The 108,976-nt window shown below is 67.4% G+C and carries 125 protein-coding genes, 2 tRNA genes, 4 pseudogenes and 3 riboswitches (2 of these 134 only partly in view); of the genes and pseudogenes, 58 read left to right on the top strand and 73 right to left on the bottom strand.

Annotated elements, in window-relative coordinates:
- Both ABZ725_RS42420 and ABZ725_RS42415 read left to right on the top strand, forming a co-directional pair.
- On the top strand, positions 1-562 hold the 3' portion of the coding sequence (locus ABZ725_RS42420) for a fumarylacetoacetate hydrolase family protein (RefSeq protein ID WP_358807706.1). 347 nt of this gene lie to the left of the window's left edge; only the last 562 of its 909 coding nucleotides appear in the window; its start codon lies off the left edge, out of view; the stop codon is at positions 560-562.
- A 66-nt stretch (positions 563-628) separates the two neighbouring features.
- Positions 629-796 carry a hypothetical protein gene (locus tag ABZ725_RS42415; protein ID WP_358807705.1) on the top strand — a complete coding sequence of 56 codons (168 nt, stop codon included), beginning with the start codon at positions 629-631 and terminating at the stop codon, positions 794-796.
- Between the two features lie 12 nt (positions 797-808).
- Here the strand turns inward: ABZ725_RS42415 and ABZ725_RS42410 are convergent, their stop codons facing one another.
- From ABZ725_RS42410 to ABZ725_RS42375, 8 genes are all read right to left on the bottom strand, one after another.
- On the bottom strand, positions 809-1,468 hold the full coding sequence (locus tag ABZ725_RS42410; RefSeq protein ID WP_358807704.1) for a TetR family transcriptional regulator: 660 nt from the start codon (positions 1,466-1,468) through the stop codon (positions 809-811).
- A gap of 72 nt (positions 1,469-1,540) precedes the next feature.
- The gene (locus ABZ725_RS42405; protein ID WP_358807703.1) at positions 1,541-2,224 is read right to left on the bottom strand and encodes a GntR family transcriptional regulator; all 684 of its coding nucleotides are present in this window, start codon (positions 2,222-2,224) and stop codon (positions 1,541-1,543) included.
- A 259-nt stretch (positions 2,225-2,483) separates the two neighbouring features.
- Complete coding sequence (locus ABZ725_RS42400; protein ID WP_358807702.1) at positions 2,484-2,879, bottom strand: nuclear transport factor 2 family protein; 396 nt, start codon at positions 2,877-2,879, stop codon at positions 2,484-2,486.
- A 10-nt stretch (positions 2,880-2,889) separates the two neighbouring features.
- Positions 2,890-3,363, bottom strand: a complete 474-nt coding sequence (locus ABZ725_RS42395) for an SRPBCC family protein (protein WP_358807701.1) — start codon at positions 3,361-3,363, stop codon at positions 2,890-2,892.
- A gap of 169 nt (positions 3,364-3,532) precedes the next feature.
- Entirely contained in the window at positions 3,533-3,877 is a 345-nt protein-coding gene (locus ABZ725_RS42390; protein ID WP_358807700.1) for a tetratricopeptide repeat protein, read from the bottom strand.
- Between the two features lie 232 nt (positions 3,878-4,109).
- Positions 4,110-4,577, bottom strand: a complete 468-nt coding sequence (locus ABZ725_RS42385; RefSeq protein WP_358807699.1) for a cupin domain-containing protein — start codon at positions 4,575-4,577, stop codon at positions 4,110-4,112.
- Between the two features lie 62 nt (positions 4,578-4,639).
- Positions 4,640-5,566 carry an alpha/beta hydrolase gene (locus ABZ725_RS42380; RefSeq protein ID WP_358807698.1) on the bottom strand — a complete coding sequence of 309 codons (927 nt, stop codon included), beginning with the start codon at positions 5,564-5,566 and terminating at the stop codon, positions 4,640-4,642.
- Positions 5,567-5,744: 178 nt separating this feature from the next.
- Positions 5,745-6,365 (bottom strand): TetR/AcrR family transcriptional regulator, encoded by a 621-nt coding sequence (locus ABZ725_RS42375; RefSeq protein WP_358807697.1) that lies wholly within the window; start codon positions 6,363-6,365, stop codon positions 5,745-5,747.
- Between the two features lie 125 nt (positions 6,366-6,490).
- Between ABZ725_RS42375 and ABZ725_RS42370 the strand changes: the two genes are divergently transcribed.
- The 4 genes from ABZ725_RS42370 to ABZ725_RS42355 all read left to right on the top strand — a co-directional run bounded on the left by ABZ725_RS42370 (position 6,491) and on the right by ABZ725_RS42355 (position 9,370).
- A complete protein-coding gene (locus ABZ725_RS42370) occupies positions 6,491-7,120 on the top strand; it encodes an alcohol dehydrogenase catalytic domain-containing protein (protein ID WP_358807696.1) in 630 nt (209 codons plus the stop codon).
- Positions 7,121-7,212: 92 nt separating this feature from the next.
- On the top strand, positions 7,213-7,713 hold the full coding sequence (locus ABZ725_RS42365; protein ID WP_358807695.1) for a nuclear transport factor 2 family protein: 501 nt from the start codon (positions 7,213-7,215) through the stop codon (positions 7,711-7,713).
- A 26-nt stretch (positions 7,714-7,739) separates the two neighbouring features.
- Entirely contained in the window at positions 7,740-8,558 is an 819-nt protein-coding gene (locus ABZ725_RS42360) for an NAD(P)-dependent oxidoreductase (RefSeq protein ID WP_358807694.1), read from the top strand.
- On the top strand, positions 8,555-9,370 hold the full coding sequence (locus tag ABZ725_RS42355; RefSeq protein ID WP_358807693.1) for an SDR family NAD(P)-dependent oxidoreductase: 816 nt from the start codon (positions 8,555-8,557) through the stop codon (positions 9,368-9,370). The genes ABZ725_RS42360 and ABZ725_RS42355 overlap by 4 nt, the downstream gene beginning before the upstream one ends.
- Positions 9,371-9,501: 131 nt before the next feature.
- Here the strand turns inward: ABZ725_RS42355 and ABZ725_RS42350 are convergent, their stop codons facing one another.
- Positions 9,502-10,569, bottom strand: a complete 1,068-nt coding sequence (locus tag ABZ725_RS42350) for an ABC transporter permease (protein ID WP_358807692.1) — start codon at positions 10,567-10,569, stop codon at positions 9,502-9,504.
- 80 nt (positions 10,570-10,649) lie between these two features.
- Between ABZ725_RS42350 and ABZ725_RS42345 the strand changes: the two genes are divergently transcribed.
- Positions 10,650-11,099: a MarR family winged helix-turn-helix transcriptional regulator gene (locus ABZ725_RS42345; protein WP_358807691.1), complete on the top strand. Its 450-nt coding sequence runs from the start codon at positions 10,650-10,652 to the stop codon at positions 11,097-11,099.
- Positions 11,100-11,174: 75 nt separating this feature from the next.
- Here ABZ725_RS42345 and ABZ725_RS42340 read toward each other — a convergent pair whose 3' ends face one another.
- Entirely contained in the window at positions 11,175-12,245 is a 1,071-nt protein-coding gene (locus ABZ725_RS42340) for an alkene reductase (protein ID WP_358807690.1), read from the bottom strand.
- A 388-nt stretch (positions 12,246-12,633) separates the two neighbouring features.
- Positions 12,634-13,155, bottom strand: a complete 522-nt coding sequence (locus ABZ725_RS42335; protein ID WP_358807689.1) for a MarR family transcriptional regulator — start codon at positions 13,153-13,155, stop codon at positions 12,634-12,636.
- 324 nt (positions 13,156-13,479) lie between these two features.
- On the opposite strand from ABZ725_RS42335, the gene ABZ725_RS42330 reads away from it, so the two are divergent.
- The 5 genes and pseudogenes from ABZ725_RS42330 to ABZ725_RS42310 all read left to right on the top strand — a co-directional run.
- The gene (locus tag ABZ725_RS42330; RefSeq protein ID WP_358807688.1) at positions 13,480-14,433 is read left to right on the top strand and encodes an aldehyde dehydrogenase family protein; all 954 of its coding nucleotides are present in this window, start codon (positions 13,480-13,482) and stop codon (positions 14,431-14,433) included.
- Between the two features lie 189 nt (positions 14,434-14,622).
- Entirely contained in the window at positions 14,623-15,222 is a 600-nt protein-coding gene (locus tag ABZ725_RS42325; protein WP_358807687.1) for an isochorismatase family protein, read from the top strand.
- 101 nt (positions 15,223-15,323) lie between these two features.
- Positions 15,324-16,421 (top strand): LLM class flavin-dependent oxidoreductase, encoded by a 1,098-nt coding sequence (locus ABZ725_RS42320; RefSeq protein WP_358807686.1) that lies wholly within the window; start codon positions 15,324-15,326, stop codon positions 16,419-16,421.
- Complete coding sequence (locus tag ABZ725_RS42315; protein ID WP_358807685.1) at positions 16,418-16,888, top strand: NAD(P)H-dependent oxidoreductase; 471 nt, start codon at positions 16,418-16,420, stop codon at positions 16,886-16,888. Before ABZ725_RS42320 ends, ABZ725_RS42315 begins: the two co-directional genes overlap by 4 nt.
- Positions 16,885-17,137: pseudogene (locus ABZ725_RS42310) on the top strand (TetR family transcriptional regulator); the annotation flags it as partial. The gene ABZ725_RS42315 and the pseudogene ABZ725_RS42310, both read left to right, overlap by 4 nt.
- Positions 17,138-17,210: 73 nt before the next feature.
- Here ABZ725_RS42310 and ABZ725_RS42305 read toward each other — a convergent pair.
- Positions 17,211-18,872, bottom strand: coding sequence for an acyltransferase (locus ABZ725_RS42305; protein WP_358807684.1), 1,662 nt, complete (start codon positions 18,870-18,872; stop codon positions 17,211-17,213).
- A 195-nt stretch (positions 18,873-19,067) separates the two neighbouring features.
- Here ABZ725_RS42305 and ABZ725_RS42300 point away from each other — a divergent pair, with 195 nt between their 5' ends.
- Positions 19,068-19,472 carry a hypothetical protein gene (locus tag ABZ725_RS42300; RefSeq protein WP_358807683.1) on the top strand — a complete coding sequence of 135 codons (405 nt, stop codon included), beginning with the start codon at positions 19,068-19,070 and terminating at the stop codon, positions 19,470-19,472.
- A 207-nt stretch (positions 19,473-19,679) separates the two neighbouring features.
- Here the strand turns inward: ABZ725_RS42300 and ABZ725_RS42295 are convergent, their stop codons facing one another.
- The 5 genes from ABZ725_RS42295 to ABZ725_RS42275 all read right to left on the bottom strand — a co-directional run bounded on the left by ABZ725_RS42295 (position 19,680) and on the right by ABZ725_RS42275 (position 26,749).
- A complete protein-coding gene (locus ABZ725_RS42295; RefSeq protein ID WP_358807682.1) occupies positions 19,680-20,567 on the bottom strand; it encodes a TIR domain-containing protein in 888 nt (295 codons plus the stop codon).
- A 7-nt stretch (positions 20,568-20,574) separates the two neighbouring features.
- A complete protein-coding gene (locus ABZ725_RS42290) occupies positions 20,575-22,125 on the bottom strand; it encodes a DUF4157 domain-containing protein (protein WP_358807681.1) in 1,551 nt (516 codons plus the stop codon).
- 342 nt (positions 22,126-22,467) lie between these two features.
- Positions 22,468-24,366 (bottom strand): SMI1/KNR4 family protein, encoded by a 1,899-nt coding sequence (locus tag ABZ725_RS42285; RefSeq protein ID WP_358807680.1) that lies wholly within the window; start codon positions 24,364-24,366, stop codon positions 22,468-22,470.
- A gap of 561 nt (positions 24,367-24,927) precedes the next feature.
- Positions 24,928-25,635: a hypothetical protein gene (locus ABZ725_RS42280; protein WP_358807679.1), complete on the bottom strand. Its 708-nt coding sequence runs from the start codon at positions 25,633-25,635 to the stop codon at positions 24,928-24,930.
- A gap of 37 nt (positions 25,636-25,672) precedes the next feature.
- Positions 25,673-26,749 carry a hypothetical protein gene (locus ABZ725_RS42275; protein WP_358807678.1) on the bottom strand — a complete coding sequence of 359 codons (1,077 nt, stop codon included), beginning with the start codon at positions 26,747-26,749 and terminating at the stop codon, positions 25,673-25,675.
- Positions 26,750-27,173: 424 nt separating this feature from the next.
- On the opposite strand from ABZ725_RS42275, the gene ABZ725_RS42270 reads away from it, so the two are divergent.
- The gene (locus tag ABZ725_RS42270; protein ID WP_358807677.1) at positions 27,174-27,980 is read left to right on the top strand and encodes a hypothetical protein; all 807 of its coding nucleotides are present in this window, start codon (positions 27,174-27,176) and stop codon (positions 27,978-27,980) included.
- A gap of 31 nt (positions 27,981-28,011) precedes the next feature.
- On the opposite strand, the gene ABZ725_RS42265 is transcribed toward ABZ725_RS42270, so the two are convergent.
- Both ABZ725_RS42265 and ABZ725_RS42260 read right to left on the bottom strand, forming a co-directional pair.
- Positions 28,012-29,541 carry a serine/threonine-protein kinase gene (locus tag ABZ725_RS42265; RefSeq protein WP_358807676.1) on the bottom strand — a complete coding sequence of 510 codons (1,530 nt, stop codon included), beginning with the start codon at positions 29,539-29,541 and terminating at the stop codon, positions 28,012-28,014.
- Positions 29,542-29,742: 201 nt separating this feature from the next.
- The gene (locus ABZ725_RS42260; protein WP_358807675.1) at positions 29,743-30,309 is read right to left on the bottom strand and encodes a hypothetical protein; all 567 of its coding nucleotides are present in this window, start codon (positions 30,307-30,309) and stop codon (positions 29,743-29,745) included.
- A 159-nt stretch (positions 30,310-30,468) separates the two neighbouring features.
- Between ABZ725_RS42260 and ABZ725_RS42255 the strand changes: the two genes are divergently transcribed.
- Complete coding sequence (locus tag ABZ725_RS42255; protein ID WP_358807674.1) at positions 30,469-31,182, top strand: hypothetical protein; 714 nt, start codon at positions 30,469-30,471, stop codon at positions 31,180-31,182.
- A gap of 181 nt (positions 31,183-31,363) precedes the next feature.
- Here the strand turns inward: ABZ725_RS42255 and ABZ725_RS42250 are convergent, their stop codons facing one another.
- Genes ABZ725_RS42250 through ABZ725_RS42230 form a run of 5 tightly spaced genes read right to left on the bottom strand, consistent with a single transcriptional unit; the run spans position 31,364 to position 38,577 of the window.
- Complete coding sequence (locus ABZ725_RS42250) at positions 31,364-32,206, bottom strand: ECF transporter S component (RefSeq protein WP_358807748.1); 843 nt, start codon at positions 32,204-32,206, stop codon at positions 31,364-31,366.
- Positions 32,207-32,256: 50 nt separating this feature from the next.
- A complete protein-coding gene (locus ABZ725_RS42245; RefSeq protein WP_358807673.1) occupies positions 32,257-33,888 on the bottom strand; it encodes an ATP-binding cassette domain-containing protein in 1,632 nt (543 codons plus the stop codon).
- The gene (locus tag ABZ725_RS42240; protein ID WP_358807672.1) at positions 33,885-35,024 is read right to left on the bottom strand and encodes an energy-coupling factor transporter transmembrane component T; all 1,140 of its coding nucleotides are present in this window, start codon (positions 35,022-35,024) and stop codon (positions 33,885-33,887) included. Before ABZ725_RS42240 ends, ABZ725_RS42245 begins: the two co-directional genes overlap by 4 nt.
- A gap of 5 nt (positions 35,025-35,029) precedes the next feature.
- Entirely contained in the window at positions 35,030-35,932 is a 903-nt protein-coding gene (locus ABZ725_RS42235) for a hypothetical protein (protein WP_358807671.1), read from the bottom strand.
- The gene (locus ABZ725_RS42230; RefSeq protein WP_358807670.1) at positions 35,929-38,577 is read right to left on the bottom strand and encodes a prenyltransferase/squalene oxidase repeat-containing protein; all 2,649 of its coding nucleotides are present in this window, start codon (positions 38,575-38,577) and stop codon (positions 35,929-35,931) included. The genes ABZ725_RS42235 and ABZ725_RS42230 overlap by 4 nt, the downstream gene beginning before the upstream one ends.
- A gap of 242 nt (positions 38,578-38,819) precedes the next feature.
- Positions 38,820-38,889: riboswitch (cobalamin riboswitch) on the bottom strand.
- A 140-nt stretch (positions 38,890-39,029) separates the two neighbouring features.
- A riboswitch (cobalamin riboswitch) is annotated at positions 39,030-39,104 on the top strand.
- 50 nt (positions 39,105-39,154) lie between these two features.
- On the opposite strand from ABZ725_RS42230, the gene ABZ725_RS42225 reads away from it, so the two are divergent.
- Positions 39,155-40,564, top strand: a complete 1,410-nt coding sequence (locus ABZ725_RS42225; protein ID WP_358807669.1) for a hypothetical protein — start codon at positions 39,155-39,157, stop codon at positions 40,562-40,564.
- 29 nt (positions 40,565-40,593) lie between these two features.
- Entirely contained in the window at positions 40,594-41,577 is a 984-nt protein-coding gene (locus tag ABZ725_RS42220) for a cobalamin-binding protein (protein WP_358807668.1), read from the top strand.
- On the opposite strand, the gene ABZ725_RS42215 is transcribed toward ABZ725_RS42220, so the two are convergent.
- Together ABZ725_RS42215 and ABZ725_RS42210 are read right to left on the bottom strand one after the other, a co-directional pair.
- Complete coding sequence (locus tag ABZ725_RS42215; protein WP_358807667.1) at positions 41,558-42,046, bottom strand: DUF4430 domain-containing protein; 489 nt, start codon at positions 42,044-42,046, stop codon at positions 41,558-41,560. The two genes, ABZ725_RS42220 and ABZ725_RS42215, sit on opposite strands and share 20 nt — an antisense overlap.
- 139 nt (positions 42,047-42,185) lie before the next feature.
- A riboswitch (cobalamin riboswitch) is annotated at positions 42,186-42,258 on the bottom strand.
- A gap of 230 nt (positions 42,259-42,488) precedes the next feature.
- Positions 42,489-43,334 (bottom strand): NAD(P)H-binding protein, encoded by an 846-nt coding sequence (locus ABZ725_RS42210; RefSeq protein WP_358807666.1) that lies wholly within the window; start codon positions 43,332-43,334, stop codon positions 42,489-42,491.
- Between the two features lie 81 nt (positions 43,335-43,415).
- Here ABZ725_RS42210 and ABZ725_RS42205 point away from each other — a divergent pair, with 81 nt between their 5' ends.
- A complete protein-coding gene (locus ABZ725_RS42205; RefSeq protein ID WP_358807665.1) occupies positions 43,416-44,006 on the top strand; it encodes a TetR/AcrR family transcriptional regulator in 591 nt (196 codons plus the stop codon).
- Between the two features lie 14 nt (positions 44,007-44,020).
- Here ABZ725_RS42205 and ABZ725_RS42200 read toward each other — a convergent pair whose 3' ends face one another.
- A complete protein-coding gene (locus ABZ725_RS42200) occupies positions 44,021-44,638 on the bottom strand; it encodes a glyoxalase (RefSeq protein ID WP_358807664.1) in 618 nt (205 codons plus the stop codon).
- Here ABZ725_RS42200 and ABZ725_RS42195 point away from each other — a divergent pair.
- Positions 44,628-44,816 (top strand): hypothetical protein, encoded by a 189-nt coding sequence (locus ABZ725_RS42195; protein WP_358807663.1) that lies wholly within the window; start codon positions 44,628-44,630, stop codon positions 44,814-44,816. The genes ABZ725_RS42200 and ABZ725_RS42195 overlap by 11 nt on opposite strands.
- Before the next feature lie 64 nt (positions 44,817-44,880).
- Here the strand turns inward: ABZ725_RS42195 and ABZ725_RS42190 are convergent, their stop codons facing one another.
- The 6 genes from ABZ725_RS42190 to ABZ725_RS42165 all read right to left on the bottom strand — a co-directional run bounded on the left by ABZ725_RS42190 (position 44,881) and on the right by ABZ725_RS42165 (position 49,750).
- Positions 44,881-45,189: a toxin Doc gene (locus tag ABZ725_RS42190; RefSeq protein ID WP_358807662.1), complete on the bottom strand. Its 309-nt coding sequence runs from the start codon at positions 45,187-45,189 to the stop codon at positions 44,881-44,883.
- Positions 45,190-45,270: 81 nt separating this feature from the next.
- On the bottom strand, positions 45,271-45,519 hold the full coding sequence (locus ABZ725_RS42185; protein WP_358807661.1) for an antitoxin MazE7: 249 nt from the start codon (positions 45,517-45,519) through the stop codon (positions 45,271-45,273).
- A gap of 143 nt (positions 45,520-45,662) precedes the next feature.
- Complete coding sequence (locus tag ABZ725_RS42180) at positions 45,663-46,526, bottom strand: methyltransferase domain-containing protein (protein WP_358807660.1); 864 nt, start codon at positions 46,524-46,526, stop codon at positions 45,663-45,665.
- A 9-nt stretch (positions 46,527-46,535) separates the two neighbouring features.
- A complete protein-coding gene (locus ABZ725_RS42175) occupies positions 46,536-47,366 on the bottom strand; it encodes an oxidoreductase (RefSeq protein WP_358807659.1) in 831 nt (276 codons plus the stop codon).
- A 20-nt stretch (positions 47,367-47,386) separates the two neighbouring features.
- Positions 47,387-48,265, bottom strand: a complete 879-nt coding sequence (locus tag ABZ725_RS42170; protein WP_358807658.1) for an NmrA family NAD(P)-binding protein — start codon at positions 48,263-48,265, stop codon at positions 47,387-47,389.
- Positions 48,266-48,328: 63 nt separating this feature from the next.
- Entirely contained in the window at positions 48,329-49,750 is a 1,422-nt protein-coding gene (locus ABZ725_RS42165; RefSeq protein WP_358807657.1) for an MFS transporter, read from the bottom strand.
- 110 nt (positions 49,751-49,860) lie between these two features.
- Between ABZ725_RS42165 and ABZ725_RS42160 the strand changes: the two genes are divergently transcribed.
- On the top strand, positions 49,861-50,487 hold the full coding sequence (locus tag ABZ725_RS42160) for a TetR/AcrR family transcriptional regulator (protein WP_358807656.1): 627 nt from the start codon (positions 49,861-49,863) through the stop codon (positions 50,485-50,487).
- Positions 50,488-50,516: 29 nt separating this feature from the next.
- On the opposite strand, the gene ABZ725_RS42155 is transcribed toward ABZ725_RS42160, so the two are convergent.
- Entirely contained in the window at positions 50,517-51,170 is a 654-nt protein-coding gene (locus ABZ725_RS42155) for a TetR/AcrR family transcriptional regulator (protein WP_358807655.1), read from the bottom strand.
- Between the two features lie 128 nt (positions 51,171-51,298).
- Between ABZ725_RS42155 and ABZ725_RS42150 the strand changes: the two genes are divergently transcribed.
- Positions 51,299-52,924 carry a succinic semialdehyde dehydrogenase gene (locus tag ABZ725_RS42150; RefSeq protein ID WP_358807654.1) on the top strand — a complete coding sequence of 542 codons (1,626 nt, stop codon included), beginning with the start codon at positions 51,299-51,301 and terminating at the stop codon, positions 52,922-52,924.
- Positions 52,924-53,520, top strand: a complete 597-nt coding sequence (locus ABZ725_RS42145; RefSeq protein ID WP_358807653.1) for a hypothetical protein — start codon at positions 52,924-52,926, stop codon at positions 53,518-53,520. The genes ABZ725_RS42150 and ABZ725_RS42145 overlap by 1 nt, the downstream gene beginning before the upstream one ends.
- 316 nt (positions 53,521-53,836) lie before the next feature.
- Here ABZ725_RS42145 and ABZ725_RS42140 read toward each other — a convergent pair whose 3' ends face one another.
- Positions 53,837-54,379 carry a carbonic anhydrase gene (locus tag ABZ725_RS42140; protein ID WP_358807652.1) on the bottom strand — a complete coding sequence of 181 codons (543 nt, stop codon included), beginning with the start codon at positions 54,377-54,379 and terminating at the stop codon, positions 53,837-53,839.
- Between the two features lie 168 nt (positions 54,380-54,547).
- Positions 54,548-55,216, bottom strand: coding sequence for an HD domain-containing protein (locus ABZ725_RS42135; protein WP_358807651.1), 669 nt, complete (start codon positions 55,214-55,216; stop codon positions 54,548-54,550).
- Positions 55,217-55,289: 73 nt separating this feature from the next.
- Between ABZ725_RS42135 and ABZ725_RS42130 the strand changes: the two genes are divergently transcribed.
- The 6 genes from ABZ725_RS42130 to ABZ725_RS42105 all read left to right on the top strand — a co-directional run bounded on the left by ABZ725_RS42130 (position 55,290) and on the right by ABZ725_RS42105 (position 60,789).
- Entirely contained in the window at positions 55,290-56,279 is a 990-nt protein-coding gene (locus ABZ725_RS42130; protein WP_358807650.1) for a helix-turn-helix domain-containing protein, read from the top strand.
- A 195-nt stretch (positions 56,280-56,474) separates the two neighbouring features.
- Positions 56,475-57,812 carry an MFS transporter gene (locus tag ABZ725_RS42125; protein WP_358807649.1) on the top strand — a complete coding sequence of 446 codons (1,338 nt, stop codon included), beginning with the start codon at positions 56,475-56,477 and terminating at the stop codon, positions 57,810-57,812.
- Positions 57,809-59,374: an MFS transporter gene (locus ABZ725_RS42120; protein WP_358807648.1), complete on the top strand. Its 1,566-nt coding sequence runs from the start codon at positions 57,809-57,811 to the stop codon at positions 59,372-59,374. The genes ABZ725_RS42125 and ABZ725_RS42120 overlap by 4 nt, the downstream gene beginning before the upstream one ends.
- A 157-nt stretch (positions 59,375-59,531) precedes the next feature.
- Positions 59,532-60,017, top strand: a complete 486-nt coding sequence (locus ABZ725_RS42115; RefSeq protein ID WP_358807647.1) for a DUF2269 family protein — start codon at positions 59,532-59,534, stop codon at positions 60,015-60,017.
- Positions 60,018-60,047: 30 nt separating this feature from the next.
- Positions 60,048-60,314, top strand: coding sequence for a hypothetical protein (locus tag ABZ725_RS42110; RefSeq protein ID WP_358807747.1), 267 nt, complete (start codon positions 60,048-60,050; stop codon positions 60,312-60,314).
- 145 nt (positions 60,315-60,459) lie between these two features.
- Positions 60,460-60,789, top strand: a complete 330-nt coding sequence (locus tag ABZ725_RS42105) for a deoxyxylulose-5-phosphate synthase (protein WP_358807646.1) — start codon at positions 60,460-60,462, stop codon at positions 60,787-60,789.
- A 511-nt stretch (positions 60,790-61,300) separates the two neighbouring features.
- On the opposite strand, the pseudogene ABZ725_RS42100 reads toward ABZ725_RS42105, so the two are convergent.
- Positions 61,301-62,299, bottom strand: a pseudogene (locus tag ABZ725_RS42100) (ATP-binding cassette domain-containing protein); the annotation flags it as partial.
- Positions 62,300-62,384: 85 nt separating this feature from the next.
- Between ABZ725_RS42100 and ABZ725_RS42095 the strand changes: the two are divergent.
- The gene (locus ABZ725_RS42095; protein WP_358807645.1) at positions 62,385-63,425 is read left to right on the top strand and encodes a site-specific integrase; all 1,041 of its coding nucleotides are present in this window, start codon (positions 62,385-62,387) and stop codon (positions 63,423-63,425) included.
- Complete coding sequence (locus ABZ725_RS42090) at positions 63,418-63,666, top strand: hypothetical protein (protein ID WP_358807644.1); 249 nt, start codon at positions 63,418-63,420, stop codon at positions 63,664-63,666. The genes ABZ725_RS42095 and ABZ725_RS42090 overlap by 8 nt, the downstream gene beginning before the upstream one ends.
- A gap of 152 nt (positions 63,667-63,818) precedes the next feature.
- Here the strand turns inward: ABZ725_RS42090 and ABZ725_RS42085 are convergent, their stop codons facing one another.
- The 6 genes from ABZ725_RS42085 to ABZ725_RS42060 all read right to left on the bottom strand — a co-directional run bounded on the left by ABZ725_RS42085 (position 63,819) and on the right by ABZ725_RS42060 (position 66,581).
- Complete coding sequence (locus tag ABZ725_RS42085; protein WP_358807643.1) at positions 63,819-64,475, bottom strand: hypothetical protein; 657 nt, start codon at positions 64,473-64,475, stop codon at positions 63,819-63,821.
- On the bottom strand, positions 64,450-64,941 hold the full coding sequence (locus tag ABZ725_RS42080; RefSeq protein ID WP_358807642.1) for a DNA (cytosine-5-)-methyltransferase: 492 nt from the start codon (positions 64,939-64,941) through the stop codon (positions 64,450-64,452). The genes ABZ725_RS42085 and ABZ725_RS42080 overlap by 26 nt, the downstream gene beginning before the upstream one ends.
- Positions 64,942-65,011: 70 nt before the next feature.
- The gene (locus tag ABZ725_RS42075) at positions 65,012-65,473 is read right to left on the bottom strand and encodes a DNA cytosine methyltransferase (RefSeq protein WP_358807641.1); all 462 of its coding nucleotides are present in this window, start codon (positions 65,471-65,473) and stop codon (positions 65,012-65,014) included.
- Between the two features lie 62 nt (positions 65,474-65,535).
- Entirely contained in the window at positions 65,536-66,030 is a 495-nt protein-coding gene (locus tag ABZ725_RS42070) for a hypothetical protein (RefSeq protein WP_358807640.1), read from the bottom strand.
- A 63-nt stretch (positions 66,031-66,093) separates the two neighbouring features.
- Entirely contained in the window at positions 66,094-66,294 is a 201-nt protein-coding gene (locus ABZ725_RS42065) for a hypothetical protein (protein ID WP_358807639.1), read from the bottom strand.
- 17 nt (positions 66,295-66,311) lie between these two features.
- Positions 66,312-66,581 (bottom strand): hypothetical protein, encoded by a 270-nt coding sequence (locus ABZ725_RS42060; protein ID WP_358807638.1) that lies wholly within the window; start codon positions 66,579-66,581, stop codon positions 66,312-66,314.
- Positions 66,582-66,915: 334 nt separating this feature from the next.
- Here ABZ725_RS42060 and ABZ725_RS42055 point away from each other — a divergent pair, with 334 nt between their 5' ends.
- Both ABZ725_RS42055 and ABZ725_RS42050 read left to right on the top strand, forming a co-directional pair.
- A complete protein-coding gene (locus ABZ725_RS42055) occupies positions 66,916-67,239 on the top strand; it encodes an HNH endonuclease signature motif containing protein (RefSeq protein ID WP_358807637.1) in 324 nt (107 codons plus the stop codon).
- Between the two features lie 388 nt (positions 67,240-67,627).
- Positions 67,628-68,086 (top strand): phage terminase small subunit P27 family, encoded by a 459-nt coding sequence (locus tag ABZ725_RS42050; protein WP_358807636.1) that lies wholly within the window; start codon positions 67,628-67,630, stop codon positions 68,084-68,086.
- On the opposite strand, the gene ABZ725_RS42045 is transcribed toward ABZ725_RS42050, so the two are convergent.
- The gene (locus tag ABZ725_RS42045) at positions 68,062-68,691 is read right to left on the bottom strand and encodes a hypothetical protein (protein WP_358807635.1); all 630 of its coding nucleotides are present in this window, start codon (positions 68,689-68,691) and stop codon (positions 68,062-68,064) included. The two genes, ABZ725_RS42050 and ABZ725_RS42045, sit on opposite strands and share 25 nt — an antisense overlap.
- Positions 68,692-68,837: 146 nt before the next feature.
- On the bottom strand, positions 68,838-69,164 hold the full coding sequence (locus ABZ725_RS42040; RefSeq protein WP_358807634.1) for a hypothetical protein: 327 nt from the start codon (positions 69,162-69,164) through the stop codon (positions 68,838-68,840).
- A gap of 49 nt (positions 69,165-69,213) precedes the next feature.
- On the opposite strand from ABZ725_RS42040, the gene ABZ725_RS42035 reads away from it, so the two are divergent.
- The 21 genes from ABZ725_RS42035 to ABZ725_RS41935 all read left to right on the top strand — a co-directional run bounded on the left by ABZ725_RS42035 (position 69,214) and on the right by ABZ725_RS41935 (position 87,018).
- Positions 69,214-69,286 (top strand) — tRNA-Phe (locus ABZ725_RS42035).
- A 56-nt stretch (positions 69,287-69,342) separates the two neighbouring features.
- Positions 69,343-69,414: transfer RNA gene (locus ABZ725_RS42030), tRNA-Glu, on the top strand.
- A gap of 35 nt (positions 69,415-69,449) precedes the next feature.
- Positions 69,450-69,686, top strand: a complete 237-nt coding sequence (locus tag ABZ725_RS42025; RefSeq protein WP_358807633.1) for a hypothetical protein — start codon at positions 69,450-69,452, stop codon at positions 69,684-69,686.
- Positions 69,687-69,992: an HNH endonuclease gene (locus ABZ725_RS42020; protein WP_358807632.1), complete on the top strand. Its 306-nt coding sequence runs from the start codon at positions 69,687-69,689 to the stop codon at positions 69,990-69,992.
- Positions 69,993-70,054: 62 nt separating this feature from the next.
- Complete coding sequence (locus tag ABZ725_RS42015; RefSeq protein WP_358807631.1) at positions 70,055-71,794, top strand: terminase TerL endonuclease subunit; 1,740 nt, start codon at positions 70,055-70,057, stop codon at positions 71,792-71,794.
- 7 nt (positions 71,795-71,801) lie between these two features.
- Positions 71,802-71,990: a hypothetical protein gene (locus tag ABZ725_RS42010; RefSeq protein ID WP_358807630.1), complete on the top strand. Its 189-nt coding sequence runs from the start codon at positions 71,802-71,804 to the stop codon at positions 71,988-71,990.
- A complete protein-coding gene (locus ABZ725_RS42005; protein WP_358807629.1) occupies positions 71,987-73,336 on the top strand; it encodes a phage portal protein in 1,350 nt (449 codons plus the stop codon). Before ABZ725_RS42010 ends, ABZ725_RS42005 begins: the two co-directional genes overlap by 4 nt.
- Complete coding sequence (locus tag ABZ725_RS42000) at positions 73,305-73,988, top strand: HK97 family phage prohead protease (RefSeq protein WP_358807628.1); 684 nt, start codon at positions 73,305-73,307, stop codon at positions 73,986-73,988. Before ABZ725_RS42005 ends, ABZ725_RS42000 begins: the two co-directional genes overlap by 32 nt.
- An 88-nt stretch (positions 73,989-74,076) precedes the next feature.
- Positions 74,077-75,261: a phage major capsid protein gene (locus tag ABZ725_RS41995; RefSeq protein WP_358807627.1), complete on the top strand. Its 1,185-nt coding sequence runs from the start codon at positions 74,077-74,079 to the stop codon at positions 75,259-75,261.
- A 67-nt stretch (positions 75,262-75,328) separates the two neighbouring features.
- A complete protein-coding gene (locus tag ABZ725_RS41990; protein WP_358807626.1) occupies positions 75,329-75,547 on the top strand; it encodes a hypothetical protein in 219 nt (72 codons plus the stop codon).
- 8 nt (positions 75,548-75,555) lie between these two features.
- The gene (locus ABZ725_RS41985) at positions 75,556-76,389 is read left to right on the top strand and encodes a hypothetical protein (protein WP_358807625.1); all 834 of its coding nucleotides are present in this window, start codon (positions 75,556-75,558) and stop codon (positions 76,387-76,389) included.
- Positions 76,386-76,808, top strand: coding sequence for a hypothetical protein (locus tag ABZ725_RS41980; protein WP_358807624.1), 423 nt, complete (start codon positions 76,386-76,388; stop codon positions 76,806-76,808). The genes ABZ725_RS41985 and ABZ725_RS41980 overlap by 4 nt, the downstream gene beginning before the upstream one ends.
- Before the next feature lie 163 nt (positions 76,809-76,971).
- Complete coding sequence (locus ABZ725_RS41975) at positions 76,972-77,940, top strand: phage tail tube protein (protein ID WP_358807623.1); 969 nt, start codon at positions 76,972-76,974, stop codon at positions 77,938-77,940.
- A gap of 59 nt (positions 77,941-77,999) precedes the next feature.
- Complete coding sequence (locus ABZ725_RS41970; RefSeq protein ID WP_358807622.1) at positions 78,000-78,464, top strand: hypothetical protein; 465 nt, start codon at positions 78,000-78,002, stop codon at positions 78,462-78,464.
- Positions 78,461-78,799 carry a hypothetical protein gene (locus ABZ725_RS41965; RefSeq protein WP_358807621.1) on the top strand — a complete coding sequence of 113 codons (339 nt, stop codon included), beginning with the start codon at positions 78,461-78,463 and terminating at the stop codon, positions 78,797-78,799. Before ABZ725_RS41970 ends, ABZ725_RS41965 begins: the two co-directional genes overlap by 4 nt.
- A gap of 127 nt (positions 78,800-78,926) precedes the next feature.
- Positions 78,927-82,058, top strand: coding sequence for a phage tail tape measure protein (locus ABZ725_RS41960; RefSeq protein ID WP_358807620.1), 3,132 nt, complete (start codon positions 78,927-78,929; stop codon positions 82,056-82,058).
- Positions 82,059-84,974 carry a hypothetical protein gene (locus ABZ725_RS41955; protein WP_358807619.1) on the top strand — a complete coding sequence of 972 codons (2,916 nt, stop codon included), beginning with the start codon at positions 82,059-82,061 and terminating at the stop codon, positions 84,972-84,974.
- A gap of 60 nt (positions 84,975-85,034) precedes the next feature.
- Complete coding sequence (locus ABZ725_RS41950; RefSeq protein WP_358807618.1) at positions 85,035-85,607, top strand: hypothetical protein; 573 nt, start codon at positions 85,035-85,037, stop codon at positions 85,605-85,607.
- 16 nt (positions 85,608-85,623) lie between these two features.
- Positions 85,624-85,935, top strand: a complete 312-nt coding sequence (locus ABZ725_RS41945; protein WP_358807617.1) for a hypothetical protein — start codon at positions 85,624-85,626, stop codon at positions 85,933-85,935.
- A gap of 75 nt (positions 85,936-86,010) precedes the next feature.
- Entirely contained in the window at positions 86,011-86,808 is a 798-nt protein-coding gene (locus tag ABZ725_RS41940) for a CHAP domain-containing protein (RefSeq protein ID WP_358807616.1), read from the top strand.
- Between the two features lie 12 nt (positions 86,809-86,820).
- Positions 86,821-87,018: a hypothetical protein gene (locus tag ABZ725_RS41935; RefSeq protein ID WP_358807615.1), complete on the top strand. Its 198-nt coding sequence runs from the start codon at positions 86,821-86,823 to the stop codon at positions 87,016-87,018.
- Between the two features lie 103 nt (positions 87,019-87,121).
- Here the strand turns inward: ABZ725_RS41935 and ABZ725_RS41930 are convergent, their stop codons facing one another.
- Positions 87,122-87,787, bottom strand: a complete 666-nt coding sequence (locus tag ABZ725_RS41930) for a hypothetical protein (RefSeq protein ID WP_358807614.1) — start codon at positions 87,785-87,787, stop codon at positions 87,122-87,124.
- A 122-nt stretch (positions 87,788-87,909) separates the two neighbouring features.
- Between ABZ725_RS41930 and ABZ725_RS41925 the strand changes: the two genes are divergently transcribed.
- The 4 genes from ABZ725_RS41925 to ABZ725_RS41910 all read left to right on the top strand — a co-directional run bounded on the left by ABZ725_RS41925 (position 87,910) and on the right by ABZ725_RS41910 (position 91,327).
- Positions 87,910-89,121: a helix-turn-helix domain-containing protein gene (locus tag ABZ725_RS41925; protein WP_358807613.1), complete on the top strand. Its 1,212-nt coding sequence runs from the start codon at positions 87,910-87,912 to the stop codon at positions 89,119-89,121.
- A gap of 301 nt (positions 89,122-89,422) precedes the next feature.
- Positions 89,423-89,623: a hypothetical protein gene (locus ABZ725_RS41920; protein WP_358807612.1), complete on the top strand. Its 201-nt coding sequence runs from the start codon at positions 89,423-89,425 to the stop codon at positions 89,621-89,623.
- Positions 89,624-90,068: 445 nt separating this feature from the next.
- Positions 90,069-90,317: a hypothetical protein gene (locus tag ABZ725_RS41915; RefSeq protein WP_358807611.1), complete on the top strand. Its 249-nt coding sequence runs from the start codon at positions 90,069-90,071 to the stop codon at positions 90,315-90,317.
- A gap of 2 nt (positions 90,318-90,319) precedes the next feature.
- Positions 90,320-91,327 (top strand): hypothetical protein, encoded by a 1,008-nt coding sequence (locus tag ABZ725_RS41910; protein WP_358807610.1) that lies wholly within the window; start codon positions 90,320-90,322, stop codon positions 91,325-91,327.
- Between the two features lie 101 nt (positions 91,328-91,428).
- Here ABZ725_RS41910 and ABZ725_RS41905 read toward each other — a convergent pair whose 3' ends face one another.
- The 27 genes and pseudogenes from ABZ725_RS41905 to ABZ725_RS41775 all read right to left on the bottom strand — a co-directional run bounded on the left by ABZ725_RS41905 (position 91,429) and on the right by ABZ725_RS41775 (position 106,981).
- The gene (locus ABZ725_RS41905; RefSeq protein WP_358807609.1) at positions 91,429-91,857 is read right to left on the bottom strand and encodes a hypothetical protein; all 429 of its coding nucleotides are present in this window, start codon (positions 91,855-91,857) and stop codon (positions 91,429-91,431) included.
- Positions 91,858-91,972: 115 nt separating this feature from the next.
- Positions 91,973-92,227: a hypothetical protein gene (locus tag ABZ725_RS41900; protein ID WP_358807608.1), complete on the bottom strand. Its 255-nt coding sequence runs from the start codon at positions 92,225-92,227 to the stop codon at positions 91,973-91,975.
- A 1,204-nt stretch (positions 92,228-93,431) separates the two neighbouring features.
- Positions 93,432-93,611, bottom strand: a complete 180-nt coding sequence (locus tag ABZ725_RS41895) for a hypothetical protein (RefSeq protein WP_358807607.1) — start codon at positions 93,609-93,611, stop codon at positions 93,432-93,434.
- A 343-nt stretch (positions 93,612-93,954) separates the two neighbouring features.
- The gene (locus ABZ725_RS41890) at positions 93,955-94,287 is read right to left on the bottom strand and encodes an Lsr2 family protein (RefSeq protein WP_358807606.1); all 333 of its coding nucleotides are present in this window, start codon (positions 94,285-94,287) and stop codon (positions 93,955-93,957) included.
- 134 nt (positions 94,288-94,421) lie between these two features.
- Positions 94,422-95,045 (bottom strand): histone-like nucleoid-structuring protein Lsr2, encoded by a 624-nt coding sequence (locus ABZ725_RS41885; RefSeq protein ID WP_358807605.1) that lies wholly within the window; start codon positions 95,043-95,045, stop codon positions 94,422-94,424.
- 132 nt (positions 95,046-95,177) lie between these two features.
- Positions 95,178-95,375 carry a hypothetical protein gene (locus ABZ725_RS41880; protein ID WP_358807604.1) on the bottom strand — a complete coding sequence of 66 codons (198 nt, stop codon included), beginning with the start codon at positions 95,373-95,375 and terminating at the stop codon, positions 95,178-95,180.
- A gap of 151 nt (positions 95,376-95,526) precedes the next feature.
- Positions 95,527-96,192, bottom strand: a complete 666-nt coding sequence (locus tag ABZ725_RS41875) for a hypothetical protein (protein WP_358807603.1) — start codon at positions 96,190-96,192, stop codon at positions 95,527-95,529.
- A 472-nt stretch (positions 96,193-96,664) separates the two neighbouring features.
- Positions 96,665-96,877, bottom strand: a complete 213-nt coding sequence (locus tag ABZ725_RS41870) for a hypothetical protein (protein ID WP_358807602.1) — start codon at positions 96,875-96,877, stop codon at positions 96,665-96,667.
- A 5-nt stretch (positions 96,878-96,882) separates the two neighbouring features.
- Complete coding sequence (locus ABZ725_RS41865) at positions 96,883-97,038, bottom strand: hypothetical protein (RefSeq protein ID WP_358807601.1); 156 nt, start codon at positions 97,036-97,038, stop codon at positions 96,883-96,885.
- The gene (locus tag ABZ725_RS41860) at positions 97,035-97,400 is read right to left on the bottom strand and encodes a DUF2493 domain-containing protein (protein ID WP_358807600.1); all 366 of its coding nucleotides are present in this window, start codon (positions 97,398-97,400) and stop codon (positions 97,035-97,037) included. Before ABZ725_RS41860 ends, ABZ725_RS41865 begins: the two co-directional genes overlap by 4 nt.
- Entirely contained in the window at positions 97,397-97,660 is a 264-nt protein-coding gene (locus ABZ725_RS41855; protein WP_358807599.1) for a hypothetical protein, read from the bottom strand. The genes ABZ725_RS41860 and ABZ725_RS41855 overlap by 4 nt, the downstream gene beginning before the upstream one ends.
- 17 nt (positions 97,661-97,677) lie before the next feature.
- Positions 97,678-98,274 carry a hypothetical protein gene (locus tag ABZ725_RS41850; RefSeq protein ID WP_358807598.1) on the bottom strand — a complete coding sequence of 199 codons (597 nt, stop codon included), beginning with the start codon at positions 98,272-98,274 and terminating at the stop codon, positions 97,678-97,680.
- A gap of 12 nt (positions 98,275-98,286) precedes the next feature.
- Entirely contained in the window at positions 98,287-99,090 is an 804-nt protein-coding gene (locus ABZ725_RS41845; protein ID WP_358807597.1) for a hypothetical protein, read from the bottom strand.
- 9 nt (positions 99,091-99,099) lie between these two features.
- Entirely contained in the window at positions 99,100-99,342 is a 243-nt protein-coding gene (locus ABZ725_RS41840; RefSeq protein ID WP_358807596.1) for a hypothetical protein, read from the bottom strand.
- Complete coding sequence (locus ABZ725_RS41835; RefSeq protein WP_358807595.1) at positions 99,339-99,986, bottom strand: toprim domain-containing protein; 648 nt, start codon at positions 99,984-99,986, stop codon at positions 99,339-99,341. The genes ABZ725_RS41840 and ABZ725_RS41835 overlap by 4 nt, the downstream gene beginning before the upstream one ends.
- 40 nt (positions 99,987-100,026) lie before the next feature.
- A pseudogene (locus ABZ725_RS41830) lies at positions 100,027-100,116 on the bottom strand (CHC2 zinc finger domain-containing protein); the annotation flags it as partial.
- Positions 100,117-100,238: 122 nt separating this feature from the next.
- Complete coding sequence (locus ABZ725_RS41825; protein ID WP_358807594.1) at positions 100,239-100,664, bottom strand: RusA family crossover junction endodeoxyribonuclease; 426 nt, start codon at positions 100,662-100,664, stop codon at positions 100,239-100,241.
- Positions 100,664-100,867 (bottom strand): hypothetical protein, encoded by a 204-nt coding sequence (locus tag ABZ725_RS41820; protein WP_358807593.1) that lies wholly within the window; start codon positions 100,865-100,867, stop codon positions 100,664-100,666. The genes ABZ725_RS41825 and ABZ725_RS41820 overlap by 1 nt, the downstream gene beginning before the upstream one ends.
- Positions 100,860-101,654, bottom strand: coding sequence for a DnaB-like helicase C-terminal domain-containing protein (locus ABZ725_RS41815; protein ID WP_358807592.1), 795 nt, complete (start codon positions 101,652-101,654; stop codon positions 100,860-100,862). Before ABZ725_RS41815 ends, ABZ725_RS41820 begins: the two co-directional genes overlap by 8 nt.
- 13 nt (positions 101,655-101,667) lie before the next feature.
- A complete protein-coding gene (locus ABZ725_RS41810; RefSeq protein ID WP_358807591.1) occupies positions 101,668-101,946 on the bottom strand; it encodes a hypothetical protein in 279 nt (92 codons plus the stop codon).
- Positions 101,947-102,039: 93 nt separating this feature from the next.
- Positions 102,040-102,480 (bottom strand): hypothetical protein, encoded by a 441-nt coding sequence (locus ABZ725_RS41805; RefSeq protein ID WP_358807590.1) that lies wholly within the window; start codon positions 102,478-102,480, stop codon positions 102,040-102,042.
- Entirely contained in the window at positions 102,473-103,300 is an 828-nt protein-coding gene (locus ABZ725_RS41800) for a PD-(D/E)XK nuclease family protein (protein ID WP_358807589.1), read from the bottom strand. The genes ABZ725_RS41805 and ABZ725_RS41800 overlap by 8 nt, the downstream gene beginning before the upstream one ends.
- Positions 103,301-103,573: a hypothetical protein gene (locus ABZ725_RS41795; protein ID WP_358807588.1), complete on the bottom strand. Its 273-nt coding sequence runs from the start codon at positions 103,571-103,573 to the stop codon at positions 103,301-103,303. It lies immediately after the preceding gene.
- Between the two features lie 559 nt (positions 103,574-104,132).
- Positions 104,133-104,480, bottom strand: coding sequence for a WhiB family transcriptional regulator (locus ABZ725_RS41790; protein ID WP_358807587.1), 348 nt, complete (start codon positions 104,478-104,480; stop codon positions 104,133-104,135).
- A gap of 189 nt (positions 104,481-104,669) precedes the next feature.
- Positions 104,670-105,071, bottom strand: coding sequence for a hypothetical protein (locus ABZ725_RS41785; RefSeq protein ID WP_358807586.1), 402 nt, complete (start codon positions 105,069-105,071; stop codon positions 104,670-104,672).
- Between the two features lie 367 nt (positions 105,072-105,438).
- Positions 105,439-106,383, bottom strand: a pseudogene (locus tag ABZ725_RS41780) (ABC transporter transmembrane domain-containing protein); the annotation flags it as partial.
- 298 nt (positions 106,384-106,681) lie between these two features.
- The gene (locus ABZ725_RS41775; RefSeq protein WP_358807585.1) at positions 106,682-106,981 is read right to left on the bottom strand and encodes a hypothetical protein; all 300 of its coding nucleotides are present in this window, start codon (positions 106,979-106,981) and stop codon (positions 106,682-106,684) included.
- Positions 106,982-107,173: 192 nt separating this feature from the next.
- Between ABZ725_RS41775 and ABZ725_RS41770 the strand changes: the two genes are divergently transcribed.
- Positions 107,174-108,976, top strand: the 5' portion of a protein-coding gene (locus ABZ725_RS41770) for a sel1 repeat family protein (protein WP_358807584.1). Its footprint extends 600 nt past the window's final position; only the first 1,803 of its 2,403 coding nucleotides appear in the window; it begins with the start codon at positions 107,174-107,176; the stop codon falls past the right edge of the window.

Raw genomic sequence — 108,976 nt, 5'->3', positions numbered from 1 at the left:
GGTGACAGGACCGGGCGATCCTGTGCCGCTGCCCGCCTACTCCGGCGCGCGTGTGGACTGGGAGGCCGAACTCGCCGTCGTCATCGGCAGGCCGGGCCGCAATCTCTCCGCCGACCAGGCGCCCGACCACGTGGCCGGCTATCTCGTGGCCAACGACATCTCCGCCCGGGACCGGCTCAAGTCCGCGCTGCCCGTCGCCGAGCCCTTCACCTTCGACTGGCTGGGGCACAAGGGGCAGGACGGTTTCTGCCCGCTCGGCCCGGGTCTCGTGCCCAGCTGGCAGGTGCCCGACCCGCAGAACCTGCGGATCCGGCTCAGTGTGAACGACGTGGTGAAGCAGGACTCCTCCACCGCGCAGATGATGGTGCCCGTACGGGAGGTGGTCGCCGCCGCGAGCCGCCTCACCCGGCTCGAAGCCGGAGACGTCATCCTCACCGGCACACCGGCGGGATGCGGGATCCCGCGCGGTGAGTTCCTCGCCGCCGGGGACGAGGTCGTCGTGGAGATCGAACGGATCGGCCGCCTGCACAACACGGTGGTGGCCACGGCGGTGCCGTCATGAACAGCGCACGGATGCGTACGGCGGCGAGGTCATGAACAGCAGCCCGGCCCGTGCGGTGGTGACGTCATGAACGACACGCTCGCCCCCACGGCGGTGGCCTGGCCCGAGCCACAGCCACTGCCGGTGCCGGTGCCCGAGTCCATGCGGGCCATGGTCTTCCGCCGCTTCGGCCCGCCGGACGTGCTGGAACAGGCCGTGTTCGACACCCCCCGGAAATCGCCGAGAGACGGCTGAGAGCCAGGCGCTTCAGTCGCCGGTCTTCTCCGAGTCCTCGGGGTCGATGAGGCCGCGGAGCACCGGCACCACCAGGCGCAGGATGTCCTCGGTGTCCGCCGCGGCCAGGTCCGGCATGCGCAGCAGATAGCGCTGGCTGGCGACGCCCATCATCATCGCGCCGCACAACGCCGCCCGCAGCCGGGCGTCGGGGCTGTCGACCATGGCGGCCACCGGCTCGACGGCCTGGGCGGTGATGTGGCCGCGCAGGAGTTCGGCGGCTTCCTCGCTGGTCATGCTGGCGCGCACCAGTACGGCCATGGGACTGTCCGGATCCGCGGCCCAGGCGCCGAGCATGCCGCGTACGAGGTTCTCGACGGTCTCGGCAGGGTCGTCGGTGGTCAGCTCGGCGACCGGGATGTCCCAGCGGACGGCCTCGCGGAACAGGCTGTCCTTGCTGCCGAAGTACTGGATGACAGAGGACTTGTCGACCTCGGCCTCGGCCGCGATGGCCCGGATCGTGGCGCGCTCGTAGCCGACTTCGGCGAACTTGCGCCGGGCCGCCTCCAGAATGCGCTGCCGGGTGCGCTCGCCCTTGCGCGGACAGTCGGCCTCGGTCCCGTGCTTGCGGGGCCTGCCTCGGCCGGAAGCCGTCGGCTGCGGCACTTGTTCTGTGACATCGGCGGCGGACACTCTCCAGCCCCTTTCCTCACTCGCTCGTTCCGATGCTACGGCGAGGAGGTACCGCTGCTACGAGGCGGAGTGTCAGGCCTGTCCGCCGCCGGCGATCTTGAGGGCCGAGCGCGTGGTGACGGGCTCGTATTCCGGGGCGACATCGGCCAGCACGCTCAGCGCGGTGCGCGCCAGGTGACCGGCGATCACCCTGGCGGCCGCGCCCTCGTCGCCCGCCCTCAGTGCCGCCAGCAGCGCCTCGTGCTCCTTGTGCGCCCGCGCGCGGGACCCCGGTACGCCCAGCTGGGCGAAACGGATGTAGCGCTCGCTGTGCTCGGCGTGCGAGGAGAGCGTGCGCCGCAGCTGCGCCCCGACCGCCTGGGTGGCCACACCGTGGAACTCGCGGTGCGCGGCGTACCACTCGTCCGGCTTCTCCTCGTCGGCGAGGTCCTTCATACGCTCCAGCAGTTCGCTCATGCGATCGAGGTCCTCGCCGGTGAGCGTCTTCGCCGTCGTGGTCACGGCCAGGGTCTCCAGCATGATGCGGGCCCCGTACACCCCGTCCAGGTCCTCGGGGTCCACCGCGCGTACGCGAGCCCGCTGGTCGGGCCGGGCGTCGATGAGGCCTTCCTCCTGGAGAAGCCGGAAGGCCTCGCGCATCGGAGTGCGGCTGACGCCCAGTTTGCGGGCCATCTCCGCCTGGAGCAGTGCCGAGCCCGGCGGCAGTTCACCGCTGAGGATCATCGCCCGAAGCCGGCCGTGCACGTCGAGAGCCATTCGACGTCCGCCGGTGGCCGCCGCGGGACTCGCGCCAGGCGTGGGAGCGCCGTCGACCACGCTCACGGAGCCGCCCGGTTCCCGCTCTTCCGACGATTCGCTCGATTCGCTCGTATTCCTGCTCACGCCGGGAGTGTACCCAAGAGGTGTATCCAATAAGGGCGTGAAAAGGCCCGGACCGGGCCATGACCCGCCGACAGGCCATCGCCCGGGCCCGGGCGGTTCTGAGACTGTATCCACCTTCCGTTACGCCGAGAAGTCAGGCGAAGAGCGGAGCGAGGTCGAAGTAGACACGGAAGTCGTCGATGAGGCCGGTCTCGTCGACGTGCCAGATGGTGACGGCCGGGATGGTGACGGTGTCTCCGGCCAAGCGGTAGTAGTCGACGATCTCCTCGATGATGCTGTCGGCACCGCTGTGCCACTCACGGACGACCGTGTGGCGCAGCCCCTTGATGGTGCCGAAGAAGCCACCGACTCCGGCCTCTATTTCCTCGGGGCCGGTCATCGGCTCGTTGTTCCCGAAGCGCATGCGTCCCTGCGCGGCGAACAGTCGGCTGAAGCCGGCCGCGTCGGTCGCGTCGGTCGCGTCGGTCGCGTCGGTCGCGTCGGTCGCGTCGACCAGCGTGAACACCTTGGCGGCGAACTCTGTCTGCACGGCAGGCTCCTCAGGCCGAGATTCCGGTGGTGGCGCCGGCGACCCGGTCCCGTACGGCCGCGAGCGTCGTCCGCACCGCGTCGAGGTAGTCGGCCTCCATATGCCTGGCGAACTCCTTCTCCGCGGCACTGCCCGGCTCCACTCCGTCGAGGACGATGCGGAAGGAGAAGGCGAGGGTCAGCTCGCCGGTGTCGCCGAGGCCGATCTCGTTGTCGATCGTGCCCCTGGCCGTGCCGTGTGTCCGCACGAAGTGCACACGCTGCTTGGGGTAGAACGTGACGACCTCGCGCACCGGCTGCCCGGCATGTACGACCTCGCGCACCAGGCCGCCGTCGAACCGCTCGGTCACGGTGCACTTGCTCATGCCGGCGACGTACGCCAGCGGGTTCGCGGCCTTGTCCAACAGGCCTGCCCAGACGTCGTCCACCTGGAGCACCGGCTCCGTGCCGTCGTTCACAGAAAGAGTGCGGCTCACTTCGATCATGGTGTCCCTCCACGGAATTGAACTCCGCCGGCCGATTCGGTGAAGCGCCACCGAGGGCCCGCACCTCAAAGTGTGCACACTCTTGGTTCCGCAGTGAAGAAGGAGGACGATTTCTTCCGTGGTCAGCTCCGATGGTGAGCGTGAAAATGTATGCAGTTATACGACGCACTCACATGCCGAGGATCTTCGCCAGCTTCAGATGGGGCGTGGCCTCTTCCGGGCGCCCCAGGCGCTCCAGCGTGCGGCCGAGAAGCAGGTGCCCATACGCGTCACCCGCGTCGTGTTCGAGCAGCACTCGGAGTTCGGACTCGGCCCGGCGCAGGGCCGCCGAGTGGTAGTAGGCGCGGGCGAGCAGCAGCCGGGGGCCGTTCTGCTCGGGGTGCTCCTCGACCAGGCCGCCCAGAATGCGGGCGGCCGCGATGTAGTCACGGGCGTCGAAGAGCAGCTTCGCCCGCTCCCAGTCCTCGGCGGCCGACGATGCGGCGCCGTCCGCCCCGTCCAGGTTCCGCTCCATGTCCTGTTCTCCTTCTCGACCGACGGGAACCGGGGCCCCGGGCCCCGGCAGATGCTCTGGTTACTTGGTCGAGCGCGAGGTCTCCCCCGGCCCGCTGGTCGCCGTCACCTACCGGCTCACCGAGCGTGGCATGGGACTCGGCCCGGCCATGGACGCCCTACGAGTCCGGGCCGGCGCCCCCGTCGACGACCTGGGACGTCGGCGCGTGTGGTTGCTGTGGCGTGGTGGCGGGTCACCGCGGCGGGCCGAGGAGGATCTGTCCGTACTTCTCCGCCGCTTCGGCCAGTCTCTCGGGCGTGATGGCGAAGTCCTTGGGCCGGGGGGTGGCGACGTCACGGCCGGCCTGCTGGAACATGCCCTCTATGCCGCCGGGGGTGGTGATCATGAGGAGGTCGGCGGTGTCGGAGGTGATGCGGTAGCCGTGCGGGATGTTCCTGGGCAGGTAGACGATGCCGCCCTCGGACAGCTCCATCTGCTCGTCGCCGAGCCAGAGCAGCGCCTCGCCCTTGATGAGCATGAAGATCTCGTCCTCGCGGGTGTGCATGTGGAACGGCGGCGCCTCGCCCTTGGCCACGTCGAACCTTCCCACGGTGAGTTGGCCTTCCGTCGCCTTGCTGTCGAGGAGGACGGAGAACGTGCCGCCGTCCAGCCATTCGAGGGTCTGCTGCTGTTCGGGCTGGGCCAGGAAAGCCATGGACATGATCCGAATCCTTACTGTCTCGTACGGGGTGAAGTGGGTGATGGACCGACCGACACGTTCGGCTATGCCAAGAACGGGGCGAGCAGGGCGAGAAGGGCTTCGGGGTGCTCGTCGGGGATGTAGTGACCGCTGCCGGCGATCACCGCTTCCTCCACACCGGGCACGACGGGCTTCAGGGTCCGCGCCAGATAGCTCCCGACGCTGTGCTCGGCGCCGACGGCCAGGACGGGCATCGTCAGGACGCCGCCCGCCTCGCCCCAGGCCCGGTTGTCCCGCCCGTCCCGGAGCATGGTCCGGTAGTGCTCGAAGCCGCCGCGCAGGGCGTCCGGCCCGCTCAGGGACGCGGCGATGGTGTCGATCTCCTCGGGCGGGAAGGCTGCGGAGTTGGCGGCCATCTTCGCGAACCACCAGGTCAGGAAGGCCTTCTCATTGCCCCGGAACAGCAGTTCCGGCGCCTCGGGGGCCATGAAGAGACCGAAGTGGAAGAGGCCGCCCGACACCGGGTCCATGATCTCCTCCAGGCCGTAACCGGGGACGGCCAGATCCACCAGGGCCAGCTTGTGGACCTGTTCGGGGTACAGGCGGGCGTAGGAGAAGGCGACCATGCCGCCGATGTCGTGCCCGACCATGCGGACCGGGCCGGTCAGTCCCAGGACCTGGAGCAGCTCGTGCACGTCGCGTGCCTGGTTCTCCTTGTCGTAGCCGGCCTCCGTGACCGCCGAGCCACCCGTACCCCGCAGGTCGGGAGCCACGACGGTGTATCCCAGGTCGGCGAGGGGGCGCAGCATGTACCGCCACTCGCGCCAGGTCTGCGGCCAGCCGTGCAGCAGCACGAGGGGCTCGCCCGAACCGCCCACGACGCCGTGTATCAGCGTGCCGTTGACTTCTCGGACGACCTGGGTGAAGCCCTCGGGAAGATCGTCCGCGAAGGCCGGCCCGTTCGGGGCCGCGGCCCGGGCCGGGATCTGCGGAGTGGTGGTGTTCGTCATCTCTTCTCGTCCTCACCAGGATAAGCGATTATTTGGCCGACCAAGCTTTACGTCGTCAGCGTACGGGATCCTGCATCTATTCCCCACAGGCAGCTAACTTTGCCGGCCAACACAATGGCGACCAGGCTCGTCCGGGGTCGAGAACATCACCCGGGACCGCCGGCCGGCATCGCTCCGGTCACGCGCCCGAATCGCCCGAATCGACGGCCTCGCCGCTGTCCAGGGGGCGCAGCATCCGGAGAACCATGTCGACGGTGCGCTCCAGGGGGCGTTGTCGCGTCGTGACGGCGAAGAGGAGGGTGCGGGTCAGGACGGCGCCGAGGAGCATGTCGAAGACGTCGTCCGGGTCCACGGCGGGGTCGACGCTCCCGGGCGATGCGGCGCGCAGGATCTCCCGGAACTGCGGCCGTGCCGACACGCGCACGTACATCTCCGGCGGTCGGGGGCGCATCGACGCCTGGTGGTGCGCGAGTAGGCCGGCCGCGGCCGCCCGTGCCGCAGGCGCGTTGAAGGCCGCCAGGTAAGCACGGACGAATCGGCGGACATCGCGACGGAGATCTCCCGTCGGCTGGACGCTCAGTGGGCTGAGCCCGGGGAACGTAGCCTCCTCGATCAGCTCGATCCGTGACGGCCAGCGACGGTAGATGGCGGAGGCGTGCACGCCGGAGTGCTCCGCGACGGCCTGGATCGTCGTCGCGTCGAAGCCGCGCCTGACGAGCAGTTCACGCGTCGCCGCGAGAGCCCGTTCGTCGATGCTCGTGTCACGTGGACGTCCCTGGCGACGGCGAGACTCGGTCATGCCGGTCATCGTAGTGACCAGGGCCCCGATCCCTTATTTATAGGAGACGGTCTTCTATAAATCGTGAGGCGTCGCTACAGTCCCGTGACAGAGACGAGTCATGGGTTCACGAAGAGGAGAACCTGATGCGGGCTGCCGTACTGCGAGGCGGGACGGTCGAGGCGCGGACCCTCGACGATCCGGTACCCGGCCCGGGCCAACTCCTCGTCCGATCGCCGGCCTGCGGGATCTGTGCGTCGGACCTCCACTTCATGGATCATCCGGAGGCGGGGGCCGACGACGACAGCGGGATGTCGACGTACGACCAGGACGTCGACATCGTCATGGGACACGAGTACTGCGCCGAGGTGGTCGACCACGGCCCCCGCACCGAGCGGCGGATTCCCGTCGGCGCCCGGGTGAGTTCGTTGCCGGTGCCGTCCACCGCCGCCGGCCGCAGGATCATCGGGCAGAACCCGGAGTCCCCCGGCGGATTCGGCGAGTACCTCCTGTTGACCGAGGCCATCACCCGGGTCGTGGTCTCCGACTCCCCAGCGAGGTCGTCTGCGTCGCCGACGCGATCTCGGTGGGCTGGTCGACCGCGTCACGGGCCCAGGTCACGACCAAGGAGGTGGCGCTGGTCATGGGCTGCGGTGCGAGGCGGCCTCGACGTCGGGCCGATGCTCGGCAGAACCGTCGGGCTCGATGAGGTACCCGACGCGCTCGACTCCGCACGGGACGCGGGCGAGCCGGCCCGCATCATCGTCGTGCCCTGAACGGACCTGCCCTGACCGGACCTGCAACGGGCAGACCTGCCATGGGCAGACCGCGGAGCAGGCTTCCCGAGCAGACTGCAGAGAGGGCTCATATGACTGAGATCGACGAGCTGCGCGCCACCGTCGAGAAGCTGGCGGCACAGGTTCACACCCTTCAGGACCAGGTCGACATCATGCAGCTCGTCGCCCAGTACGGGCCCGCCGTCGACAGCGGCTCAGGCGAGGCCGCGGCGGCGCTCTGGACCGAGGACGGCGTCTTCGACGCCATCCCCCACCTGCGGATGGAGGGCCGGGACGACATCGTCGGCATGGTCCACGGCGCAGGCCACCAGAGCGTGATCGACAACGGTTGCGGCCACGTCCTGACCGTGCCGCACATCGTCGTCGACGGCGACCGGGCGACCGGCCGCAGCCACGCGCTGCACCTGCGCTGGGACGCCGGCGTCGGCCGCTTCTGGGTCTTCCAGGTCTCCGCGAACACCTGGCGCTGGGTGCGCACCGCGCGCGGCTGGCGCATCGCCGAGCGGGTCAACGCCAACCTCGACGGCACCCCCGCACCCCGCGCGATACTGACGCCGCCGGCGGGCGGTTGACGTCCATTGCGCCGACTGGAGGAGAAGTGAGGATCGGATTCATCGGGGCGGGCCGCATGGGTCGGCCGATAATCGACCGTCTCATGGCCGCGGGTCACGACGTCACTGTCCTCGTACGCCGTCCGCAGGACCACGCGGCCGCCGAGGCCGACGGGCTGACCTGGGCCGGGACAGTGGCCGAGACCGTCCGGACCGCCGACGCCGTGTTCGTCGTCGTCCTGACGGACGAGCAGGTGCGATCGGTGTGCCTGGGGCCGGACGGTGTCGTCGCGGCGATGAAGCCGGGGGCGACGCTCGTCCAGCACACCACCTCCGATCCGGCGACCGCCCGACTGCTCGTCGAGGCGGGAGCGGACCGCGGGATCAGGGTGCTCGACGCCGCGCTCTCCGGCGGCCCGCAGGACATCGCCGAGGGCAGGCTCACGCTGTGGGTCGGCGCGGACGAGACCGTTCTGGACGACGTACGTCCGCTGCTGGCGACGTACGCCTCGCCGGTCATCCGGGTCGGCCCGCCCGGCAACGGGCAGCGGGTCAAGCTGGTGAACAACGCGCTGTTCGTCGCACAGGTGGGCCTCGCCGTCGACGCGGTGCGCCTGGCCGGCGAGCTGGGGATCGAGGAGAAGACGATCCTCGATGCCGTGCAGCACGGCAGCGGCGCCAGCCGCGCCCTCGGCATCGTCGCCCGTGGTGGTTCGGTCGGGGCGGTGGCGGAGCGGCTGGCGGACCTGATGCTGAAGGACGTCACCGTGGTGCGCGAGGCAGCGCGGAGCGCGGGAGCGGACCTCGGGATCATCGGGGCGGTCCTGTCGTCGGACGCGGTCGAGACGAAGGTGCTCGAAAGGTGACGGCAACGGTGATGAGCGCATACGGCCCCTGGGGCATCGTCGCGGGCGGGTCCGACGGAGTCGGTGTCGCGTTCGCGCACGGGACGGCCTCCCGGGGCATCAACGTCGTGCTGGTGGCCCGTCGGGTCCCCGTACTGGAGGCGGCCGCGGACGACATACGGGCCCGATACGGCGTCGAGGTCCGAACGGTCGCGCTCGACCTCAGCGCCGCGGGCGCCCTGGCGGAACTCGAACGCGTCACCTCGGACCTGGAGGTGGGGCTCCTCGTGTACAACGCCGGTGCCGACAACCACAGCGTGGCGTTCCTCGACAAGGACCTCGACGCCCACCTGGAACTGGTCCACCGCAACTGCACCGCGGTGCTGGAGGCGGCCTACCGTTTCGGCGCCCCGATGGTGGCGCGGGGGCGAGGCGCCGTGGTGCTGGTGACCTCGGGCGCGGCCTGGGCCGGCGGTGCCACGCTCGCCGCCTACGGCGCCACCAAGGCGTTCGATCTCATCCTCGCGGAGAGCCTGTGGGCGGAGTGGCGGGGCAGCGGCGTCGACGTCCTCGGGCTCGTGCTCGGCAGGACCGACACCCCTTCCCACCGCCGGATGCGGGACGCGGGCGGCGAGTCGTACGGCGGCGAACTCGCCGACCCCTACGACGTCGCGGAACAGGCGCTCACCCACCTCGGCGACGGCCCCACCTGGATCCACGGCAGCGCGAACCCGACCGGCGGTTCGCCGTTCGGCGCGCTGAGCCGCCGCGACGCCGTGCTCGCGATGAGCCGGGGCGCGTCCGCGGGCAAGAAGGCGGGCGTCGAGCGCTGACGGATCTGAAGAAGCGGTCCCACCGGCCTCCGCGGCGGCGTCACGTCCGAGCCTTCGCCGCTCCGCCCCGCCGCCCATGTGCCACGAGACGTTGCCGGGCCGGCCTCTGGGCGCGCGCCCGCCGTGCCGGGTCAGCCTGCCGCAGGCTGCGGCTCGTGCTGGTCCCGCGCGACGGTCGGAGCCTCGCGCCGGAACACGTCCTTCAGGTAGAGCACCAGGGCGGCGCCGAGCACCCACAGCGGAAGGATCACCAGGGCGCGGGTCAGACCGTCGTCCTGGAACCGGGACAGGCCCTGCATCGCCCGGACGCCCACCCCGACGGGCAGGATCTCGGACAGCGGGCGCAGCCAGGCCGGAAGGTAGGCCGCCGGCATGATCCCGCCACTGCTGCTGTTTCCGAGGATCAGCAGGAGGATCGAGACGAGACTGACGCCGGCCGGGCCGAACAGCCGTAGCAGCACCATGGTCGTGGCGCCGACCGCGGCGCCCATCAGCGAGATCACGACGACGAGGGGCAGGAAGGGGCCCGGCAGGGCGCCGAAGCCGGTGCTGCCGGCGATGAGGGCGACCAGGAGGCCGCCGACGGCTCCGAACAGGGCCAGGCTGGCCATCCGCCAGCGGTACTGGAGCCGGGGCGCCAGTTGGTAGGTCGTCATGCCGAAGAGGTATCCGGCCAGGACCAGGCCGAAGGCCGCGTAGAAGACGGAGAGCCCTCGGGTGTCCCCCGCCGCTGCCGGTGCCACGTCCTCGACCGCGAGTTCATGGTGCTCCGCGTGCGCCACGGAGCCGAAGGCGGTGGTCACGGTCGCGGTGACGGCGGCTCCGTTGGCGCTGCCGTAGAGCAGCTTGCCGTCGCCGAGGTAGGCCGCGTACACGGTCCTGTCCTGGACGGCGTCCCGGGCGGCGGACGCGTCGGGGTAGGTCTCCACGGCGAAGCCGCCCGGGGCGATGCGTTCGAGGTCCTGACTCAGATGGGCCTGCGCCGTGCCGATCTCCGTCGTGCCGACGCGGAGCTGGTGCGGGTGTGGCGCGTGGAAGGCGGCGAGATAGACGCTGACGAACACGGTGCCGATCAGCAGCACGACAGCTACGGGGAGCAGGACGGCACGCAGGTTTCCGGGGCCGGGCGGCGGATGGGCCACGTCCAGGGCGTGCTTGTGGGGACGGCGAGTGGCTCGGGTGACGACTTGCTGGGACATCGGAAAAGGTTCCTCGATTAGAAGGCAACTGATAATATTTGTACATCACAATCAGCTGCCTTACAAAAGAGGTCCACTCCGTGAACCACCCCGAACGGCGCACCGGCTATGTGGCCTGGCAGATCGGCCAGATCATGGCGGCTCGGATCGAGCGCACCCTGCGCCCGTTCCAGCTGACGCTCGCCCAGAACAGCGCCCTGACGCAGGCCATCCGCGAACCGGGGGTCTCCAGCGCGACCGCGGCGCGCCGGGCGGCGATCACCCCGCAGTCCATGGGAACCGCGGTGAACGGGCTGGTGGAGCGGGGCCTCCTGGAACGGCGGACCACCCCCGGCGACAGGCGCACCCAGCGACTGCACGCCACCGAGACCGGGCTGCGGCTCGCCGCCGAGGCCGCGAAAGCACTGGACGCCACCCACGCCGAAGCGCTGCAGGTGCTGACGCCGACGGAACAGGGGCAGGCTCACTCACTGCTGCTGAAACTGTTGGCGTCGCTCAATCCCGCGGCCGTGGAGGGCGGCAGTCCATGAGCAGTCCACGAGCAGCCCGTGAAGGGTCCGCGTCGCGGACGACTCCGTCATGAAATGGGTGGGCCCCTGGTGGGATCAGCCGAGCGCCGGGTAGTCGGTGTAGCCGCGCTCGTCTCCGCCGTAGAACGTCGCGGGGTCGGGCGTGTTGAACGGGCCGCCCTGCTGGAGCCGGACCGGCAGGTCGGGGTTGGCGAGGAAAAGGGCGCCGAACGCCACCGCGTCAGCGATGCCGTCCTCGACCAGGCTCAGCGCTTCCGGGCCGGTGAAGTGCGGGCGGGCGGTGAACGGGTTCAGGATGAACGCGCCCTGCCACTGCTTGCGCAGTTGGAGGGTCAGCTCGCGGTCCGGGCCCTCCATGAGGTGGACGTAGGCCAGGCCGAGCGGGGAGAGCGCCGTCAGCAGTTCGCCGTAGAGGACCGGCAGGTCGCTCTCGACGATGTCGTTGAAGGGGTTTCCGGGCGAGATGCGGAAGCCGACGCGGTGGGATCCGATCGCGTCGGTCACCGCTTTGGCCACCTCCACGCCGAACCGGATACGGCCCTGGACGGTGCCGCCCCACCCGTCGTCACGGAGGTTGGCGTTGTCGGAGAGGAACTGCTGGATCAGGTAGCCGTTGGCGCCATGGATCTCCACCCCGTCGAAGCCCGCGGCGATCGCGTTGCGGGCGGCGGAGGCGAAGTCGGCGATCGTCTGCTCGATCTCGGCCGGCGCGAGTTCCTTCGGGGTACCGCTGGGCCGCAGGCCCTCGGCGGTGAAGACCTTGGTGTCCGCGGCCACCACCGAGGGAGCCACGGAGGTCACGCCGTCGGGCAGCAGACTCGGGTGTCCGATACGGCCGGTGTGCATGAGCTGGGCGAAGATCACACCGCCCTGCTCGTGCACGGCGTCGGTCACCCGACTCCAGGCCTCCACCTGCGCGGCGCTGTGCAGACCGGGGGTGTTGGGGTAGCCCTGTCCCACCACGCTGGGCTGGATGCCCTCGGAGATGATCAGGCCCGCCGACGCCCGCTGGGCGTAGTAGACGGCCGTCGCCTCGGTCGGCGCCTGACCAGGGCCGTAGGCACGGCTGCGCGTCATCGGCGACATCACGATGCGGTTGCTCAGAGTCGCGCCGACAAGGTTGAGCGGCTCGAATGAGGTGGTCACGGAAGCTCCCAAATATGGTCGACCAATCAATCCCGTTCGACTATACATTGGTCGCCCAAGTAAATATTTCGGGTGCAGTTTCGGGTGCGGTGAGGTGCGGTGCCGTGCCCTGCCGTGGACCGGGTCCGACGTCGACGCGACTCAGGCGCAGGCCAGGCGGTCGGTGGAAGACGACGAGAGGCGCCGCAGCCGCCGAGGCGCGGCACCATGCAGGCCGGTGCAGCCGGTGCAGTCGGGCGCCCGGCGACGGGCGGAAGCCTGGCGTGAACCGATCGGCACCGCGGCGCTCCCCCACGCCGCCTCGGATGGCGGGCATTCCGCCTGGCGGCGGGGCGATTGGCGAGAGGCACGGGCCGGACGGGCCGGCCTCAAGCGCACCGGCTCGACGTCAGGAGGCGGCCGTGCGGTTCGCGGTGTCGACGGCGTCGGGGGCGGGCGGCGGGGTCGTGAGGTTCGCCTCGATCCGGGTCAGTACCCGCATGGCCTGCTCGAACTCCGCCTTGGTGAAGCCGGCCGCGGTGGCCGCCTCCAGTTCGCGCCATGCCTGCCTGACCCGGTCCCGCAGCGCGCGGCCCGCACGGGTGGCACTCACGACGACGGCCCGGCGGTCGTCGGGGGACGGCTTGCGGGTGACGAAGCCCGACTGTTCGAGGCGCTGCAGCATCTTGGTGACGGTCGACGGGTCCAGGCCGAGCGTCTTGATCAGGTCCGACTGGCGCTGCTCGCCGCGCTCCCACAACTGCATCATCAGCAGCTCCTGGCCCGTGTAGAGGCCGGTGTCACGCAGCAGAGTGCCGGCCACGAGCCGGTGCGCACGGGCCGCACGGAAGAGGGCCTCGCTCATCGGAGCATCGGCGACGGCCGGTACGTTGCTCTCCGGCTCCTCGGCCGATCGGGATTCGCGCGACATTGACTGTTGTTCCTCCTGGCGGATAGGCCACGTCCCCGGCACTGGCGCCCGGCCGGGGACCTGTCTCACCCACCATTGTATTGGTCAGCCAAGAGAACCGCGGTTCAGCGGCAACCCGCGGTCCAGCCGCCGTCCACGCTCGCGGCCGTTCCCATGCTGCCGCCTTCCTCGGAACAAGCACTGAAAGTCACAGACGGGGGGGCGGAGTCACGCTGTCGCGGCGGTACGCCGCAGATGCGCCCACAACCGGTCCAGCAGCGGCGGAGCAGCCGTACGCCACGCCGCGATCTCCTCGGGGCTCAGCGTCTTCACCGGACCGGCGCCGTGCGCGGCGAGGTGTACCCGGCACGCGGCGTCAAGCCCGCCGAGGACACCCCGGCCTCCGCGACGATCCTCGCGCGGCTGGCCCTGGAGGCCGGGATGCCGCCGGGCGTCCTCAACGTCGTCCACGGATACGGCCCCGGCTCCGCGGGCCAGGCGCTGACCGAGAACCCGGCCGTGGACCGCATCACCTTCACCGGCGAGTCCGGCACCGGCCGGATCATCGCGGCCGCCGGGGCCCGCAACCTCACCCCCGTGAGCCTGGAGCTGGGCGGCAAGGGCGCGAACGTGGTGTTCGCAGACGCCGATCTGGACACCGCCGTGGAGTGGTCGATCAAGGCGATCTTCACCAACACCGGACAGGTCTGCCTCGCCGGTTCCCGGATCTACGTACAGCGTCCCGTCCACGACGCGTTCCTGCGGCGGTTCACGGCGGCGGCCGAAGCGCTGCTGATCGGCGACCCGAAGCAGACGTCGACCGAGATCGGCCCGCTGGCCTCCCAGGAGCACCACCAGAAGGTGCGCGGATACGTCGACAGCGTGGAAGCCGAGGGCGGCGCCCTCGTCACCGGCGGACCGGGCGAGGGCTGGACGGTCAGGCCGACCGTCGTCACCGGCCTCGGCCAGGAGTCCCGGCACGCCCGGGAGGAGATCTTCGGGCCGCTGGTGGTGGTGATCCCGTTCGACACTGAGGAGGAGGCAGTCGCTCTGGCCAACGACAGCCGGTACGGGCTCAACGCGATGCTCTTCACCGAGAACCTGCACCGCGCCCACCGGGTCTCCGCCGCGCTGCGCGCCGGAACGGTCTGGGTGAACTGCTTCTTCATCCGCGACCTGCGGGCGCCCTTCGGCGGAGTCGGCGACTCCGGCATCGGACGGGAGGGCGGGAACTTCAGCCGCGAGTTCCTCACCGAGCCGAAGGCCGTCGTGATGCAGATCCGGCCCGAGGAGGTCTGACGAGACGAGGTCCAGCGAGAGGAGATCCAGCGACGGAGATCCAGCGATCGAGGGGCGGCAAAAGAATCGTCCGGAGGTGCGGAATAAAAGCCTTGTGGCGTACGCTGACACCTAACGATTGGCCGACCAAGTAAATGGGTCGGACATCGCCACCGGCACTTACATCCGCTCCCTGGAAGAGGTCCTCCCATGACCGAGCAGCAGGCCGCCGCCCAGTTCACCCCCGACAACACCGCGATCCTCCTCATCGACCACCAGGTCGGCACCATGAGCTGGGTCGGCTCCATCGCCTTCGAGGAGATGAAGGCCAACGCCCTCGCCCTGGCCAAGGCCGCCAAGGCCCTCGACATCCCCCTCGTGCTGACCTCCTCCATGGAGGAGTACGCCCAGGGCCCCCTGCTGGCCGAGCTCGCCGACATAGCCCCCGCCGAGTTCGCCGCCCGCGTCCAGCGCCAGGGCGTCGTCAACGCCTTCGACGACGAGAACTTCGCCGCCGCCGTCAAGGCCACCGGCCGCACCAACCTCATCATCGCCGGTGTCACCAACGACGTCTGCACCGTGTTCCCCACCCTCACCGCCCTCGCGGCGGGCCACCCCGTCCAGGTCGTCGCCGACGCCGGCGGCTCCCCCGCCAAGATCGCCGACGACATCGCCATCCGCCGCATGGACAAGGCCGGCGCCACCATCACCTCCACCAACCAGCTCCTCGCCGAACTCGCCCACAACTGGACCACCGACAACGGCGGCAAGATCATCAGCATCGTCATGGAACTCCTCCCCCAGAGCTGAACCAGCGATCAGCGATCACGGAACGGGGTGTGGGGCAAGTACCGCCCGCCCCACACCCCACCTCGCCCCACCAGCACACTTCTCTCGCCCGGGAGGGCTCCATGCAGTTCGGCATCTTCAGCATCGGTGACGTCACCGCCGACCCCGCCACGGGCCGGACCCGCACCGAGCACGATCGGCTCAAGGCGATGGTCGCCACCGCGGTCAAGGCCGAAGAGGTCGGCTTCGACGTCTTCGCGACCGGTGAGCACCACAACCCGCCGTTCGTCGCCTCCTCACCGACCACCCTGCTCAGCCATATCGCCGCCCGGACCGACCGGATCGTCCTGTCGACGTCGACCACGCTGATCACCACCAACGACCCGGTGAAGATCGCCGAGGACTACGCGGTGCTCCAGCACCTCGCCGACGGACGCGTGGACCTGATGATGGGCCGCGGCAACACCGGCCCGGTCTACCCCTGGTTCGGCAAGGACATCCGCCAGGGCATCCCCCTCGCCGTCGAGAACTACGCGCTGCTGCACCGGCTGTGGCGTGAGGACGTCGTCGACTGGGAGGGCAGGTTCCGCACGGCGCTCCAGGGTTTCACCTCGACGCCGCGTCCGCTGGACGGCGTCCCGCCCTTCGTCTGGCACGGCTCCGTGCGCAGCCCCGAGATCGCCGAGCAGGCCGCGTACTACGGCGACGGCTTCTTCGTGAACAACCTCTTCGGCCCCATGAACCACTTCACGAAGCTGATCAACCTCTACCGCGAGCGTTATGCCCACTACGGCCACGGCACCCGGGAACAGGCCGTAGTCGGAGCCGGCGGCCATGTCTTCCTGCGCCGGAACTCCCAGGACGCCGTACGCGAGTACCGCCCCTACTTCGACAACTCCCCCGTCTACGGCGGCGGTCCGTCGATGGAGCAGTACATGGCGCAGACCTCGCTCACCGTCGGCAGCCCGCAGGAGGTCATCGACAAGACACTGTCCTTCCGCGACCACTTCGGCCACTACCAGCGCCAGATGTTCAACATCGACATGGCCGGGCTGCCGCTGAAGACCGTCCTGGAACAGCTCGACCTGCTCGGCGAGGAGGTCCTCCCCACACTGCGCAAGGAGTTCGACTCCGGACGCCCCGGCGACGTTCCGGACGCCCCCACCCACGCGACCCTGCTCGCCCGACGTGCCGCGCAGTCCGAGGAGGAGGCCAAGTGACCACGGACACCGCCGGGCCGCTGCATCTCGCGGTCGTGTCGGCCGGCCTGAGCGTGCCCTCCTCCACACGCCTGCTGGCCGACCGGCTGACCGAAGCGGTCCGCACCCAACTGGCCGACGCGGGAAACGAGGTCGACAACGACGCCCTCACCGGAAAGCCCGTGCCGGCCGCGGCCACCGGCCGAACGGCACGGCACTCGCTCGCCGTGGAGCACGCGCAGCGTCCGCTCTTCGCCTACCTGTGCGCGGTCGTCGTTCCGACCGCGGTGTACGCGGCCTCCGAGGACTGGGGCGGCAACGGCGACCCTCTCACCGACACGCTTCCCAACCGGATCAAGCGCGCGGCCGCCGAACTGGCCGGGCTGATGCGCGGGCGCGCGGGGACTGCCGCCCGGACGACGTCCGACGACACCGCCGTCGTCGTCGTGCCGTTCGCACAGCAGCTGGAGGCGTTGCGACCCGCCTGAGGCGCAACACGAGGAGGCACCCCATACGCAACCGTGCGCGTCTGCTGGAGGCCTCGGCCCGGCTGGTGGCCGAGGACGGGTGTCAAGCACATCACCATGGACGCCGTCGCGCGGGCCGCCTCGGTGGACAAGGGCACCGTCTTCCGACACTTCAGCGACCGGTCCAGGCTCCTGATGGCTCTGCTCGAGCATGCCGAGCAGGCCTACCAGGCGTCGTTCCTGACCGGCCTGCCGCCGCTCGGCCCGGGTGGCGGAGCCTGCTGGAGTCCGTGAAGAGGTCGGGGTGACGGGCCCCCGACGGCCCTGGCACGCCTGAACGGGGTCAGCTGATGAGTCGCGGCTCCGGGCGGTGGACGCCGCGCGGGCGGTAGCCGAGGTCGTCGGATCGGCCCAGCAGGTCGGCCAGGTACCAGACGATGGCCAGCCACATCTCGGTGCCCTGAAGACCTGGCTCCAGCCCGGGCCCAGCGGTACCGGGACCGAAGCCGAACCCCTTGCCGTCGCGCCAGCGGGACAGGGCCGCCGTCAGCTGTCCCTCGGCCCAGACGCGTATCTCGGCCGTACGGTAGCCCTCTCCCCCGGTTCCCGTCCCGAGCTGCCGGGTGCACAGCCACAAGGGGTGGGCGACATCCAGCACATTGCAGGCGTTCTCCCGCCCCGACCCGAAGTACCGGGGGTCGCGGGCGTGGTCCAGGACCGAGTCCACGACCCGTTCCGGATGCGGGACCGGCAGCCCGAACTGGGCGAACGAACCACGCGTCAGCCGGTAGTAGCCGTTGACGACCTGCAGCCGCCCGGCCTCGGCCGACGGGCTGCCCCACATGCCGCTCCAGGGATCGTTCCGGGTCAACAGCCAGCCGAACAGCGCCTCCAGCGCGCCGCTGTCCTGCTCGCCGTGCCGCAGGTTCCAGCGAGCGGCCGTGGCCCAGGCGTCGATCCAGGCCCCGGCCCCCCACGCGCCGTCGTGCCACAGCATCCCTCCCAAACGCGCGACGAGTTGAGGTGCCGTCATCTCCCGTACCCCGCGCACGGGATGGCGGAAGGAGGAACCCAGCAGATCGAGCGCGTACCCGACCGACAGAATGTGGTACAGCGCTTCCCCCTCGCCGACGAAGCCGTCGGCGTCCGCCGTCGGAAGCGGCTTGCCGAACTCCGGCACCAGGCCGGTGTCCGGCTCCTGGAGCGAGCCCAGTCGTCGCACATGCTCGTCCGCGGACAGTTGACCCGGCACCGAGCTCAGCAGCAGGTCGGCGATCTCCACGGCGTCGCAGTGCGCCCGTACGGTGGGCGCCGTACCGGGGCGGTCGACGTAATGGCCGCCGTCCCAACAGCGGGCGATGATGTCGGCGGCCTGTGCGCGGGCGGTGTCAGCGAACCGGGTAAGGGGGCGGCTCTGCGGTGCCGGCGCGGCGGGGGCGCCCCGCCGGTCACGCAGGGGGCGTGCCGGGTTCCCCGCGGCCATCGTCCACGCCGGAAGATCCTTGGTCACCACCGCTCCGGCGCCGATGACGCAGTGGTCGCCGATGGTCACCCCGTCCACCACGACCACATGGGATCCGATCCACACATCGTCGCCGACCTTGATCCCACTGCTGGTGAGCGGCTGCTGGAAGACCGGGCGGTCAGGAGCCATGGAGTGGTTGAAGCCAAGCAGTGAGGTGTGTGCGCCGATCCGCACACCGTCGCCGAGGACGACCGTGCCGCGCACCGTGGTGAAGGGGTTGAGCGTGCAGTCCGAACCGGTGGTCAACTCTCCGGTGACATAGGCATGAGCGGCGATGTACGAGTCGTCCCCGAGCCGCAGCCGGTCGGGGAACACCGCCGCGGACTCGGCGACGTAACACCGTTCCCCGATTTCGCTGTCCCCGGCGATCGCCTCCTGCCGCTCCCGCTGGGCAAGCCGCTGCTCCTCGCTCGCGGACTCGGCGAACAGCCAAGGACAGTGGTCGAAGTGCTGTACGAACACCTGCTGTTGCTGATCCATGGAGCGAACGCTAGGCAGCGGAACGCCCGTGCGGGAAGGTCCGGAAGGCCCTTGGTAAGGCTGCTGATCGCTGCCACCCTTACCTACGACGTCTAGGCTGCGGCGGCTGCTCCAACAGGAATCCAACAGGACTCAGACGGCCGGCAGCAGCATCGACAGGAACTCATTGGGGACGGGATCAGGGAGCGGTTGCAGATGAGGACCTGGCTGGAGGGGCTGTTCGGAAAGGGGCGGCCCCACACCGCAGATGACACCCCGCTGGAGAGCCGTGCGGAGATCTCGCCCGAGGAACGGGCGGTTCTGCTCGTCGGAATCCTCGACGACCCCGCGGCGCGCGAGGACGACAAGTCCGACGCGGCTATGGACCTGGAGTTCTTCTCCGGCCAGCTCGTCGAATCGTGCCTGGTCCGGATCATCCGCGCCGAGGGGTTCACCAGTGTGCTGGCCCAGGAGTGTGCGGAGTCGCTCGGCGGAATCTGGGCCAGGACCGACCGGGTGGACGCGGCCTTCATGGCGGAGCTGCGGGGTGCGGCGAAGGACGAGGTCTTCGGCATCCTCGGCGCCCGCGCCCCGCACCTGCTGCCCCCTGGCACGCGCTAGAGCTGCGTTCCGCGTTCCGCATTCCGCGCTTACGACACACCCTCCGGCAGGACTCTCCCGCCTCGTCCCTTCGCGGCGCTCGGTGCCTATCGTCAGCGGGCCGTGGGGTTCTCCCGCGACCCGCCGCGTAGCGGCCGAGCACGGCCCGGCCTGACCCACCGGGCGCAGGCTCGTCATGGACCGTTGCCGGCCCGCCCCGGCCGACCGCTACCCGCCAGGCCGTTCCAGGGTGAGCCGGTAGTGCCGCGGGTCGGCGATACCGTGCAGATCCTGGGCGGTGAGGGAGCGGTCGTCGCCGCCCAGAAGCTGGAGATGCCGCAGCTCGCGCACCGGGCGCAGCCCGAAGGAGGACTCCAGCTGCAGGTCGAGGCGGCCCTCCGTGCGGGAGAACCACCAGCGGCCGGTGACCCTGCCCTGCAGGCCCGCTCGTTGGTGGGTGCCTGTGAGGAGGCCGCCTTCGACGGAGTCGTGCGACGACGCCGCGTCCGCCGAGGGGGTGAGCTCCACCTCCAGGGACTCTCCGTGCTGGGCGTCGCTCTCGATCCTCCAGTGACCGGACTCCACGGCCCCGACCGTCTCCGCGCCTCGCCCGGAGCCGTCACCGGATTGCGGGTCGGCGGGCCGGGTGCCCAGGAGGCGGTGGACCGCGGCGACCGCCTCCTGGTCGTCGCTGCCGGGTGGCAGCTGCTCCACCTGGCCCTGCCCGGGGGGCGGGGCCGTCGTGTCGAGTGGCCAGACCAGGCACGGCTTACCGAACGAGGCCGCGTACTGGCACTGCTCCTGGACATGGGGGTCGTCGGCCGCGTCCTCAGACCACAGGAGGAGGAACAGGTCACAGGCGCCCAGTTCCTGAAGTACGGGCTCGGCCGGCAGGCCGTCGCTGTGATCCCGGGACTCGTCCAGGGCGGTCCTGGCACCGTCGGCGCGCAGTCGGCCGTCCAGGGCGGCGGCCCGGTCGGCGTCTGCGGGCGCGTAGGCGAGGAAGACCCCTGGGGACGCCGCCCGTCGGGGGCCGTCGCGCCCGTCGTCGTATGCCGTGCCGCGCTTCTCGTCGCGCTCGTTGTCGTGTTCGTCGCTGTGCTCGTCGTCGGGCATGGGCGTCTCAGGCCTCCGCGTCGTACGTGTCTGTCTCTTGGCTGTGGTACCAGGGGGCCTGCGGGTTGTAGGAGGCGAGGTAGTAGTCCGCCGTGCAGGTGAACGTCGCCGGGAACAGCTGGTGCGCCCGCTGCCTCAGGATGTTCATGGCCGCGACCTCGTTGGCCAGTCCCGCCTGGTCCTGCTGGTGCGCCGGCTTGGCCGTCTCCGCGTCCACGAGGTCCTGGGCCGCCTGGAGGTTGTCCTGCAGGAACTGGGGCCATTGTGCGGGATTATTGCTGTACGTGTAGTTGGGGGTGACCCGGTACTGGACCATCTTGGGCCACCTGAGGCCGGGGTTGTTCAGTGGTGCCGCCGGGTCCATGACGTGGGTGACCGTCGGGTGCGTCTGCTTGTACGGCTTCAGGGCCGCCTGGCTCGACTGGGTCCCCTGGACGGTCTGCCCCGAGGCGGCCCAGCCGATCTTGCCGTCTCCGAGGTTGATCGGCGGGTTGGCGGCGATCCACTGCTCGTAGCTTGCGGCGAGTCCATGGGTACCGTTCTGCATCGAAGCGCGGATGGGCCGTTCGACCTTGTTGAAGTGCTCCTGGGTGTTGGACCGGGCGGAGCCCATGAAGATGTTCGAGGCGGTGTCGTTGGCGCCCGCGACGAAGTCGCCGTTGATCGCGTGCATCGCCGTGGCAACGTTCTGCTGGCCATTGGCGCGCACCAGGTTGACGTCGGCGAGCTTCATGGTGGTGATGTCCGCCGGCTCGCCCGGCGACGAGCCGCCCCCGGTGTTGCTGAGCATCCTCTCCAGGAACAGCCAGTTGCCGAGGGTGCCGCCGCCGGGGTACACGAGGCCTGCCCCGTTCAGCGCGTCGGTATTGATACCGCCGAGTGCCCCGGCGGTGGGCGTCATGTTGGTGAACGGCTGGAAGACCGCCGCCCGCTGCAGCACGGGGTCCCCGGACTGCGGGCCCGCGCCTTGGTTGTGCCCCTCCCCGTGGCTGTGCCCGTCCCCGTGGCTGTGCTCGCGACCGGGCGGGTGCGCGTGCTCCTCGGCCCGTTCGCCCGCGGTCGTGGCGGGGGCACCATGGGTCACAGCACTGCGCATGACCCGGACGGCGTTGGCCTCGGCCTCACGCTCGAACCGGTCGGAGGGGTCGGAGACCCTCAGCCCGGAGCCGTTGTCGGTGCCCGCGACGGGGCCTTGGCGCTGCTGGAGGACATGGGTGAGCTCGTGGGCCAGGGTGTGCCGGTCACCGCCGCCCTCCCCGATGACGACGTGGCTGCCGGAGGTGTAGGCGCGAGCGCCGACCTCGGCGGCGGAGGCCCGAGCGGCACTGTCGTCATGGATGCGGACGTCGGAGAATTCGGCGCCCAGTCGGCCCTCCATCTCGGAGCGCACCGCAGCGTCCAGCGGACGGCCAGGCGTGTGCAGGACGTTCTGCACGGTCGAACGCTGCACCGCAGGCAGATGCCCCGCCGCGCCGACCCGCTCCCCCGGTCCTCCCGCCCCTGCCTGGCGGAGCATCTGGACCACGGCCCGGTTCCCCGCGGCGGCCTGCAGCGCCATCAGGCCCGACACCGATGTCCGGCTGCCACCGCGGGATGAGCGGGCCGGTATGCCGGCCCGTCCGGCAGCCTGGGTCCAGACGTCGTCTCGAGCATGCAAAAGGGGCCTCTTCCCGCGCAGAAACAGCGACCCTCCCTGCATACGCGCCCTGCGGCCGCGGCACCAGGGACCGAAGGGCAGACCCATGTGCCCCAAAGATCATCTGGCCCCGTGTCCGTCGGTGAGTGAGACGAGTAACGTCCGGTCGTGGCCGGGCGGCCGGTGTTCACACGATCAGCCTGAGCCGAGCCACAGCCCGACAGACGTCTGCAGGCCCGCCTGCCGTCGAGGCCCCGCCCCAGGTCAGGGCTGGCGCCGCCCGAAGCCGACATAGGCGTAGGCGAACCCCTCGCCCTCGCGCGGCGCCCGGGTCCACGACCGGGTGGTGAAGGTGCGGAGCCTGCCCCGGGTCAGCGCGAACCGGGGAAGCGACAGCCCGAGTTCGGCGTGCAGGGCCTCCAACACACGCAGTTCGCCGTCCAGTTCACCTCTCTTCTCGCGGAACAGCAATGCAGGGTCCAGGGCTTCGGGGATCGCACCGGAGCGCTCGATCTGCGTACCCCGCACGGTGAACGCGTAGAGCTCCTCCCCCTGTTCGGCCACCGACAGGTGGAACGCGGCCGGGCGGCCACCCTGGGACGAGCTCCTCGGATCGCGCCACACCACCACCGCACGGCCGGACGCGGAGGCCGCCACAGCAGGAGAAGAGAACAGCTTGCTCATCAGGCGGGAGTCGCCGTCGAAGGCAAAGGCCCACCCTTCGGCGGTACGGCCGACGGCGACCACCGCCCGGTCCTCCCAGAGTTCCACGCCCTCTCGCTCATGAGGCTTGGGCGCACGCCGGGACGCCTCACGCGGATCCGCGGGCGCGCTCAGTCCGGCGCCTTCCTCTCCTATCAGAGCGGGCAGACGGGCGGGGTCGATCCCCTCGACCCAGATACAGCGGTATCCGTCGAGCGGCCGCCGGTCCGCCGCAGGCTCCGCCAGCCAGACGAGGCCCGGCGGGTCGAGATCGGGCACCGGCCCGGGAACGGGCCCCGCCTCCCCGGACCGCGGCGTCGCAAGGATCTCCCGCCCACGCTCCGGGGTGATCAGCGCGCCCAGCACCGGATCGGCGAGCAGGCCGATCGGGGCGATCAGCGAGGGCCCGGGCGCCTCCCACAGCGGGAGCGCATCCCGCAGCATCCGCCACGCGGCGTCGGTCGCCCCCCAGCCGGCCGCCTCCCGGGCCTCGGCGACGGCCCGGCCCCACGGGCCGGGAGGCGTGTAGCGATGGACGCCGTCCCGCATCGCGCCCAGCACGGTCTCGACGGTCTCCCGGGCGGCCCCGCGCGCGGCCATCATCCCGAGCCAGTGCTCGTCCCCGCCCAGCCGCCATTCGCCTCGTGCCGGCGTCATGGCCTGCACAGGCAGAATCTCGGGCAGGTAGCGCGGATCGGCCACCAGGCTGCCGTAATCCCGGGAGTTGCGCGGGGCCAGCAGATGCCGGAGCTGGTTCAGCAGGACGGCGCTGTGCGGCCGTCCGAAGGACAGCGCCTCCTCGAGCAGGGGCAGAGCCTCCTCGTACCGTCCGCGCAGGGCCAGCAGTCGGGCCTCCTCCACATGGGCGTCCTGGGCGAGCGTGGTCGCGTTCACGAAGTCGGCTCGCTGCGCCCGGTCGGAGTGGAAGCCGCGGTACATGGCCTCCAGGTACGCGCGAAACGACGGGTAACGGTCCGGGTATTCACCGCCCCAACCCTTGTAGACGTAGAGCGCCCACTCACCGTCCTGGTCTGTGTCGCCGGGGTCGAGCAGGGCGTACGACATGTCGGAGTCCGTCTCCAGCCGCAGCGCCCGCCGCCACATCCCGGCCAGCAGGACCTCCGCCTCGCCCGGGTCGTCGCCCAGACTCTCCTCGTACAGCGGGGTCATGTCGAACGGATCCCCGAACCAGCCGATCTCCGCGACGCCGCCGAGGCAGTAGACCCCGGCCGTCTGATCCACGTGCCACCCGTCGCTCACGGCCAGGAACTCCCGGTACGAAGGCGGCAGCCGCCGCCCCAGCCGCTCCTCGGCCGCGGCAATCGCCGACTCGCCCGCTCCGGGCCTGCCCAGGTGGACGGCCGTCTGCCCGCCGTCGTCCGCGCCCTCATCCGCGCGCGGAACCCACTCGTCCTGCCAACGCCCCAGGAACTCGTGCCAGTTGAAAGAATCGCCGCTCATGGCCGCATGGTGCCATCCGGCACTGACAACGGCCCCGAAGCGCCCTGACTTCGGTGCGCGGCAGGCCAACAGCGCGCATGTCGTGGACGAGTGGCCGCCCCCGTCCCCGTTGGAGACCCGGCCATGATGGCCGATCGCTCGGGTCATGGCAGCGCGTCCCGGTGACGGCGCAGCCGCGGACGTGGACGTGGTGCGCCACGTCGCCCAGGCCCTGGACGTGCCGGACGCCGCGAGTGGCCTGCCCGACCTGATCGCCTCGCTGGGCGGGTCGACCTCGCTGAGCGACCTGGGCATGCCCGGGTCCGGCCTGGCCCGTGCGGCCCCGCCACCACCGGGGGCACGTCGACCCGGCTCACCGAACAGGTTGTCGCGAGCTTGGCCGAGATGCCCGACGACCGCGTCCGAACCCCGCTCACCGGAGGTCGCGTACGGCAGCGACATCTCCGACGGCCTGCCCGGAATCCCGCTGTGGGTGGACGCCCCGATCACGGACGCCGCCGGTGGGCCGGTGAAGGACACGGTCCTCGACGTCCGGCAGTCCGACGAGGACGGTGCGCAAGGTCAGGACGACGGCCCGCACTCGGTGTTGTCCTGGCCGGATTCGGGGTGCAGCTCCGCGTACACCGGCGCGAACTCGAAGGGGTACTCCACGCAGTCCGCTCCCGCGAAGCACTGGGCGGCGTGCCGGCGCATCCGGGGCCCGTACGTCGGGTGGCCGATCAGGTCGGTGTAGGTCTCCCGTTCGGGCAGGCTCAGGAGGTCCGCCGTGTCGGCGAGGTAGACGTCGAAGCCCGGGTACATGAGCCCCAGGTACGGCAGGTCGTCCAGGTCGAGGGCGAACACCGGGTACTCGCCCTCCCCGTCCGGCTCGGTGACGGCAAGGATCCGTCGTGAGTCCGACCCACCGGGGAGGAGGAAGCACTCGGAGAGGCGTCCGGACAGCCACGCGAACTCCTTGCCCCAGAACTCGCCCATCTCGTCCCCGACCAGCCGGTCGAGCGGCCGCGGCGCGAACCCGCCGTCCGGAGTGAACCAGCCGTGGCGCTCCAGCAGGCTGGTGTCGTAGGCCAGCCATGCGCGCAGGCTGGGCGACAGCGGACGCCCGGACGGGAACACCGCCGTCGCGAGCCTGTCTTCGGCCATCGGCCTGGGGACTCCGCCCTCCACCCAGGGCACGTTGACGTACGGCAGCAGATACGGCAGCGCACTCGCTGCCGGATCGCAGCGCACCACGTCGATGACCCGTTCCGTCAACGGCACTCCGTGCATGGGACTTACCTCTCGTTCGATCGTCTTGGGGGTGGGGTCAGGGGAGGAAGGGGCGGATCCAGTCCGCGAAGCGCTGTCCCAGTTCCGTCTGCGCCGCTGCGAGGACGGCGTCGGGGTCCTCCGCCGCCGGCAGGCCGAAGTGCTGGTCGAGCCAGGCCACGTACTCCTCGTGGGAGTCGGTGTGGGGCTCGTCCTCGTCGCGGTAGAAGTAGGCGCTCTCGTGGTCGACGCTGATCTCTTCGTCGAAGCCGAGGAGTTGGAAGAACTCCCGCAGGTGCCGGGCGACGACGTGTTCCCCGCCCTCGTCGCCGAAGACGACCACGGGCAGGGTGGCCGGATCGGGCCGGTCGTCGATCTTCCAGAGCGCGTAGAACGAGCCGCCGCCGGTGGCCTGTGCGAAGGGAAGCAGGCAGTCGGTGAACTCCCGGGCGTCGGACCAGCCGGCGACCAGGCCGGAGATGTCTCCGAATTCCGTCAGACCGAATCCCCCGGCGAAGTTCTCGTAACCGACCTTGTCCTGAAAGTCCTTCAGGAGGTTGAGTTCTTCGACGGGCGAGTAGGCATTGTTCATGACATCTCCAAGTCGAGAAAAGTTGCCCTGCCGGTCGCCGCCCCGGGCTGGTTCGGCGACCGCCCGACGGCCTCCGGCGACGGCGAGTTCGACGAGCCGGCGCATCCGCCACAGCGGGGAGTCGGCGAGGGCCGACACGGCGGGGAGGGCTTCCGGCGGTGGGAAGTGCGCGCCCCGGAGGGGGTCGTAGCCGAGGTCCGCGCGGCCCAGCCAGTCCGCGGGGAGTCGCAGGATCGCCTCCTGGCTGTCGGCGGGCTGGAGACGGATCAGGGGTCGGTCCTCCGGTGTGCCGGGGCCCGGTTCGCGGGCGAGCAGACCGTCCCCCGGGGCGCCTACTACGGCCAGCGGGCCGGCAGCCCAGGATAGGCCGACGAGCGGGGTGGCCCGCACCTCCCTGCCGGAGCCGAGCGTGGCCGTGGCGGCGGGTCGGGCGGGGCCGCGGTGCACCGGCTTGCCGGGCTTGACGTCGGCGACGGTGAACCAGCGGCCGTCCTCGGTGACCAGGTGGGTGACGACGCCGCCGTAATCGGTGGCAGTGAGCACCGGCTCCCGGCAGACCCACCGCGCCGGTGGCGGGAACTCCCGCACTGAGTACGGCCGCGGCGGCGCTGCGGAGTCCGCCGGCGGCGGTCACCTGGACGGGGGTGGGGCCCGAGGGCTCCTCGGTGACCGGCGACCCGTTCGAGGCCTCGTCGTGCTCGTCGGCCTCCGGCGCCTCGGCGGCGGCGGGGGCTCCGCCGGCGGGCTCGGCGGGACGACCTCGACGCCGTCCCCGCGTGGAGGCGCATCGCGAGCTCGACACGGCAGTCCGCCCGCTGTCGGCGTTCGGGCGTTGCGCCGGGGAGGCTGCCTGCGCAGAGAAGTTGACCGCCGGCCCCGGCCGGTTGGCAGCCGGCTCCGCATGCTGTCAGTCGGTGTGCCTACTGTTGTTCCCGACTCTGTCTTCAGGCCGCGGACACCGTTCGTCGTGCACGCGGTCGCACTGCTCGGGAGCCCGCACGTGATGTCCGCCCTCTCCACCCCCGCCGTCCACGACGACTGGGAGCGATCGTTGACGCAGGCCTTCGGCGTCCTGCTCGGCCGCCCGCTCTCGGACTTCGACCCCGGTGCGGAATACGCCGTCTACTACAGCGGCAACTGGCTCTACGAGACCGGGTCCAACACGGATCCCGCCTGGCTGGAGCCGGCCGCCCTCGCCGGCCGGGAGACGACAACCGACGAGAACCTGCTGCTGCTCGACGAGGTGGGCTACCCGGCGCTGCGGTTCGACGCGAGCCGGTCGCTGTTCGAGATCGACATCTACGCTGCGGAGTTCCCGGCTGCCTTCAAGGAAGAGCTGGCCGCTGTCGATCTGGCCGGTTCCGGCAGACTGCCGGAGGTCCGAGGCGTCGATCTGGCACGTCTGACGGCACGTCACGGGGTCGACCTCACGTCATCCGGTCCGCCCGAGAACGCATGGTGTCTGACGCGGGCCAGGATCGTCTCGGACGGCACGCTCCTCGATGCCCTGCGGGCAGCCACCGGCATGGGCCAGGGCCCCGACAGCCTCGTGCCGAGCGGGAAGGCCGACGCGGAGACGGAGGCCGCGATCGCGGCCGTGGAGCACCCCGGCATCCGGGCGCACCTGCGCGCGTTCGGCGACCCCGGCTCGGACGACATCGCCCTCTGTCTCTACAGCATGCGCAAGTCCTGGGAGGAGAACGGTCCGCTGGTGGCCGAGTGGCAAGGGGCCGTCGACCAGTACGAGATCACCGTGCAGCAGGTCGGGGCATGACGCCCGCCAACTGTTTTCGCCTGCTCGTGCCTCACGACCGGGGGCGGAAGTAGGCCTCGGTGGATTCCTTGCCGACGACGGTGGCAACGCAGCGATAGACCCGCAGGCCGTCGGCGTACGACAGCTGTGACGGCGGAACGACGTCGATGGTCCAGTCCGCGAGGGCGATGTCCCGTGCCTTGCCGAGCCGGGACTTGGCCAGGACGTCGCGTGAGCAGAGTTTGCGCACGGTGGGGTGCCGGGCCAGCTCCCGCTGGTCGATGGTCATGCCGTCGGCGGGCAGCGGTGCGATGGCGAAGGTCTCCCAGGGGTGCTCGACGAGGCAGTCGGAGCGGTTGACGGTGACCATGCCCGAGATGGCGACGATGCCGCCCCAGCACTCCGCTGTCTCGGTGCAGCGCGCGTCGGCCCCGGGCACCGCGGCCGCGGGGCAGTCCTCGGTGGTGGTCGTCACCCTGAAGTCGGTGGCGGCGGAGGTTGGCGTGGCCGACTGCGAGGCCCGCGACGTCGTGCTTCCGGCGGAGCCGTGGTCGGATCCCGTCGACGCCGAACCGCTCCCGTCCGCCAGAACCGCGGTGACCCCGACCACCGCCAAGGCTGCGATCGCCGCGAGCGCGAGCACTGTCGATCGCCGTCGGCCGCCGCGCTGTTCGACCCCGGCCACGGTCGGCGGCGGCGGCACGGAGACCGACGCCGGAGGCGTGGCCGACAGGCCGGTCGAGGACGACGTGCTGTGCGGTGCACGCAGGTCGGCCGCGGCCAGGGCGTCGCGCAGGGCCTCGGCACTGGCCGGGCGGTCGGCCGGATCGGCGGCCATGGCTTGCCGCAGGACTGCCATGAGCGCCGGGGGCACACCTGGCACGTCGGGCAACGGCCAGGTGTGCCGCACGATGACCTCGGCGAGACTGAGGCTGCCCTGTTCGGGAGCGTGCGCCGGGCGGCCGTACAGCAGGGCGTAGACGGTCGCGCCCAGGGAGTACAGATCCCCCGCGGGCGTGGGATCGGCCAGGCGGAATGCCTCCGGCGGGGCGTACGCGGGTGTCAGCGCCTCACGGGTGACCGAGAGTTCCTGACCGGGCCGAGGCATGGCGGCAAGTCCGAAGTCGGCCAGGGCGACCTCGCCGTACTGGTTGACCATGATGTTTCCCGGCTTGATGTCACGGTGCAGCACTCCGGCGGCATGCGCCGCGGCGAGCGCGTCGGCGATGCGCACGCCGATGCTTCGCGCCTCCTCGACGCGAAACGCCCCCTGCTTGTGCAGCCGGTCGCCGAGCGATCCTCCTGGGCACAGCTCCAGCACCATGTAGGGCCGGCCGTCGGCGAGGACTCCGGCGTCATACACCGCCACCACGTTCGGATGGCCCGACAGCTGGCCGGCGGCAGTGACCTCGCGCAAGAACCGCTGCCGGTCACGCGCGCCCGCCAGCACACGGCTGTCCACCTTCAGCGCGACCTCCCGTCCGACCGCCAGCTGACGCGCCCGGTACACGGTGGCGAATCCGCCTTGGCCGAGGACTTCCAGAACCTCGTATCCGGACAGGCCCAACAGTTCGGAGTGCATGGCGCTGACACCTTCAGGGGGACGGGGAGAAGAATGGACAGGACGGCGACTGTAGCCCGCCCCACCGACTTCAGGGCCTGGGCCCCTACGACAGGGGAGAGTTTCGCGTGTGCGGCACAGCCGGGCTCGGAGAATGCTCAGTCGATACAGAACTCGTTGCCCTGACAGCTCCCTGCCGGCGGGCACAGGCTACGGTCGGCGTCAGGACATATAGGCGAGGAGCCCGATCTCCGGTGCCAGCGCCCCGGGCTGTGCCAGGGACCGGAAGTCGGCTTCGACCGCCGCCAGGTCGAGGGCGCCGGCCCGTACAGCGCGGTACCGGACGATCGACCAGACGAAGACGTCGAGGTTGTCGTACTGGGTGTCGGCTTCGATGACCTGCTCTTCGTGAAACCAGACCGCGATCCGACCGCTGGTGAGGACGACGTAGTAGTTGCCCCCGCCGTCGGCGCCGAGGGACCACACATCGTCGCTGGAGAGCTTCGTCGCATAGTCGGAGTCCAGGATGTCGCAGTCGTTGGCTGCGAAGTCGAAGCCGTAGGACCAGTCATCGATATCCGTGAAGTCCGCCATGGTTCCCGATCGGACCTTGCGGTCGAAAGCGGCCAGCACGGTCGCGGCGTCCTGCGGGAGCTTCGCGAGGAACGGTTCGACGGGGCGTATCGACGCCGAGATCTCGACCCGCGGCTCGTCGGGGAACCAGCGCGCCAGATCGGTGTCCAGCTCACGATCCACGTACCCGGTCAATTGATCAACAGTGAGTGACATGCGGTGAGACTAGCCGGGGGGGGAAGGCGACCGAAGACTCCCCTCGGCTGTGTAAAGGGCCTGGTGAGGCTGTCGTGTCGGGACAGGGTGTCAGTGGCGGCTGGTTGGATACGGGCATGCGCGGTTGACCGGTCTGTCGTTCGAAGCAAGGAGAATCCGATGTCCGAGCATGAGATCGAGGACCTGATCGCGGACTCGGTCATCGTCCTGGACGGCCACACCGAGCCGCACGACCCGCGCGTCCGCGACTGGTTCGCGACCCTGTACGACTTCCAGAGCGGCTACGACTGCTCGTTCACGCACTTCCGCGTGATGGACGTCCTGCTGCGCCGCGGCTACACATACCGGTTCCCGGTCGACCGTCACCCCGACCACGCCGCAAGGTCCTCGTACTTCGACGCGCTGACAGAGTTCACCGGGCTGCGCACGTTCGACGAGGAGTCCCCCGACTTCGACGGCTACGAGTCCTGGCTCGAAGACGGCTACGTCGACCCCCCGTTCCTCTACTGCGACGCCGACACCGAGCTGTGGCGGCGCATGGCCGCCGCCGGTGAACTCCACGGTCCCGACGCCGCCCCACCCCGCCGGACCCCGCTGATCGAAGTGGTCCGCGAGGTCGCTGTCGCCGCGGAGCAGGAACAGGACCGCGAACTCATCGGCATGTGGTACGCGTTCGGCTGCGACACTCTCCTCCGCGGCCCCGCAGGCTGCCCCTTCGACGTCACCGAACTCGCCGAAACGCCGGCCGTGCAGGATCTGCGCGCCGTGGTCCGCCGCACCGATGCCCTGCCCATCGCGCAACGGTCGCCCTACGCCGTCCCTGTGGAGTTCGCCGATCACCACGATCTCGAAGCCTGGTGGTGGCAGCTGTAGACCGGGCCGCTCAGTTCACCCCGCCGACCACGGCCTTTCCCTCGACGACATCGCAGCCGCGCCCGGACGCTCCGGCGAGCGCCGGGCAGACCTTCGTCCAGCCGCAGCGCCGAGCGGTCCACCGCTGTGGGCTGGGTGTGGGGCGTTCTCATCGTGGGCTGCGGCGTCGGTGCCTACGGGCTCACCGGCAGTGTCCGGCCGATCGCCGTCGCGGTCGGCGTGGTCCTGGCCGTGCTGGTGGCGGGTTTCGTCCCTGCGCGGTTCGGACGCAGCTGTCCGGGGCCGCGGCGAAGCGCACCGGGGCACGGAAACGGGCCCTGCGGGCCGCCCGCCGGAAGGTGGTGAGAACCGCCGGACCGGCCAGCAGGATGCACACGAGGTTGGTGACGGCTCGGCCGGTGTCCCAGCCCAGCGAGGTGGCGACGTCGAAGGCGATGTAGCGCTGCCACTGCTCGGTGAAGGGCAGGCCGGGCAGATAGGCGATGGAGCTGTTCGGGTCGAGGGAGAACGGCCAGAAGGAGAGGTTGAGGAGGAAGCCGAACAGGTAACCGGAGAGAGAGCCGTAGACGGCCAGCATGAGCACCTCGCGTCGGCCGCTCGCCCGGGGGAGGAACCCGGCGAGCATGCCTACGAACGCGCATCCGAACATCTGGTACGGCATCCAGGGGCCGACTCCGCCGGTGATGAGCGCGGAGGCGAACAGCGAGGTGCAGCCGAGGGTGAAGCCGAACCCGGGGCCGTAGACGCGTCCGGCGAGGACGAGGACGAAGAAGACGGTCTCGATGCCGGCGGTTCCGGCGCCGAGGGGGCGCAGGGCCGCGTTGACGGCCGACAGGACGCCGAGCATGGCCAGTGCCTTGGAGTCGATGCCGCCCTCGGCGATCTCGGACAGTACGACGCACAGGACCAGCAGGAGCAGGACGCCGAAGATCAGCGGGGGTGCGTAGTGGGAGCCGAAGGTGCCCGGGGCGACGACGAACGGCCAGAGGAACGCGACCAGTCCGAGGAAGGCGGCCAGCGTCATCACGATGCCGACGCGAGGGGTGAGCCGGATGGCCACGGCCGCGCGTGAGGTCACGGGGCCGCCCCCTCGCCGCTCGCCGCCGGCAGGGCGTCCACGACCTGTCCGACCGTCAGATACGAGAGCGGGGCGAGGATCTTCGCCGTCTGCGGCGCGAAGACGGGTGAGGAGACGATGACGTCGGTGGTCGGCCCGTCGGCGACGATGTCCCCCTCCGCCATCACGACCACGCGGTCGGCGGCCCGGGCGACGAACTCCACATCGTGTGTGGAGATCACGACCGCCCCGCCCTCGGCCGCGAGGGCGTCGACGATGCCGATCAGGGCGGTCTTCGCCCGGTAGTCGAGACCGCGGGTCGGTTCGTCCAGGAGCACCACCCGCGGTGCGGCCGACAGTTGGACGGCCAGGACGAGGGCGAGCTTCTGCCCTTCCGACAGGTCGCGGGGGTGGGTGGCGTCGTCGATGCCGGGCGCGAGCCGGTCCAGGATCGCGCGAGCGCTGTGCTCCGTACCTGATTCCGTGTCGGCCTGGTCGAGTTCCTGTTTGACGCTTTCCAGATAGAGCAGGTCGGCGGGGGTCTGCGGAACCAGGCCGACGAGGGTGCGGGCTCGGGCGGCGGACACCGTGTGGGGATCGACGCCTGCGACGCCCACCGTCCCGGCGCGGCGTGGGCCGGAACCCTGCAGAGCCCACAGGAGCGAGGACTTGCCGGAGCCGTTGCGGCCCATCAGGGCCGTCACCTCGCCCGCGTGCAGATCGAGGTCGACTTCCCGGACCGCCGGAACCCCCTTGTAGGTGACGGTGACGCCCCGTGCGGTGAGCAGGCGCGGGCGGTCCCCCGGTGGGGACGGGCGGACGGGAGCCGGGGCACGGTCGGCCAATCGCGCTCGCAGGGGCGCGGCGGTGCGGCGGGCATCGCGGATGGACAGCGGGAGAGGAGACCAGCCGGCGGCGCGGCCCAGCTCCACGATCGGCGGGGCGATCGTGGACGTACGGAGGATGTCGGAGGGTGCGCCGATGCGGGCGTGGCCGTCGCCGGGCAGGTGGAGAACGCGGTCGGCGTACTGGACGACGCGTTCGAGACGGTGCTCGGCCATGAGGACGGTGACGCCGAGGTCGTGGACGAGCCGGGTGACGGCGGCGAGGACCTCCTCGGCGGCCGTCGGGTCGAGTGCGGAGGTCGGTTCGTCGAGGACCAGGACCCGGGGGTGGGCCGTGAGGACGGAGCCGATCGCGACGCGCTGCTGCTGGCCGCCGGAGAGTTCGTACAGGGCGCGGTGGCGCAGGTCGGCGAGGCCGAGCAGGTCGAGGGTCTCCTCGACGCGCTTGCGCATGGTGGCCGGTGGCACCGCCAACTGTTCCATGGCGTAGGCGAGTTCGTCCTCCACGGTGTCGGTGACGAAGCCGTCGACCGGGTCCTGGCCGACCACGCCGACGACGTCGGCGAGTTCGCGGGGCGGGTGGTGGGCGGTGTCGCGGCCGTCGACGGTGACCCGGCCGTACAGCGTGCCGCCGGTGAAGTGCGGCACCAGCCCGTTGACCGCGCCGAGGAGCGTGGACTTGCCGACGCCCGTGTGTCCTACGACGAGGCAGAGTTCGCCCTCGTCCACCGTGAAGTCGGCGTCGCGGAGGGCGGGTTCGGGGGCGTCGTCGTACTGGATGGTGACCTGGTCGAAGGTGATCACGGTGCTCCAGGTGGGGGTGCGACAAAGCCTGCCGTGCCGGCGAGGAGGATCGCGGCGGTCGGTACGAGCGGCAGGTCGGGCCAGGTGAGCGGGTAGAAGGTGGGGTTGAGCTGGGCGGGGTCGTAGCCGAGGTTGCTCAGGAGCAGGACGGCGGACAGGACTCCGCTGCCGGCGACTGCCCACTCGGGCAGGCGCCAGGGGTCCGGGCGGTAGGCGGTGCGGGTGACGCGTCGGCCGCCCAGCCGCAGGCCCGCCAGGCACAGCGCCGCGCCCAGTCCCATGGCGGGCAGGCCCAGGAAGGCGGGCGCGGTCGCGTCCAGCAGTCCGTACGCTCCGGCGCACAGGCCGCACATGCCCAGCAGCATCAACGCACCTGTGATCCGGCGGGAGTTGCGGGTGGCGGTGCCCGCGCGGCCGTAGCCCCGGGAGTCCATGGCGGCGGCCAGTCTCAGTGAGCGTTCCAGGGCGTCCTCCAGGACCGGGACCACGATGCCGCGCAGTGCCTTCATGCCCTGTGTCCGTCCGGCGCGCAACTTCCTTGCTCTGGCGACGCGTTGGACGCTCTGAACGAGCTGTGGCGCCACGCTGATCGCGACCGTGACGGCGACGCCGAGTTCGTACAGGGCTCCGGGCAGAACGCGCAGCGCGCGCTTGGGGTTGGCGAGTGTGTTGGCGGCGCCGATACAGCACAGCATGCACGCCAGCCGCAGTCCGTCCGTCGCAGCCGACAGCAGCGCCTCCAGGGAGACCGGGCCGCCGATCTCGATGCCCGCGTACCAGTCGGGGGTGGGGAGGCGCGGGAGGGAGAACAGGAAGTGGTCGCGGGGGGTGATGCCGGTGGCGAAGACGGCGCGGAAGACGACGCGGATCGCCACGACCGTCAGGGCCAGGTACAGGTAGTACTTGAAGCCGCGCGCCCAGGGCGCCTCCGTGCGGCGCGCGGTGACGACGTACCCGAGGACGGCGAGGACGAGGAACAGCAGCAGCGGATTGTCGGTGCGGCTGACGGCGGTGGCCAGAGCCAGGGCCCACACCCACCAGGCCATCGGGTGCAGGATGCGCGGCAGCCGCCGCCCGCCCGGGTCCGGTGCCGGGTCGGACCCGGTGGTGGGCGCCGTCACGGTCGTACGAGCCATCGCGATCACTCGGTACGACGGCGTCGGCGCGCCACGAACACCGCCGCGCCGCCGATCAGCAGGACGAGCGCGGCACCGGTGACCGCGGGCGTGATCGAGCCGGCGTCGTGCCGGGCGTCGGCGGCGGGGGCGGCGTCGACGACGGTGGGACCGGAGTGGGGAGGCGCGACGGCCGACGGGGTGCTCGCGGCGCTGGTCGCCGGGCTCGGTGTCGGCGAAGGTGATGTGCTCGGCTTGGGCTTCGTCGGCTGCGGCTGCGGCTTCGGGGACGTGGTCTTCGGCTGCTCGGGGGCCGGGCCGGTGTCGGCGTCCGGCGGCAGCGCGGGCGCCTTGTCGGTGGAGGCGGGCTCGCCCACCTCTCCCTGCGGGCGGGTGTTGTGGGCGCGCAGCTGGTCGGGGGTGACCCTCGGCCGTCCCTCGGTGCCCTCGATGTCGGTGCCGCCGAAGATCCACAGGTCGACGCTGCCCGGCTCGGGCTTGTAGAGCATGGCGCCGAGCCGGCTGTAGCTCCAGTCCTTCGCGCCCGGATCGGCGTGCCAGTACGACCAGTAGGCGGAGGCGGGAGGCGTGAGGACACAGTCGTCCTCGGCGGTGGTCGGGTACTGCTTGCCGCTCCGGTGACCGCTGTAGCCGATACGGCAGATGAACGCCGGGCCGTCGTGTCCGGTGCCGGTGGTGCGCCAGCCGCCCTGGTTGAGCAGTTCGTAGCCAGTGGTCGGGGTGGTGCCGCAGGAGCGGTAGATCGGGCCGCCCCAGTGACTGAAGTCGACGGCGAGCACCACGCCCGTGGATGTCGTGCAGCGGCCCATGGGCTGCGGGGCGGCCGCGACCGGGGCGGTGGTCGCGGCGAGGGCGGCAGCCGTCACGCCGAGCGCGCCCGCCGTGCGCAGCAGGGGTGCGAGGATCATCGTCTGCTCCCCGCGTCGGCCCGGCGGCGGGTCACGACGACCGTGCGCCATCCCATGAGCACCAGCAGCGCGGCGATTGCGGCGAGGGCTCCGACCTGGGCACCGGTGAAGGCCAGAGCACCGCCGCCACCGCCTCCGTCACCACCGCCACTCGTGTCACCGGGGGTGACGATGTCCGGCGCGCTGCCGCTCGGACTCGGCGTCGGCGTCGGCTGCGGTGAGGTACCGGCGAGGCTCCGCTCCAGCTCGGCGAAGGAGATGCCGGTCGAGCCGCCGACCGCCTGGGTGGACGCCCTCAGGTCGGAGCCGCGCTGTCCCTCCTTGGCCACGTTGAACCCGCCGTCGGAATTCTGCTGCGAGGCCAGGAACTTCCGCGCCTTGCCGATCTCGTCGGCGTATGTGGCGGCGTCCAGCGACAGGCCCTGGACGGCGAGGGCGGCCGAGTTGACGGAGTCGCCCGCCGCGCCCGGGAAACCGCCGTCCGCCAACTGCTTGCCGGCGAGCCACGCAAGGGCCTTGTCCACGGCCTTGTCGGTCTCGTCGCCGCCGGCCAGGTCGAGGGCCATGGCGGCGATGGCGGTGGAGTCGACGTCGGAGTCGTTCGTGGAGGGGATCAGACTCGGCCAGGCCCCGCTGTCCTGCTGGAGGCCCGCCAGATAGGTGAGCGGCTCCGCCGCCTTCTCCCCCGCGCGCAACTGCGCGATGACGGCGAGGGATTGGGAGAACACCGAAGGCGCATAGGTGTAGGCGCCCTTGGCGGCGCAGGAACGGTCGGGGGCCGTGCTCGCCTTCGTGCATACGGCCTTGTCGAGCGCGCCGATGAGGTCATGGCCGGCGAAGTCGCGCGGGTCGCGGCCGACGGACTCGGCGAGCAGCGCGGCCTTGCCGAGGGAGCCGCCCGCGGCGTAGGCGGTGCCGATGCCGGTCCAGTCGTCGACCGTGCGGCCCTCGCCGTCCTTGCCGCCGTGGTCGAGGAAGTCGACGATGCCGCGCAGCTTGGCGTTGTTCAGGCCGGTGGCGGCGAGCGCGTAGGCGCCGTCGATGGTCAGGCCGAAGTCGGCGCGGGCTGTCCCGCGTCCGGCGGTGTAGTACTGGCCCTGCTTGAGGTTGGCGGCGCTGGTGAGGTAGGAGACGCCCTTCTTCAGGTCGGGGCCGTCGTACGGGGTCGGCGTGGGGGCGGGTGTGGTGGGCGGTTCGGTCGGGGCCGTCTTCTTCGTGGTCAGGGTGACCAGGCTGGTGCCGGCGCCCGCGAGGACGGCGGCCGGAGTCGGGTACACGGCCGGATCGGTGGCGCCCTCCTCGAAGCCGAAGCCACCGCCGTCGAGCTGCTGCCGCGAAAGCCAGCCCACGGCCGCGTCCGCGCGGCTCGTGTCGCCGAGGGCGCGCAACGCCTGGGCGGCATGGGCGGTCGCGTACACGCTGCCGGTGGTGGAGCCTGTGTAGCCGGGGAAGGCGCCGTCCTCGCGCTGGGACTTCGTCAGGTAGGTGCGGGCCTTCGTCAGGGCGTCTTCGTGTCCGCCCGCCTTGTGCAGTACCAGGGCGACCAGCCCGGTGGTCGCGGGGTCGCCGTCGCAGTACTCGCCGGGGCGGATGAGGATGCCGGTGATCCCGCCGTCGTTGCACTGGAGTCGGGTGAGGCGGTCCACGGCGGCGGTCGGTGGCGTCATCCCGGCGCGCAGCAGTGCCAGTACGGACAGCGCCTGACCGTCGGTGTACGTGGCGCCCCGGAAGTCGCCCTCGGCGGTGCATCCGGGGGTCGGCTCACCGGATTCGGGGCCCGCCGCGCACACGTTCTTCGTCAGGTCTCCGACGAGGTCGTGGCCGCCGAAAGCGTGCGGATCCTGCTCGGTGATCTCCGCGAGCAGGGCCAGACGGGCCGCGGCTGTCGCGTCGGGGGCCTGGTCGGCGCCGTTCGGGTAGGCGTGGTCACCGGTATGGGCAGCGAGGAAGGCGACGACCTTGTCGAGGACGGCGCTCTTGCCTTCGGCGGCGGCGAGGGCGTACGCGGTCTCGGTGGTCAGCAGGTAGTCGGGGGTGTCGGCGCCGTCGTCGACGATGCGTTCGCCGTCGGTGAGGCGGCCCTTGAGCCAGGTGGCGGCGGCGGTCAGGTCGACCTGGCCGGGCGCGCCGGTGGGCGTGCCGCCCGGGTCGGGGGTGCCGGTGCCGCCGGCGCGGACGTCGTCCGGGCCGAAGGTGGGCTTGCCCGTGCTGCCGCCGACGTCCGTGCCGCCGTAGACCCAGGCGTCGACGTCGCCGTCCTTCAGCTTGCGGTCCATGGCGCCGTACTGGCTGTAGGTCCACTCGTCCTGGCCTGGCGAGGCGATCCAGTACGACCAGTAGGCCGTGGCGGGCGGGGTCAGGACGCAGGACTCGTTGTCCGCGGTCGGGTACTGCGTGCCCGAAGTGCCCTTGCCGATACGGCAGATGAAGCCGGGGCCGTCGTGCTGCGTGCCGGTGGTCGTGAAGCCGCCCTCGTGGAGCAGCTCGTAGCCGGTGGCGGGGGTGGTGTCGCAGCCGCGTTCCACCGTGCCGCCGAACGGCCCGAAGTCCACGGCGACGATCGCGCCCTCGGTCGCGGTGCAGTCACCGACCGGGTCGGCCGCCGCCGGGGCGGTCGTGGTGAGGAACGTCACGCAGGCGGCCATCAGCACCAGGAGCGCTGCGGCAAGTGCCGTCCAGGGAGCGGGTCTTGTGCCCGTCCACCTGTCTCTTCGCTCTTCGGTCCTCACCGCGGCCCCTCCTCCGTCCCCTGTCCGGCGCGGGACGGAAACGTGGCTGAGGGCCCTCGCGGCGCAGGGGGATTTCCCCGCGTACGAGAGCTGGTCGCACCACGCCGTAGTCCGCGACGGCGTCTGTTGCTGTTGAACGCTCGCTGTTGAACGCTCCAGGCATTCCGGCTCGCCCGGCGGTACCGGGCCTACGGTTGCGGGTCAGCGCCGGATTTCGACCGGCTTCCCCTGGAACTCCTTGCGTATCAGCCGGATTTGAACATGGTTCACAGAGAGCGTCAAGGTGCTCCACAGGTCGCCGCGAGAGTTGTCCGGAGGTCCCCTGGCCACGGGTGTGCCGGTCGGGTACCGTCCCGCACTGCCGAGTGGGGGAACCCGGTGGGAGTCCGGGGCTGACGCGCAGCGGTGTGGGACGGCGGAGGCCGTGCCGAGCCCGAATGCCCAAACGGTGCAGCACCTTCGGAAGCCGATCCACGCGTCCCAGGAGCAGGCCATGTCCCTTCAGATGTCCCGTCGTCGCGCCGTCACGGTCCTCGCCGCACTCGGTGCGTTCGCCCTGACCACACTGCCGGCCGCGGCGACCGCCACCCCGGCCCAGATCGCCACCTCGAAGACGAACGGCGTCACCTACCTCAAGTCCCTCCAGGCGGCGGACGGTTCGTACGCCGGGTCGGGGCTGTCCAACGAGTGGGCGTTCAGCGCCTTCGCCGCCGCCGGCACCGCCGCGGTGGATGTCACGCCCGGTGGCGACACGAGCAAGAACGCCAGAACCGTCTACCGCAACCTCCTCTCCACGAGCGGCTGGCCGTCCGCCTCCCCCGTCGTCACCGACTACGAGCGCGCCGCCCTCAACGCCTACGCCGCCGGCATCGACCCGGCCCGCGTCTCCGCCTCCCGCAACCTGATCGCCGACGTCTACGGCTACTGGCAGACGGCCGAGACCGGCTACTTCGGCCCGTCGGCCAATTTCAACGCCACGGTGTTCGCCGCGCTCGCGCTGAACGGCGCGAGGACGACGGCGGGCCAGGTCCGCGTCCCGCAGGCCCTGCGCGACGCGATCATCACCCGGCTGCGCGCCAACCAGCACAACGACGGCGGCTGGAACTACAGCAAGGCCGAGGGCAACGCGACCCAGCTGGCGGCGGCGAGCGACATCGACATGACCGGGGCCGCGATGGCGGCGTTGTGCGTCTCGGGCGTACCGAACACGGACACCGACCTCGTGCAGGCCAAAGCGTTCCTCAAGAGCAAGCTGGTCGCGAGCAGCGGGGCCTTCAACGCCCTGTTCGGCGTCAACACCGACTCCAACGGCTGGGCCGTCTCCGGCCTCAACGCCTGCGGTGTCAACCCGCAGACCGGCGACTTCCTCACCTCCCAGGGCAAGACCCCGGTCGACTTCCTGATCGCACAGCAGTTCAACCCGGGCGGCGGCTTCAAGTACCTGCCCAGCGACACCAGCCCGTCGGCGTACGCCTCCATCGACGGACTGCGCGCGGTCGCGGGCGGCGGCTTCACCTCCGCGCCACCCGTCCCGGTCACCGCGGGTGCGCCGCAGTGGGTGGGCGAGTCCTCCCTCACCTCCGGTACGGCGACGAGGCTGGCCCTGACGGTGGACGACGGAACCGGCGCCCTCAAGGTGTGCTCGGTCGCCCTGACTCCGACCGGCGCGACCACCACGCTGGGCGCCGTCCTCGACGCGGCCGTGAGCGCGGCCACCCCGTCGGGCTGTGTGACCGCCGTGACCCCGTCGTCCGGCACGGGCGCCGTCACCTCCCTCAACGGCACCGCGAACAGCGGCGCGAACACCTGGAAGGTCAGCATCGACGGCTCGGCCTTCACCACCGCCGCGCGGGAGACGACCGTGGGGGTCGGCGACACGATCGCGGTGCGCTGGGGCGCCTGACGGCGGCGACGGAGTCGTAGGGTCGCGGCATGCGCATCGTCTCCCTGCTGCCCGCCGCGACCGACATCGTCGCCGAACTCGGACTGTCCGCGCAGCTCGTCGGCCGCACCCACGAATGCGACTGGCCGCCGCGGGAGGTGGCCTCCGTCCCCGTCGTGACCGGCGCGGACCTCGACCAGGACGGACTGACCAGTCGGGAGATCTCCGAGGCCGTCGGCGGATCGGCGCACTCCGGATCATCGCTCTACACCCTGGACACCGAGGCACTCGCGGCCCTGCGCCCCGACGTCGTCCTCACCCAGGACCTGTGCGACGTGTGCGCCGTCTCCTACGACAGGGTCAGCCGGACCGTACGACTCCTCGACGCCGACACCCGCGTCCTGAGCCTGGAACCGCGCACGCTGGACGACGTACTGGACTGCCTCGTCACCGTCGGAGCGCTCCTCGGTGTGCGCGAACGCGCCGAGCAGCGCCGGGCCGAGCTGACTGCCCGCCTGGAGCGGGTCCGCGCGGCGGTCGCGGGGCAAGCCCGTCCCCGTCCCCGGGTGGTGGCGATCGAGTGGCTGGACCCGCTGTGGCCCGCCGGGCACTGGGTGCCCGAGCAGATCACGGCGGCCGGAGGCGAACCGCTCCTCGCCGCGCCCGGCGCGCACACCAAGCCGATGACCTGGGAGGCGGTACGCGCCGCCCGCCCGGACGTCCTCCTCGTCCTGCCCTGCGGCTTCCCGCCCGAACGGACCCTCCAGGAGGCGGAGTTGCTGACCGGGCTGCCCGGGTGGGAGGAACTGCCGGCCGTTCGCGCCGGCCGGGTCTGGATCCTGGACGGCCCGTCCTACTTCAACCGTCCCGGACCGAGGGTGGTGCGCGGGGCCGAGGTGCTGGCGCATGTCCTGCACGGTGTACCGGCCGGGGAGCCGGTGACGGCGGCCGAGGCGCGTCCACTCCCCCACCGTCCCGACGGACAGGCCGGACCGGCCGGACCGGCCGGACCGGTCAGAATGCAGTCCAGGTGAACGCCACGTTGTCCCCGGCGTTCAGCTTGAACTGGCAGCCGCCGACCGGCGTGGACGTACCGTTGACCGAGATGTTCCAGTAGGCGACCCCGCCACCGCCGACGTCCTTGATCGTGTCGACCGAGTAGTCGTCGAAGGACGCGTACCAGGTGCCGTCCCAGGTGAAGTGCCGCTTACGGGCCGCGTCGTCGAGTGCGGCCGTCGGGGTGGGGACGGCGGTGGGGTTGGCGCCCCCGTTGGTCCCGTCGCATCTGTGGGTGCCGCCCGTGGTGGTGGTCACCTCATGCCCCTTCGTCCTGATCTTCCCCTTGAAGAGCAGGCCGTCCGGTCCCTGCACGGTCAAGGTCACCTTGACCGGGGCGTTCGTGTCCGAGGTGTCGTGCGCGTGGGCGACGGCGGGAGCGGAGGAGAGGGCGAGACCGAGGGCGGCCACGGTGATCAGGCCACGTCGTGCGGGTATGCGCTGCAAGGCTGAGCCTTCCTGGTAAGGGCGGCCCACGGCCCGGCACCGAGGAAGCGGACCGGCCACCGGAGCGAGACCCGGACCAGAGCTCTCGGCTTCGCGCTGCAGACCATGACAGTGGGAAGCGGTACACGCGGCACGCTCCGGGTACCCCGACTCGCGGCCCACCGGGGCCGCACACGGTTGCAGGTCAGCGCCGGACTCCCACCGGCTTCCCCCAGTCGCGCGCCTATGCAGTTGTCGGTTCGTCCGTCGCGCCAGCACGCCGACCACGGTCGGCCTCCGGGTGCGAAGTCCTCGAATCCTAGGAGCAGTTGAGGCGGGTCGCCAGAGGGCGCGCCCTTGTCGGAAGAACTCCGTATGGGATTCGCGCCGGCCGTCGCTTTCAAGCATCTGAGCCGTGGCCGCTTGGGGCGCGCGTTGTTTCCGCGCGCCCCGAGCGGGGGCTCTACCGGAAGGCCGGCAGGTTGCGCGCGACCCACTCGTCGAAGTGATTGGCCGGTCGGCCGAGGACGTTCTGAACATCGGGACTGATGGCCTGCTCGGCCGGCAGTGGGACGCCGAGGACGTCCAGGGTGCCGCCGATGACCTCTTCGGGCATGAACTGCGCCATGTGGACGCGGGCCTCCTCGCGGGACAACTCCACGAAGGTCACCTCCTCGCCCAGGGCCCGGGAGATCGCCGCAGTCTGCCGGCGCGGGCTGATGACCTCGGGCCCGGTCAGTTCGTACGTACGGCCCACGTGCCCTTCTGCGCGCAATGCCTCTGCGGCGACCGCAGCGATGTCGGCCGGGTCGATGACCGGCAGGGCAACGTCGCCGAACGGAGCGAAGACCGTGCGTTTCGTGCGCACCGACTCGGCCCAGGCGAAGGCGTTGGAGGCGAAGCCGCCAGGGCGCAGGATCGCGAAGTCCGCTCCGGACGCGCGCACGGCGGACTCGAACTCGCGCAGCCGGGTGTGGGAGAGCGCCTCGGGGCGGGTGGAGTTGATCTGGGAGGAGAGCAGGACGATCCGCTTGACCCCGGCATCCAGGGCCACCTCGAGAAGGCTATGGGGGCTTTCGCCGTGGCCGTTGAGCTCGCCGCCCAGCAGGAGAAATAAGGCGTCGGCGCCGTCGAGGACGGGCCGCATGCTCGCGCTGTTCCCGATGTCGGCCTGGGCGCGCCTGGCCCCGGCCGGGAGCCCGTCGGACTCAGGCCGCCGCGAGACGGCCACGACGTCCTCGCCCGCCTCGGCCAGCAGGGGCACCAAGGTCCGTCCGATGTTGCCGGTTGCGCCTGTCACCACGATCATTGCGACTCCATAAATAAGTTAGTCGGCTGACTTAGTTGGACCGTAGCACGGGAACACCGGGGCCCGTCTATAGTTAGTTGGGTGACTGACTCAGTGAAGCCCAGGGCGCGGGCGGCCGACAAACGCCGACGACTCACGACCGAGGCGGCCCGGGTCCTGCACGAACAGGGCGTCGAGCGCACCACCCTCGCCGACATCGCGCGCGCGGCCGATGTTCCCGTCGGGAACGTCTACTACTACTTCAAGACCAAGGACGAGCTGGTGCTGGCCGCCCTCTCCGAGCACAGCGCACACCTCGACGAGCTCACCGGCCTCCTGGACCAGCTGCCCGACCCGCGCGACCGTCTCAAGGCCCTGATCAAGGGCTGGGTCGACCAGCGCGAGGTCGCCGCCCGCTACGGCTGCCCCACCGGCACCCTTGCCGTCGAACTCGACAAACGCGCCGACGGAACCCTCGACGCGGAGGCCGGCACGGTGATCCGGCACCTGCTGGAGTGGACCGCAGACCAGTTCCGCGCCCTGGGCCTGCCCGACCCGGACGACCTCGCCGTCACGCTCGTCTCCGGCTATCAGGGCATGTCGCTCCTGGCCAACGCCTTGCGCGACCCGGACCTCATGACCCGCCAGGGCACCCGTCTCCTGCACTGGCTCGACTCACTGCAGCCCGCCTGATCGCTCGGTGGCGATCAAGGGGCCGTGGCTTCCCAGACGAACCCGTCCGGGTCGCTGAACGGGCCGGCGGCGCCGGCGAGCACGAGCCGGTGCGATCCGGTGCCGTCGGCGGAGACACCCGCGTCCTTGGCGAGAGCGCGGCGCTTGTACAGAGCCAGTTTCACGGGGCCCGACCCGGTGGCGAACTCGACGTACTTGCCGCCGAAGCTCTTACCCACAGTGAGGCCCCGCTCGACGTAGAACTGCTTGCCGGCCTTCACGTCCTCGACGCCCAGCAGGAGCACGAGCTCGTCGAAGTCCCGGGTGACCGGGCCCGTGTCCTTCCTCGCCGACGTCGCGATCTTCCAGATCGTGCCGTCCGGGGCCTGAACGACGCCGCCGTAGCCCCACAGCGACTTCGAGGTGGGCTTGAGGGCGGTGGCGCCGGCGTCGAGGGCAGCGCCGACGACGGCGTCGACGTCGCCCGGCTGGGACACCACGAGCGACAGGGTGAAACCGCGGAAGCCGGTCGTCGGGGCTTCGGAGGCTCGCAGACGCACGGGCGACGAGTCCAGTCCGAAGGCGGTGGAGTAGAAGCGGGCGGCGGCCGTGGTGTCGGCCACCTCGAGGGTGACGAAGTCGATGGAGTTCACGTCTTCGACGGTAGGGGCGGCCGGGTCACCGACGCTTCTCGAAAACTGCCCGGTCCGGCCGCGGGACCGGAGCCACGGGCCCAAGCAGCCCTCCGGCCGCCGCCCCGACTCCTCCGACGGCCGCGCCACCCTGGTCACCCACGCCCTGCCGGACGAGCGGCAGCGGGTCACCGTCTGACGGCGGGCTCACCCGACACACCCGTGGGGCGTCGGCACAAGGTCAGGCGCCCATCCCGTCCTGTTCAGCCGGTGGTGCGCCAGGAGCGCAGACGATCGGCCACTTCATAGGAGTCCACGCGCAGGGCGCGGATGTCGTAGATCAGCTCTCGCCACAGCTCGAACTTCGTGTCGACCCGTTGCCCGGAGGCCTCGAGGTAGGCGATGGCGACGCCGTAGCCGAACAGCTCGTTGCGGGCGGGGAGAGGGCGTAGCAGAACGCACTCCTCCAGAAACACGGCAGCCCGCCAGCAGGCATCCGGGTGCTGGTCGTGCCGGGGCGGGTCGACCCGGTGACGGGCGGCCATGCCGACGAGGACAGAGAAGTCATTCACGGTCAGGTCGTCCGGGAGGAGCTCTTCCTGACGCTCCAAGAACCACCGGTAGTCGACGTGCAGTTCGGGACCAGGCACAGGTCAGGCCGCCCGCGAGGTGTCGCGCGGTACCGTCGGAAGTCCGCCGAACTCGGCATCGAACGCTTCCACGAGACCGGGTTCATTGATGACGCGCCGGAAGGCCGCGGTTGCCGTTTCCAGGCGGCGCGCCGTTTCCTCCCGCCGGGCGAGGTCGGCGAGGTACTCCTTCATGGACATGCCGCGTTCATCGGCCAAGGCCTTGAAGAGGTCCCGCGTCTCGTCGTCGATCTTGAGACTGGTGTCTGCCATACCTCAGAGTATGCCAATCGGCATACCGGATGCGCTACCCGAATCCGTCCGTTCGTCCTTGAGTCGGAGCCGGAGCCGGAGAGGCTCAAGGACGAACGGACGATGGTGCGGTAGACGCCGATCCAGGTGCGGTCTTCGTGAGGTCAGCGGAGACGGCAGACCATCTCGGTCGGAGCAAGGAGACCTTCCTCGATGTTCTGGAGCGCCTTTGCGACCTTGGTCGATGCGTCGGCGCCCATCGCCACGTTGATCGGGGCCGGAGGCATGTCCCCACCCGCAGGGTGGTGCGGCGTGCTGTTGCGGCGGTGCGCGTCGCCCGCTGCGCGAAGCAACTGGACGGCCTGCGTGCGGTGATCGTGCTCGGCGACGATGTCGAACCCGGCCTTGCGCAGCAGCGAACGGTATTCCTCGGGGTGGGCCAGGAAGCTGTGTTCGGGCTCCGAGGCCCACGGCAGTGGGTAGCTGACGAGGGTGGGATCGCCGAGAAGCATGACGTCGTAGACGATGAAGCGGCCGGTGTCGGTCAGGACGCGGCTGATCTCGGTGAACAGGCGGGCCTTGTCCTCGATGTTCATGCCCACGTGCAGCATCCAGGCCCGGTCGAAGCTCGCCCGGGCAAAGGGCAGTGCGGTCACGTCCCCCTGCTGGAAGCGGACCCGGTCGGCGAGGCCCACCCGATCGGTGAGCCGGCGCGCGACGTCGACGTACTCCTCGGTCAGGTCCACGCCGGTGACATCGGCGCCTGCGTGTTGGGCCAGATGCCGGGCCGGGCCGCCCAGGCCGCTTCCCACGTCCAGGACACGCAGGCCCGCGCTCAGCTCCAGGTGTGCGGCCAGCTCTCGCGTCGCCGGATGGCCGCCGGTGTGGAACTCGTCCACGCCGTGGAGGTCGTCGGTGGTGAGCGTGGCCTGCCCCGGGTAGAGGCGGTCGAGCGCTTCGTCGATCTTTCGGCGCAGGTCGCCTTGCCGGTAATGGCCCGCTATGGCGGACGGTTGTTGTGCGGTCACGGGAACGTCCTAGTCGTGGTCGGTAGTGAGGGCGACGTGCCGCCAGGCGTCCATCTCCTTGCGGAAGGCGTCCAGCTTGGCGTCGAAGGCCTGCAGGGTGTCGGCTCCGAGCGGGAGGCGCAAAGGCGGCTGGGGGGCGGCGGCCAGCTCGACGATGGCGCGCGCGGCCTTGACCGGGTCGCCGGGCTGGGCGTGGTTCAGGCTCGCGGCGGCCCTACGCATCGCGCCGACGGTGGGCGCGTAGTCGTCGATCGCGTCGGGGCCGGTGTGCAGGCTGGCGGGGTCGAGGAAGTCGGTGCGGAAGAAGCCCGGTTCCACGAGCGTGACGTGGATGCCGAGGGGGGCCAGTTCGGTGTGGAGGGTCTCGGTGAAGCCCTCGACGGCGAACTTCGTGGAGGTGTAGATGCCCCAGCCCGGCGCGGTGGCGAAGCCCACGATGGAGCTGATGTTGATCACATGGCCGGAGCGCTGGCGCCGCAGTACCGGCAGTACCGCGCGTTGGACGGCGAGCGGGCCGAACACGTTGGTCTCGTACACCGCGCGGACCGCGGCGTCGTCGGACTCCTCGACGGCGGCGAGCAGTCCGGTGCCGGCGTTGTTGACCAGGACGTCGATCCGGCCGAACCGCTCGACCGCCGCGTCGACGGCCGCTTGGATGCTCTGCGGGTCGGTCACGTCCAGCGCCGCGGTGAGCAGTGCGTCGCCGGCGTCGGGGAACTGCTCGCGGACGGTTTCGGCCTTCCGCGCGGTCGCGACCACCTGGTGACCGGCGGCGAGGGCGGCGCGGGTGATCTCCAGGCCGAAGCCCCGGGACGATCCAGTGATGAACCAGACGCTCATGGTGTTCTCCAGTGCAGTGGTCAGGCAGTGGTGGGCAGGTCGAAGGCCGGGCGGTTCTGGGCGATGAATCCCTCGACGTCGAGGGGGTCGCTGCCGCCGATCGTTTTCACCAGGTCGTTGGTGCCGGCGAAGACGCCGTTGCGGTAGTCGACGGCCACGGCGAGCAGGTGCTGGATCAGGTGGTCCGGCGCGCCGCGCCCGTGCAGGATGGCGGCGAATTCGTCGAGTTCGATGGGCACGTAGGTGACCTCACGGTCCAGCGCCCGCGACATCTTCTCGGCGATCTCGTAGTGGTCGAGCTCCTCGGCTCCGTACAGCGGGTAGATCTGACCGGCATGCGGGGCGGGGTCTTCCAGGATGGCCGCGATCACCTTCGCCTGGTCGCTTTCCGCGATGGGGGCGTGGCGTCCGTCGGCGAACGGCAGGCGCAGTTCGCCGGTTCCGTCGGCCCAGGTGTCGATCAGCCACTGGGCGAAGAAGGTCGGCCGGATGTGGGTGACGGGGACCGGGGAGTGGTCCAGAAGGCGTTCGGCGACCCAGTGCTGGCGTGCCGCGTTGCTGGCGGTGTCGCGACGGGCGGACACCTGCGACATGTTCACGATCGCCTGGACGCCGTTCTCCTCCGCCGCCCGGGCCACGTTCGCGGTGGCGTCCATCAGGCCGGAGCCGATCGGATAGGTGAAGTACAGGGCGTCGATCCCCTTGGTCGCCCGGGCCAGCGAGTCCAGGTCGAGGACGTCGCCTTCCACGACGTCCGCTCCGAGGGCGGCGAGCCGCTCGGCGCGCCCGTCGAGACCGCGGACGAGTGCGCGGACGCGGTGCCCGCGCCGGAGCAGGAGTTCGGTGGTGTGGCCGCCGGTCTTGCCGGTGGCGCCGATGACGAGAAGGTTGCGTTCCATGGTGGTGATCTCCGTTGTTCGAGGGGGAGTTGACGGGTTCTCGAGATGGCCGCGACCCCGTGGTCAGGGTGTGCGGCGGGGCCGGAGGGCGAGCAGTGCGGCGGCCGCGGCGAGTCCGGCGCCGGCCTGGACCCACCAGGCATGGTCGAACCCGGTGGTCGTGGCCTGAGGGGTGAGGGCGACGAACAGGGCCACGCCCACGGCGCTGCCGATCTGCCGGCTCATATTGAGTACGGCGCTACCGGTGGTGGCGCGTTCGGGTGCGAGGGTGCCGGCGGTGGCGAAGAGCGGCGCCTGGGCGAGGCCGCCGGCCAGGCCGACCAGGATCAGGCCCGGAAACATGCCGCCCCAGTAGTCGGGGGTGCTGTGCACGGTCGCGAGCCAGTAACCGGCGGCGAGTGCCATGGCCAGCGTGCCGGTCACGGCGGGGGCGGTGCGTCCGAAGCGGCTCTGGATGGGGCCGGCGCTCATCGCGAAGGCGATCGAGGCCAGGGGGGCCGGGGCGATGGAGACGCCTGCGCGCAGCGGGCTGAAGTGCCAGACCTCCTGCAGGAACAGGGCGGTGCCGAGCAGGACGATGGCGAAGCCGGCGGAGAACAGGAACAGGGCCACGGTGGCGGCGGTGAACGGTCTGCCGGCGAACAACTGCCTTTCGATCACCGGTGCCTTGGCGCGCAGGGTGCGCTCCACGGTCGCGGCGGCGGCCAGGGCGGCTGCGGCGAACAGGGCCACGGTGCGGATGTCCGTCCAGCCCCACCCCGGCCCCTGGACGGTGGCGAGCACCAGCAGGCTCACGGCCAGCAGCAGTGCGAGGGTGGAAGCCGGGTCCGGCACAGCGGCGCCCTTGGGCCGGCGCACCTCGGGCAGCAGCAGCGCGCCGGCGACGAGGGTGGCGATCCCGACGGGAACGTTGATCAGGAAGATCCACCGCCAGTCGAGGGTGACGAGCAGTCCGCCGACGGGCGGGCCCGCCGAGGCCGCGATCGCGCCCACGCCCGCCCACAGGCCGACCACCAGCGTGTGCCGACGCTTGGGGAAGCTCGGGTAGAGCAGGCCGAGCGAGGTCGGCACGATCATCGCCGCGCCGACGGCCTGGACGGCACGGGCGCCGACCAGCACGCCGAGGCTGGGTGCGGCGGCCGCGACGGCGGAGGTGAGGGTGAAGAGCGCCACTCCGGACAGCAGCATCTTCTTGCGGCCCCATTGGTCCGCGATCCGGCCCGCGGGCACCAGCACGGCGGCGAAGACGATCGCGTAGGCCGAAAGCACCCACGACACACTCGCGACGCCCGTGTCCGGGAACGACTGCCCGATTCCGTCGAGGGCGACGTTGACGACGAAGAAGTCGAGCTGCGCCATGAAGGCGACGGCACCCAGCACCGCCATGATGCTCCAGCGGCGCGGATGACCCACCTCGGCGACGGCCGGAGCCGGGCCGGTGCGCGGTGTCGTCGCGACCGCCTGCGGTGCAGCCTGTGCGGACATCCCGTCCACCTCTCCAGAGGAATGGGCTTGGTAGCCCTTTCTTGATCTGCCTCCAGGGAACACCCGACGGAATGGGTTGTCAAGCCCTTTTTTGCGGTACGATGGTGACCATGACCACCACCAGCCGAGCGCCGGGCCAGAAGCTGACCGCCAAGGGCCTGGCCACACGCGAACGAATCGTCAGGGCGGCCGCCGAGCTGATCTACGAACACGGCGCACAGAGCACCAACAACGAGCAGATCCGGGAGGCCGCCGGGGTCAGCGGCTCGCAGCTGACGCGCCACTTCCCCACGAAGGAGTCCCTGGTGCGCGCGGTGCTCGCCTGGCAGGCCGACAGCATCGTCGCCCGCCATCAGGCGCCCGAGCTGGGCGAGCTGGACAGCTTCGCCGCCCTGCGCCGGTGGGCCGACTCCTACATCGCCTCGCAGGACATGCTGCGCGGCGGGTGCACGTTCGGCTCGCTGGCCGCCGAGGTCGTCAAGGCCGAGCCCTCCCACCGGGACGCGGTGGCCGACGGCTTCGAGCGGTGGCAGGAGCTGTTCAAGCGCGGCCTCGGCAAGATGCGCGAGCGCGGCGAACTGCGGCCGGAGGCCGACCCGGCCGCGCTCGCCCACCTGCTCACCGCCGCGTTCCAGGGCGGAGCACTGCTGGACCAGGCGGCCGGCGAGTCCACACCCCTGCGTGACGCGCTGTACGGGGCCCTGGCCTACGTCGAGTCATTCGCCGCAGAACGCTGAGCGGACTACGGCCTTCGAGCGGGGAGCACTCAGGAAGCGTCGGAGACGGCTGGGCGGGACGCCTGCCGGGAATCGGACCGGGACCGTGCCTGTGCCGTCAGCGGGAGCCCTTCGAACGCCTGATCGGCGACGCGCTCCAGCGCGACCACGTCGAACCCGGCCCTGGCCAGCACCTCCATGCCCCGGTTGACCGCCATGAGCAGGTGACCGACGTCCCGGGTGTCCGCCTCGGGATCGAGGTCGCCCTGGCGCTGCGCGGCCTGAACGCACCCGGTCAGCGAACCCTCGATCCTCCCGAGGGCCTGTCTGACACGGGCACCGGCCTGCGGGTCGTGGTCGACGCCCTCGACGACGAAGCCGGTCACCATGCAGCCGAGCCCGTCGGGGTCGTCGTGCACAGTTCGCGCCGACGTCACGAGATACGCGTGCAGCCGTTCCAGCGCGGTGTCGTCGGGGCCGTCGAGCACGGCCGCCCAGGCGGCCTCGGTGCGGTCGCAGTACGCCTCCAGCGTCCGCAGATACAGCTTGCTCTTGTCACCGAAGGCGGCGTAGAGGCTGCCGCGGCCCAGCCCGCCGACCTTGGCGATGTCGTCGACGCTGGTACCGGCGTATCCGGTACGGCGGAACTGTCGCTCGACGGCCTGTACGACCTTGTCCTTGTTGAATCCTGGTGGGCGCCCCATGGGGGCCAGCCTACAGGCCCCACAAGCATTCTTGACATTCCGTTCCACAAGTTCCTACGGTTCCTGACAGCGCGGTCCAGAACCCTGGTGTCCGTTGCTCGCGGCATCCCGCGAATCCCGCAGAACGGATGAGACGCATGTCCTCGCACGGCGGAACCAACAACCTCGCTACCAGCGACGCCAACCCCGCTGCAGCACAAAGCGGCCGGACGGCGGCCGACGTAGTGACCTCTGACCTGGTGTTTCGACTGACACGAGGGGTGGAGGGCAGCGGCCGTACCGTGAGCCGTACCCCCATGACGGGCGAGATTGTCGCGGAGCTGCCCGAGTCGACAGCCCACGATGTGGAGGTGGCGTTCAGCAGGGCCCGGGAGGCCCAGCGCGAGTGGGCCTCGCTTTCGGTTCGAAGGCGTGCGGCAGTGCTTCTCCGATTTCACGACATCCTGCTGGACAAACAGGCCGAGGCGATGGACCTGATCCAGGTGGAGACAGGAAAGGCTCGCCTGCACGCACACGAGGAAGTGCAGGGAGTCGCCGTGGTGGCCCGGCACTACGGGCGCAAGGCCCCCGCATACCTCCGGCCGCGGCGACACCTCGGCGCGTATCCGGTGCTGACGAAAGTCACCGAGTGGCATCACCCGCGAGGCGTCGTCGGGCAGATCGCCCCCTGGAACTACCCCCTCGAACTCTCCCTGGGGGACGCGCTGCCCGCGCTCGTCGCCGGCAACGCCGTCGTGACGAAGCCGGATACGCAGAGCGCCCTGACGCCGCTGTGGGCGCGCGAGCAGCTCATCGAGGCCGGGCTGCCGGCCGACGTCTGGCAGATCGTCATCGGCGACGGCCGGGTCGTCGGGCCCGCCGTCGTGGATCGGGCCGACTACGTCGCGTTCACCGGTTCTGTTCGCACCGGCCGGGAGGTCGCAGCCCGTGCGGCGGCCCGTCTGGTCGGCGCGTCACTCGAACTGGGCGGCAAGAACGCCCTGCTCGTGTTGGCCGACGCGGACCTGGACAAGGCGGTCGAGGGAGCGGTTCGCACCTGTTTCTCCTCGGCCGGCCAGTTGTGCCTGTCGGCCGAGCGGATCTTCGTCCACTCGTCGGTCGCCGCTGCGTTCTTGGAGCGATTCGTCCGACGCACAAAGGCGCTCACCCTCGGCACATCGCTGAGCTACGGGGTCGGAATGGGTTCGCTGGCGGGCCGGCGCCAACTGGAGACGGTGTCCCGGCATGTCGACCAAGCCGTCGCCGAGGGGGCCGCAGTCCTCACCGGGGGAAAGCCTCGTCCTGATATCGGCCCCTATTTCTATGAGCCCACGATCCTGGACGGCGTGGAGCCCACCATGGCCGTCCATACGGAGGAGACCTTCGGACCGGTCGTATCGGTGTACCGCTTCACCGACGAAAACGAGGCGATCGAGCGAGTGAACGCCACGCCGTACGGCCTCAACTCCAGCGTGTGGACGAAGGACACCCGGCGCGGTGAACGCATCGCGGCCCGGCTGCAGAGCGGCACCGTGAACGTCAACGAAGGCTACACATCCGCCCATGGCAGCATCCGGGCTCCGATGGGCGGCATGAAGGAGTCCGGACTCGGCCGTCGGCACGGCCGCGAAGGCATCCTCAACTACACGGAGCCGCAGACCGTCGCCACGCAGCGGATACTTCCGCTGGCCCCGTCGATGGGCATGGACGATCAGCAGTACGCGGCTTTCATCAGCCTGAGCCTGCGGGTCATGAAGGCACTGAGGCTCCGCTGATGCCCGCACCGAGCTCCACGGAGCCGAGCCGCACGGAGTCGAGCCGCACGGGGCCGCTCGCACGCCGGCATCGGCACGTCTGGCTGCCGGCCACCCTCGCCGAACTGATCGCCGACTGCGCACAAGCCGCCGGTGAGGTGTACCGGCAGCTCGCCGAGGCCCCGCCCACGCAGCCCGACGTCCCCGTGCAGCTCGGGTTGCCGGCCGGCCTCAGTCGGTCCGCCAGTACCCGGGTGGACGCGGCACGCGCTCGGGACGCCGAGCGATGGGCCGCCACGACCGAGCCGGAAGAAGTCCCGGCCCGGGCGACCGGCGTACCGGCGGACATCGGCGCCGACTTCCTCACCGACCTGCTGGACGACCCGGCACAGGCCGTCGAGCGAGCCCAGGAACTTGCGAAGACGGGCGAGTTCACGCTGGACCAGATCCTCGACGAGGCAACCGACTCGGCCGTGCTGTCCGGACTGCTCTCGCTCCACGAAGCAGAGCGGCAGTCCGACCCGAGCGCAGCGGCGGCGAAGTGCCTTGTCGCCGCTGGGCACTTCGCCTTGGCCGTCTCCGTGGTATCGGTCGACGTACCGGCCGCCACGCCCTGAGTGCCCGCACCCGACCGAGCGTCCGACTTCACAGGGGACTGCTGCCCACCGGGTTGTGTCACCTACGGACTCACCTACGGACGAGGAGGCCCGTGAGCAGTACGTGCAGCGTCTGATGCAGGGCGTCCGGGAAGCTCGAGTCCATGAACGCGAAGCTCGGGTCGGCGTCGTAGACGGCGCGCACCGCGGGCGCCGAAGCCGCCCGCCTGCGCTACTACGTCGACGTCGCCCTGGACGCGGCCGGGTATGACGTGAACCTCACCCTGAACCCCGCCGGGTCGGCCACCCTCACGCCGCCGTGCTCTCGGCACCCGGGCTATTGCGCAACCTCGGCGGGAACGTCGCGGACCATCTCGGTCAGCTCGCCGGAATCGATGTCGTAGAAAAGGCCGTAGATCTCCACGTGCTTCGGGGTGCCCGGGCTGTTGCGGATCAGACTCACGTCGTAGTGGAGCGACTTTTCGAAGTCGGCGATGGCGATTCCGTCCCAGTCGTACAACGACGAGATGTCGTAGTGCTGCTCATTTTTCCAGGCAGAGGTGATTCCCTCCGCCGTGAAGGAGGTGGCGCCGCAGAAGGAGTGGTGTACGACGACAACTCGCTCGACTCCGAAGAGGTGCTGGGAGACCGTGATCGAGCGAAGAGCGTCGGCCGCGCGCCCACCTCCGACGATCAGGGGAAACACCGTCGCTGTGGAGCCGATCTTCCGGCCGGTCCCGTCGAGGAGAAGTTCGCCGGGGTAGACCTCGTCGCCGAAGTGATCAGCCACCGCTTGTGCGGCCCCGGCGGCCCGGGGGTCGAAGCAGTACATGACGATCGTCCTGACGGGAATCGAACCGGTGACGATCTCCCGAGCCACCGCTTCATCGAAACCCGGCTGCGCTCGGAACGTGAACTCCGCAAAATCCGACACTGCTCGACTCCGCTTTCATGGTTGATTCCCCGGCTTTCTCGGGAAGCCAGGAACGTCTTACACAGGGAATGGGAAGGGGAAGGGGTACGTGACACCGGGCGTGAGGGCTCTTCGCTACTCCCCCCACGGTCCGCCGACCACGCCACGCTCCATGGTGGTGACGCCGTCGGCTGCCCGCTCCTGCGCAAGGTGGAAGGCGAGCGCATAGGGAGGTGCGGCTGTCTCGGAGCGGGCACCGTGGGCAAGGACTTCCTCGGCCAGATGGCGGGCCATCTCAAGCCGCGGATACGCGGTATGGATCCGACTCTGCTCCTCGGCCACGAGATCGGCGTTCTTGCCGAAGTCGATCCAGATGCCTTCGTAGGTCAGGTAGGTCAGCAGCCCCATTCGTTCGGGGATCTGCGGAGTGGTGTGCAGAGCGATGGCCTCCCAGACCTTGTCGACATCCCCGGCGGGTGCGCCGAGGCCGGTCAGCAGGGCGGCGGCGAGATCGGCGCTCTCGATCTCGAACCGGAGCAGGCCCGGTGCGTCCGGCCCGGTTCCCAGGTCGTGCAGCACGTTGGCGGCGAAGAGGAGTTCCTCGTTGTAGTCCGCGTCGTACAGAACCCCCTTGTGGGCGGCGAACAGGCGGGACCAGTAGAAGCCGCGGACGCAGTGGTTCAGCACGGACGGATGCACCGCGGCGCGGGCGGCGGCGAGGCTCGCCTCGACCAGTGGCCCGGAAGGGAGAGCGAGCAGTCCGCCGTGCAGCCCGTTCGAGAGGGCAGGGGTGTCGGTCGTCATGACTTGACGCTATGAGAGCGGATCTCGCGCGAAAAGTGGCACGGATGCCAACCAACGCTACTGTCGTGCCACCATGAAGAACAGACACCATGTCGCCGTGCTCGTACTGCCCGGTGTGCTCGCGCTTGAATTCGGCGCCGCGACGCAGATCTTCTCGACCGACCCGCACTACGAGCTGACCGTGTGCGCCGAGAACGGGCCCGGACCCGTGCCAGGGTCCGGCTTCGCGATCACTGTCACAGCCGGCCTCGAAGCACTGGAGGACGCCGACACCGTGATCGTCCCGGGCTACGACGACATCGACGCGCCCCTGTCAGCCGGATTGCCGGCGGCGCTGCGGGCGGCTCACTCCCGGGGGTCCCGGCTCGTCTCCATCTGCACCGGGGTCTTCGCCCTCGCCGCGGCCGGACTGCTCGACGGGCGTCCCGCCACCACGCACTGGCGGCAGGCCGAGCAACTGCGACGGCGCTACCCGCAGGTCAATGTCCTGCCGAACCAGCTCTACGTCGACGACGGCGACATCCTCACGTCCGCCGGCGTGACGGCGGGGATCGACCTGTGCCTGCACCTGATCCGCACCGACCTGGGCGCCGCGGCGGCGAACACACACGCACGGGACCTCGTCGCGCCGCCACGGCGACGGGGAGGTCAGGCGCAGTTCATCGAACAGTTCCGCCCCGAAGCCGACGGAGACGAGCTCGCTCCCCTGCGGGAGTGGATGCTGGACAACCTCGCGGCCCCGCTCACCGTCGACGACCTGGCAGAGCACGCCCACATGTCCCGGCGGACCTTCATCCGCCGCTTCCGCGAGGAGACCGGCACCACGCCGATGGCCTGGTTGACCGACGCGCGCATCGACCGCGCACGGGAACTGCTGGAGGCGAGCGCCGTGCCTGTCGAGCAGGTCGGCCGCCTCACCGGCTTCGGCGCCCCCGCTTCCCTGCGGGCCGCCTTCCACCGGCACCTCGGCACCTCCCCCCAGGAATACCGAACTCTGTTCCGCCACAAGGCGGAGCCGGAGGCGTCCGCGGGGCCGGTTCACAGGCCACGCGGGCATTCTTGACATGTCGTTCCAGAACTTCATAGGGTTCCTGACAGTGCGGTCCAGAACTCTGCCGCCACTCACTCACGGCATCCCACGAAGCCCACGGAACGGATCAGACGCATGTCTTCGCAAGATCAGATGGCCCCTCCACGAACTGAGAGGGGAGGCGGAGGCTCCTCGACCCGTCCGGCTCTCATCCTCGCCGTGCTGGCCATGGCGAGTTTCCTCGGTCAGCTCGACGTATGGATCACCAACGTCGGCCTGCCGGACATCGGGCAGGGCGTGGGCTCGACCTCCTTGTCGGACCTGAGCTGGGTCCTCAACGGCTACGCGATCGTCTTCGCCGCCCTTCTCGTCCCTGCGGGGCGGCTCGCCGACCGCTTCGGACGCAAGAACGGCTTCCTTCTCGGCATGGCCGTCTTCGTAGCGGCGAGCCTCGGCGCGGCTCTGTCCGGCGACGTATGGATGCTGGTCGTCTTCCGTGCCATACAGGCCGTGGGCGCCGCCCTGCTGACCCCCGCCAGCCTCGGTCTGGTCCTGACGAGCGCCCCCGCCGACAAGGTGGAGCGGTATGTCAAGATCTGGTTCACCGCGGGCTCGCTGTCCGGGGTGTGCGGACCGATTTTCGGCGGGCTGCTGGTCCAGGCCTCCTGGCGGTGGCTGTTCCTGGTGAACATTCCCGTCGGACTGCTCGCCATCGCGCTGGCCGCCCGACTCGTGACCGACGTCAAGGACGAACAGGACTCGCGCGTCCCCGACCTGCTCGGCGGCGTCCTGCTGATCGTCATGGTCGGCGCCCTGGCTCTCGGCATCGTGAAGGCGCCCGACTGGGGCTGGTCGGACACCCGGGTCGTCTCGTCTCTGGCTGTCGCAGTGGTCGGACTGGTGGCGTTCCTGTTCCGCTCGTCACGGCACGAGGCGCCCGTGGTCGACCTTTCCCTCTTCCGTGACCGGATCTTCGCCTCGGCGAACCTCGCCGGCATGCTGCAACTGGCCTCGTTCGCCAGCCTCCTGCTGTCGACGATCCTCTGGCTGCAGAGCCACTGGCACTACTCCGCCATCAAGACCGGATGCGCCAGCCTTCCCGGCCCGATCGGCTTCGCGCTGGCTGCCACCGCCAGTGAGACCCTCCAGCGCCGGTTCCGGATCCCGGCCGGTGTCATCGCGGCGATCGGCAGTGCGATCGCCTCTGTCGGCATCCTGCTCTTCGTCTTCCTCCTGCACGACGAGCCGAACTACGCCTCCGGAATCCTCCCGTGCTGGCTGCTCTTCGGGTTCGGCGCCGGCCTGGCGCTCCCGACCGTCGTCTCTACCGCGACGGTCGGTCTGCGCCCCGAACAGGCCGCCACCGGCAGCGCAGTCGTGACCATGGCGACTCAGATCGGCTCGGTCGTCGGCATCAGCATTCTGGTCGCCATGCTCGGCACCGCCTCCGGTGGAGCCTCTCTGGACACCTATCGGAACGCGTGGCTTGTAGCGATGGCCCTCATGGCCGCCGCGGCTGTGGTGTCGCTGGGCGTATCGCAGAAAAAGGCGGTGGCCGTCCGATGACGGAGTCCGGTCCTGCCCAGGCTTCCCCCGCCGCGGCCGCCGGCAGCGGGCGGGCCCGCTGGTTCGGCCTGCTGGTGGTCTGCCTCGGCGTCATGATGGCCTTCGTCGACGTCACCTCCACCATCTCGGCCCTGGGCGACATACAGAGCGACCTGCACGTCGGTGCGAGCACGCTGGTATGGATCACCAGCGCGTACAGCCTTGCCGTCGTGAGCTTCGTGATGTCCGCCGGGACCTTCGGCGACCTCGTGGGACGTCGGCGCGTGTTCAGCCTGGGCGCCGCCGTCTTCCTGGCCGGCAGCGTGGTCGCGGTCTTCGCCGACAGCGCCGGCATGCTCATCACCGCACAGGCGATCGCGGGCCTCGGCGGAGCAGCCGTGCTGCCGACGAGCCTGGCGATCGTCAGTGCCACCTTCCCCGACCCGCACGAGCGCACCGCCGCGATCGGCATCTGGGCCGCGTGCTCGGGAGTGGGCCTGGCCATCGGCCCGATCCTCGCCGGAGCCCTGCTCGAACACTTCTCCTGGCACGCCGTCTACATCGCCAACATCGTCATCGCCGGCGCGGCCCTCCTGCTGGCCCCGGTCTTCGTGGCCGAATCCAGACACCCCACGCGCAAGCCCGATCTCGCGGGCCTCGTCCTGGGCACGGTGATGACGGCTTCGGCCACCTACGCGATCATTCAGGGTGGCTCCACCGGATACACCGAGGCGCCGATCATCACCATGTATGTGGTCTTCGCCGTGTCGTTGTTCCTGTTCGTGCGGGTGGAACTCCGTAACCCCGACCCCATGCTGGACCTGAGGCTCTTCCGGAGCGCTTCCTTCTCGGCCGTCATGGGCGTGGCCGCCATCAGCGTTTTCGGACTGGTCGGGGTCGCCCTGCTCAGCGTGCTCTACATGGAACGTGTGGGACAGACCACTCCCCTCGACGTCGGCGTGCGCCTGTTGCCGCTCTTCGCAACGTTCCTCGTGGTCACCGCGGTGACCGCCCGGGTGCTGGCACATCGGGTCGGCCTCACGCTCTTGATCACCGCGGGCCTGGTCCTCATCGGAGTCGGATCTCTCGCGCTGCTCGCGACCGATGCCTCGGGAGGCTACGGGGCGATGTGGCCCGGAATGCTCGTGGCGGGCATCGGTGCGGGTCTGCTGACGGCGCCTTCGACGGCTGCCGCGGTCAACAGCGTCCCGCCGGAGCAGGAGGGCATGGCGGCGGCAGCGGTGAACATGGCGCGTCAACTGGGAACGGTGCTCGGCCCCAGTGTGCTCGGGACCATCGTCACCAGCCGCTTCCCCCGGAACCTGCATGACCGTCTCGTCGAGGCGGGCATCCCCTCGCCGCAGGCGGACAGGATCGTGGAGGGTGCGTCACACGGCGGCGGTGCCACGGGCCTCCCCGCATCGCTCGCCCGCATAGTGGGAACGGCCGTACCGAGGGCGTTCACCGACGCCGTGCACCTGGGCAACGTCATAGGCGGAGTCGTACTGATCGTCATGGCCGTGCCCGCGGCGCTGTTCGTCCGCCAAAAGGTTCACAGTCCCCGGACGTCCGCCGAAGCGTAAGCGGTACGTCAACGGAACGGTGTGAGGCGCCCCCAGGGCTTCTGGCCGAACAACGTCCCCCCGAACAGCCGGTGTTGATCGCTGAGCACAGCCGTCAACACCGGCACCGCCCACGAACTGAGCACCGAACAAGACCTGTCAAATAGGAGACACCGCCATGGCCAAATTCCTGCTCAGCGTCCATGTGCTGGCGGCGATCCTGCTCATCGGACCGGTCACCATCGCGGCGAGCCTGTTCCCCCGCTACGCGCGCCAGGCACTGACCGACGGACCCGAGCGGCAGTCGGCCAAGGGCTCGGTCCTGCTGCTGCACCGGATCTGCCGGGTCTACGCCGTGGCCGGCGTCTCCGTGCCGGCCTTCGGTGTCGGCACCGCCCAGGTGATGGGCGTGATGGACAGCGCCTGGCTCATCGCCTCCATGGCTCTGACAGCGGTGGCCGCCGTCCTGCTGGGCATCGCGGTGCTCGGCACCCAGGACGACGTGGTCACCCAGCTCGACAACCCCGAACAGACGCCCACCGCCGCGGAGTCCCTGATCGCCCGGCTGCCCCGTCTGTCGACGATCACCGGCCTGTTCGCCCTCGCCTGGCTGATCGTGGTGGTCCTGATGATCGTCCGCCCCGGCTCGACGACAGGCGCATGACGGCTCAGCCACCGCGGTGAGCCCCGCGCGCTGCGAGGCCGGGGGCGAACGTGGCGCCTTGGCAGGAACGCGCGTAGTCGCGTGCCGTCGTGCCCATTCCACCACCCCCAGGTCGGCACGCTCACCCTCACCTCCCAGTCCCTGCACGTCGAGGGCACCCCCGGCCGGCGCATCGGCGTCTACACCGCCGAACCCGGCACCCCCGACCACGACGCGCTGCTCCTTCTCGACATGACCGCACCGCGACCGGCGCAAGGACTCACGCCCGCCCCCAAATCCACCCGTCAGCAGCTGTGAGCCGGCACTTCCGCCACGAAGACGGATCTGGCCGCTACAACCCGGGAGTGATCAAGAAACTGTCCCGCATCGCCGCCACGCCCGCCCTTCGCTGCGGGCCGGTAATCACATCGACCTCCTCGCGGGTGGTGCCTACTCTGTGCGCATGGCTCATGCAAAGACCTCGTACGTCTGCCTGCCTTGCCGGGCCTCGTACAAGCAGCCTCACGGCGGGGATCAACGGCGGATCTGCCCGCGGTGTGCGGAACCGCTGATCCATGTGGGGTCGGCCTTCGCTGTGCCCCGACGGCGGGACACCGAGGCGTGGCGGACACTCTCGGTGTTGCTGAACGCGGGCGTGCGTTTCCACAAGAGCTGTTGCTGCGGACCCGGCTACCGGCCTCGCACCCTGCGCGAGGTACGCGAGCGGATGGCGTACGCGCGCCGGACCGGCAGGCCTTTCGCCGAAGCGCTCGTACTGCGTGACCTGCCGTGACCGGGCCTGCCGGCCTGGCGCGACTCGTGACGCCGCCGACCGCCCCCATCGACGCTCACGGGGACTGGACTGCTGCCGAGACCGCACTCGGCACTCGGCTGCCTGACGACTACAAGTGGCTTGTCGGCACGTACGGTTGGGGGAAGTTCTGCGACTTCCTCTACCTTCGGACCCCCTTCGGCACGAGCGGGTACAACGGCGTCCAGTGGCAGAACGGACACCTGCCGAGATCCGGATCGGCTACCCACCCGAAGACACGGAACAGGTTCGCCGGCGCCTGCTCGCTGCCGTTCACCTCATGGGATGCCACGTTCTTCAGGTCACGACCGCAACCGGGACTGCCCTGCCGACCTGGGACGCTGCCACGGACGACGAGCAGTAGCCCGGAGCAGCCGGAACGCTTCACCGTGAGCACAGCGCCGGCTGACCCGGCGCTACGCACTTTGCCGCCTGCGACAGACCTGTCGGCGTGACGTCGCCTGCGGTCGAGGATGTCCGGAAACCGACTCGGTCACGTGGACCCGGTGCCCGTACGCACATGCGACGACATCCTGCGGTCCCCGTCCGGCGCCGGGTCGGCCGGTCCGGGCTCCCCGCTGGTACCGGCCCCTGGAACCGGGCGTCCGGGGGCCGACTCGGTGCTCTCGCCGAGGAAGCCGCCCGACTGGTGCTGCCACAGCTTGGCGTAGGCGCCGTTCGCCGCGAGCAGCCCCTGGTGGGTGCCCTGCTCGACGACGCTTCCACGGTCGAGCACGACAAGACGGTCCATGCCGGCGACGGTGCTCAGACGGTGGGCGACCACGAGGGCCGTACGTCCGTCCATCAACCGCCACAGCGCGTCCTGGACGAGGAGTTCGCTCTCCGAGTCCAGTGCGCTGGTCGCCTCGTCGAGCAGCAGGATCGGGGCGTCGCGCAGGATGGCCCTGGCGAGGGCGACGCGCTGGCGCTGGCCGCCCGAGAGTTTGACTCCCCGCTCCCCCACCAGGGTGGCGAAGCCCTCGGGGAGTTGGTCGGCGAACTCCGTGACATGCGCGGCCGCGGCCGCCGCGTGGATCTCGTCGTCGGTGGCGCCGGGCCGGGCGAAGGCGATGTTGTCCCGCAGGCTGCGGTGGAACATGGCGGGTTCCTGCGGGACGTAGGCGATCAGTGAACGCAGGTCGCTCTGGCGCAGGCGGCTGATGTCCTGACCACCGATCAGGATGCGTCCGTCGTCGATGTCCGACATCCGCAGCAGGAGCCGGGTGAGTGTGGTCTTGCCGCCGCCGGACCTGCCGACCAGACCGATCCGTGCGCCTGCGGGCACGTCCAGGTCGAGTCCCTGGAAGATCGGCTTCGCGCCCGCGTGGGCGAAGGTCGCCGCCTCGAAGCGGATTCCGGTGTCCTGTGGTGCGAGCGATTCGGGTTCCGTCGGGTCGAGCACGGTGGGCGGATCCAGCAGCAGCTCCGTGAACTGGGCGGCCTCGGTCATCGAGCTTTCCAGACGCCGGTAGATCTGGTTGAACTCAAACATAGGTTCAATGCTAGTATCCGAATACGAGGTACTGCCTCGACCTGCACTGATGGCGGCGAGTCAGCCTTGGAACCGGAGAGTCGGCATGCCACGTACTGTTACGCCAAAACTTAGCTTCGCCAGGGAAACCTTCATACGTCAGCGTGCCGCTGCCTCCGGCTCCAGGGATGTGGCCTACGCCTACGCGAGCCTCCTGCGCCGCTTCGAGCGGAGCGTGAACGACTGCCACACGGGCACCATCCGGGCCCATCACATCGAAGACTTCTGGTACGGCCCGGGTGGTCTGTCGGACACCTGCAAACCCCAGACGCTCGGCAAGTACCGCAACGACATGAAGCAATTCTTGTCCTTCATGCACCGACGCGAATGGACGAAGTACACCCCTGACTTCCTTCTCGACGGCATCCGCGAGAAGTCGACAAGGGTGAACCGCAACCGCTACCGCATGACTCGGGCGGAGCTTCGGCAACTGATCGCGACGGCCAGTGACCCCCGGGACGTCGCCCTCATCTGCTTCGTCGCCTGTACCGGGGTGCGCATCTCGGAAGCCCTGTACATGCGCATTCGAGACGTGAGCTTCAGCAAGTCCGAGCTGTACGTGTACCTGCCGAAGACGAAGCAAGAGGTGACCTACCCACTCGCCTCGGACCTCGAAGCGGCCCTTCGGGACTGGCTTACCGCCTACACGGGCCAGGTCGGGAAGCTCAAAGCGTCCTTCTACCTGTTCCCTGCGTTCCATGGCCGCAGATGGGTGACGGGTGGCGGAAGGATGCCCGCAGGGCAGTACAACCCTGAGAGTCGGATCACCGGCCCGAACCGCCTCCTGGCCCCGATCGCCGAGGGGGCCGAGATCGACCTTCAAGAGGGCGACGGGTGGCACACCATCCGCCGATCCTTCGCCCGCATCCTCTACGACGACTGCGTGAGCAGCGGCCACGATGCGGCCCTTCGGATCGTGCAAGCGGCCTTGAATCATGCAAGCGTGAAGACGACCGAGCACTATCTAGGATTGAACCTCGAACGGCAACAATTCCACAGCATCATGAAGGGCCAACCGTTCCTCACCGCGGATGTGGATCCGAGTAAGATCGTCACTCTCGACGAACGAAGGGCAAGCGGTGGCTAGGGAAGTCGTCATCACGATCAGGTGCGACACGAAGGCGTGCGGGAGCAAGGACGAGACGGAAGAGTTCGTCATCCTGCGCGACGGCAAGCCGAAGACGGTTGCGCTCTGCCGCGTGCACAAGGGCCCCGTTGTCGAGGCGTACGAAGTCGGCAGTGATGAGGCTCCGCCCACGCCGAAGAAGCCCCGTCGAGGCTCTCACGCGGTTGTGGCGATCGAGGATTGGAAGCCCGAAGACCAGTAGGGCCCAACGCATAGAAACCCCCGACCCAACAGGGCCGGGGGTTTCGTCATCTCTCGATCTCGCGCAACAGGTGCTCCTTGCAGTTGTCGCAACGCCACACGCCAGGAATCCGCGGGTGCCGTTCGAGGCCGGCGGGCCCGCACGTAGGGCATCTACCAAAGGCCATCGGGTCCAACGTTCTCTTCGTGTACGTCCCGGTCTATCGGCATGATCACGCCCCGGAAGCTCGGGCCGATCTTGACCAGGATCGGTTCCTTCGAGTTGTAGACGTACATGTCTAGGCACCGGTCTAGGTTCGCGTCGCCCGTCTTGACCTTCGGGGCCTTGACCTTCGAGAACATGGCCAGAAGGGCCGCGTCGAACGCCACCAGCTCGGGGAGCGCGGGCGTCTTCCGTTCGAGGCGTGTAAACAGGCTGTCGAGCATCTCCCATAGCCGGTCGTCTGCTTGGGCCGACACGTCCTGTCCGGTCGCGGGTACGTCGTTGTTGCCAGGGCGGAAGATCAGGCCGTCATGGGGCTTCAGCTCGAAGCGGCCGAAGCCCTTCTTGTCCTTCCTGCCCGCGCTGTCGAGGTCGGCGAGAACCGACCGGTCAACGTGCACCGTCAGGCCCCCCTCGGGGCCGATGTAGTCCTCGACGGGACACACGTCCTGGCCGATGGCGTACCCGTTCGTTCCCGTGAACCGCAGGCCGGCCGAACTCACCTCTACGCGGGCCGTCTTGACCATGCTGCGGGCCGGGAGGAACGCCAGGGCGTTGTATGCGGCCCTGGCCATTTCCTCGCTAGGCAGCGTCGCGGACGCTTCCAACTTCCCTCCGTTCCAACTCGCCGAGTAGGTGGGCAAAGGCCGTGAAGGCCTGTTGCGGCACTACGCCGTCCCCGATGGCCTTGAGCTGGTGGCCTCGGTCCAGGCCCGGAACCTTCGTGATCCATCCGCACGTGACGCCCATGAGCCACTCGGCGAAGCGCGGAGCCAGGCGGACGCCGCCGCGCGGGCCGTACTCGATCGGTACGGGGGCCGGTTGGGCCGTGAGGACTTCCCAACGGCGCACGGCGGGCGCGAAGTCGCCCCACCATTCCGAGGGCGAGAAGTCACCCCCGTAGTCGGAGCCCGGCTCGACGTTCAACAGGAAGCACGTCTCGTCTTCGAGGGTCGGCCCGTGGCCGCCCTGCTTCCGCTTCTGGGGATGCTGGGGGGCACCGTTCTTGCCGAGATTCGCCGTGGGCGTCTTGAAGAGCTTCTCGGTCCGGTCTCGGGGCCAGAGTCGAGCCATGGCCGTGACCAGATCATCGCCACCGGCTCCGGGCCGGTCGGCTTTCGCGAAGTCGGGCCCTCTGCGTCCGTCAGCGGCCGTCGGGGTCGGCAGGAGCGGCAACGAGAAACCACCGATCACGGTGGTGGGGGGCACCAGCGGCGGACGCTCGATAGCACGTCCAGACCGCGTCATACCCGCACGCGGCCAGATCCCCGAGTACGCGGTCGATTCCTCGACTTCGGATAGCGGAGACGTTTTCCAGGAAGACGAGTCTCGGGCGAAGTACGCGAACGGCTTCAGCAACGTTCGCCCAGATTCCCGACCGCGCACCTTCGATACCAACCCGCTTCCCCGCATTCGAAATGTCTTGGCACGGGAAACCGGCCGTGATGATGTCTACTCCCTGGCTCTCAAGCTCTAGCCAGTCGATAAGGGTGATGTCCCCGAGGTTGGGCACCCCAGGGAACCGCCGTTCGAGAATCAGGGACTTGTGGGGGTCGTTGTCAGCAACCCACGTGACGACACCCCCCGTTAGGGCCGCTACGGCCATCCCCAACCCGCCATATCCGGCGCACAGTTCGAGGATTCGAGGGGCCGCAAAGGGCCCGTTGCTCAAAGGCCAAGCCCCCGAATGGCGGTGCCCCACGGCTTGCCGATGTCTTGACGGCTCTGCGCCCGGTTGTAGGCGTACAGAGTCTCTTCGGTGGCCTGCGGGAAGAAGTGCGCCACCACATCCGAGGCGGGGCAGGATTCCCATTCCTTCAGGGCGGCCAGCGGCACGCCGAGGGCGTTCAGGGCGTAGGCGACCATGCAGCCGGGGGCGAGAAGGTCTTCATTCTCCCTGGCGCGGTGTACGTAGTAGCACCGGTTCGTTCCGGGCTCCATCCATTCCGGCGATTCGTAGACGTAGCCGGGACTGTCTACGGCGACCGTGCGGAGAGCGATCTTCAGGTCTGCATCGGTTACCGGCTTCGGTACCGCTACCGGCTGCATCCGCTCTTCCGTCGTCGTGTGGAAGAGGTCGGCATAGACCTTCTGGCGTTCCTCGGCCGGAAGCTTCGAGAGATCGATCGGGATGTTCACCGCAAGGATGTCGTCGTTGCTCACTTGTGCTTACCTTTCAGGAAAAGAGAATCCAACCGATGAAGAGGCCGAGAAAGAAGAGGCCCATCAGGCGTAGACCTCCTCATCGGGCTTGCCGTAGTTCACGGCGTATTCGTAGGCAACGAACGCGTCCCGGATCCGGTAGGCGGCTTCGCGGAGCGGCTTCTTTCCGCGCCCGTCGGCTACGTAAAGCTCGGCAACGGCTACGTCGTAGTGAGGGAGCCCCGAGAAGGGGGCGATCATTTCGAGGGCCTTCTGAAGGTTCATTCGAGGCTCTCCAAATGCTAGTTACCGGACACGGCGATACGCGCCATGGCACGAGCGGCCCGCCTCCGACTCTCGGCCGGCGGGTTGCTGGTGGTGGAGTAGCGGAGGATCCCCCCGGCCACATCGAGCCGCGCGGCGAATCCGTGCTTGAAGACCGGGTCACGGTCCTCGGGACCGTTCTCGACGTAGCGGTTAGAAGCGGCAACATCCTGGGCGGAAAGGAACACCGGGGCCTTCTCTCTCTTGCTGGTCGACGCCCCCTCGGCGTCGCCCTGACTACGTTCCAAATACTAGGTTCGCTCCCCTGGCGGAATCAAAGGTGGCCAGGTCGGGGGCCACATGTGGGGCCTCGGGCCCGCTAACACTTCTCTCCCTGGCGACAGTCAGGGGGTAAGGGGGTCGGCTGTAGAGAGCGGAGCGAACGGAAGCCGGGGGGATCGGGGGATCTAGCTAGAGAGATAGCTAGGTAGCGAACGCTAGAGAGCTACCTAGCACGAGCACCCTGAAGGGTGCTCTATATAAGGACTCATCTAGAGCCAGGGCATTAGAAGCCCTGGCTTTAACAGTTCTACTACTCATGAAAGCTAGACGGGGAAACCCCGGAAAGAGGGGTTCCCCGCTATGCCGTACTCAATGTGCTCACGACATAAGAAGCTCTATCCGCTGGGCACGCAGTGCCCGCACTGCACTACTCCACCCCGTAAGCACAAGAGTAAGAACACCCGCCGTGCGGGTGCCTATGACTATCAGTGGCAGAAGGTAAGAGCAGAAGCCATAAGGCTTCAGCCTTACTGTTCGTTCTGCGGTACCGCTGAAGACCTAACCGGTGACCACATCGTTCCCCTCAAAGAGGGAGGCATGAACACGCTCGACAACGTGCGTGTCCTATGCCGCTCGTGCAACACGAGACGAGAGAACGACTACCGAAGAGGCTTGCGGTACTAGCCACCCCCACCATGCTTCGAGCCTTCACGGCTCGACCACTCCCCCAGACTTGCGTGACGTCCTGGTGCCGAAACCGGTAGGGACTGCACGCGGCCCCGAAGAGGGCCGAGAACACACCAGACGAAGAACTTTCAAGCTTCCTGGCTCAGAATCTCGGCTGATCTGACGAGAGGGGGGATCTGAAACTCTGGAGCCATCCCTTTCCGCACCCGCGTCTTTCCCTCGGCGTGAGCGTGCGGGGGTTGGCCCGAACTGGTGGGAATCCGCGGATCCCTCCGGATGGCGGAGCGAACACCTGCCAAGGCATCTGACCAGCGCGGATCCCTCCGCGTTGGATGCACAAGCTATTTCCCAGAAAGGGGAATTCCGACTTTAGAGAGGTTGCACCGTGCCCGGACCGCCCCCGAAGCCCTCGAAGCTGACAGAGCTTCGCGGCAACCCCTCGAAGAAGACGCTCACGACGGAGCCTGAACCCACCAGGGGAGCCCCTCGGCCCCCTGCCGATCTGAAGGGCGAGGCTCTCGCCGAGTGGGGCCGGATCGTCCCCGAGTTGGACAGCCTAGGCCTTCTGACGAAGGTCGATCGGGCTTATCTGGTGGCCTACTGCGAATCCTGGGCGTCCTTCAATGCGGCCAGGGAAGCCCTGGCCGAGTACGGCCCTCTTGTGGCCGGCCGCGACGGCGGCCTAGTCAAGAATCCCGCGTCTCAGATCATGCGTGACGCGGCTGATCTCATGCTGAAGTTCGGTAGCCGCTTCGGCTTGTCTCCTTCGGACCGAACGCGGCTCTCTGTGGCCCCTAAGTCTGAGGATGGCCCCGATGCTCAGGTGTTGTCGTTGCTCTCTTGAGCCGCTGAAGGACTGCGCTTCTCCCCGCGGACTGGGATGTGATGGTCGATAAAGGGATGGACCTTCTTGAAAGCCATGCCGTGCCTGACCTTCGTGATCTTCCGGTTGGGGTCGATTCTCCATCGCCGCCCTAGCGCGTCCCGTAGCTCAAGCACAACGGGCGTGTCGCGCATCCGGAGCTTGACTCTGTCCACCTTCCCGGCTGACGAGCGAATGAGATGCATTCCGGTCGTTCTTTTCTTCCAGCTATTCTTATCGCGGACCATCTCAATCCGCTCCGCCTTCTTCGGTTCCAATTTTTCAATGACGGCAAGCAATTCGCCCGATTCCGGGTCTGTGACCACGATCTCGTAAGCGCCAACGTCACTCGTATTAGACACGTTCAAGATGTACTTGAATGATGCGGGTTCGTCGTCGTCCTCCTGGCTGACCCACGCACCCACCTTGCTTGCCTGTGCGCGCTTCTCATCTCCCCTGCTGCGCGAGAACGTGATAGCTGCGAAAAGCAACGATCCGCCGGTCAGGATACTGCCGACCCATGCCGGGACGGTTCCCAAGTCCCACTCGTCGAACAATCCGCTCGCTATCGCGTATGAAATTTCCATGGAAGCACCATAGACGCAGGATGCTGCATCCGCTTTCTGGTTAGCCCGTAAGGGGCAATCTGGCCCCTTACGGGGCCCATGGGGTGAGTACTGGGGTTGAGGCTCGAAGGGCAGCCGAGGCTCCCCCGGTACTCCCCTGAAGGTTCCTATACAAGAAGGACCGGGTTGCCGTAAATGAGATAGCCCACAGAGCTACCCACAATATCATGGGCGGGCGCATTAGCGCCGTGGCGCGACATTCCGCGGATGTGTTCATTTCGTACTGTGGCGATGGGTTCAATCCGCACCCCGAGGACAGCGTTGGCTTCGGTGCTCTGTCCAACGTATTCCTTGAACTCCTCAATCACGTCAGCCGCCCTGTCTGCGAAAGATTCCAGGAAGTGAAGCCCCCACGTGGTGGAAATCTGCATACCTGCCACCGCATCGGTTGTGTATAGAAATACTTTCTGCGTCATGTTGGCATGTTCCGTCATGCCAACAGAGTGCGCAACCGAAAGTAGCCCGAATGGGTAAATGCAACAAGGGTTCCTAGCTCAATCGGTAGAGCGTCGGCGTGAAATGCCGAAGGTTGATGGTTCGAATCCATCGGCTCCCACAGTGGGGTAGCTCCCCTCTTCCTGAAACTCCCCCTGATCAGGGGACGGATGGAATGCGCACTTCGTCTAGCGGCTAGGACTCCGCCCCTTCCGGGCGGTAACGCGGGTTCGAATCCCGCAGTGCGCCCTATCGGGCACGTCGTTTAAACAGCGGGGGATCTCATGCCTTACACGCAGACCACACGTAGCTACCGGATGGCTCTTGACGAGACGTTCGAGATTCAGTTTCAGCTTCCGGCGGGTGTCGAGCGGTCGACCAGTCTCGACGAGAAGGCGACAGCCGTGATCGACGCTTACCGCGTGTTCGCGGCGGCGGCCGGCCGAGAGGTCATGTCTCAGCTTTGGTACGGAGAGTTCAGCTCGACGCAGGAAAGCACTCTTGTGCTGGAGCGCAACTAGGTGGCGCGGCGGAGACGCGGTAAGGGTTGGCTGTCTCGCCGTGAGTACGCGCTGAAGCGACGTTGCGAAGAGTGGGGCGTTCCGTACGAGAAGGTTTCTCGCGCGGCTGTGTTCCGGCGGAACGGCTGGATATGCCAGCTCTGCGGGAACCCTGTCGACCGGGCTATCCGATTCCCGAAGCCTCTTTCGGCTTCCCTCGATCACATCGTTCCCCTGTCGCACGGCCCTGGCACACCGGGGCACGTGGCCGCGAATTGTCAGCTAGCACACCTCGGCTGCAATTCGTCGAAGGGGAATCGCGTGTGAGTGATTGGGCTCCGTAACCGTTCTATTCCACGTGAAGAGAACGATACGGCGGAGGGGGCAGCGTGAGCGACATTATCCGCTCCCCCTTCGGCCCAATCGATCCGCGTGAGGGCTTCTTCCATTACGACGAGAAGAAGGCCACGCACGCAATCAACTTCATTGAGAAGCTGATTGTCCATACGAAGGGCCGCCATGCGGGGGACCCGTTCATCCTCGATCCCTGGCAGAAGGCCGAGATCATTCAGCCGCTCTTCGGAACGGTTATGTGGGATGACCAGTACGAGGAATACGTTCGGCAGTACCGCATTGCGTGGCTGGAGATGGCCCGCAAGAACGGGAAGTCGGAACTTCTTAGCGCGTTCGCGCTTCTCGGCCTGGTGGGCGACGGCGAAGAGAGTGCCGAGGTTTATTCGGTCGCGGCGGACCGCGATCAGGCCGGCCTGGTGTACAGCACGGCGAAGCGCATGGTCGAGCTGAATCCGATTCTCTCGAATCGGCTTGAGATCATCGACTCTAAGAAGCGCATCATCGACCGGAAAACCAACAGCTTCTATCAGGTGTTGCCCGGTGACGCTGCGGGTGCCCTCGGAACGAACCCTTCGATGGTTCTCTTCGACGAGGTTCTTACGCAGCGGGACCGGCACCTGTGGGACGCGATGCGGCAGGGATTCGGTACGCGGCGTCAGCCGATCATGATTGCGGCAACAACCGCGGCCTACCGCACGGCCGCGTTCGCCCTCGAAGAGCACGAGCATTCGCTACGCGTCCGCGACTTGCAGAACCTCGACCCTGCCCGATTCGTGTTCGCACGGAACGTGCCGGACGACTGGGATTGGAAAGACGAAGGGGCCCCGCCCTCGGCGGAGCATCCGAAGGGGACCGGTTGGTATCTCGCTAACCCTGCCCTCGGTTCCTTCCTGAACATCAACAACCTGCGGGCCGAAGCGATGGAGGCGGCCGAGAAGCCGACCGCGCAGAACGCGTTCCGGGTCTTCCGCCTTAACCAGTGGGTTAGCCAGGCCAACCGTTGGTTGGACATGCACCTTTGGGACGAGAACGGTTCACAGAAGGTGGACCGGGACCGGCTGAAGGGCCGCCCCTGTTACGCGGGTATCGACCTGGCAGCAACCGGCGACTTCAACGCGTGGGTTCTTCTGTTCCCCGGTTCGCCGACGGATCCCGAGGCGGACGGCTGGACGGTCGTTCCGCACTTCTGGGTTCCTCGGCCGGCCATCGACCGGCGGGGCCCGATGAAGTCGAGCTTCGAAGTCTGGGAACGGGACGGCCACTTGACGGTGACCGAGGGTCCGACAACGGACTTCAAGGCCATCTTCCGGCACGTCGCCAAGGATGCCGAGGACTTCCGCATTCGGTTCTTCGGCTATGACCCATGGAACGCCACTCAGCTTGTCAACGAGCTTGAAGAGAACGGCCTTACGGCCGTCAAGGTGCCGCAATCGGCGGCCAGGCTGAACGACCCGAGCAAGGCGATTGAAGCCGCTCTCGCGGCCAGGGAGCTTCGCCACGGCGGTCACCCGGTTCTTCGCTGGATGGCTGACAACGTCGAGTTGGACGTTACGGGCGACGGTTTGGTGAAGCCGAGTAAGGCGAAGTCGGGCGAGAAGATCGACGGCATTGCGGCTCTGGCAAACGCCTTCTTCCTTACGGCCATTCCGGTCGAGGAAGAGGTTCACGTGACCTTCGTGAACTTCAACGACGACTTCACGGACGAGCAACTAGAAAGTCTGCTCACTCCGCCGAGTCGACAGAAGGACTTCTTCCTAGAAGAAGACGACGATTAGGAGATTCATGGAACGGCCCGACGTGGGCCGCCTCCTCCGTTCCGTCGTGAATTCGTTTGTCCCGAACGTCTTTCAGGTGGGCAGCCTCGGCATGGCCGTTGTTGCTGCTTATGACGTTGCGCGCCCCCTCGGGCATCTCGCGTTGGCCGTTGGCCTCGGGCTGATCGGTCACGCCACGGACGGGGGCAAGCGGTGAGCCTGTTTACACGCATCGGCGAGTTGCGTACCGCCGTGAGCGGCGCGGTTGGCGACTGGGACCGCAACGTTGAAGCCCTGGCCACGCGCACCTCTTCGGGGCGCAAGGTGAACCGACGCAACTCCCTTCAGATGATCGCGGTTTACGCCTGTCAGTCCCTGATCGGGGACGCCGTGGCATCCCTGCCCGTGGATCACTACACGCTGAAGGATGGCCGACGGGAAGGCGTAGACCCGATGCGGTCGCCCCGTTGGGTGCGACAGCCGAACCCTTTCCAGACGTCTTACGACTTCTGGTTTCGGGTCGTCGTCAGTCTTCTGACCGACGGGAACGCGTTCCTCTACACGCTGCGGAACGACCGGGGCGAAGTCGCGGCTCTGTACTGCCTGCATCCGCAGGCCGTAAGCATCGTCGAGGGCCCGCTAGGCGACAACAAGTATCAGGTGTCGGACGATCAGGGCAGCGTTCAGGGAACCTTCGATCGGTCCCAGGTTCTTCATATCGCTGCGTTCACGATGCCGGGTTGCAGTCGGGGGCTTTCCCCCGTCGACATGGCGCGAGAGGCTATCGGGCTCGGTCTTACGGCCGAGGAATTCGGGTCCCGGTTCTTTGAGCAGGGAACGACGATGGCCGGTGTCATCGAGCATCCCGGTACGCCGCGCCCGGATGAAGCGCGGCTTCTTCGGGACATGTTCCGGAAGTCGCATGCGGGTGTGAAGAACTCCCATTCGGTCGGTGTCCTGACTGGTGGGGCTTCCTTCAAGCCGATCACGATCAGCCCGGAACAAGCACAGTTCCTCGAAACGCGCCGGTTCCAGAAGTCCGAGATTGCGCTTCTCTACCGCGTGCCCGCGTATCTGGTGGATTCAACGGTCAGTTCGACGTGGGGCACGGGCATTGAGGAACAGAACAAATTCTTCGTTGACCAAACGCTGATGCCTTGGATCGTCCGCATAGAGCAGTCCGTTTCGACGTTCCTGCTGCCGGGCTTTCAGTACATCCGTTTCAACGTCGACGCCCGACTTCGGGCGAAGACGAAGGACCGGTACGAGAGTTATCAGCTTGGCCTTACGAACGGCTTCCTGAACTCGGATGAAGTCCGGGCAATGGAAGACCTCGGGCCGCTCCCGAAGAAGCTCGGGCAGCGGTTCTACCGGCCGCTCAACCTCGGCGTTGTCGGCGAGGAAGAGAAGGCCGCGAAGGAAGGGAAGCCTTCGGCCGGCCAACCGCCGGTTGCTCCGCCGATTCCTCCCGCCGATCCGAACGCGGACCCAAACACACAAGACCCGAACGTAACGGATCAAGGGAACAAGGATGACGCTGGAACGCAGGACGGTACCGACTGAGTTCGAGACTCGATCCGAAGGCGGGACGTTCACCTTCTACGGCTACGCGCTGAAGTGGGACGCCCGTTCTCAGAATCTCGGAGGATTCCGGGAACGCGTCGCCAATGGGGCGACCACGGAGGCTATCGAACAGGACGACATTCGGGCCCTTTACAACCATGACCCGAACATGGTTCTCGGCCGGAACCGAAGCGGAACGCTTCTCCTTTCCGAGGATTCGACTGGCCTTCACTACGAAGTTCCGATGCCCGACACGTCGTATGCGCGGGACCTGGCAGTGTCCATGGAACGCGGCGACGTAACACAGTCGAGCTTCGGCTTCCGCGTGAAGGCCGATGGCGACTCTTGGGCCGAGGACGACGACGGTTTCCCGCTTCGGACTCTCACCCGAGTTGGCCTCTTCGACGTTAGTCCGGTCACGTACCCGGCTTACAACGACTCGACTTCTGGTGTCGGGTCCCGCGCGCTCGAACTACTCGCAGAGCAGCGCGGCATTCCTGTTGGGCGGCTTGACTCGCCGGATGCGATCCGGGCCGCCATTCGGGGCGAAGTCGAGGTTCCGCAGCCTGTAGAGGCGCGGTCCCGCTCCCTCGATCTGCACGACCGGGATCACGAAGCGTTCGCGCTTACCCTTCGTGCGCTGCGGCTCTAGGCCCCTTTTTTTGCCTCGAACCTAGCATTTGGAGCGGCGTTCACCGCTCCCTCTTTTTTTGCCCTGAACCTAGCATTTGGAGAACCTGGTGGACTTCGCCGCTATCGCTACTGCTGCGCTCGAGAAGCGCGCAAACCTGGTGTCCGAGATTCGTTCTGTCGAGGCTGACACCACCCTGTCCGACGCTGAGAAGCGTGAGCGCGTCGAGCGGATCGACGGTGACGTTCGCGCGGCCGAGGTCGAGGCCCGTGACGCTGTTGAGCGTGGCGAGCGTGAGGCCGAGGTTCGCGCCCTGGCCGACCGCGCGGGGAGTCTGGTCGTTCCCGGTAACCCGCAGCATCGCGGCCAGGAGCGCGACGAAGCGGCCGAGCTTCGCGCCGTTGCGCGCGGTGAGCTTCCGGGCGCGGACTTCGACATTCGTACGGCGACCGTGGGCACCGCGGCGAACGCGGGCAACACTGCCCCGAACACATTCGTTGCCCAGGTGATCGAGGCTATGCGCGTCCGGTCGGAGTTCCTCGGCCTGGCCCGCACGGTCACCACCAGCTCGGGCGAGACGCTTGAGTACCCGGTCAAGAATGCGCGGCCTACCGCTGCGCAGGTGGCCGAGAACGCGGCGTACGGGAAGAGCGACGGTGCTTGGGGTAAGACCAACATCGGTAGCTACAAGTATGGCGTGATCGTCGAGGCCACGACCGAGATCATCGACGACTCTCAGCTTGACATCCTCGGCATTCTCGCCGAGGACGCGGGCGAAGCGGTCGCGGACAAGGTCATGGCCGATCTTCTGGTCGGCAACGGTTCGGGCAAGCCGTTCGGCTGGATCACCCGGTCTACGGGCGCGGTCAACGCGGCCAACATGGCGGGCATCAGCACGGACAACCTGATCGACCTTCAGCACTCGATCCTCAAGCCGTACCGCCGGAACGCGGTCTTCATGACCTCGGACACTGCGGTCCTGACCCTGCGGAAGCTCAAGGACGCGGACGGCCGCTACCTTTGGCAGCCGGCCCTCACTGCGGGGGCCCCTGACACGATCCTGGGCAGCGCGGTCATCACGGACCCGAACGTCGTAACTTCCGGCGCTGGCGCGAAGGTTGTGACCTACGGCGACCCCTCGAAGTACCTCGTTCGCCAGGTCAAGAACCTGCGTGTCGTGCGGTCCGACGAGTACGGCTACGACCGTGACGTTGTGGCCTTCAAGGTCACGTGGCGCGGTTCGGGTGATCTCTTCGACCTGGCGTCGGTGAAGTCCCTCACCGTTACCGCATAAGCAGAAACGTTTCTCCTCGGCCTGGCCCCTTCGGGGGCCGGGCCGTTCCCTTTCCCCAGAGAGAGCTATGAGAGTCCGAATCACTGCCCCCGGTGCGGGGCTTCTCGACCTTCAGCCGTTCCCCGCGGTCGGCGAAGTGGTCGAGCTTCCCGAGGGCCTGGCCGTGTCCCTGCTGAACGACTCGCGGGCCGAGCTGGTGGCCGGCGCCGCTGCTGAGACGCGCGAGACGCGCACCGTAGACGCACCCGAGAAGCGCGGGCCCGGTAGGCCGCGGAAGTCGGTCTAGGGGTCACCGTGCGCTTCCTGACCGGTAGGGCCGCCACGCTGCGGCACACACTCCTAGACGACGAAGACGTGTTGGCCGTCCCTGCCGTGTCAGTGACCGTACGGGACGCCACCGGCGACACCGTTTACACGGGCCCCGCCACCAGCTCGGATGACAGCTGGTCGGTGTCGGTGCCTTCACTCCCCCAGGGCGTTTACACGGCCTCTTGGGTGGCCCCCGATGTGGCCGCCGATCAGACCACCTTCGAGGTGGTGGGCGGCTTCCTGTTCAGCATCCCCGATGCGCGCGGGTCGGACATGGACCTAGCCGATAAGGCCCGGTTCCCGGCGGGCGAAGTGCGCCACTACAGAGACGTTGTTGAGGCCGAGTTCGAGCGGATCACGGGACGGAGCTTCACCCCGCGCGTGACGCGCGTCGAGGTCGAGGCGGACGGCACCCGCACCCTGTATCTCGGGCACCTCGACGTGACGGCCGTCGCGGCTGTTGACGGCCCCTCCGGGCCCGTGGACGTGAGCGGCTGGACCGTTGATGGTCTCGGTTTCCTTCGTGCCCCGTATGAGCTTCCTGACGGCGACCGGTTCACGGTCACGCTCTCTTACGGCTTCGTCCTGGCCCCCGAGGACGTGAAGCGCGCGGGCTTGATCCGTCTCCGCTCCCTGCTTACCGCGGAACGGTCCGGCATCCCCGACCGGGCTACGTCCTTCGTGGCCGCCGAGGGCGGCAACTTCACGTTGGCGACCCCCGGTCGCGGCGGTTCTGAAACCGGCATCCCCGAGGTCGACGCGACTTTGAAGCGGTACCGGTACGAAGTCTTCAACGACGTGTTCGGGGTGTCGAGGTGAGTACGAACGCATTCGAGGTGAAGGGGGCTATCCGGGACCTGATCAAGGCGCGGCCCGAGTTGGCCGGCTATCAGGTCACGTGGGGCTTCCCGACCCGCAACCCCGAACGTCGTTGGGTGTTCGTCGGCGAAGTCATGTGGTCCGATTCGGATTGGGCGACGCTGAAGAGCCGTCAAGAGACGTTCGAAGTCTCCGTTGTTCTGAACTGCCAGATGAGCGGCGGTTCTGCGGAAGAGGTCGAGCGAGAGCTTCAGACCATGTCCGCAGGGATTGAGGACGCCATGAAGGCGAATCCCTCCCTCGGCGTTCAGTCGGTCATTGCTACCGACTTCGTTCCGAAGAAGCTGATGAGCTTCCCCGGCGATCAGGCATTTGAGGGCCAGCTAGAAACCGTTGTCCGCGTAAAGGCGAGGCTTTGAAGACTCTTGTGTTTCCCGGCCCGGAAGGGGCCGTTGATGTTCCCGCCCTCGGCCTTACGGCCGTTCAGGGTGAGCCTGTCGAGGTTGCCGACGCTGTGATTGCGTCTGCTCTTCTTCGCCAGGGTTGGCAGGAAGTTCCCGCGAAGAAGGAGACGGCTAAGTAATGGCCACGATCTTTGACCAGTATTTCGGCGTTGTCGACGAGGTTACCTACGGCACCGCCGTTGCTCCGACGAAGTTCTACGCCTTCCAGTCCGAGGGCATCGAAGGGAAGTACGAGCGGATCGATTCCGAAGCAATTCGGGCCGGTTCCCGGGCCCTTCGATCGGACCGTTTCGCCGTAAATCCCAAGGGGGCCGAAGGGGATGTGAAGCTGGAAGTTCTTTCCGGCGGCTTCGACTTCTGGCTCAAGCACATGATGGGCAGCGTCGCCTCGGGTGCCCCTTCCGGCGGGTTCACCACGCACACGGCGACCCTCGGCGACCTGAACGGAAAGTCGTTCACGGCACAGGTTGGCCGCGTCGATAACCTCGGGGCCCTGATTCCCTTCACGTACGAGGGTGGCAAGGTTCGCGAATGGGAGATCGCCAACGCGGTTGATGAGCTTCTCACCCTGTCTCTCACGATGGACTTCGCGAAGGAAACCGTCGGTGCCAGTACCGGCGCTTACGCGGCGGCCACCCCGACGTTCGTGGCGAACACGAAGCTCTTCAGCTTCAATAGCGGCACGGTGACCGTGGCCGCCTCTTCCTTCGATATCTCTGACTTCTCGCTGAAGGCCTCGAACGGCCTGAAGGATGACCGCTACTTCATCAAGAACGGCGGTAAGAAGAGTGAGCCGCTAGAGAACGACCTTCGCAAGTATGAGTGGTCGATCAAGGGTGAGTTCAGCGGTACCGCGCAGATGAACCGCGTTGCTGCGGCCGTGGCGAGTGGGGCTGTCGCCGATATAACCGTTCTTTGGGATGGGCCGGACAACACTCAGTTCAAGGTTCAGATGCCCTTCGCCCGGTTCGACGAAGGTCCGGTCACTGCAGGCGGCGTCGAGATTCTCACTCACGATCTTTCCGGTATCGCGCTGACCGACGGTACGGCGTCCCCGGTGACGATCACTTACAAGGCTCTGACGTAAGGCCTTCTTTTTTTGGCCTGAACCTAGCATTTGGAATCTATACGCGGGGGGATTTGGATATGGCTGTTGAAGGCTTGGCCGGAAATATTGAAGGCCTATCCCAGTTCACCCGCGCTCTTGCGCGTGCCGGTGCTGACGGCGTGCGGCAGGAAGTGAAGGAAGCCAACTTTCAGGCCGCTGACAAGCTGGCCGATGCGGCTAGAGAGAAGGCTTCGGGCCTTTCTCGGCAGCAGGCATCCGCCGCTCAATCCCTTCGAGCTACCAAGACGCAGAACTATGCGGCGGTCCGATTGGGAAGCAAGCGGAAATCGTTCGCGCTCGGTGCCGAGTTCGGTTCGGTACGGCGTACGCGTGCGGGCCGCATTGCCCGCGGCTTCCAGGAATGGCGAGGAAACCAGTTCTCGGGTTGGTCCGGGGGCCCCGGTTACTTCCTTCACCCCACTATCCGCGAGAAGGGCGATCAGCTCATCGCGGAGTACCGAAACAACATTGATCGCTTGATGGCGGAGGCATTTCCAGAATGAGCACCAGCACCCCCGAGACCGTTTCCCTTCGTATCGACCCCGACGTTCTGACGATTGGCGACCTCGAAGACTTTGAGGACGTTGTTGGTTCTCCGCTCTATGACGTTCTTCAGCCGAAGCCCGTTCGCGATGAGTTTGGGAAGAAGGTTCTCGACGCGGACGGCCGGCCGGAGCTTCAGACGCAGATTCCGACTAAGGCCCTGAAGGCCCTTATCTGGATTACTCAGCGAGTCGAGAAGCCTGACTTCTCTCTTCAGGACGCGCGAAACGTCAAGGTGGCCGCTCTCGAACTGGTGGCCTCGGACGGCCAGGGAAACGACGAGACCGGCGACTGAAGGACCGTGCGGCCTTTTGTCGCTTCTACCGCATGACGCCCGATGAAGTTCGACGGCTTACAGCCGCCGAATACCGGGCCTTCTGCGAGTACATGAATGAATTCAACGCAAGCAAGGGGTAACCGAAGTGGGAGGCGATTCCAGGACGCTTCGCGTTGTCATTGTCGGAAACGCTGACTCCGCGCAGGATGCCATTGATGGTCTTGCGGATTCGTCTGCCAATGCGGGTGACTCCGTCGGAGCCATGGGGGGAAAGTTCGAGGGCCTGAAGGCCGGGCTTGCGGGCATGGGGGCCGCCATTCTCGCGGCCCTCCCCCTGGCCGCCCTGGCGGGCTTCTCGAAGGGCCTCGACGAGATAGGCAACCGGGCCAAGCTTGCCGCCCAGATGGGGCTTTCCGGCGAAGACGCGGGCCGGGCCGGCAAGTTGGCCGGTGACCTGTACGTGGGCGGCTTCGGCGAGTCAACGGCCGAGGCGGGCGAGATCGTCAAGCGGGTCTCTCAGGACCTGAACATGTCTGTCAACTCGGTCGACTTCAAGCCGGTCGCCAACAAGGTTGCCGCCCTGGCAGAAACGTTTGATCTCGAAGTCGGCGGGATCACGAACGCTGTTACGCAGATGCTCACCAATGGTTTGGCGAAGAACGCTGACGAAGCATTCGACGTCATCACGAAGAGCATGCAGAACGGCGCTAATAAAGCTGACGATCTTCTCGACACGATTAACGAGTATTCGCCGCAGTTCGCCAAGATGGGATTGTCCGGCCAGCAGGCAATAGGCATGATCACGCAGGCAATCAAGGGCGGTGCCCGCGATTCGGATAACGTCGCTGACGCTATCAAGGAATTCACGCTTCGGGCGGTCGACGGATCGGAAACCACCTCGACGGCGTTTAAACGACTCGGGATCGATGCCGACGACTTCACTAAGAAGTTCACGAAGGGCGGGGCCGAGGGCCAGGCCGCGCTAGACCAGGTCTTTGACAAGCTCCGAACCCTGAAGGGTGCCGAGTGGCAGACGACCGTTACGGACCTTTTCGGCGGTGCCGGTGAAGACCTCGGCGTTGCCATCAACAAGATTGACCCGAGTAAGGCCGTAGCGGCCCTCGGAAAGGTCAAGGGTGCGGCCAACGACATGGCCGACACCATGAACAACAACGCTTCCGCGAAAGTCGAGAGCTTCAAGCGGAAAATGGAAATGGGGTTCACGAACGCCTTTGCTACGGTCATCACGAAGGGCCAGCAACTAAGCGATCGTTTCTCTTCCATCTTCGGCGGCATCGGCAATGCGCTGGAGCCTGCCATTGCGCCCGTGCGCGAGGGCATTCAAGGCCTGGTCGACATGGCCGGCCCCCTTCTCTCGGACTTCTCTGGCTTCTTCCGCGGAACTCTCGTACCGCTCTTCAAGGATCTTTGGGCCACCTGGCAACCGGTCCTGGTGCAGCTCGGCACGACCCTCGGTTCTTACTTCGCGTACGTCAAGGCGATCTTTACCGCTTTCGTGACGGTCGTGAAGTTCCTGTGGGGGATCTTCGGCGGCTTCCTTCTCGACACCGTGAAGAACGTGTTCGGCGGAATAGCTCAGTTCGTCTCGGGCGTGTTCCAGACGATTCAGGGCGTCTTCCAGATCTTCAAGGGTCTGTTCACGGGTAACTGGTCGCTCATGTGGTCGGGGATCAAGAACGTCTTCGGCGGCATCTGGAATGCCATTGTCGGCGCGTTCCGCGTATACATTTACGGCTCGATCGTGGGTATCCTGCGAGGCGGCGTCCTGCGCCTGCTGACTCTTTGGAAGAGCGGCCTTACGGGCATCCGAACTTTCTTCGTCGGGATCTGGAACGGAATTCGTGCGTTCTTCACCGGCAAGGTTCGGCAACTCACGGTGGCCGCTTCCAACGGTGCCGCAGGCATCCGGAAGTTCTTCGTCACCCATTTCCAGTCTCTCGTGTCTGGCGTGCGGGACAAGGTGACCAGCCTATACAGCACGGTGAAGGCCATTCCGGGGAAGATCAAGGGCTTCTTCACCTCCCTTCCCGAAACCCTGAAGACGATCGGCAAGAACATCATTCAGGGTCTCGTCAACGGCATTAAGGGTTCCCTGGGGGCCGTTGTCGGGGCGGCGCAGTCCATCATCGATAAAATTCCTGGACCGATTAAGAAGGCTCTCGGCATTCACTCGCCTTCCCGCGTCATGGCGGAAATCGGTAAGTGGGTGACGGCGGGTCTCGTTAAGGGCATGCTCGGGGGCTCGAAGTCCGTTCAGGCCGCCTCCGTGAAGCTTCAGGGGTACATCACAAAGGCTTTCAAGGCCGGGTATATATCGAAGGGCAAGGCAGACAGTCTTCACGCGTACGTCTCGAAGCAGAACACGAAGCTTCTCAGTCTCGCGAAGTCGCGCGAAGCTATCGCCTCCGATATCGCTTCGGCGAATGCGAAGCTTGCTGGTCTCAAGACTGCGAAGTCCGAGCTTGCCGTTTCTATCGCCGATAAGGCAAGGGACTTCGGCTCTTTCATGGGGGCTCTGGACTCTTCGGAGTACGGCGACAACTCGGCTTCGGCAGTCCTGTCCCGCCTGAGGGGCAAGCTTTCCGGCATCATCGGCTTCCGGCAGAACCTTGCCGCATTGGCAAGTCGCGGCCTCGGGCGCGGCATCATCAACGAGATTGCGCAGGCCGGCCCCGAAGAGGGCGGCCAGATGGCCGAAGCCCTTCTGAGTGCTGGAGTCGGCGAGATATCCCAACTCAACTCGACGTTTGCCAGCCTTGGCAGCGAGTCGAGCAAGCTGGGCACGTTCGCGGCCTCGAACTATTACGACGCGGGCATTGCGGCAACTGAGGGCCTCATCAAGGGCCTTCAGTCGAAGCAGTCGAGCCTCACAACGGCTATCACAAAGATGGCCGAGTCCATGGTCAAGACCCTGAAGAAGAAGCTCGGGATCAAGTCCCCTTCGAGGGTCTTCCGGGCCCAGGGTGCTTTCACGGGTGAAGGCTTCGCCCTCGGCGTCGAGGACCAGCAGGGGGCCGTTCAGGACGCGGTGAACGCGCTCGCGGGCACGCGACCGACGGGGCGTCTCGCTAACAGTTCTCTAGCCCGTGAAGCGGCCGTTGTTGCGGCCACCAGCTCGGCGGCGTCCCCCACGGTCCACGTGACCGTTCAGGGCAACGTGACGGCCGAGAAGGCTCTAGCGAAGTCGATAGCAGGGACGATCCGAGACGAGATCGTTCGTCAAGGTAAGCGAAATGGCGGAAGGACGGGCCTCTAAATGGCGGGAGAGACTATCCCCCCGGTCACTGTTGAGGTGGCCTTTGATGGAGGCCCGTACTCCTCCTCTTACGCGTGGTCCGACGTGACCCCGTGGGTTTCCTCGTTCGATGTGAAGCGGGGCCGCTCGTACGAAGTCGACCGGATTGAGGCGGGAACGCTCGACCTCACTCTAGACAACTCTGACGGGCGGTTCACGCCCGAGAAGAAGACAATCGGGAAGGATCTACTCGGGACCGGCTACAAGTCGGTTTCGACGACCGATCTCACTTCCCTTTCTCTCCCCTGGTCTCCGGGCTCCATTCCGGCTACGCCGATCACTCCGGGCAAGTCCTATGTGTTCAACCGGACTTGCTACACGAACGGCAAGCAGGTCATTGCCCGCGTGGACTGGCAGTGGTTCAACTCCTCGTATTCGCAGATCAGTTACGTGTCCGGGGTGGACCGTTGGGCCGTCGACTCTTCGCAGCGCGCTTTCACGTCGACCTCGACGGCCCCGGCGGGGGCCGTGTACCTCGAAGTGTGGGTGTACGTCGAGAGTGCGCCCGAGGGGAAGTCGGGGGTGACGTTCGCCCGGACGAAGGGTGAAGTCTTCGAGCGGGCCCCCTACTGGCCGAACGTGACTCCTCGACGCCGCGTGCGCGTCCGTACCGCCAACCTGATGCCGAAGGACACCAGCACGGGCGGGGACGTGTCTCAGACGGCCGCGAACTTCGAGGTCTCGCATGTGGCCGGCCAAACGAAGGCCTTCACGTCGAGCTTCTCGCGGGCCGGTGTCGGGTCCCTTCAGGTCGGCTTCGCGGTGGCGGGCGACGGCGTCACGGCCTTCAACTCTTCGGTCCGGTGCGGTTGGGTCGAAACCCAAGAGTGGGGCTACTGGACCGGGACGCTCACGTTCAGCCGCACGCGGCTAATCCCCCGTGGCCTGGCCCGAGTTGTGGCCGGACAGACCTATACGGCGTCCGGCTTCTACCGCATGGCCACCACCTCGACGGCGGCCAACCTGGCCGCGCGCATCCGTTGGTACAAGGATGACGGCACGTTCCACAGCGCGTCTTCGGCGGCCACGATCACGCCCGTCTCGGGTCAGTGGGTGTACTGGACGGTGACCGGCGTCGCCGGTGGTGCTGCCTCTTCCGGCGTCACCCTGGCCGGTATCGAGCTGGGCACCACGGGTGCCGCCTCGGGAGTGTCCGGCGCGGTTGACTGCCTTCAGCTCGAAGAGGGTTCCGCGGCTTCCACCTGGACGCCCGGCGGCTCGATCTTCTCGGGCTATGTCGAGAAGTGGCCGGTGAAGATGAACGGCCTTACCTCGGAGATCTCCGTCTCTGCGGTCGACGGCTTCAACGTGCTGGGCACGACCGAGCTTCAGCGCCCGGTGCGGCAACACATCCTGTCTTCGGCCCCGTGGGGCTACTGGCCGCTCACTGAAGGGGCCGGGGCCAGCTCGGCGCAGAACCTTGCCGACGACACCCGTCCGGCCGTCCTGAGGGCCTCGAAGTACGGGGCGGCTACGGCCGCGTTCGGGGCCGCTTCGGTCGTCCCGAACGACGACGGAACGTCGTGGTCCCTGGCCAACATCGCGACCAACAAGGGGACGGTTGTCGACGCCACGAACAGCGGGGCATACGCGTTCCCGACGCTTGCGGATGAATTCGCCGTCAGCTTCTGGTGCCTGCCGGTCCGGCCGGCCTCGGGCAACACGGCTTCGCTCTTCCGGGCGACGGACGCGGGTGGCTTCCGCATGGTCGAGCTGTCGCTAGACAGCAGTGGCTATGTCACGGCAACGGTCGCGTTCCCGAACAACGGGGCCAACCCCGGGGGAACGTCCCACTCGATCACGTCCTTCGAGACTCTCTCCACCTCGAAGGGGAGCGTGATCACTTTGAGCGTGAAGGCCGGAAACGGCCTGTTGACCATCAACGACGTTGCGCAGGGCTATACGGGAGATCTCGACGGCCCTGCGGTCGCGACGCAACTTCGACAACCGAAGTTCATGACGTTCGGGGGCAACCTCGGCGGAACGTACGCGCAGGACTTCGCTAACGGCCGGTACGGCCACCTGGCCATCTGGTCGCGGTCGCTCCTGTCCGAGGGCGACATGAGCTATTACATCGGCGCCAACGACTACGGGCTTTACGGCATCTACCGTGAGACCGAAGTCGAACGGCTTTCCCGCGTAGTGAAGATGGCCGGATATACCGGGGAAACCGTTCTCGACTCTCCGGTGTCGGAGATCCTCGGCTTCGATTGGGAGGAGGGAACGACGGCTCTCGAAGTCGTGCAGACCTCGGCCGAGGACGCTTCGGGATACGCATTCATGGACGGAGACGGGCGGCTCACCTATCACAACCGGCGACGGCGACAGAGCGGCCCCCTTCGGTACACCCTCGGGGAAGCTTCAGGGTTTCCGTATCTGACCGACCTAGAGTTCCTGGTCGACGAAGACAGGGTTGTGAACGAGGTTGCGTTTACACGCCCTGGCGGTGCCGAGGGCATCATTCGCGACACGGCTTCCATTGCGGCCTACGGCCGGAAGAAGAAGAGCGTGACGCTTCACGCGTCGACTGACCAGGAAGTCACGAACAGTAGCTACTGGTACGTCAACCGGTACGCAAACCCCGTGACCCGGTGCGATGAAGTCACCCTCGAAGCGACGTCTTGCCCGGCCCTGTTCCCGGTCGTTCTCGGCGTCGAGGTGGGGGACAAGATTCGGCTTGCCGACATGGCCCCGCAGGCCGCAACCGCGTCCATGGACTTCTACGTTGAAGCCGTCCGCACATCCGCCGTGGCGAACGGTGTAACTCCCGAGTGGGTAACAGTTCTTTCTCTCTCGCCGGCCTCGGTCGCCGACGTATGGGTCATGGAAGACGAGACGCTAGGGATCCTCGACGATACGGCCGTTCTGGCTTGGTAGGTCCGGCAGAAGGGGCGGCTTTCGGGCCGCCCCTTCTTTGTGTCCAGAAAGTGAATCCGCATGGCAACTGTTCCTTCAACTCAGACCTTTACGGCGGGTGAAAAGGTCACCTCGACGAAGCTCAATGCTGCGACGAAGACGGTTCTCGATTGGCTGTTGAATCCGCCGTTGGCAATGGTTTGGGGTTCCGCTAGCACTTCGGCTCTTCCCACTGACGGTAGTGGTGTGCTGCATAACTTCTCTCTTGAGAAGTTCGACACTGACAGCATGGTTGATCTAGCCACTTCGGCGGACAAGATATCCGTTCAGACTCCCGGCTTGTATGAGCTGGACTGGTCTTACGGCGTGACGATTACCGCCGCAACTAACACGGCTGCGAATACGCCGGGCCATGTGAACACGAACGTATTTCTCTACCTGAACGGAACCCCAGTCGGCGTCACTTCGTGCCGCCCGATCGCTGCGGGATCGGTAACGGTCGCCCATGCTCGTGGACGGCTTCGCCTCGCTGCGGGTGACGTACTGCAAATGCAGACTCAGACTCGCCTGGCCACGGGAACTACGGCCGCAACGGTCGTCCCCTACAACAACTACAACAGCCCGAGCATGGCGGCCCGTTGGGTCGCTCTGTAACCGGGATAGGAAGAAGATGGATTTCCTTGCTATTGCCGGTTGGGCGTTCGGGGCGATAGCCGCTCTCGGGGCCCTCGGGGCCGCGTACGTGCGTGTGCGGTCCGATGCGGACAACGCCACGGCCGAGATTTGGAAGGGCGAGGCGGAAGCCCAGAAGGCTCGCGCTGATCGTCTTGAAATGCAGCTCGAAGAGCTGACGAGCCGTGTTCTGCGGCTGGAGTCCGAACGCGAGATGTTGATCAGCATGGCGACCGGCACGGCCGCTATCGCTGACCTTCGCGCCCTGGTCGTGCAGCAGCACGACGAACTGAAGGCTCTTCTCCCCTAGCCGTCTCCCCATATTCGTTCACCCCGTTCCGGGTCTTCCGGGCGGGGTTTTTTCATGCCCGAAAGGTGCTCCGCCATGGCTTCTACCGCCGCCGCTCTCCTGAAGTTCGCCGCTGCTGATCTCGGCTTCAAGGAAGGGAAGGATAACGATACGAAGTTCGGCCGCTGGTATGGCCTGAACTACAACCCCTACTGTGACATGGCTGTTTCTTATTGGGCCGAACAGTCGGGCAATCTCGACGTCGTTGGCCGATTCGCCTACTGCCCTTCCCACGTGAACTTCTTCAAGGCCCGGGGTCAATGGATTTCGCGCAATGCTGCGGCTAAGCCTGGCGATATCGTGTTCTTCGACTGGGACGGTGACGGCGTCGCCGATCACGTGGGTGTCGTCGAGAAGGCGTCGGCGGCCGGCGCTGCTGTTGCGACGATCGAGGCCAACACTTCGGCGGGTACCTCCGGTTCCCAGTCCAACGGCGACGGCGTTTACCGCCGGACCCGCTACCGCTCGACGATTCTCGGCTTTGGCCGTCCGGCCTACGAGAAGGCCACGGTTATTGACGTGATCAAGGCGACCATTCCGGTAAAGCCGAAGGTGTCGCTTTCTCAGATCATCGACGCGGCGAACACGGACCCTGGTAAGGCGCAGGGGCACGCTTCGCGCCCGGCGGCTACGAAGCTTGTCGAGGCGGCCCTGAAGGCTGAAGGGCTTCTCGAAGCCCGCTACGCCAAAGACGGTTCCTTCGGATCGACCACGGTGAAGGCTTACGCCCTTTGGCAGAAGCGTTCTCGTGTTGGCCGTCCCTACGACGGCATTCCCGGCAAGGCCAGTCTTACCGCCCTCGGTAAGAAGTACGGCTTCTCTGTAACCAAGTAAGGGAGTACCCCCGTGAAGTACCTGAAGAGTTCCCCCGCGCGCGTTCACGCGCTTCTCGTCATCCTCGCCGGTCTCGCGGTCGCATATCAGGAGAGCGGAAAGGTTGGCCTGGCCGTGGCTCTTCTCGGCCTCGGCGGTGAGGTTGTTCAGCGTGTCGAGAACGGCAAGACCCTGTCTGCCCTTCTGGAGCCGTCGCCCTACGACCAGTAGCCCGAGGTAGGGCCGCCATGCCTCCGCGCGGCCCGTCAGCATGCCTACGGTTACGCGAACCCCCTACACCCTTCCGGGTGTGGGGGGAATTTCTTCGTTCCGGCTATTTGTTATTGATCATATCCTCCAGAGCGGCGAAAATCCACTTACCAATCGATAAAGCAAGAACGGAGGCCATGATTCCGACATAAACTGCCGAGATCGTCCTTTTGAAGAACGGGGAAAATTTTTCATGGTGAACTCTTTTAGTCGGCGTCTCGTAAAGGTGGGAAGTCCTGCATGACATTTCTTCCCTAGTACCATCTACGAGAACCGAGATTTCTACTGCCTGCCCACTTGAGATGAGGCCCTTCTTAATTCGAAGGACTGACCCCGTGAAGTCGATTCCTGGGACCGGCGCTGTAGTCGGCTCCACCGTCGTTTCGATGATTGAAACAATCGGGTTCTTCAAATCGAATGTAAGCGAGTCGTCCCCGCTCGCAAAATCAGACTCTGCAACATCGCGCCGCCCAGAGTTTTTGAGGGCAAACCGAACAAGTCGAGGCTTCGCAAGTGTCCTGGTGCCGGACAGCACGGTGACCGAGGATCTCGCGGCCCCGTGCGGAATGAGTGGCGTATCAGATTGGATCGCCCAGAAAACTCGACGCTTCGGCTTCGCCACATAGAGGGCACCCCAGAGGGCGGCGACCCCAACGACGATGGTGACCCCCGCCCCGATGAGCGCACTCCACATGTCGTTTGACCCGATGAAGGGTTCGGCGATGATCACTGGCTTGCCCCCGAGGCTCTCGCGTCTCGCTGATCGACTGGACAGCCTAGGCCTGCGGGACCGCTGGTGCGGACCGTTTACACGGGCCCGCGGGCCCTTGATCCGGCCGCTACCCTCGAAGCATGGCGGAGCATCTCGGGGAACGGCTTCGGCGGCTTCGCCGCATGGCTGGCCTCACGCAAGAGGAACTAGCGCACCGGTCGAGCGTGTCAGTCGACGTGGTGAAGAAGCTCGAACAGCGGCAACGACACTCGGCCGCGTTGCCGACGCTTCACGGCCTGGCGGGCGGCCTCGGCGTCGAGCTGACGAGCCTTCTCGGCGACCCTCCCGGAGTGCCCTCGAACGGCGAAGCCGACCCGCCTCAGCTGGTCGCCCTGCGCCGCGCGGTCATGCCCCCTCTGTTCATGCCCCCGCCGGACCCGTCCGGGGTCGAGAAGCTCACGTTGCCTCTCCTCCGCAAAGAGATCTCCGCAGCGTGGACGCTCTACCATGACGCCGAGTTCGGGGCCCTGATGGAGGTTCTTCCGGGCATCGTGAACGATGCGCGATTTGCTTCGTCCGTGGGCAGCTCGGCGCAACGCGCCGAGGGCCAGGCCGCGTTGGGGAAATCCCTTCAGTTGGCCGGCCATCTGGCAATCCGTCTAGGGAAGCTTGACCTGGCTCTCTCCGCACTCGAACGAGCCATGAACGCGGCGTCGGAGTCCTCGGACCCCCTCTTGGGGGCCATGGTGACCAACTCGGTTGCGTGGAACTACCAGAGACAGAACCGGTTGGGCGATGCTGAACATGTCGCCGTCTACGCGGCGGATCGCATCGAGAATGAGAGCGTCTCGACGGCCGAGGGCGTACGCGTATGGGGTGGGTTGGTCATGTCCGCGGCGACCTCGGCGGCCCGTAGCGGGGACTACGACAAAGCCTCGGACATGATGCAGACGGCCGAGGATGCTACGAAGCGTCTCGCGAAGCTCCCCCCGCCCGTCGACGGCAAGATGGTGAGCGTCTTCAGCCGTTCCTCGGTGCGCATTGAGCGCGTGCGCCTGGCCGTGCAGCATGGCCGCCCCGAGGAAGCCCTGACCCTGGCGAAGGGCATGCGCCTATCGGGCGACACTCCCCCGTCGTGGCGTACCTGGCTCCTCCTCGACGTTGCCCGCGCTCACACCGACCTCGGCAACGCCGAGGGGGCCGTCAAGGCCCTTACGCGGCTCCGCGATATTGCCCCGGCATGGATGCGGCATCACACGCTCGCCGTGGCCATCGTGACCGATCTGTGGGCGACCTCGAACCGACCGCCCGGTCTCCGCAAGCTCGCCGAGTTCCTCGGGGTGACCACCTAAGCCCCGAAAAGGGGGACGGGACGTCCCTGTTGGGTTCGCCGCCTGGCCCGGAGTATCTCGGATGCCAGGTGTCAGCGAGGGGACAGGACATGTCCGAAGCGGTAGGTGCCCAGGACTCGGCGTTAGAGCCGGTGCCGGTTGAGGGGTGTCACGCGTGCGCAGTTCAGGCCGTCTCGCGGGAGGACGCGCGTGCCGCGCGGCTCCCGGAAGTCGTGGCGCGCACCAACCATGAGATCTCCAAACATCCGCATCCTTCGCCGGTGGTTCTACGTCGCCCGCTCTCCGCTCTGGGGGCAGGCGTATGAAGGCGCAGAATTTTCCCGGCCCGGTGGTCGCCCTGAATCTCGACAGTTGGCTGTATGAGGCGAAGCCGAAGCGCGGTTGCGCCCGATGTACCGACGAGAAGGCGAAGCTCGATCGCGCGGCATCGGCCGGCGACGCGTCGGCGCGGTTCGAGGCGGCCCGCAACATCCGGCAGTGCACGCATCGGGCCGGGGGGTGACCGATGTCCCCAAACGGCATAGCTCGCCCCCGGGCGGGCCGTCGCGGATACGAGCCGGGTCCGCTTACGTTCCATGAGTGGTGGCTTTCCATAGCAACCATTTGCGGCATGTGCTTCGGGCACAGGGAATACCGGTGCCCGGAGTGTGCGGGTCTCGACGGGTGCCCGACCTGCGGCTACCGGAATACAGTGGCTTGCCGCCAGTGCTCTCACGGCCACCTCGAACCATCGATCTGAACTCCTGTCCTGTCGGATTCAAGGAATCGGTTGTCTCCCAACGATCGAGCAGCCCCGGCAGGGCAGGGCATGACTCCCTCACGGGTTCCGTGATCGACAACAGCGGGTGAGGGATTGTTCTTGCCTCGGCCGGCCGTGACCTTGATGGACGGCCGGGGCGGGCTTGCACGCGCTAGGCTCCATTCGTCTACCTGGAAGGACAGTCACCATGACGACTGCGCCGTTTGCGCTCCTCGTAGAGTCCCCGACGCCCCCCGTCGACCGGACGCCCACCTTCACGTACGACAGGTCCCGGCAGCTCAACGTGACTCTCCGCGGTGACGCGGTGGTCGACGTCGCCGAGGAGCACGACGCCCAGGCGGTCAAGAAGGACGGCGGCTTCACCAACGCCCTGGGGATGCTGTTCGGGCCGTCCTACACCCACAACGCCCAGGGCCACAAGAAGGACGACGACTGACAATGCTCCTGCCTCCCACAGTGCTCGTCGTCGCTGCGCCCGGCGACCTCAGCGCCGATCTCGTAGTTCGGGAACTCGACAACCGCGGGACGGACGTTCACCGGATCAATCCTGCCGACCTGGTGAAGCCTGGCGTACTGCGTTTGACGGGGTACGCCGATGAAGATCCCCTGCGGTTCATCATTTCCGACGAGCACCGAACGACGCCTTCAGCCTCGATCGTGTCTGTCTTCTGGTGGCATCCAGATGCCCCCGAAGGGTGGGCGCAGGGCGAGTCTCGGGCGGTTCTTGAGGGCCTCCTATACGGGCTCGAAGGCGTCGTGTGGGTGAATCACCCGCTCAAATCCGCAGCAGCCAAGCCCGGTCCGGGCCAGCTGAAGCAAGCGGCGATGCTCGGGTTTCGCACTCCTCGCACGATCTACACGAACGATCCCATGGAAGCGGTCGCGTTCGCTGACGAGCATGGCGGGCAGGCCGTCTGCAAGACGCTCACGGGCCACAGCGAGCGATTCGTGCCCGCTCGCATCGTGACGGCGGAGGAGATCGAAGCGGACGCGGACGCTGTTCGTCGAGCCGTGCACTACTTCCAACAGCCCGTGGAGAAGGTGCACGATATCCGCCTCACGGTGATCGGGGAACGGCTCTTCCCCTGCAAGGTCACGTCCCGGGGTGGATCGCTCGATTGGCGGGCGGTGCCTGAGGAGGATCTTCGCTTCGAGCCTGTGAGGATGAGCCAGGGGCTCATCAAGAAGGTCGAGAGGCTGATGCTTCAGCTTGGGCTTGAGTACGCGGCCTTTGACTTCGCTGTCGACGCTTCCGGTACGTGGTGGTTCCTGGAAGCCAATCCCTCGGGCCAGTTCGGGTTCGTCCAAGCCGCTACGGGCATGGCGCTCTCGCGGGCCATCGCGGAGCACCTGTATGAATCCGCCATGGCTTCGCGGGTGTTCACCCCGGACGGAGGACACCGGGCTTCGTCCTCGGGGAAGAAGCGGAAGAACGGCGCCAACTGAAACCGGCACTCAGGCCGGCCCCGGTCGTCGCCTCCCCCCGTGGGTGATGGCAGGGGCAACACAGAGAAGGGGCGGCCCGCATGGGCCGCCCCTTCTTCCTGTTACTGGCAACGCTCGTACTCATCCTGGAAGGCGCAGGAGAGACGAACGATGCTGATTCGCGCAATCTTCGCCGCTTCGTCAAGGTCGGCGGTTCCGTAGTTCTCGGTAAGCCACCAGCTCTTAGCCTTCTCGCGAGCCTTCCACTCGACCCACTCGGCTTCCCGGCGGGCCGCTTCCGCGGCTTCCTTCTTCGCCTTGTCGGCGGCCCTGGCCGCCATGTTCACGGCCTTCTGAGTCCATCCGGCGGCCTTCGCCGCACAGCTCGACCCGTAGTAGTGGTCAAGGGAGTCGTTCCCGTCGGCGTCAAGCTCGATCATCTGAACCGTGCCCTTCAGCTCTTCGAGCCCGCACAGTTCGCAAGTGGTGATCTGGTCGGTCGTTCCACCGACTCGAAAGACCTTCATTGCGTTCCCCTCTTGAGTTTTCATCCCCGGACCGTTCGGCCCGGTTTCTCGCTGACAAGAGAGACAGTAGCGCGTTTAAACGGGTTTGCCAAATGCTAGCTTCGAGGCAAAGGGAAAGGGCCGGTTGCCCGGCCCTCGGTCAGACGCTCTCGGACCCCTCGGCTTGCGCCGTGTCCCACTCCTCGACGTTCCACGCGTCGACTCGCACAACCTTGGCGTCAACGCTCGCCAGGGCGTACGCGGTCCGGACTTCCCGGCCGGCCACCGGGGCCACGTCCCAAAGGGTCGGGACGCGCACGGTCATGGTCCACTCGCTGACGTCCGGCCAGAGTTGCGCGGTCGCCCCGTATTCGCTGAGCACTCCGGTAACGGTGTCGAGGGCCGAGGGGTTCACGGCCAGATCGAATCCGCGGTGCCTCACTCGCACAACGGCCTGATACTCCTGCATAGTTATGCCTTCTTTCTCGCTGACACGGTGAAGGGGGGCCGGATCACTCCGACCCCCCAGCGAGGCTACAGGGCCCCGAATCTCCTAGCTACGGCTTCATTGTTCCTCTGCCCTCGGCCGTTAGTGTTCCGGCTTATCCATTCTGCGGGTTTCGTCAGATCCGGGGGGAAGCAGAGCCATCCATGGGTTCGCTTCTCCACTCGGTAGCCGACAGCCTCGATAGCCTTTGCCAGTCCTTCGGGATCCCGCCTTACCTTCGCCATGTCCTGTCCCTTCCTGCCGTTCTTCTCGCTGACAGGGGGAACGTTACTAGCATTTGGAATCGCTGTCTAGCAGCTCGGGCGGTTGGGTTGTTGCTGTTGTCTTTCGTCTTGCTGTTTTTCTCAGGCTCCGGGTGCCCAGATTGGGGGGAGCTTGTGAACCCCCCCTTGAAGCAAGCAATAGGCCCCCCACGTATGGAGGTTGCTCACTTCAAGAGGGGATCTGAACTCCGGTACGCCCGAGTCGGTACGTCACTATTCAGAACCGGCATTGAGGGAATTAGCCTCGCCGCAGGGCCGGGTATGTGTAGCTAGCTCCGGGGGCCGCATGCCCGCTCTCTCTGCGAGAGCACTGGTCCGGGCCTGCCTTCACCCAATCCGTCTAGCTACTTCGGTAAGCCTCTCGTTCTCTACCTCCCGGGGCTAACGGGGTCGGTCTTTTGGTGAAGCGGAGCCGTTCTCATACCGCTGACGTTCTGGACTCCCCCGGTTGTCACACGGGGGCCGCAGGGCGGTTTCCTGGGGCCGCTCTCCCTTGGCATGTCGTCTCCCCCCGGTGCCATCCGTTGGGCCGTCGTGCGCGGCCACGGCCAAGATCACGCCGTGCGCCACGGACGTTACTAGTATTGGGAATGATCGCGCAACCTATGTTTTGGTGATGCAGCCCACGCGTTTACACGCGATACAGATCTAGGTTCACATCTCAGGTTCCGCCCGGGGGCCGGCCCGGGAGGGCAGGGGCAACCAGCGGGCCTCACGGGGCCGTTCGCGGGGCCGGTGGGGAGCTTGGGCCAGGTCGAGCCTGCGGGGCCCCACGGGGCCGCCGAGGGCTGTTCGAGGGCAGCAGAAAGGCCCCCGCCGAAGCGGGGGCCTGCTGGTCGAGCTGGTGGCTAGCGCCGGGGCTTCACCCCTTCGAAGATGACCAGGAACGGCGAGACGAAGCCGGAAGCTTCAACCGGGTTCGCCTTACCGCTGATCACCAGAAGGACACCAGCCCCGAGGGCCCCGACGTACATCACGGCACCGATGATCGGCCCCGGCAACTTCGGCTCATCATTGAGTGCGGGCATACTGAGTTCCGTCTCCTGTCTTTGCAGCACGGGCAGTGAGCGGGGCCGCCTGCCGCGCCTAGGAAACGATGCGGGCGGCCCCACTGATGTCAAGGGGCCTTAATGCACTGGCCGTTGTAGCGCCCCGTTTCGCAAGCTAGCAGTGTTTTCGGGGCGTTACTCAATCGACACCCAATCCCTGATCTTCTACGCGCTCCGCGACGGCTAGCACGTCACAAACGCCCTGGTCACTACGCCTGGCCATGCAGTCACCCCGCAGCGACACCGTTCACTCTGGGCGAACAACGTGCGCAGCAGAAAGGCCCCCGCCGAAGCGGGGGCCTGCTGGTCGAGCTGGTGGCCGCTACGCGGCGGTGGCCTTCTCGTACGCCTCACGGACGTTCGCGGGCACGCGGCCACGGTCGTTCACCTCATAGCCGTTCTCTCGGGCCCATTCACGAATCGATCCGGAGTCGACAACGGACTTGTCAGAGCCGAGACGGCGAACGGCCCGTCGGGGCCCGGCCACCTTGCGGCCGACCCCGACGAACGGGGCCAGGGCGTCACGAAGCTTCGACGCGTTCTTGTCACTCAGATCGATTTCGTAAGTCTTCCCGTCGAGGGCGAAGAGGATCGTCTGAGTAGCGGCCTTCCCGTCGATGTCATCGATCAGGGTTACTTCAACCTTCTGCGCCATGCTCGCATCCTTCTTCGGAAATTCGATGATGTTTGACTTTTTACCAGCGTGACAGCTACAGCCGCAACATAGTCCGCTTATCGTGCGGACGGGGCAACCGCCATGGTGCCCCGTCATGCACCATCCGAGACGTGTCACGGAGTGACGAGACTTCCGCCGTGCGCTTTCGCGTAGGCCTGAAGGATGTGCTCAGGAATCCTGCCCGTGTCCTTCACCTCGAATCCCTGCGTGCGGGCCCAACGGCGAATGAGCGGGCCCGAGTCCGTGACCGAGTTCGCCACAACGGCGTTCGTCGAGAACATGGCCGCCTGTACCGCCGGGGGCTCCCAGAGGGGCCACGGGGCGTCAGCCGGAAGCTCTTCGTCCTCGACCACCAGCTCGGCCTGTACGGGCCCCCTGCGCTTCACCATGTGCGTGAAGAGGTGGACGGCCAGGGGGACGGCCAGGGACGGCACGCCCCGGGTCACGTAGCCCGGAACCGTCTCGGGTCGGGAGTTCGCCCAAAGGCTGTAGGCGAAGAAGAGACCGGCGAGAATCCACGGGTAGGCCGTGGCCCGCCATCCGAAGTCTCGAAGACGGTAGGCGACCCATACGGCGACCGTCACGAACCCCTCGACGATCAGCGGGTATATGACGCTGAGATCGTCGTTCTGAGTGCTGTCGAGGTAGACGACGCGAAGAGCTTCGTAGGACAGGGTGAAAGCGCCGGCCGCGATACCGGCCACCATGGCGGCGGCGGCTCGATCGGTGTTCTGCACAGGTTTCCCTTCCGGCCCTTCGGGCCGTTTCTCGCTGACATTGGGAACCTAGCACTTGGGCCGACAGAATTTCAAGTTATAGCTTCCAGGAAACGAAGAAACCCCCCGCCGAAGCGGGGGATTTCCTGGCCACTAGGCCAGGCGGCCAAACGCCCTCTTGGCAAAGATGGTGCAGTGAGCGCGATTGCCTCCGAACTCGGAGATGCGGTTACCGTTCAGGTCGGCAAGCCAGAAGAACTCTCCGTCGGTCATTCCCACAGCGACCATGCCAGCCTCGGCGGTCGCGTAGGTGCGGATGGCGATCGGGTTGATGGCGGTGGCGTTCTGCATTGGATTCCCCTTCGCTTTGCGCTTCGGGCTTTCCCGAAGCTTCTCGCTGACAAGAGAAACGTAGCACGTTTAAACACAGGTTCCAAATGCTAGGTTCGCGGCGGTCTCCGGGAACGCGAAAGGGCCCCCCGAAGGGGGCCCCGTTGGGCTGTCAGCCGATCTGCATTTCGGTTCCCTTCGGGCAGAAGGGCATCCCGACTTCGAGCCACTTAGCGGTAGTGCGGAGGATCATTCCGCCGCACGCGCATTCCTTGCTGCACACCACCTTGACCATGCGCGTTCCCTGCTTCTTCGGGCCCGAGTGAACCGGGGTGTCCTCGGGGTCTTCCGGGGTTTCTTCGCCCGGGGTCTCGCCCTTCGGCCTGCGGATCGGCTTGCCCATGGGGTACAGGGTGGCGTGCGAGTAGGGGCCGATTTCCTTGGCCAGGTCGGCGAGAAGCTCGGCAAGCTCGGGGGTGGCAACCGTGGCCGTCATCTGGCCGGTGAGTCCGAGCTTCTTCGCGTGCTTCGCGAAGTCTCCCTTGTGGCCGCTCTTGCAGTCGTCGGCAGCGTGCACCAGTTCGTGAATCAGGACGTCGAGGACGCGGGCCGCGTCGTTCATCTCCGGGCTTATGAAGATGTGGTTGACGCCGTCTTCGCTCGCCAGGGTCGACCAGCACTGACCGAGGATCGTTGCACTCTCGCGCTTCGCGCCGTAGCCGAATCCGACGGACACGTGGAGCTTCTCGGGGAGGGGGAAGCCGATCTCTTCGAACCGCGGCCGAAGGGCCTCGATCGCCTGGTGAAGCCACTCTTCGCGGGTAATCTCGCGGGCCATGTCCGTTCCCTTCCTAATCGGATCCCCCGGTTGGGGCTCCGTCTCGCTGACAGGAAGAACGTTACTAGCATTTGGAATGACGCGCAACGTTTAAACGGGATGGATTCAATGCTAGTATCAGGGCAACGCAAAACGGCCCCCGCCGAAGCGGGGGCCGCACGTCCCGGCCTTTCGACCGTGTCAGCGAGAAGAAGGGCTTGGATGGAACGCACCTCAGAGGCTACCGGATCAGGGATGGCGGATGGAATCCGCGGGCGCCCCTTCGAGCCACCTCGCAGCCTCTTCGAGGGCGGCCCGGTCGGGCCGTAGGTGCCAGGTGCCGGTACGGACTACGCGGGCCCCTGGGCGGCCCCGCAGGGTCGTCCAGTCTCGGGCGTAGGTGATGTGCCGCGACCTGGGGTCGTGGCCGGCCTCCCGACACCAGAGGCGGAACTGGGCGAGGCTTCCGGCCAGGACGACTATCCGTTCGGGCTCACTCACCGGCGGCCCCGAGGACGTACCGGGCCGTCTGATTCTCCGTACCGCGCACGCGGGTCACGGTCGTCTTCGCGTACTTCGCTGGGCTGTACTGCCCCTTCATCCCGGACAGGCACCGGGCAATCTGCTGTTCGAGCCGCTCTTCCGTCTCGGCCTCGATCACCCTGGGAAACTTCGGGTAGCAGGCGTGCGGGTTGTCGATGATCACGCGTATCACTGCGCCACCCCCACGGGGCGGACCGAATCTCGAACCAGGGCCAGGGCCTCGGTACGGGTGAAGCCCGCAGCCTGATACGCCTCGAAGAGGGTGTGTACCGCCGTGGCGGCGGCCACCAGCTCGACGACGGTAGGCGTGTCCAGCTTGGTCATGCGAGGAACCTCCGGGTCTCGATACGCGCCTCCTCGGCGAAGTCGGCGGTCATGGAAGCTCCGCGGCTTCCGTTGCGGATGAATGCGAGGCAGATGTCAGGGATGGTCGAGACCATCTCGACGTTCCGCCGGTAGCCCGCGTAGCGGCCGTACAGCTTCCACTCGGCAGGGAAGCTGAGTATGTGCATCCCGGTTTCCCTGGCGTACGCATCGGCGAGGGCATCGGCCCCGGTGGGGCACGCGCCGTGAATCAGGGCCGCTTCGACGTGCGGCGTCTTCGTCTCGTACAAAGCCCGGAAGATCTCTTCCTGAATCTTCCGGGCGTCGGTCCAGTCTCGGGACCCGCTTACGAGGATCTTCAACAGCCGCTCTCGATGTACACCGGGACCGGGATAACCGTCGTGCTGCCACCCGTGCTCTTCGGCGTCGAGGGCTTGTAGGGCTTCGTGTGGGTGGGGACGCGCGGGGCCGGGGCGGGCCGGGGAACGCGCGCACCCGTACCGGTGGACGCACACGCGGAATCGGCGTCACACGCCACCAGGGCGACGGCGGCTAGGACGGCCAGGCCGGCCGAGACGGCCAGGGCCCGCACCGGGGCGGTTCTCTTCGTCGTGATGCTCAACTTCTGTTCCCCCTGGACTAGTTGGCGGCCGAGTAGGCCGGTCGAAGCTGCGGGCCGTCGTGCTGCTTGGCCTCGGACTGCCGCTTGACCACCTTGTTGTTCAGGAACCGGGTCACCCGGTCGATAGCGCGGGAGACCCGCATGTGTTCGGCACTCGTGAGCGCGTCGCCCCTGGCGTACCGCTTCTCGATCACCTCGGCGTCGAGGGGGGCCAGGCTCCCGTAAGCGCGGTCAAGGTCCCAGAGGGCCACTACGGTTCCCCCCGCCGTGACCGAGATTCCGTCATCCTTCGTCGGGGGCTTCTCCCACATTTCCGGCTGGAAAAAGGCCTTCTCGAACAGGGCGCGAATCTCCGGGGACGTGTAAACGTACTCGGCGGAGTGATAGATGTACGCGTACCGCTCGCGGCCCGCGTAGCTGGTGGCGATCTGCCGGTAGCGGATCCGTATCTGGGCGTCCGGGTATTCGTTGTCTTCGTAGTGCTTCTGATTCTCGACCGTGTGAAGAAGAAGCTCTTGTCGAATGTCCTCGGCCTCGATACCGGGGTATTCGAAGGAAACCTTCTTCGCGACCGCGTCAGCGACCTTCTGGAACTTCAGCCAGTCAATAGCCATTCTCGTATCCCCCTACGCGGCCTTCAGGCCGTCAGCAATGCTCAGCGAAGCGGCCTTCTGGCCGTAAGTCTTGCCCTCAACAACGAAGCTGCCGTTCGGGCGGATAATGACCGGAACAGGCGTTACTCGGTTCTTCTCGACGTACAGAATTCCGAAACCCTGTTGCCAGTTGGCGTGTCCCGCGCGGAGATATCCAGCGCGCTTCATGTCCATCAGGTTTCCGACTTCGAAGCCGTAACGCTGATGCGTGATCCGGTTGTTCACGATGGTGTGGTCATGCTGAAGTCCGAGCTTGTGGGTGTGGCCGCACACGACCGAGTAGCCCCACCTACGGGCCAGGCCCATAGCGGTACCGCCGGGAATCCGCGAGGACGCCCCTTCGTCGCCGTGGGCTATGAGCCATCCCGGGGCCACCTCGTACGGCTCTTCATGCCACTGGATTCCGTACTTCTCGAAGTTCAGGAGCGACGGCACTTCGAGGGCCTTCAGGCCCATAAGGCCGGGGGCTCGCGTGCGGACGTAGGTAAGGGGCCGGTCCATGTGGTTCGACCGCTCGAAGTGGACGGGCCCGCCGTACGCGGCCCGGATCGGCCGGCCGAAGACACGCTCGAACGCGTCGCAGTGCGCTTGAAGGTCGCCCTTGTACTCGCCCGCCATGCCGCGAGTCCATCGGCTGATCTGCGGGAAGTCGACTTCGTCGCCGACCGAATGGACTTCGTCCGGCTGATACTGCCCGATGAAGTCGAGCACGTTCTTCAGGGCCCTACGATCGTGGTAGGGAATCTGCATGTCGGACAGGATGACGATGCGCTTCAATGCGGCCTCTTACTGAATGGGGTGCGATCGAAGCAGGGCTTCGAGTCGAGAAAGTCGTATGTCGAGCATGGCCGCATAAACGGCCAGGTCTTGAGCTTCTTCTCTGGCGTACTGGACCAGCCCGAGAATGGGCATGGTTTCGAACTTCTGCGTATCGCCGTCGCTGTACTGCTCAGCCCCGACGGTGAGAATTCTGTTCGTGCACTGCCCCATGAAGTCCATGAAGCGCCCGCGCAATTCGTAAGGGCTCACGTCTTGATCTCCAGTTGCTCTAGCAGGGCTTCGGGCCCGTGGGCCAGGACGAAGCTGTTCACGTCATGTCCGGCTGGCATGGGGCTAATTCGAGCGTTTTTGATTTGCTCGGCCACCTTCTCGGCGAATTCCATTCCTTGGCCCTTATCGTCCTGATCGGCCAGGATGTACACGGCCCGATATCCCTTGAAGCATCGGGCGAAGTAGCTTTTCCATGCGCTCACACCGGCGATTCCGACCGCCGGTATTCCGGCCTCGGTCGCGGCTATGGCGTCGAATTCGCCCTCACAGATGGCGACGTGATCCGAGGGAATCAGCAGGGCGTTCGCGTTGAAGATGCGGGGCGGGTCACCGGGGACCGACCGGTATTTCGGGCCGTCGCCGTCGCCAAGTCGCCGGAAGCGAACCGTGACCACACCGGATCGGGTGAGGTACGGGACGGAGAGCATTCCTCGGGCCGTCTCATGCCCCGGCAAGGGGTTTTCTACGTACCCCAGCCTGTAGAAGGCTGCGCTGTCCTCGGACAGGCCCCGACTCTTCAAATACGCTACGGCGTTGGGGCTTCGGGCTAGCTCCCCCTCGTACCTGGCCGTAGCTTCTTCCAAGAAGCTTTTCAGCGCAGGATCGGGCACAATTGAAGTCATTGCATCCTTCCTGATCGGCGATCACATCGAACGAATCGCCCGAGATATCGCACGCGAAGCACCGGAATTTGTTTTCGTCGGTGCTTACGGAAGCCGATGCATTTCGGTCCTCGTGGAACGGGCACTTCATTTTTCGGCGCGCACCTTCGGGAACGTCAGTCGCTCCGTAGGCTTCTAGCACTTCCGCTATCGGGGGCTTCTCCATACGCCCTCCCTTACGTTCCAAATACTAGGTTCGAAGGGGTGGCGGAATCAAAGGTGAGCTTCCGTTAGGCGAATCAGGGCCCCAGGCTCTTCGCCCGCTTCGGTGAACACCTTGAAGGCGTGCAGCGTCACAACGCGCGCGTCATCCTGATAGGCCCCGCCCATGCGCAACGCGTCGAGGGTGGACCGGCACAGCTTGTCTAGGTCGGGGTACTTCCCTGGATACCGGGGAGCCGTCGGCTTCAGAATGTGGGAGTACCGGCCGGACCGGTAATGGCTCTTCGGCCTCGGCAGCAGGAACCATGCGGACACCCGCACAAAGGGCCAGTCCTCAAAGTCGATCTTTGCCGTTTCGGCGGCCACGGCTTCACGCCACGGCTTGACCTTCTTCGAGCTTTCGACCATGACCCCCCGGCCTACGTGCCGCTTGCTGCCCTGCGGGGCCGGGAGACCGTTTACACGTACTTCGTACATCAGTAGCCGTTGCCGTCCCCGGCAAGGAACCGGGCCAGGTCTACGACTTGTTCAGGCTGCGGAGAAAGCTCCCCCGCCTTGAAGAGCATGGCGCGGGCCGCGTGCCATATGTCAGCTCGGCCGGCTACGAACCTGTCTTGTTCCGCACGGTCTTCGTCAACGGGCTTCGTCGTGTCATCCCAGATACCGGGGTATTCAGCCATCGAGCCGCATCCTTTCCATATCGGCATCCAAATACAGGATCATCTGTCCGGACGGGTCAGCCTTTCCCGTACGGTTCTTGACTACGGACACACCCATCTGTCGGGAAGAGTCGTCACCTATCCGGTGAAGGGTGAGGATCATTTCCGGAACACGGCCAATCTGTCCCTTGATCTGCGACATGGGCACCGGGCTATTACCGTCGTTCGAGTCGCCCTTTACGTGGTGTAGGGCCACCACGCACGCGCCCGTCATGCGGGCAAGTTCGTGCAGGTACTCACAGACCTTTTCGAGGGCGACATAGCTGTTGCTGTCGCCGTCCGCGTCCGGGACGACGTTCGAGAGGTTGTCGACGATGATGAGTTCGGGCCACATGCCGTAGGTGACCGCGAAAGCCTTCAGTTCGGCTTCTAGGTCATCTATCGAGAGCGTGGCGGTGAAGTCCCACCGGAGGTGATCGAGGCCGTCTAGCTGTGCCTCTACGGCCGTCGTGTTGCCCTTCTCTAGGGCGTTCTCGATATCCCGCGTCGACCAGCCCGAGACGTTCGCGGCACACCGGATGAACATCGTTTGCGGGTCAGTGTCCGCCGAGAAGTAGAAGGCGGGTACGCGCGCGTGCAGGGCCAGGGCCATGGAAAGGGCCGACTTACCGACACCGGGGGCCGCCGAGATGATGGTGAGCTGTCCTCGACGGAAGTGCACCGTGTTTGCGGCGAAGGTCTTGAAGAGCGTGGGGAGGGGTTCGCCCGTTTTCCCGGAATCGCCCTTAGCTCGAACAATCGTGTACAAGGGCGTTCCTCTGTCAGGCGGTGCGAAGAGCGCGGACGCGAATGCGTCCCTCCCAGTCGGGGTTACGCGCGATGATCATTCGGGCGTAGTGGGCCCGGAAGTCGTTGTTAATTTTGAAGTCGTCGTGACTGTTCGTCTTGATTCCTCGCTGCCATCGGCAGACCTCGAAGAGAAATCCGATCCCGATGGTGGTCTTACCGGCCTCGAACCACGTCCGGGCCAGGTACTCAAGCTCGGCCAGGACGTGAGGGTTGTCGGTGTGGAAGCGGCGAAAGCGGGCTTCGATAGACAAGGGGCAGGCTCCGTTTCTGGGCATGAGAAAAGCGCGTTGGGCGGCCGTATGGCCTGGCAGTCGCGCCCCTGCCAATGGGAGTAAGGGAGTTGGCTACTTGATGAACTCCAGCGAGCACTGATCGGGCGTGCCCTGCGGGGCCGGGCAGCTCCACGCGCGCCACGTACCGGGCTTGTTGCGGTAGGGCTTCTCGATGAACCGCTTCACGCCGTGCGGGCACGTGGGCGGGTTTCCGTGGGGGGTCGAGGCCTGGCCGGCCGAAGAGGCCGCGGGGGCCTGATAGCCACTCTGGGGGGCTCCCTGCGGGGCCGCGTCGTACTGTCCGGGGTGCTCGACCGGGCGGGCCCCGAGCTGCGCGCCGAGGATCTCTTCCGCGCGGAGCATGGTGACGGCTTCGCCGACCAGAGCGGAAATGCCGCACTGGCTGTAGTTCGTCAGAAGGTCGGTCAACTCGGCCATGGTTTCCGCCTTGATGACAACCCACGTGGCGTCATGTCCGCCGTGGGCTTTGAGAGTTGCGCTGATCTCAGCCATTCGTGATCTCCTCGTAGGGGTATTGGCGTCGGTCGACGCCGTTGAAATCGCAGTAGCGTCGTACCGTGCACGTCCGGCATGCGTCGCCAGGACTGGGAAGGAAGATCCCGAGCTTCACGGCCCGGTCCATGTTGCGGAACCACCGGGTGACCTTCTCCCGGTCGTAGTCCTGCAAGTTCCAAGGCTCCGTAGGGGCGTTGTTCTTCGCCATGAAGTAATCGCCGAATCCGGCCTTCTCGCCGAACATGTCTTCAATGGCGTGGTCATAGACCGCTAGCTGAAATGCCGTGTCCGGCAGCTTCGTTCCGGTCTTCAGGTCCCGGACCCGAAGGTGTCCGTCCGGGTAGATCACAACCTGATCGATGTAGCCCTTCACGACGACTTCGCCGAAGCTGACCGTGAAGGGAAGCTCGATGGCCGGCATGCCCTCGACCGGTTCCCAGATGCGTTCGGGGGCTTCTATGGCGTATTCGAAGTACGCCTCTACCTGGTCTCGACCGCGCTCTCTACGCCTCTTGATGTCGTTGGCGGGCTTCGTCACGCCACCGGTGAGCCAACGGGCCGTGTCAGGTTCGACGGCCAGGGCCGCCGCATACTCGCGGTCCCAAGCCTCTTCGAACCATTCGGCCATCACATCGGGCCCGTAGGCCCGGTTCGACTTTTCCCACTTCTCGACCGCTTCGTGATAAGCGGTTCCTTGGACGAACCATGCGGCTTGGTTCTGCGGGGCCCTGGCTACCTTTTCGAGGCGGTAAGCCTCGCCACATCGGACAAAGGTCCCGTACTGAGAGACGGACCGGTGAGCTATCGGGCCCGCCATTCATTCACCCCGGACGGACGGGTTGCCAGAGGCCACGTTGGCCAGTTCGCCGAAAAGGGCCGCCCATAGGATCGCGTCGGTGAACTGCGGGATGATGCCGGGAGAGAGCCGGATCGTGGCCGATTCCGTCTCGCCCCACTCGCGCCCGTTGATCTGAAGCTCGACCACTACACGCTGCTCTCCCTCCTCCCACACGGGCCGGACGTTGACGTCCTGGCCGTCGAGGTCGATGAAGGTCTTCGCGTTGGTCTTCGCGGCGTCGAAGGCAGGCACCTTTTCTCCAAATGCTAGTTTCAGGGCAAAGAGAAGGGGCACCCGGCCTGGTGCCCCTTTGTCGTCTATGAAGTTGTGCGGCGACGCTTACTCGAAGATCCAATACGCCGTCGTGTATTCATCCTCATGTCCGCATCCCAGAGTCTCGCTCGGCCACCCCTGTAGGGGCATCGAGTGCATCGGGATTTGGCTTCGGACGGCTTCAATGTCGCCCGCATCGAGCGAGGAACCGCAACAGGATACTTCGATGCGGGTCCCGTTTTCGTAGCGCACTCTGGCCACGGACAGAACTTGCGGGAGATCCATCAGGATATCCACGCCCTGTAGGTTGACCCCAGCATTGTTGAGGTCCAAACCCGTCGAGCTATCTACCAGCATCGTGAATCCCCGAAAATTTCGCAGCGTGAGGGTGCCGGGCCGTCTGTGGGGTTGTGAACTTCTTGTGATAGCCCGGTAACGGAATCCTATGCGGAGTGACAGGTTCCGTATACAACTAGACGACCCCGGGGTTCCCCTCGTTACCGTCTTGTGATCGAATTGCCTACTCGTCGGTCACTTACTACGCGGCAAGCTCGGTGAGGCGACGAAGCCGGTCGGCCAGGGTTTTACGGGGAAGCCCCAGCTCGCGGGCCATGGCGGAGATCGAAGCGCCGCCCTTCTGCATGCGGCGGATTCGCGAGTTCACCAACTCTTCAAAAAGGATTTCTCGGAAGTGTCTGGCCTTAGTTCGCTCTTCGGGCGTCATGCCGCCCCATACGCCGTAGGCCTCATTCTGACCCAATTCGGCGCACTCATCCTGTACCGGGCAGTTCTGGCATTCAGCCTTAGCCGCGGTGATTACAGCGGGAGACTCGCTGAAGTACTTATCGGGGCTGGCCTCGCAATTGAGCGTCAAGGTTCCTCGCATTGCCGGGAGTATGTGAATAGCTCGGCGGCACGTCCCCGACCCTTCGCCGGTTCTTCCGTGTCTCCCTCGCTGACATGTCAATACTCACCCCGACCCCCTGGCGAAGTCAAATGCTAGGTTCACATCACAGAAAGGCCGCCCCCGCTGGATTGGGGACGGCCCGGATGCGCAACACGCGTAGATATTTGTTTAAACGGTGCGCGGCGTAGAGGGGAGCGGCACCTTCGACGTGTCGTCGGCTTCGCCGTCATCAACCCGAATCAGGTTGTCCCCGTCAGACGGGCGACGCTTCGAGTAGTAGAAGCCACCATTGGGGCTCGCGGGGTTCGGGCCCTGCTCGCGCCTGTAGCACACGACAACGTCAGCCTCTTTGACCTCGGCGAGCCACTTAGTCAGCATCCGGTCTTTGGCCTCGGGGAGAGTCTCGCCCTGCTCCCTGCGACTCAGGAAGCGAAGCATCGTGGCCGGCCGCGCATGCGTGTGCTCGGCCTTCACGCGCCACGGAAGGTAGCGCCGGTGGTCGTTGCGCTTCTTCGTGCCGCCCGCGTCCCGGAGCTGCCAGTACACGGCACCGGGCGTGACGTCGTACATCTCGGCGATTTCTTCATAAGTAGCACCCTTGGTGCGGAGGTCGAGTAGGACCGTCCGATCAGGGAGCTTCCGGGGGGCCGGCATGGGGGTTGCCCTTTCGTGTGGCGGCAAGTTTCATGCGATCTTGCCCGCGATGTTTACCGCGAGTCAAACTGAGTGTTGGCTAGCCGCGCCGTCGAAGCTAGCTTCCTATCGGAGTATACGCACAGTGACGTAAGCAAGGTTGCGCTAACAGGTTCAATTCCTAGGTTCGACTGGCTCACAATTCGTTCGAGTGTTCGAGCGGCAGTGTTCGAAGTGGGTTGCGCAGACCTCGAAGAGACGCCTAGATTACCCCGTAAGAGCCGCGTTTCCGCAGGTCAGAGCCATGGATCTGGTTGAACTCGAACATGATCTGGGTGGCGTTGGAGTAGTAGGTGAAAGCGACGACGACCTCCTCCACGCCCTGGCCCGGGCCGCCGAAGGCGATGGCGACCAACAGGCCCAGCACGTTGGTCAGCACGGACATGGGGGCGATCAGGGTGTCGACGCGCAGATTGCCGTAGTCCCACGACCTCAGCGTCAGGCGCCGGGAGTCCGCGACACGGCTGCGGTGTTCGTCGGCCTCCCGCCGCTCGGCCGCGAACGCCCGGATGGTCTCCATGTTCATGAGGCTGTCGGCGACGTGGCCGGAGACCCGGGCGATCGCCGCCTCACGGTCGTTGACGAGCCTCTGCCGACGACGGATCAGGGGTGTCGCGGCCACCACGGTCAGCGCGATCATCACCAGGAGGCCGACGACGAGCATCGGTTCGTAGGTCCACAGCACGGCGGCGCCGAACACCAGGGGGATGAGACTGCCCACGATCCGGTACGTCACCGTGTCGACGAAGTCCTCGAAGCGCTTGCCGAAGCTCAGCACCCGTTTGGTCAGGGAGCCGGCGAAGTTGTCGTGGAAGAATGCCGCGTCCTTGGCGAGGAGTTCGTCCATGCCGCTCACGTACAGGTGTTCCATGCCGAGGGCGTCCACGCGGTTCAGGCAGTGCTGCCCGACCCGCCACACGGCCTCGGCGAGCAGCAGCGTCACGCCGAAGCCCAGCACGTACGGCAGCGCCGAGGTGAGGGTGAGGCCGCCGTCGTCGGCGGCCTGTCCTGCCAGTTTGGCGATCAGCAAGGGGGCGACGTAGCGGATGCCGATGTTGCCCACGGCCGGCAGCAGCAGCGCGGGCAGGGCCAGTAGTCGTAGTCGCAGCAGTTCCCGGCAGTAGCGGCGCAGTGCCAGAACGACCGCGCTCCTGCCCGGCGTCGGCCCTCGCATGTCTGTTGTGCCCATCACACTCCCGGAGGTTCGGAAGTCGGAAGTTTCCCGTCAGGGGAGGTTCTCAGTCCAGGCATTTACCGCGGACTGGCGAGAACCGGACACCGCTGCGCTCGGCGTGCGCAGCGGGCGTATCCAGTGGCGAGCCTGCGGTGGTCGGTGCAGCCGTCGTCGTAGTTCGAGGCTCAGCGCACGGGGGGCTCGGGCGTCACGTCGGCCCCGAAGTCACCCGCGCCGCCGACCCGCTTCACGTCGGTGCGCACCAGGTTCGCCGCCGCGATCCCGACCATGGGGTCGGATGGAACCTGACACGTCAGGTGGGTTCACCGGATCGGTGCCGACGGGCGGCCTGATCGCCGTCCATGTTGCCTTGGTGGAAGTCACCGTCCTGGTGGCGTCGCGCGGGACGCGGCAGCGGATGCTCGGACTGACGTGGAGCATGGCTCGAGCCCAAGGTGGTGTCGCTGCGCCAGGCATCCTTCAGTTCTCGCGCCGCGTGCAAGGTCGGGATGCAGGCACGCAGCAGGTCGGCGAGGGCTGCGGGTACGCGGGCGGCAGCCGCGCACAGCACGACGATGCCGCCCAGTGCGCTGACAAGGACGCTGAGACTCATGGGTGCTCCGATGCGTGGGAGTGTGGTGCGCACTACCTGTGCGGAACACCAGTACGCCGAAGCGCGCCGGGATCGGACGAGGGAGCTTTCCCCGAACAGGCACATCGCCGCAGTTGGAAGAGCTAGCTTCGGATTCCGGTCCGGATCCGGAGGAGGCTCCGGGCATCGGCGAGCGGGCAGGGATGTCGGACGGTGGTGGAGGCGGAGAGGGACCAGGGCGCGAGGGAATTTCTCGGAACGCGTTTGCGAGAGCTGATCAAACTTGCGGAAGTGACACAGAAGCAGGCGGCCCAAGCGGCAAACGAGCGTCGGCGTCCGCCTGGTGTCGAAATCACCAACCGGCGGATCAGCGACCAGCGGATCAGCGACTGGGTCAACGGCAAGCACGTGCCCGCAGAACCAGAGCTGATGCATCTGGTGACCAGTCTCATCACGGCCGTTCGCCGTCGCCAGGAACGGCACCGGCTGTCCCCGCAGGAGCTCGGTCCCTTCCACAGCGGGCTGCTGCAGCCGCATCGGTGGCCGGCCTGGCGGGAGGCGGCGGGCAAGGAGGAACTACTGCGCGACACGGACACGGCTCAGGGGCCGGGGCCGGCGGGGCGAGTGGACCGGCCGCGTCGGGTGCGGGCGTGGAGCGCGCAGAGGCTGGGCGTGCACCCCGCCATCTCCGCAGCACCGGACGCCGCCCGTGATCAAGATTTTGTGCTGCCCCATTACGTGACACGGGCCCACGACGCGCTGCTCCAGGCACATCTGCGTGCCGCGGTCCTTCCGTCAGCTGCTCCCCTGCTGGTGACAGTGGTCGGTGAATCGTGCACCGGCAAGACCCGCACCGCGTTCGAGGCCATGCGCGCCGTCGTCCCCGACACCTTCGACCTGGTCTTTCCCGCCGATGCTGCCGGGCTGGCCGAACTCCTTGACGCCGACGCTCCCGCTCTCCCTGCGGGCACCGTGCTGTGGCTGAACGAGGCCCAGGTGTATCTCGCCGGCCCGCTCGGCGAGCGCTTGTCAGCCGCGCTGCTTCGCAGACTGGATGCGGGCGGTCCCCTCATCGTCATCGCCACGCTATGGCCCGTCCACCATCAGGCCCTGACCGCTGCTCCGGCGACGAGCTCGGCAGACCACCATCGCCTGGCCAGGGGACTGCTGGCGCAGGCCAGACTGATCAGCGTTCCCGACACGTTCGTTGACGACCTCCACGCCGCCCGCCGTATGGGCGAACAGGACCCCTCGCTGGCCACAGCCGTTCAGTTGGGCAGCACGGTGACGCAGAACCTGGCCGCGGGACCGGATCTGGTCCGGCACTACGAGCTCCCCTCGGGCAGGCACGGGCGGCTGGGCCGGGCCCTCATGGAGGCAGCCATGGACGCCCGTCGCCTCGGCGTCGACGGCCCGCTGCCGCTGCCTTTCCTCCGGGAGGCGGCGCCCGGCTACCTCCCGGATTCCGAACGGGCCCGCGCCGACGCCGACTGGTTCACCGAGGCACTCGCCTACGGCCGCGCGTTGATCAAGCAGATCGCCGTGCCTCTGCCGGACGTGCCCCAGCCCACGGGTATGGGGGCCCTGCCGGGCGTCGTGGATCTGGCCGACTATCTCCGGCATCACGGCCAGCTCACCCGTCGCGCGATGTGCCCGCCCGCCTCGTTCTGGCAGGCGGCTCTGACGCACTTCGACCGAGGTGACGAACTCTTCAATCTCGGCTTCGCCGCCCGCCTGCGCCACCGCCTCGAGTGGGCAAATCGTCTGTACCAGCGGGCTGCCGAAGCGGGTTCCATACCGGCCTTGGTCCATCTTGCAGACTGGGCTGCGGACCAGCACACAGCCGAACACTTGCTTCGTCAGGCCGTCGAGGCCGGTGACACCAACGGCCTGTTGAGGCTCGGTACCCTGCGTGAGAACGCCCATGACCCGGCTGGAGCCAAGGACTTCTACCGGCAGGCCATCGCCGCCGGTGACGCAGCCGGATACACGTTCCTGGCGGCCTTGCACGAGCGC

The sequence above is a fragment of the Streptomyces sp. NPDC006872 genome, from assembly GCF_040635845.1.
Taxonomy (GTDB): domain Bacteria; phylum Actinomycetota; class Actinomycetes; order Streptomycetales; family Streptomycetaceae; genus Streptomyces.
Note: the sequence above shows the minus strand (reverse complement) of the source record. Positions and strands in the feature narration are given on the sequence as shown.

Bases quoted from the DNA above. Each gene is read 5' to 3' on its own strand.
- ABZ725_RS42415 (WP_358807705.1), top strand. From the start codon at position 629: ATGAACGACACGCTCGCCCCCACGGCGGTGGCCTGGCCCGAGCCACAG.
- ABZ725_RS42405 (WP_358807703.1), bottom strand. From the start codon at position 2,224: ATGGCTCTCGACGTGCACGGCCGGCTTCGGGCGATGATCCTCAGCGGT.
- ABZ725_RS42395 (WP_358807701.1), bottom strand. From the start codon at position 3,363: ATGATCGAAGTGAGCCGCACTCTTTCTGTGAACGACGGCACGGAGCCG.
- ABZ725_RS42390 (WP_358807700.1), bottom strand. From the start codon at position 3,877: ATGGAGCGGAACCTGGACGGGGCGGACGGCGCCGCATCGTCGGCCGCC.
- ABZ725_RS42385 (WP_358807699.1), bottom strand. From the start codon at position 4,577: ATGTCCATGGCTTTCCTGGCCCAGCCCGAACAGCAGCAGACCCTCGAA.
- ABZ725_RS42380 (WP_358807698.1), bottom strand. From the start codon at position 5,566: ATGACGAACACCACCACTCCGCAGATCCCGGCCCGGGCCGCGGCCCCG.
- ABZ725_RS42375 (WP_358807697.1), bottom strand. From the start codon at position 6,365: ATGACCGAGTCTCGCCGTCGCCAGGGACGTCCACGTGACACGAGCATC.
- ABZ725_RS42370 (WP_358807696.1), top strand. From the start codon at position 6,491: ATGCGGGCTGCCGTACTGCGAGGCGGGACGGTCGAGGCGCGGACCCTC.
- ABZ725_RS42365 (WP_358807695.1), top strand. From the start codon at position 7,213: ATGACTGAGATCGACGAGCTGCGCGCCACCGTCGAGAAGCTGGCGGCA.
- ABZ725_RS42350 (WP_358807692.1), bottom strand. From the start codon at position 10,569: ATGTCCCAGCAAGTCGTCACCCGAGCCACTCGCCGTCCCCACAAGCAC.
- ABZ725_RS42335 (WP_358807689.1), bottom strand. From the start codon at position 13,155: ATGTCGCGCGAATCCCGATCGGCCGAGGAGCCGGAGAGCAACGTACCG.
- ABZ725_RS42325 (WP_358807687.1), top strand. From the start codon at position 14,623: ATGACCGAGCAGCAGGCCGCCGCCCAGTTCACCCCCGACAACACCGCG.
- ABZ725_RS42320 (WP_358807686.1), top strand. From the start codon at position 15,324: ATGCAGTTCGGCATCTTCAGCATCGGTGACGTCACCGCCGACCCCGCC.
- ABZ725_RS42305 (WP_358807684.1), bottom strand. From the start codon at position 18,872: ATGGATCAGCAACAGCAGGTGTTCGTACAGCACTTCGACCACTGTCCT.
- ABZ725_RS42300 (WP_358807683.1), top strand. From the start codon at position 19,068: ATGAGGACCTGGCTGGAGGGGCTGTTCGGAAAGGGGCGGCCCCACACC.
- ABZ725_RS42295 (WP_358807682.1), bottom strand. From the start codon at position 20,567: ATGCCCGACGACGAGCACAGCGACGAACACGACAACGAGCGCGACGAG.
- ABZ725_RS42290 (WP_358807681.1), bottom strand. From the start codon at position 22,125: ATGGCGCTGCAGGCCGCCGCGGGGAACCGGGCCGTGGTCCAGATGCTC.
- ABZ725_RS42285 (WP_358807680.1), bottom strand. From the start codon at position 24,366: ATGAGCGGCGATTCTTTCAACTGGCACGAGTTCCTGGGGCGTTGGCAG.
- ABZ725_RS42280 (WP_358807679.1), bottom strand. From the start codon at position 25,635: ATGCACGGAGTGCCGTTGACGGAACGGGTCATCGACGTGGTGCGCTGC.
- ABZ725_RS42265 (WP_358807676.1), bottom strand. From the start codon at position 29,541: ATGCACTCCGAACTGTTGGGCCTGTCCGGATACGAGGTTCTGGAAGTC.
- ABZ725_RS42260 (WP_358807675.1), bottom strand. From the start codon at position 30,309: ATGTCACTCACTGTTGATCAATTGACCGGGTACGTGGATCGTGAGCTG.
- ABZ725_RS42255 (WP_358807674.1), top strand. From the start codon at position 30,469: ATGTCCGAGCATGAGATCGAGGACCTGATCGCGGACTCGGTCATCGTC.
- ABZ725_RS42250 (WP_358807748.1), bottom strand. From the start codon at position 32,206: ATGACGCTGGCCGCCTTCCTCGGACTGGTCGCGTTCCTCTGGCCGTTC.
- ABZ725_RS42240 (WP_358807672.1), bottom strand. From the start codon at position 35,024: ATGGCTCGTACGACCGTGACGGCGCCCACCACCGGGTCCGACCCGGCA.
- ABZ725_RS42235 (WP_358807671.1), bottom strand. From the start codon at position 35,932: ATGATCCTCGCACCCCTGCTGCGCACGGCGGGCGCGCTCGGCGTGACG.
- ABZ725_RS42230 (WP_358807670.1), bottom strand. From the start codon at position 38,577: ATGGCCGCCTGCGTGACGTTCCTCACCACGACCGCCCCGGCGGCGGCC.
- ABZ725_RS42225 (WP_358807669.1), top strand. From the start codon at position 39,155: ATGTCCCTTCAGATGTCCCGTCGTCGCGCCGTCACGGTCCTCGCCGCA.
- ABZ725_RS42220 (WP_358807668.1), top strand. From the start codon at position 40,594: ATGCGCATCGTCTCCCTGCTGCCCGCCGCGACCGACATCGTCGCCGAA.
- ABZ725_RS42210 (WP_358807666.1), bottom strand. From the start codon at position 43,334: ATGATCGTGGTGACAGGCGCAACCGGCAACATCGGACGGACCTTGGTG.
- ABZ725_RS42195 (WP_358807663.1), top strand. From the start codon at position 44,628: ATGGAGTTCACGTCTTCGACGGTAGGGGCGGCCGGGTCACCGACGCTT.
- ABZ725_RS42185 (WP_358807661.1), bottom strand. From the start codon at position 45,519: ATGGCAGACACCAGTCTCAAGATCGACGACGAGACGCGGGACCTCTTC.
- ABZ725_RS42175 (WP_358807659.1), bottom strand. From the start codon at position 47,366: ATGAGCGTCTGGTTCATCACTGGATCGTCCCGGGGCTTCGGCCTGGAG.
- ABZ725_RS42170 (WP_358807658.1), bottom strand. From the start codon at position 48,265: ATGGAACGCAACCTTCTCGTCATCGGCGCCACCGGCAAGACCGGCGGC.
- ABZ725_RS42165 (WP_358807657.1), bottom strand. From the start codon at position 49,750: ATGTCCGCACAGGCTGCACCGCAGGCGGTCGCGACGACACCGCGCACC.
- ABZ725_RS42160 (WP_358807656.1), top strand. From the start codon at position 49,861: ATGACCACCACCAGCCGAGCGCCGGGCCAGAAGCTGACCGCCAAGGGC.
- ABZ725_RS42155 (WP_358807655.1), bottom strand. From the start codon at position 51,170: ATGGGGCGCCCACCAGGATTCAACAAGGACAAGGTCGTACAGGCCGTC.
- ABZ725_RS42150 (WP_358807654.1), top strand. From the start codon at position 51,299: ATGAGACGCATGTCCTCGCACGGCGGAACCAACAACCTCGCTACCAGC.
- ABZ725_RS42145 (WP_358807653.1), top strand. From the start codon at position 52,924: ATGCCCGCACCGAGCTCCACGGAGCCGAGCCGCACGGAGTCGAGCCGC.
- ABZ725_RS42135 (WP_358807651.1), bottom strand. From the start codon at position 55,216: ATGACGACCGACACCCCTGCCCTCTCGAACGGGCTGCACGGCGGACTG.
- ABZ725_RS42130 (WP_358807650.1), top strand. From the start codon at position 55,290: ATGAAGAACAGACACCATGTCGCCGTGCTCGTACTGCCCGGTGTGCTC.
- ABZ725_RS42125 (WP_358807649.1), top strand. From the start codon at position 56,475: ATGGCGAGTTTCCTCGGTCAGCTCGACGTATGGATCACCAACGTCGGC.
- ABZ725_RS42120 (WP_358807648.1), top strand. From the start codon at position 57,809: ATGACGGAGTCCGGTCCTGCCCAGGCTTCCCCCGCCGCGGCCGCCGGC.
- ABZ725_RS42115 (WP_358807647.1), top strand. From the start codon at position 59,532: ATGGCCAAATTCCTGCTCAGCGTCCATGTGCTGGCGGCGATCCTGCTC.
- ABZ725_RS42105 (WP_358807646.1), top strand. From the start codon at position 60,460: ATGGCTCATGCAAAGACCTCGTACGTCTGCCTGCCTTGCCGGGCCTCG.
- ABZ725_RS42095 (WP_358807645.1), top strand. From the start codon at position 62,385: ATGCCACGTACTGTTACGCCAAAACTTAGCTTCGCCAGGGAAACCTTC.
- ABZ725_RS42080 (WP_358807642.1), bottom strand. From the start codon at position 64,941: ATGGCTCGACTCTGGCCCCGAGACCGGACCGAGAAGCTCTTCAAGACG.
- ABZ725_RS42075 (WP_358807641.1), bottom strand. From the start codon at position 65,473: ATGGCCGTAGCGGCCCTAACGGGGGGTGTCGTCACGTGGGTTGCTGAC.
- ABZ725_RS42065 (WP_358807639.1), bottom strand. From the start codon at position 66,294: ATGAACCTTCAGAAGGCCCTCGAAATGATCGCCCCCTTCTCGGGGCTC.
- ABZ725_RS42055 (WP_358807637.1), top strand. From the start codon at position 66,916: ATGCCGTACTCAATGTGCTCACGACATAAGAAGCTCTATCCGCTGGGC.
- ABZ725_RS42045 (WP_358807635.1), bottom strand. From the start codon at position 68,691: ATGGAAATTTCATACGCGATAGCGAGCGGATTGTTCGACGAGTGGGAC.
- ABZ725_RS42040 (WP_358807634.1), bottom strand. From the start codon at position 69,164: ATGACGGAACATGCCAACATGACGCAGAAAGTATTTCTATACACAACC.
- ABZ725_RS42025 (WP_358807633.1), top strand. From the start codon at position 69,450: ATGCCTTACACGCAGACCACACGTAGCTACCGGATGGCTCTTGACGAG.
- ABZ725_RS42010 (WP_358807630.1), top strand. From the start codon at position 71,802: ATGGAACGGCCCGACGTGGGCCGCCTCCTCCGTTCCGTCGTGAATTCG.
- ABZ725_RS42000 (WP_358807628.1), top strand. From the start codon at position 73,305: ATGACGCTGGAACGCAGGACGGTACCGACTGAGTTCGAGACTCGATCC.
- ABZ725_RS41990 (WP_358807626.1), top strand. From the start codon at position 75,329: ATGAGAGTCCGAATCACTGCCCCCGGTGCGGGGCTTCTCGACCTTCAG.
- ABZ725_RS41975 (WP_358807623.1), top strand. From the start codon at position 76,972: ATGGCCACGATCTTTGACCAGTATTTCGGCGTTGTCGACGAGGTTACC.
- ABZ725_RS41970 (WP_358807622.1), top strand. From the start codon at position 78,000: ATGGCTGTTGAAGGCTTGGCCGGAAATATTGAAGGCCTATCCCAGTTC.
- ABZ725_RS41965 (WP_358807621.1), top strand. From the start codon at position 78,461: ATGAGCACCAGCACCCCCGAGACCGTTTCCCTTCGTATCGACCCCGAC.
- ABZ725_RS41955 (WP_358807619.1), top strand. From the start codon at position 82,059: ATGGCGGGAGAGACTATCCCCCCGGTCACTGTTGAGGTGGCCTTTGAT.
- ABZ725_RS41950 (WP_358807618.1), top strand. From the start codon at position 85,035: ATGGCAACTGTTCCTTCAACTCAGACCTTTACGGCGGGTGAAAAGGTC.
- ABZ725_RS41945 (WP_358807617.1), top strand. From the start codon at position 85,624: ATGGATTTCCTTGCTATTGCCGGTTGGGCGTTCGGGGCGATAGCCGCT.
- ABZ725_RS41940 (WP_358807616.1), top strand. From the start codon at position 86,011: ATGGCTTCTACCGCCGCCGCTCTCCTGAAGTTCGCCGCTGCTGATCTC.
- ABZ725_RS41925 (WP_358807613.1), top strand. From the start codon at position 87,910: ATGGCGGAGCATCTCGGGGAACGGCTTCGGCGGCTTCGCCGCATGGCT.
- ABZ725_RS41920 (WP_358807612.1), top strand. From the start codon at position 89,423: ATGAAGGCGCAGAATTTTCCCGGCCCGGTGGTCGCCCTGAATCTCGAC.
- ABZ725_RS41915 (WP_358807611.1), top strand. From the start codon at position 90,069: ATGACGACTGCGCCGTTTGCGCTCCTCGTAGAGTCCCCGACGCCCCCC.
- ABZ725_RS41910 (WP_358807610.1), top strand. From the start codon at position 90,320: ATGCTCCTGCCTCCCACAGTGCTCGTCGTCGCTGCGCCCGGCGACCTC.
- ABZ725_RS41905 (WP_358807609.1), bottom strand. From the start codon at position 91,857: ATGAAAACTCAAGAGGGGAACGCAATGAAGGTCTTTCGAGTCGGTGGA.
- ABZ725_RS41895 (WP_358807607.1), bottom strand. From the start codon at position 93,611: ATGCCCGCACTCAATGATGAGCCGAAGTTGCCGGGGCCGATCATCGGT.
- ABZ725_RS41890 (WP_358807606.1), bottom strand. From the start codon at position 94,287: ATGGCGCAGAAGGTTGAAGTAACCCTGATCGATGACATCGACGGGAAG.
- ABZ725_RS41880 (WP_358807604.1), bottom strand. From the start codon at position 95,375: ATGCAGAACGCCACCGCCATCAACCCGATCGCCATCCGCACCTACGCG.
- ABZ725_RS41875 (WP_358807603.1), bottom strand. From the start codon at position 96,192: ATGGCCCGCGAGATTACCCGCGAAGAGTGGCTTCACCAGGCGATCGAG.
- ABZ725_RS41865 (WP_358807601.1), bottom strand. From the start codon at position 97,038: ATGACCAAGCTGGACACGCCTACCGTCGTCGAGCTGGTGGCCGCCGCC.
- ABZ725_RS41850 (WP_358807598.1), bottom strand. From the start codon at position 98,274: ATGGCTATTGACTGGCTGAAGTTCCAGAAGGTCGCTGACGCGGTCGCG.
- ABZ725_RS41835 (WP_358807595.1), bottom strand. From the start codon at position 99,986: ATGACTTCAATTGTGCCCGATCCTGCGCTGAAAAGCTTCTTGGAAGAA.
- ABZ725_RS41825 (WP_358807594.1), bottom strand. From the start codon at position 100,664: ATGTACGAAGTACGTGTAAACGGTCTCCCGGCCCCGCAGGGCAGCAAG.
- ABZ725_RS41820 (WP_358807593.1), bottom strand. From the start codon at position 100,867: ATGGCTGAATACCCCGGTATCTGGGATGACACGACGAAGCCCGTTGAC.
- ABZ725_RS41805 (WP_358807590.1), bottom strand. From the start codon at position 102,480: ATGGCTGAGATCAGCGCAACTCTCAAAGCCCACGGCGGACATGACGCC.
- ABZ725_RS41800 (WP_358807589.1), bottom strand. From the start codon at position 103,300: ATGGCGGGCCCGATAGCTCACCGGTCCGTCTCTCAGTACGGGACCTTT.
- ABZ725_RS41790 (WP_358807587.1), bottom strand. From the start codon at position 104,480: ATGCGAGGAACCTTGACGCTCAATTGCGAGGCCAGCCCCGATAAGTAC.
- ABZ725_RS41785 (WP_358807586.1), bottom strand. From the start codon at position 105,071: ATGTACGACGTCACGCCCGGTGCCGTGTACTGGCAGCTCCGGGACGCG.
- ABZ725_RS41775 (WP_358807585.1), bottom strand. From the start codon at position 106,981: ATGAGTCTCAGCGTCCTTGTCAGCGCACTGGGCGGCATCGTCGTGCTG.